At 65.3% G+C, this 114078-nt stretch carries 104 protein-coding genes and 1 pseudogene (2 of these 105 cut by a window edge); 45 read left to right on the plus strand and 60 right to left on the minus strand.

The annotated features are described in order from the left end of the window. A protein-coding gene (locus SKP52_RS17640) for an NAD(P)H-quinone oxidoreductase (protein WP_052208493.1) crosses the window boundary here: on the minus strand, nt 1-294 show its 5' portion. It extends 687 nt beyond the left edge of the window; the window shows 294 of its 981 coding nt (coding positions 1-294); the start codon lies at nt 292-294; its stop codon lies off the left edge, out of view. A gap of 128 nt (nt 295-422) precedes the next feature. Between SKP52_RS17640 and SKP52_RS17645 the strand changes: the two genes are divergently transcribed. Further along, on the plus strand, nt 423-620 hold the full coding sequence (locus SKP52_RS17645; protein ID WP_039576928.1) for a DUF1192 domain-containing protein: 198 nt from the start codon (nt 423-425) through the stop codon (nt 618-620). 7 nt (nt 621-627) lie between these two features. Here the strand turns inward: SKP52_RS17645 and SKP52_RS17650 are convergent, their stop codons facing one another. Beyond that, nucleotides 628-2100, minus strand: a complete 1473-nt coding sequence (locus tag SKP52_RS17650; RefSeq protein WP_039576930.1) for an ATP-binding protein — start codon at nt 2098-2100, stop codon at nt 628-630. Between the two features lie 110 nt (nt 2101-2210). On the opposite strand from SKP52_RS17650, the gene SKP52_RS17655 reads away from it, so the two are divergent. Beyond that, nucleotides 2211-2480 (plus strand): hypothetical protein, encoded by a 270-nt coding sequence (locus SKP52_RS17655; protein ID WP_039581561.1) that lies wholly within the window; start codon nt 2211-2213, stop codon nt 2478-2480. Nucleotides 2481-2490: 10 nt separating this feature from the next. Here SKP52_RS17655 and SKP52_RS17660 read toward each other — a convergent pair whose 3' ends face one another. Further along, complete coding sequence (locus SKP52_RS17660; RefSeq protein ID WP_039576931.1) at nt 2491-3147, minus strand: NADPH-dependent F420 reductase; 657 nt, start codon at nt 3145-3147, stop codon at nt 2491-2493. Between the two features lie 271 nt (nt 3148-3418). Between SKP52_RS17660 and clpA the strand changes: the two genes are divergently transcribed. The 9 genes from clpA to argJ all read left to right on the plus strand — a co-directional run bounded on the left by clpA (nt 3419) and on the right by argJ (nt 17247). Further along, nucleotides 3419-5761 carry an ATP-dependent Clp protease ATP-binding subunit ClpA gene (gene clpA, locus SKP52_RS17665; RefSeq protein WP_039576932.1) on the plus strand — a complete coding sequence of 781 codons (2343 nt, stop codon included), beginning with the start codon at nt 3419-3421 and terminating at the stop codon, nt 5759-5761. A 63-nt stretch (nt 5762-5824) separates the two neighbouring features. Further along, nucleotides 5825-6664, plus strand: a complete 840-nt coding sequence (map, locus tag SKP52_RS17670) for a type I methionyl aminopeptidase (RefSeq protein ID WP_039576933.1) — start codon at nt 5825-5827, stop codon at nt 6662-6664. Between the two features lie 274 nt (nt 6665-6938). Then, the gene (locus tag SKP52_RS17675) at nt 6939-9125 is read left to right on the plus strand and encodes a PQQ-dependent dehydrogenase, methanol/ethanol family (RefSeq protein WP_039576934.1); all 2187 of its coding nucleotides are present in this window, start codon (nt 6939-6941) and stop codon (nt 9123-9125) included. A gap of 281 nt (nt 9126-9406) precedes the next feature. Beyond that, the gene (locus SKP52_RS17680; RefSeq protein WP_037518110.1) at nt 9407-9745 is read left to right on the plus strand and encodes a P-II family nitrogen regulator; all 339 of its coding nucleotides are present in this window, start codon (nt 9407-9409) and stop codon (nt 9743-9745) included. A 71-nt stretch (nt 9746-9816) separates the two neighbouring features. Further along, nucleotides 9817-11229 carry a type I glutamate--ammonia ligase gene (gene glnA / locus SKP52_RS17685; RefSeq protein ID WP_039576937.1) on the plus strand — a complete coding sequence of 471 codons (1413 nt, stop codon included), beginning with the start codon at nt 9817-9819 and terminating at the stop codon, nt 11227-11229. Between the two features lie 221 nt (nt 11230-11450). Next, nucleotides 11451-12914: a PQQ-dependent sugar dehydrogenase gene (locus SKP52_RS17690; protein WP_228383691.1), complete on the plus strand. Its 1464-nt coding sequence runs from the start codon at nt 11451-11453 to the stop codon at nt 12912-12914. Between the two features lie 56 nt (nt 12915-12970). Further along, a complete protein-coding gene (locus SKP52_RS17695; RefSeq protein ID WP_039576938.1) occupies nt 12971-14281 on the plus strand; it encodes a M20/M25/M40 family metallo-hydrolase in 1311 nt (436 codons plus the stop codon). Nucleotides 14282-14377: 96 nt separating this feature from the next. Then, the gene (locus SKP52_RS17700; RefSeq protein ID WP_039576939.1) at nt 14378-15814 is read left to right on the plus strand and encodes an aldehyde dehydrogenase family protein; all 1437 of its coding nucleotides are present in this window, start codon (nt 14378-14380) and stop codon (nt 15812-15814) included. 206 nt (nt 15815-16020) lie between these two features. Then, the gene (gene argJ, locus SKP52_RS17705) at nt 16021-17247 is read left to right on the plus strand and encodes a bifunctional glutamate N-acetyltransferase/amino-acid acetyltransferase ArgJ (RefSeq protein ID WP_039576941.1); all 1227 of its coding nucleotides are present in this window, start codon (nt 16021-16023) and stop codon (nt 17245-17247) included. Nucleotides 17248-17346: 99 nt separating this feature from the next. On the opposite strand, the gene trxA is transcribed toward argJ, so the two are convergent. The 8 genes from trxA to ahcY form a co-directional block, all read right to left on the minus strand. Beyond that, nucleotides 17347-17667, minus strand: coding sequence for a thioredoxin TrxA (gene trxA, locus SKP52_RS17710; protein ID WP_039576944.1), 321 nt, complete (start codon nt 17665-17667; stop codon nt 17347-17349). A 33-nt stretch (nt 17668-17700) separates the two neighbouring features. Continuing rightward, complete coding sequence (gene addA / locus SKP52_RS17715; RefSeq protein ID WP_039576948.1) at nt 17701-21186, minus strand: double-strand break repair helicase AddA; 3486 nt, start codon at nt 21184-21186, stop codon at nt 17701-17703. Further along, nucleotides 21183-24179: a double-strand break repair protein AddB gene (addB, locus tag SKP52_RS17720; RefSeq protein ID WP_039576951.1), complete on the minus strand. Its 2997-nt coding sequence runs from the start codon at nt 24177-24179 to the stop codon at nt 21183-21185. Before addB ends, addA begins: the two co-directional genes overlap by 4 nt. Beyond that, a complete protein-coding gene (locus tag SKP52_RS17725; protein WP_039576954.1) occupies nt 24172-24891 on the minus strand; it encodes a nucleotidyltransferase family protein in 720 nt (239 codons plus the stop codon). Before SKP52_RS17725 ends, addB begins: the two co-directional genes overlap by 8 nt. Continuing rightward, nucleotides 24888-25859, minus strand: coding sequence for an aminoglycoside phosphotransferase family protein (locus SKP52_RS17730; RefSeq protein WP_039576957.1), 972 nt, complete (start codon nt 25857-25859; stop codon nt 24888-24890). Before SKP52_RS17730 ends, SKP52_RS17725 begins: the two co-directional genes overlap by 4 nt. Then, nucleotides 25859-26305, minus strand: coding sequence for a tRNA (adenosine(37)-N6)-threonylcarbamoyltransferase complex ATPase subunit type 1 TsaE (gene tsaE / locus SKP52_RS17735; RefSeq protein ID WP_039576959.1), 447 nt, complete (start codon nt 26303-26305; stop codon nt 25859-25861). The genes SKP52_RS17730 and tsaE overlap by 1 nt, the downstream gene beginning before the upstream one ends. Next, nucleotides 26302-28665, minus strand: coding sequence for a PAS domain-containing sensor histidine kinase (locus SKP52_RS17740; RefSeq protein WP_039576961.1), 2364 nt, complete (start codon nt 28663-28665; stop codon nt 26302-26304). Before SKP52_RS17740 ends, tsaE begins: the two co-directional genes overlap by 4 nt. A gap of 159 nt (nt 28666-28824) precedes the next feature. Beyond that, entirely contained in the window at nt 28825-30240 is a 1416-nt protein-coding gene (ahcY, locus tag SKP52_RS17745; RefSeq protein ID WP_039576964.1) for an adenosylhomocysteinase, read from the minus strand. Between the two features lie 598 nt (nt 30241-30838). Between ahcY and SKP52_RS17750 the strand changes: the two genes are divergently transcribed. After that, nucleotides 30839-31240 (plus strand): hypothetical protein, encoded by a 402-nt coding sequence (locus SKP52_RS17750; protein WP_039576966.1) that lies wholly within the window; start codon nt 30839-30841, stop codon nt 31238-31240. A 100-nt stretch (nt 31241-31340) separates the two neighbouring features. Here the strand turns inward: SKP52_RS17750 and SKP52_RS17755 are convergent, their stop codons facing one another. Continuing rightward, entirely contained in the window at nt 31341-31904 is a 564-nt protein-coding gene (locus tag SKP52_RS17755; RefSeq protein WP_039576969.1) for a YqgE/AlgH family protein, read from the minus strand. 322 nt (nt 31905-32226) lie between these two features. Here SKP52_RS17755 and SKP52_RS17760 point away from each other — a divergent pair, with 322 nt between their 5' ends. Beyond that, the gene (locus SKP52_RS17760; RefSeq protein ID WP_039581565.1) at nt 32227-32709 is read left to right on the plus strand and encodes a peroxiredoxin; all 483 of its coding nucleotides are present in this window, start codon (nt 32227-32229) and stop codon (nt 32707-32709) included. A gap of 70 nt (nt 32710-32779) precedes the next feature. Then, nucleotides 32780-34261, plus strand: a complete 1482-nt coding sequence (locus SKP52_RS17765; protein WP_052208497.1) for an AMP nucleosidase — start codon at nt 32780-32782, stop codon at nt 34259-34261. An 18-nt stretch (nt 34262-34279) separates the two neighbouring features. Here SKP52_RS17765 and SKP52_RS17770 read toward each other — a convergent pair whose 3' ends face one another. The 4 genes from SKP52_RS17770 to SKP52_RS17785 all read right to left on the minus strand — a co-directional run bounded on the left by SKP52_RS17770 (nt 34280) and on the right by SKP52_RS17785 (nt 41122). Continuing rightward, nucleotides 34280-35524, minus strand: coding sequence for a multidrug effflux MFS transporter (locus SKP52_RS17770; protein WP_039576971.1), 1245 nt, complete (start codon nt 35522-35524; stop codon nt 34280-34282). 130 nt (nt 35525-35654) lie between these two features. After that, the gene (locus tag SKP52_RS17775) at nt 35655-35957 is read right to left on the minus strand and encodes a hypothetical protein (protein WP_039576974.1); all 303 of its coding nucleotides are present in this window, start codon (nt 35955-35957) and stop codon (nt 35655-35657) included. Nucleotides 35958-35983: 26 nt separating this feature from the next. Then, a complete protein-coding gene (locus SKP52_RS17780; RefSeq protein ID WP_039576976.1) occupies nt 35984-38869 on the minus strand; it encodes a M16 family metallopeptidase in 2886 nt (961 codons plus the stop codon). 96 nt (nt 38870-38965) lie between these two features. Next, complete coding sequence (locus SKP52_RS17785) at nt 38966-41122, minus strand: acylase (RefSeq protein ID WP_187337264.1); 2157 nt, start codon at nt 41120-41122, stop codon at nt 38966-38968. A 156-nt stretch (nt 41123-41278) separates the two neighbouring features. On the opposite strand from SKP52_RS17785, the gene SKP52_RS17790 reads away from it, so the two are divergent. Beyond that, a complete protein-coding gene (locus SKP52_RS17790; RefSeq protein WP_039581570.1) occupies nt 41279-42844 on the plus strand; it encodes a leucyl aminopeptidase in 1566 nt (521 codons plus the stop codon). Between the two features lie 78 nt (nt 42845-42922). Further along, nucleotides 42923-45502: an ATP-dependent chaperone ClpB gene (gene clpB / locus SKP52_RS17795; protein ID WP_039576978.1), complete on the plus strand. Its 2580-nt coding sequence runs from the start codon at nt 42923-42925 to the stop codon at nt 45500-45502. Nucleotides 45503-45534: 32 nt separating this feature from the next. On the opposite strand, the gene SKP52_RS17800 is transcribed toward clpB, so the two are convergent. The 4 genes from SKP52_RS17800 to SKP52_RS17815 form a co-directional block, all read right to left on the minus strand. After that, nucleotides 45535-45867 carry a hypothetical protein gene (locus tag SKP52_RS17800; protein ID WP_228383692.1) on the minus strand — a complete coding sequence of 111 codons (333 nt, stop codon included), beginning with the start codon at nt 45865-45867 and terminating at the stop codon, nt 45535-45537. Nucleotides 45868-45876: 9 nt separating this feature from the next. Beyond that, nucleotides 45877-46233, minus strand: a complete 357-nt coding sequence (locus tag SKP52_RS17805; protein ID WP_052208502.1) for a hypothetical protein — start codon at nt 46231-46233, stop codon at nt 45877-45879. A gap of 29 nt (nt 46234-46262) precedes the next feature. After that, the gene (locus SKP52_RS17810) at nt 46263-46586 is read right to left on the minus strand and encodes a hypothetical protein (RefSeq protein WP_039576979.1); all 324 of its coding nucleotides are present in this window, start codon (nt 46584-46586) and stop codon (nt 46263-46265) included. A 117-nt stretch (nt 46587-46703) separates the two neighbouring features. Then, nucleotides 46704-47828 (minus strand): aspartyl/asparaginyl beta-hydroxylase domain-containing protein, encoded by a 1125-nt coding sequence (locus SKP52_RS17815; RefSeq protein ID WP_228383693.1) that lies wholly within the window; start codon nt 47826-47828, stop codon nt 46704-46706. Between the two features lie 133 nt (nt 47829-47961). Between SKP52_RS17815 and SKP52_RS17820 the strand changes: the two genes are divergently transcribed. Next, nucleotides 47962-48957, plus strand: coding sequence for a hypothetical protein (locus SKP52_RS17820; RefSeq protein ID WP_228383694.1), 996 nt, complete (start codon nt 47962-47964; stop codon nt 48955-48957). A gap of 260 nt (nt 48958-49217) precedes the next feature. Here the strand turns inward: SKP52_RS17820 and SKP52_RS17825 are convergent, their stop codons facing one another. The 4 genes from SKP52_RS17825 to xseA all read right to left on the minus strand — a co-directional run bounded on the left by SKP52_RS17825 (nt 49218) and on the right by xseA (nt 55346). Further along, nucleotides 49218-52439 carry a TonB-dependent receptor domain-containing protein gene (locus tag SKP52_RS17825; RefSeq protein ID WP_039576987.1) on the minus strand — a complete coding sequence of 1074 codons (3222 nt, stop codon included), beginning with the start codon at nt 52437-52439 and terminating at the stop codon, nt 49218-49220. Between the two features lie 269 nt (nt 52440-52708). Then, nucleotides 52709-53629, minus strand: a complete 921-nt coding sequence (locus tag SKP52_RS17830) for a M23 family metallopeptidase (protein ID WP_039576990.1) — start codon at nt 53627-53629, stop codon at nt 52709-52711. Beyond that, nucleotides 53626-53838, minus strand: coding sequence for a DUF2093 domain-containing protein (locus SKP52_RS17835; RefSeq protein ID WP_039576993.1), 213 nt, complete (start codon nt 53836-53838; stop codon nt 53626-53628). Before SKP52_RS17835 ends, SKP52_RS17830 begins: the two co-directional genes overlap by 4 nt. Nucleotides 53839-53924: 86 nt before the next feature. After that, complete coding sequence (xseA, locus tag SKP52_RS17840) at nt 53925-55346, minus strand: exodeoxyribonuclease VII large subunit (protein WP_039576996.1); 1422 nt, start codon at nt 55344-55346, stop codon at nt 53925-53927. Between xseA and purD the strand changes: the two genes are divergently transcribed. Both purD and SKP52_RS17850 read left to right on the plus strand, forming a co-directional pair. After that, nucleotides 55345-56622 (plus strand): phosphoribosylamine--glycine ligase, encoded by a 1278-nt coding sequence (gene purD / locus SKP52_RS17845; protein WP_039576999.1) that lies wholly within the window; start codon nt 55345-55347, stop codon nt 56620-56622. The two genes, xseA and purD, sit on opposite strands and share 2 nt — an antisense overlap. Nucleotides 56623-56720: 98 nt before the next feature. Next, nucleotides 56721-57527 (plus strand): hypothetical protein, encoded by an 807-nt coding sequence (locus tag SKP52_RS17850; RefSeq protein ID WP_039577000.1) that lies wholly within the window; start codon nt 56721-56723, stop codon nt 57525-57527. Between the two features lie 71 nt (nt 57528-57598). Here SKP52_RS17850 and SKP52_RS17855 read toward each other — a convergent pair whose 3' ends face one another. Next, complete coding sequence (locus SKP52_RS17855) at nt 57599-58405, minus strand: SDR family NAD(P)-dependent oxidoreductase (RefSeq protein WP_039577003.1); 807 nt, start codon at nt 58403-58405, stop codon at nt 57599-57601. A gap of 70 nt (nt 58406-58475) precedes the next feature. Here SKP52_RS17855 and SKP52_RS17860 point away from each other — a divergent pair, with 70 nt between their 5' ends. Then, on the plus strand, nt 58476-58913 hold the full coding sequence (locus tag SKP52_RS17860) for a winged helix-turn-helix transcriptional regulator (protein ID WP_228383695.1): 438 nt from the start codon (nt 58476-58478) through the stop codon (nt 58911-58913). A gap of 78 nt (nt 58914-58991) precedes the next feature. Here SKP52_RS17860 and SKP52_RS17865 read toward each other — a convergent pair whose 3' ends face one another. Further along, a complete protein-coding gene (locus SKP52_RS17865; RefSeq protein WP_039577008.1) occupies nt 58992-59474 on the minus strand; it encodes an SRPBCC family protein in 483 nt (160 codons plus the stop codon). Between the two features lie 48 nt (nt 59475-59522). Between SKP52_RS17865 and SKP52_RS17870 the strand changes: the two genes are divergently transcribed. Next, the gene (locus tag SKP52_RS17870; protein WP_039581576.1) at nt 59523-59849 is read left to right on the plus strand and encodes an ArsR/SmtB family transcription factor; all 327 of its coding nucleotides are present in this window, start codon (nt 59523-59525) and stop codon (nt 59847-59849) included. 67 nt (nt 59850-59916) lie between these two features. Then, on the plus strand, nt 59917-60270 hold the full coding sequence (locus SKP52_RS17875; protein WP_039577011.1) for a hypothetical protein: 354 nt from the start codon (nt 59917-59919) through the stop codon (nt 60268-60270). A 98-nt stretch (nt 60271-60368) separates the two neighbouring features. Here the strand turns inward: SKP52_RS17875 and SKP52_RS17880 are convergent, their stop codons facing one another. The 3 genes from SKP52_RS17880 to SKP52_RS17890 form a co-directional block, all read right to left on the minus strand. Continuing rightward, complete coding sequence (locus SKP52_RS17880; RefSeq protein WP_039577014.1) at nt 60369-62189, minus strand: M2 family metallopeptidase; 1821 nt, start codon at nt 62187-62189, stop codon at nt 60369-60371. Nucleotides 62190-62264: 75 nt separating this feature from the next. Beyond that, nucleotides 62265-63017 (minus strand): alpha/beta fold hydrolase, encoded by a 753-nt coding sequence (locus SKP52_RS17885; RefSeq protein ID WP_052209003.1) that lies wholly within the window; start codon nt 63015-63017, stop codon nt 62265-62267. Between the two features lie 44 nt (nt 63018-63061). Next, nucleotides 63062-63709, minus strand: a complete 648-nt coding sequence (locus SKP52_RS17890) for a 2-hydroxychromene-2-carboxylate isomerase (protein WP_039581580.1) — start codon at nt 63707-63709, stop codon at nt 63062-63064. A gap of 126 nt (nt 63710-63835) precedes the next feature. Here SKP52_RS17890 and SKP52_RS17895 point away from each other — a divergent pair, with 126 nt between their 5' ends. From SKP52_RS17895 to SKP52_RS17905, 3 genes are read left to right on the plus strand one after another with little or no spacing between them, the layout of a single operon-like run. Then, entirely contained in the window at nt 63836-64282 is a 447-nt protein-coding gene (locus tag SKP52_RS17895) for a MarR family winged helix-turn-helix transcriptional regulator (protein WP_039577015.1), read from the plus strand. Then, the gene (locus tag SKP52_RS17900) at nt 64282-65376 is read left to right on the plus strand and encodes an HlyD family secretion protein (protein ID WP_081997427.1); all 1095 of its coding nucleotides are present in this window, start codon (nt 64282-64284) and stop codon (nt 65374-65376) included. The genes SKP52_RS17895 and SKP52_RS17900 overlap by 1 nt, the downstream gene beginning before the upstream one ends. Nucleotides 65377-65382: 6 nt before the next feature. Next, nucleotides 65383-66972 (plus strand): MDR family MFS transporter, encoded by a 1590-nt coding sequence (locus SKP52_RS17905; RefSeq protein WP_039577017.1) that lies wholly within the window; start codon nt 65383-65385, stop codon nt 66970-66972. Nucleotides 66973-67086: 114 nt separating this feature from the next. Here SKP52_RS17905 and SKP52_RS17910 read toward each other — a convergent pair whose 3' ends face one another. The 7 genes from SKP52_RS17910 to rplS form a co-directional block, all read right to left on the minus strand. Beyond that, entirely contained in the window at nt 67087-67542 is a 456-nt protein-coding gene (locus SKP52_RS17910) for a GFA family protein (protein WP_039577019.1), read from the minus strand. Continuing rightward, complete coding sequence (locus SKP52_RS24760) at nt 67542-68147, minus strand: hypothetical protein (protein WP_052208504.1); 606 nt, start codon at nt 68145-68147, stop codon at nt 67542-67544. The genes SKP52_RS17910 and SKP52_RS24760 overlap by 1 nt, the downstream gene beginning before the upstream one ends. Before the next feature lie 2 nt (nt 68148-68149). Further along, complete coding sequence (locus tag SKP52_RS17920) at nt 68150-68776, minus strand: DUF2238 domain-containing protein (RefSeq protein ID WP_039577020.1); 627 nt, start codon at nt 68774-68776, stop codon at nt 68150-68152. Further along, on the minus strand, nt 68770-69549 hold the full coding sequence (locus SKP52_RS17925) for an arginine deiminase family protein (protein ID WP_039577022.1): 780 nt from the start codon (nt 69547-69549) through the stop codon (nt 68770-68772). Before SKP52_RS17925 ends, SKP52_RS17920 begins: the two co-directional genes overlap by 7 nt. A gap of 165 nt (nt 69550-69714) precedes the next feature. Then, on the minus strand, nt 69715-70740 hold the full coding sequence (locus SKP52_RS17930; RefSeq protein WP_039577024.1) for an aspartate-semialdehyde dehydrogenase: 1026 nt from the start codon (nt 70738-70740) through the stop codon (nt 69715-69717). A 47-nt stretch (nt 70741-70787) separates the two neighbouring features. Next, complete coding sequence (locus SKP52_RS17935) at nt 70788-71414, minus strand: DUF1287 domain-containing protein (protein WP_081997428.1); 627 nt, start codon at nt 71412-71414, stop codon at nt 70788-70790. 98 nt (nt 71415-71512) lie between these two features. Beyond that, on the minus strand, nt 71513-71890 hold the full coding sequence (gene rplS, locus SKP52_RS17940) for a 50S ribosomal protein L19 (RefSeq protein ID WP_037513643.1): 378 nt from the start codon (nt 71888-71890) through the stop codon (nt 71513-71515). A 333-nt stretch (nt 71891-72223) separates the two neighbouring features. Here rplS and SKP52_RS17945 point away from each other — a divergent pair, with 333 nt between their 5' ends. After that, on the plus strand, nt 72224-73597 hold the full coding sequence (locus tag SKP52_RS17945) for a sulfatase-like hydrolase/transferase (protein WP_039577026.1): 1374 nt from the start codon (nt 72224-72226) through the stop codon (nt 73595-73597). On the opposite strand, the gene trmD is transcribed toward SKP52_RS17945, so the two are convergent. After that, a complete protein-coding gene (gene trmD / locus SKP52_RS17950) occupies nt 73567-74277 on the minus strand; it encodes a tRNA (guanosine(37)-N1)-methyltransferase TrmD (RefSeq protein ID WP_039577027.1) in 711 nt (236 codons plus the stop codon). The two genes, SKP52_RS17945 and trmD, sit on opposite strands and share 31 nt — an antisense overlap. A 360-nt stretch (nt 74278-74637) precedes the next feature. Beyond that, nucleotides 74638-75504, minus strand: coding sequence for a LysR substrate-binding domain-containing protein (locus SKP52_RS17960; protein ID WP_267127966.1), 867 nt, complete (start codon nt 75502-75504; stop codon nt 74638-74640). A gap of 155 nt (nt 75505-75659) precedes the next feature. Between SKP52_RS17960 and SKP52_RS17965 the strand changes: the two genes are divergently transcribed. Then, nucleotides 75660-75860 (plus strand): hypothetical protein, encoded by a 201-nt coding sequence (locus SKP52_RS17965; protein ID WP_039577035.1) that lies wholly within the window; start codon nt 75660-75662, stop codon nt 75858-75860. A gap of 81 nt (nt 75861-75941) precedes the next feature. Here SKP52_RS17965 and SKP52_RS17970 read toward each other — a convergent pair whose 3' ends face one another. The 4 genes and pseudogenes from SKP52_RS17970 to ffh all read right to left on the minus strand — a co-directional run bounded on the left by SKP52_RS17970 (nt 75942) and on the right by ffh (nt 80318). Continuing rightward, a complete protein-coding gene (locus SKP52_RS17970) occupies nt 75942-77459 on the minus strand; it encodes a serine hydrolase domain-containing protein (protein WP_039577038.1) in 1518 nt (505 codons plus the stop codon). Between the two features lie 226 nt (nt 77460-77685). Beyond that, complete coding sequence (gene rimM, locus SKP52_RS17975; protein WP_039577040.1) at nt 77686-78180, minus strand: ribosome maturation factor RimM; 495 nt, start codon at nt 78178-78180, stop codon at nt 77686-77688. A 189-nt stretch (nt 78181-78369) separates the two neighbouring features. Beyond that, a pseudogene (gene rpsP, locus SKP52_RS17980) lies at nt 78370-78825 on the minus strand (30S ribosomal protein S16); the annotation flags it as partial. Between the two features lie 41 nt (nt 78826-78866). Further along, entirely contained in the window at nt 78867-80318 is a 1452-nt protein-coding gene (gene ffh / locus SKP52_RS17985; protein ID WP_187337265.1) for a signal recognition particle protein, read from the minus strand. A gap of 272 nt (nt 80319-80590) precedes the next feature. On the opposite strand from ffh, the gene SKP52_RS17990 reads away from it, so the two are divergent. The 6 genes from SKP52_RS17990 (at nt 80591) to SKP52_RS18015 (ending at nt 86628) form a co-directional block, all read left to right on the plus strand. Next, complete coding sequence (locus tag SKP52_RS17990) at nt 80591-82222, plus strand: putative bifunctional diguanylate cyclase/phosphodiesterase (protein ID WP_039577048.1); 1632 nt, start codon at nt 80591-80593, stop codon at nt 82220-82222. 51 nt (nt 82223-82273) lie between these two features. Then, complete coding sequence (dapF, locus tag SKP52_RS17995) at nt 82274-83080, plus strand: diaminopimelate epimerase (RefSeq protein ID WP_039577050.1); 807 nt, start codon at nt 82274-82276, stop codon at nt 83078-83080. Continuing rightward, a complete protein-coding gene (locus tag SKP52_RS18000) occupies nt 83077-84384 on the plus strand; it encodes a MiaB/RimO family radical SAM methylthiotransferase (protein WP_039577052.1) in 1308 nt (435 codons plus the stop codon). The genes dapF and SKP52_RS18000 overlap by 4 nt, the downstream gene beginning before the upstream one ends. Then, a complete protein-coding gene (gene ftsY / locus SKP52_RS18005) occupies nt 84381-85307 on the plus strand; it encodes a signal recognition particle-docking protein FtsY (RefSeq protein WP_039577055.1) in 927 nt (308 codons plus the stop codon). The genes SKP52_RS18000 and ftsY overlap by 4 nt, the downstream gene beginning before the upstream one ends. Then, nucleotides 85304-85975, plus strand: coding sequence for an inner membrane-spanning protein YciB (locus SKP52_RS18010; RefSeq protein ID WP_039577059.1), 672 nt, complete (start codon nt 85304-85306; stop codon nt 85973-85975). The genes ftsY and SKP52_RS18010 overlap by 4 nt, the downstream gene beginning before the upstream one ends. A gap of 80 nt (nt 85976-86055) precedes the next feature. Continuing rightward, nucleotides 86056-86628 carry a urate hydroxylase PuuD gene (locus SKP52_RS18015; protein ID WP_039577062.1) on the plus strand — a complete coding sequence of 191 codons (573 nt, stop codon included), beginning with the start codon at nt 86056-86058 and terminating at the stop codon, nt 86626-86628. Nucleotides 86629-86709: 81 nt separating this feature from the next. Here SKP52_RS18015 and SKP52_RS18020 read toward each other — a convergent pair whose 3' ends face one another. The 4 genes from SKP52_RS18020 to SKP52_RS18035 all read right to left on the minus strand — a co-directional run bounded on the left by SKP52_RS18020 (nt 86710) and on the right by SKP52_RS18035 (nt 92233). Continuing rightward, entirely contained in the window at nt 86710-87264 is a 555-nt protein-coding gene (locus SKP52_RS18020) for a gamma carbonic anhydrase family protein (protein WP_039577065.1), read from the minus strand. Then, nucleotides 87261-89552, minus strand: a complete 2292-nt coding sequence (locus SKP52_RS18025; protein WP_167702735.1) for a spermidine synthase — start codon at nt 89550-89552, stop codon at nt 87261-87263. Before SKP52_RS18025 ends, SKP52_RS18020 begins: the two co-directional genes overlap by 4 nt. Then, nucleotides 89518-90516 carry a porphobilinogen synthase gene (gene hemB, locus SKP52_RS18030; RefSeq protein WP_039577067.1) on the minus strand — a complete coding sequence of 333 codons (999 nt, stop codon included), beginning with the start codon at nt 90514-90516 and terminating at the stop codon, nt 89518-89520. Before hemB ends, SKP52_RS18025 begins: the two co-directional genes overlap by 35 nt. Nucleotides 90517-90688: 172 nt before the next feature. Continuing rightward, nucleotides 90689-92233 carry a M23 family metallopeptidase gene (locus SKP52_RS18035; RefSeq protein ID WP_052208506.1) on the minus strand — a complete coding sequence of 515 codons (1545 nt, stop codon included), beginning with the start codon at nt 92231-92233 and terminating at the stop codon, nt 90689-90691. A 274-nt stretch (nt 92234-92507) separates the two neighbouring features. Here SKP52_RS18035 and SKP52_RS18040 point away from each other — a divergent pair, with 274 nt between their 5' ends. From SKP52_RS18040 to SKP52_RS18065, 6 genes are all read left to right on the plus strand, one after another. Beyond that, nucleotides 92508-95288: a helicase-related protein gene (locus SKP52_RS18040; protein WP_039581593.1), complete on the plus strand. Its 2781-nt coding sequence runs from the start codon at nt 92508-92510 to the stop codon at nt 95286-95288. Continuing rightward, nucleotides 95288-95647 (plus strand): S4 domain-containing protein, encoded by a 360-nt coding sequence (locus SKP52_RS18045; protein WP_039577070.1) that lies wholly within the window; start codon nt 95288-95290, stop codon nt 95645-95647. The genes SKP52_RS18040 and SKP52_RS18045 overlap by 1 nt, the downstream gene beginning before the upstream one ends. 114 nt (nt 95648-95761) lie before the next feature. Further along, on the plus strand, nt 95762-96100 hold the full coding sequence (gene fdxA, locus SKP52_RS18050; protein WP_039577073.1) for a ferredoxin FdxA: 339 nt from the start codon (nt 95762-95764) through the stop codon (nt 96098-96100). 152 nt (nt 96101-96252) lie between these two features. Continuing rightward, on the plus strand, nt 96253-96903 hold the full coding sequence (clpP, locus tag SKP52_RS18055; protein ID WP_052208507.1) for an ATP-dependent Clp endopeptidase proteolytic subunit ClpP: 651 nt from the start codon (nt 96253-96255) through the stop codon (nt 96901-96903). Between the two features lie 168 nt (nt 96904-97071). Next, nucleotides 97072-98343 carry an ATP-dependent Clp protease ATP-binding subunit ClpX gene (clpX, locus tag SKP52_RS18060; protein ID WP_037513618.1) on the plus strand — a complete coding sequence of 424 codons (1272 nt, stop codon included), beginning with the start codon at nt 97072-97074 and terminating at the stop codon, nt 98341-98343. Between the two features lie 271 nt (nt 98344-98614). Beyond that, entirely contained in the window at nt 98615-101182 is a 2568-nt protein-coding gene (locus SKP52_RS18065) for a TonB-dependent receptor (RefSeq protein WP_039577083.1), read from the plus strand. 215 nt (nt 101183-101397) lie between these two features. Here SKP52_RS18065 and SKP52_RS18070 read toward each other — a convergent pair whose 3' ends face one another. From SKP52_RS18070 to SKP52_RS26555, 10 genes are all read right to left on the minus strand, one after another. After that, complete coding sequence (locus SKP52_RS18070) at nt 101398-101808, minus strand: SufE family protein (protein ID WP_039581595.1); 411 nt, start codon at nt 101806-101808, stop codon at nt 101398-101400. Nucleotides 101809-101941: 133 nt separating this feature from the next. Beyond that, entirely contained in the window at nt 101942-102187 is a 246-nt protein-coding gene (locus SKP52_RS18075; RefSeq protein WP_052208509.1) for a hypothetical protein, read from the minus strand. Nucleotides 102188-102210: 23 nt separating this feature from the next. Further along, a complete protein-coding gene (locus SKP52_RS18080; protein WP_039577086.1) occupies nt 102211-102474 on the minus strand; it encodes a hypothetical protein in 264 nt (87 codons plus the stop codon). Nucleotides 102475-102503: 29 nt separating this feature from the next. Continuing rightward, complete coding sequence (locus SKP52_RS18085; protein ID WP_039577096.1) at nt 102504-102767, minus strand: hypothetical protein; 264 nt, start codon at nt 102765-102767, stop codon at nt 102504-102506. Nucleotides 102768-102778: 11 nt separating this feature from the next. After that, entirely contained in the window at nt 102779-103099 is a 321-nt protein-coding gene (locus SKP52_RS18090; RefSeq protein WP_081997429.1) for a hypothetical protein, read from the minus strand. A gap of 11 nt (nt 103100-103110) precedes the next feature. Then, nucleotides 103111-103410 (minus strand): hypothetical protein, encoded by a 300-nt coding sequence (locus SKP52_RS18095; RefSeq protein WP_039577098.1) that lies wholly within the window; start codon nt 103408-103410, stop codon nt 103111-103113. A gap of 43 nt (nt 103411-103453) precedes the next feature. After that, nucleotides 103454-103834, minus strand: a complete 381-nt coding sequence (gene pspC, locus SKP52_RS18100; protein WP_039577100.1) for an envelope stress response membrane protein PspC — start codon at nt 103832-103834, stop codon at nt 103454-103456. Between the two features lies 1 nt (nt 103835). After that, nucleotides 103836-104114 (minus strand): envelope stress response membrane protein PspB, encoded by a 279-nt coding sequence (gene pspB / locus SKP52_RS18105; protein ID WP_037554911.1) that lies wholly within the window; start codon nt 104112-104114, stop codon nt 103836-103838. Between the two features lie 12 nt (nt 104115-104126). Continuing rightward, complete coding sequence (gene pspA, locus SKP52_RS18110) at nt 104127-104789, minus strand: phage shock protein PspA (RefSeq protein WP_039577104.1); 663 nt, start codon at nt 104787-104789, stop codon at nt 104127-104129. A gap of 115 nt (nt 104790-104904) precedes the next feature. After that, nucleotides 104905-105075: a hypothetical protein gene (locus SKP52_RS26555; protein WP_160292440.1), complete on the minus strand. Its 171-nt coding sequence runs from the start codon at nt 105073-105075 to the stop codon at nt 104905-104907. Between the two features lie 179 nt (nt 105076-105254). On the opposite strand from SKP52_RS26555, the gene pspF reads away from it, so the two are divergent. Continuing rightward, a complete protein-coding gene (gene pspF, locus SKP52_RS18115) occupies nt 105255-106289 on the plus strand; it encodes a phage shock protein operon transcriptional activator (RefSeq protein WP_039577106.1) in 1035 nt (344 codons plus the stop codon). Between the two features lie 16 nt (nt 106290-106305). Here the strand turns inward: pspF and SKP52_RS18120 are convergent, their stop codons facing one another. Continuing rightward, nucleotides 106306-106812, minus strand: coding sequence for a hypothetical protein (locus SKP52_RS18120; RefSeq protein ID WP_039577108.1), 507 nt, complete (start codon nt 106810-106812; stop codon nt 106306-106308). A 227-nt stretch (nt 106813-107039) separates the two neighbouring features. On the opposite strand from SKP52_RS18120, the gene rplU reads away from it, so the two are divergent. The 3 genes from rplU (at nt 107040) to SKP52_RS18135 (ending at nt 108696) form a co-directional block, all read left to right on the plus strand. Continuing rightward, nucleotides 107040-107540: a 50S ribosomal protein L21 gene (rplU, locus tag SKP52_RS18125; protein WP_039577110.1), complete on the plus strand. Its 501-nt coding sequence runs from the start codon at nt 107040-107042 to the stop codon at nt 107538-107540. Between the two features lie 52 nt (nt 107541-107592). Beyond that, nucleotides 107593-107862, plus strand: coding sequence for a 50S ribosomal protein L27 (rpmA, locus tag SKP52_RS18130; protein ID WP_039577112.1), 270 nt, complete (start codon nt 107593-107595; stop codon nt 107860-107862). Nucleotides 107863-108102: 240 nt separating this feature from the next. Then, the gene (locus SKP52_RS18135; protein ID WP_039577114.1) at nt 108103-108696 is read left to right on the plus strand and encodes a GNAT family N-acetyltransferase; all 594 of its coding nucleotides are present in this window, start codon (nt 108103-108105) and stop codon (nt 108694-108696) included. 33 nt (nt 108697-108729) lie between these two features. Here SKP52_RS18135 and SKP52_RS18140 read toward each other — a convergent pair whose 3' ends face one another. Then, nucleotides 108730-109320, minus strand: a complete 591-nt coding sequence (locus SKP52_RS18140) for a DUF937 domain-containing protein (protein WP_039577116.1) — start codon at nt 109318-109320, stop codon at nt 108730-108732. Between the two features lie 178 nt (nt 109321-109498). On the opposite strand from SKP52_RS18140, the gene SKP52_RS18145 reads away from it, so the two are divergent. Both SKP52_RS18145 and SKP52_RS18150 read left to right on the plus strand, forming a co-directional pair. Then, nucleotides 109499-109897 (plus strand): DUF3597 domain-containing protein, encoded by a 399-nt coding sequence (locus tag SKP52_RS18145; protein WP_039577117.1) that lies wholly within the window; start codon nt 109499-109501, stop codon nt 109895-109897. A 142-nt stretch (nt 109898-110039) separates the two neighbouring features. After that, the gene (locus SKP52_RS18150) at nt 110040-111866 is read left to right on the plus strand and encodes a DUF885 domain-containing protein (protein ID WP_039577119.1); all 1827 of its coding nucleotides are present in this window, start codon (nt 110040-110042) and stop codon (nt 111864-111866) included. 120 nt (nt 111867-111986) lie between these two features. Here the strand turns inward: SKP52_RS18150 and SKP52_RS18155 are convergent, their stop codons facing one another. Together SKP52_RS18155 and SKP52_RS18160 are read right to left on the minus strand one after the other, a co-directional pair. Further along, a complete protein-coding gene (locus tag SKP52_RS18155) occupies nt 111987-112433 on the minus strand; it encodes a hypothetical protein (protein ID WP_052208511.1) in 447 nt (148 codons plus the stop codon). A 48-nt stretch (nt 112434-112481) separates the two neighbouring features. Further along, on the minus strand, nt 112482-114078 hold the 3' portion of the coding sequence (locus tag SKP52_RS18160) for a phosphoenolpyruvate carboxykinase (RefSeq protein ID WP_039581602.1). The gene runs 5 nt beyond the window's last position; 1597 of the gene's 1602 nt are visible here — the last part of the coding sequence; its start codon lies beyond the right edge, outside the window; the stop codon is at nt 112482-112484.

Consider the following 114078-nt stretch of genomic DNA (forward strand, 5'->3'; position numbering starts at 1 on the left):
GCAATATTCGGCATAGCCGCCGCCCGCGACGAGCGCGCACACCGCCTGCCCCAAATGCTCGGGATCGCCCCCCGGCCCGACCGCGACGATCGTCCCCGCGATCTCCAGCCCCGGCAGGTCCGACGCGCCCGGCGGCGGCGGATAGAATCCCATGCGTTGCAGCACATCGGGGCGGTTCACCCCTGCCGCGGCGACGCGGATCAGCACTTCGCCCGGTCCGGGCTGCGGCACCGGCCGCGTTGTCGGTTGTAATACTTCGGGTCCGCCCGGCGCACTGATGGCGATGGCGGTCATGCTCGATGGCAAGCTGGTCACTTCGGAAATTCCCCCACTGGTCCCTTCATCCCCTACCCCCTGCCTCGCCTTATTGACAGTGCCGCGACACGGGTCAACAGTCGCGCGTCTTTACAGGAGGATGCGCCATGGACGATGACGACCTTCCCCGCCGCCGCGACGATGTGCTCACGGCGCTGATCAAGCAATCGCTCGATCCGTTGTCGCTCGACGAACTGGGCGACCGCATCGCCATACTCGAAGCCGAAATCGAGCGCGTCAAAGCGCACCGCGCCGCCGCGACAAGCCACAAAGCCATCGCCGATGCGTTGTTTAAAAAGGGATAGCTGAGGCCTATTCCGCCTCGGTGCTCAGCCCGAGTTCGGGTATGCCGATCGAACGCCGGCCGCCGAAATCCGCTCGCACCACGATCACGCCCTGCTTTTCCATATATTCGACCAGCCGGCGGATGCGCCCCGGCGAGCGGCTGCCATAAGCGCGGCCGAGAATCTCATCGTCGGGGCACGACTCGCCGTCCATCGCGGCGCGCGCGATCTGCAGGAAGGGCGCGAACATGTCGTGCGGCAGCCGGTCGGCGACGGCGAGCATCTCGCGCCAGCGCGGCTCGGACGGATCGAACACCCCGCCCTTGGCGAGCGCGAAGCGGCGGCGGAAGGCGGCGAGGTCGAGCGGCACCTTCTTCAATTTCTGCATCCGGCAGCGCACCGAAAAATCCTGATAGAGATAGGCTTCGGGCTGGAAGGCGCTCTCGGGGTCGGACAGCATCTCCTCGAGCATCGCGATCACCACCGCGTCGCTATGCTCGGCTTCCTCGGCCGCCTCGACGATGTCGTATACCGGCGGGGCGTCATGATCTTCGTGCAGCCCCTCGCTCGCCGCGATCCGCTCCAAAAGTTCGCTCGCCGCGACGGGTTCGGGTTCGGGCGCAAAGACGCGCGGCGCCACCGGCGCTTCCATCTCGGTGAACAGCATCGAGCGCATATCCTCGCCCCCCGCCGACGGCAGCGGCATCAGGCTGTGCGTCCCCATCCGCGTCGCGGTGTGCGTCGCGCCGATGCGCACCGCGATCGGCCGCCGCGAAATCGCGGGGCCAAGCCCGAGAAAATGCCCACGCTCGAGATCCCGAATCGCCTCGGCCTGCCGCCGCTCCATGCCGAGCAGGTCGGCGGCGCGCGCCATATCGATATCCAGGAACGTGCGCCCCATCAGGAAATTGCTCGCCTCGGCGGCGACATTCTTCGCGAGCTTGGCGAGCCGCTGCGTCGCGATCGCCCCCGCCAAACCGCGCTTGCGACCACGGCACATCAGGTTCGTCATCGCCGACAGGCTCGCGCGGCGGACGGTATCGGACACGTCGCCCGCGACACTCGGCGCGAACATCTGCGCCTCGTCGACCACGACCAGCGCGGGAAACCAATGTTCGCGCGGCGCATCGAACAACGCGTTCAGGAACGCCGCGGCGCACGTCATCTGCGCCTCGATATCGAGCGATTCGAGGCTGAGGACGATCGACGCGCGATGCTCGCGGATGCGCGCGCCCATCGCCGCAATCTCGCGCTCATTATAATCGCCGCCGTTGATCACGACATGGCTGTAGGCATCGGCGAGCGTTACGAAATCGCCCTCGGGGTCGATCACGATCTGCTGCACCAGCTCGGCGCTTTCCTCGAGGATGCGGCGCAAGAGGTGCGACTTGCCCGACCCCGAATTGCCCTGCACGAGCAGGCGCGTCGCGAGCAGTTCCTGCACGTCGATACGCACGCCCTGCCCCGCCGCGTCGGTCCCGATGTCGATGCTGATCTTCACGCGTGCCGCCCTATCGAGCGCCCGTGCGAATGACAACCGGGCGGCCTTTCGGATCGCCCGATTTTGCCGCGCGACCTTGCCAATCGGCGCGAAACCGCCAAAAGGGCGGCATGGATTTCGACGACCAGCTCCGCCGCTATTTCGGCACCGCCGACCTCGCGGCGATCCACCCCGAGGCGCACGCCGCGGGCACCGAACGCATGCGCGTCGATTTCGGCCTGGAGACCAACCCCGGCCGCCGCTTCGCGCTCTGGGCGCTGATGTACATGCTCGGCGTCGCGCCCGATCTCGACGTCGCGTTCGAGGATGAGGGCGGGCGCAGCACGGCGCGCGATTTCATGGATATGGTCGGTCGGGCTGAGGAAAATCAGACCGGCTAGCATCCATTCTCTACCGCCGCCACGAGCCGTGCGGCAGCTCGACATCGCGTTCGGCCTTGTCCAGTGCGACGACCAACCTTTCTTGGTCGAGCGGGATGCAATAGGCTGGTTTGGCACGTTCAAAACGCCAGCTGTCGGCCAACTCCCCCGTATCGACCACATCGAACCCGAATTCCGACTGGAGCGAGGCCACCACGGCTTTGGCGGCTGCGTCATTGCCCGCGACGGGTAGAGCTCGACGATGACCGGATACCGGCGATATCGGCTCGCGAAGATCAGCGGCCAGGATCGCGTTGAACGCCTTGACGATCGACGCCCCTCCGAAATGCGCGGCAACCATCTCACTGGTCGTCGTCGCGCGATCGTCGAGCGCCGCGATGTTTCCGTCTCGCTCGGGATAATAATTGTTCGTATCGACTACGATCCGCCCGTCGAGCAGCGAGGTATCGAGAGTGAACACGGCAGCGAAGGGAATCGTTAGAATAATGATGTCACTCGACCTTGCCGCCTCGTCGATCGCAACAGGGGTGCATCCGATATCTTCGGCCAGGCTTGCGAGCGTATCGGGGTCGCGCGAATTGCTCAGTGTGACCGCGTGGCCGTGCGCAATGCCAAGCCGGGCCAAGGCCTGACCGATATTTCCAGCGCCTATGATACCGATTTTCACGAACTAAACTCCTCAAACCCTTCGCGCATTCCAATTAGGGAACGGGAGTGTCCGATTTCCAGTGCGCTTAAGAAAATGATACGGCGCGGTTTCCCCGAAATGCGGCCATCGCCTTCTCCAAATCAACCAGCCGTTAACCATACCACAACCCCGTCATCGTAATTTCACAAAGCCATCCGCTTTTCCCTTGCGGTGGGGCGGCGGCATCGCCACGTTGCATTTCTAAGGGGGCCGCTCTCCCCGGCCTGGTCCCCGCAAGGAGATGAAGACCATGCCGTCCTTTTCGGAAAGCCTCGAAAAGACTCTACACAATGCGCTGAAGGCCGCTTCGGAGCGCCATCACGAATATGCGACGCTCGAGCATCTGCTCTACGCGCTGATCGACGACGATCATGCCGCCGAAGTGATGCGCGCCTGCGGCGTCGCGACCGACGACCTGCAATCGGCGGTCGTCCACTATCTCGATACCGAACTCGACAGCCTGAAGGTCGAGGGCCACAGCGACCCCTCCCCCACCAGCGGTTTCCAGCGCGTCGTCCAGCGCGCGATCCTGCACGTCCAGTCGTCGGGCAAGGATGAGGTGACGGGCGCCAACGTCCTCGTCGCGCTCTTCTCTGAACGCGAAAGCTATGCGGTCTATTTCCTGCAGCAGCAGGACCTGACGCGACTCGACGCGGTCTCCTACCTCAGCCATGGCGTCGGCAAGGGCGGCAAGCCCTCGCCGCAGGCCGAGCCCGAGGAAAAGGAAGAAACGAAGGACAAGGACAGCAGCGGCAAGAACAAGAAGGAAACCGCGCTCGACCAGTTCACCGTCAACCTCAACGAGAAGGCCAAGATCGGCAAGGTCGACCCGCTGATCGGTCGCACCGCCGAGGTCGACCGCACGATCCAGATCCTCTGCCGCCGCAGCAAGAACAACCCGCTTTATGTGGGCGATCCCGGCGTCGGCAAGACCGCGATCGCCGAGGGCCTCGCGCGCAAGATCATCGAGGGCGACGTGCCCGAAGTGCTGCTGCCCGCGGTCATCTATTCGCTCGACATGGGCGCACTGCTCGCCGGCACGCGCTATCGCGGCGATTTCGAGGAGCGGCTGAAACAGGTCGTGACCGAACTCGAAGGCCTGCCGCACGCGATCCTGTTTATCGACGAAATCCACACCGTGATCGGTGCGGGGGCCACATCGGGCGGCGCGATGGATGCGTCGAACCTGCTCAAACCTGCCCTCTCGGGCGGCGTGATCCGCTGCATCGGCTCGACGACGTACAAGGAGTTCCGCAATCACTTCGAAAAGGACCGCGCACTTCTCCGCCGGTTCCAGAAGATCGACGTGGTCGAGCCGACGCTCGAGGACACGAAGAAGATCCTTGCGGGTCTGCGCAGCGCGTTCGAGAGCCATCACCAGGTGCGCTACACCCCGGATGCGATCAACGCCGCGGTCGAACTCAGCGCGCGCTACATCAACGACCGCAAATTGCCCGACAAGGCGATCGACGTGATCGACGAGGTCGGCGCGATGCAGATGCTCGTCGCCCCGTCGAAGCGCAAGAAGACGATCACCGCCAAGGAAATCGAGGCCGTGATCGCGACGATGGCACGCATCCCGCCCAAGTCGGTGTCGACCGACGACAAGGCGACGCTCGCCAGCCTCGAAACCGACCTGAAGCGCGTCGTGTTCGGCCAGAATACCGCGATCGAAGTGCTGTCGTCGGCGATCAAGCTGAGCCGTGCGGGCCTCCGCGACCCCGAAAAGCCGATCGGCAACTATCTGTTCAGCGGCCCGACCGGCGTCGGCAAGACCGAAGTCGCCAAGCAGCTTGCGTCGATCATGGGCATCCCGCTCCAGCGTTTCGACATGTCCGAATATATGGAGCGCCACAGCGTGTCGCGCCTGATCGGTGCGCCCCCGGGCTATGTCGGTTACGATCAGGGCGGCCTGCTCACCGATGCGATCGACCAGAACCCGCATTGCGTGCTGCTGCTCGACGAAATCGAAAAGGCGCATCCCGACCTGTTCAACATCTTGTTGCAGGTCATGGACCATGGCCGCCTGACCGATCATCACGGCAAGACGGTCGACTTCCGCAACGTCATCCTGATCATGACGACCAATGCGGGCGCGAGCGACATGGCCCGCGAGGGGATCGGCTTCGGCCAGTTCACCCGCGAGGATGTGCAGGAGGAAGCGGTGAAGAATCTCTTCACCCCCGAATTCCGCAACCGCCTCGATGCGATCGTGCCCTTTGGTTACCTGCCGCCCGAAGTGGTCGCGCGTGTCGTCGACAAGTTCATCCTCGAACTTGAGTTGCAACTTGCCGACCGCAACGTCCATATCCAGCTCGACGATGCGGCACGCGAATGGCTGACCGGCAAGGGTTACGACAAGCTCTATGGCGCGCGCCCGATGGGCCGCCTGATCCAAGAAAAGATCAAGCAGCCGCTCGCCGAGGAACTGCTCTTCGGCAAGCTCGTCCATGGCGGCGAGGTCAAGGTGAAGATGAAGACCGGCGACGACGCCAAGGTCGGCAATCCGCTCGCCTTCGAAATCACCCCCGCCGCCCCCAAGGCCGGCAAGGGCAAGCCGAAAGCCGACAAGGCCAAGAAGGCGGCGGAATAAAGGTGAAGGGGCGGCCCAGGCCGCCCCTCGCTTTTTCAGCCTCCAGCGACTATATCCCCTCCCATGTACGACTATGTCTCCGTAACCACCGCCGACGCCGGTGCACCCACTCCCGTGCGCGACGGCACGATCAAGCTCCACGACGAAGCGGGCTTTGCCGGCATGCGCAAGGCGGGGCGGCTGTCGGCCGAAATCCTCGACGCGCTCGTCCCCTTCGTCCAGCCGGGCGTGACCACCGCGGCGATCGACGACCTCGTCCGCACGATGATGCTCGATGGCGGCGGCATCCCCGCGACGCTCGGCTATCGCGGCTTCACGCATAGTTGCTGCACGAGCATCAACCATGTCGTGTGTCATGGGATCCCCGACAACAAGCCGGTGCGCGAGGGCGACATCGTCAATATCGACGTAACCAGCATCGTCGACGGCTGGCACGGTGACACCAGCCGCATGTATCTGGTCGGCGACGTGCCGATCAAGGCGAAGCGCCTCGTCGAAATCACCTATGAATGCCTGATGCTCGGCATCGAGCAGGCGAAGCCCGGCAACCGAATGGGCGACGTCGCGCACGCGATCCAGACCCACGCCGAGCGGCACCGCTATTCGGTCGTCCGCGATTTCTGTGGCCACGGACTCGGCCAGATGTTCCATGACGCGCCTGAGGTCGTCCACGCCGGGCGACCCGGCACCGGACCCGAGCTGCGCCCCGGCATGTTCTTCACGATCGAGCCGATGATCAACACCGGCAAATATGCGGTGAAGATGCTCGCCGACGGCTGGACCGCGGTCACGCGCGACCGCAGCCTGTCGGCGCAGTTCGAGCACAGCATCGGCATCACCGAAACGGGCTGTGAAATTTTCACCGCGAGCCCCAAGGGGTTGAACGCGCCGCCCTGGAACTAACCTCCTTCTTGATGGGAGAAGGATATGCAGCCTTATCGCGAAGCGATTAGGCGAAGTTGATGAGGGTGATGGCGCGTCCGCGACCGTCTCGGGCCGAACCGCACCCCCCAAGGCTGCGGCTAGCCAGCAAGCTGGATGTCTCGCACCTCCCCCATCGAGCAGGAGAATAAGAGAAGGCCACCCCCTCCACCCCCCATTTTCCTGCTTGCACCCGTCCCCCTTCGCGCGCAGTCTTGACGTTAACGTCAAGCATAGACGAACGGGAGAGCAAGGGATGGCGAAACGGGTCTGGACTGCCGCGCTGCTGGGCGGCGCGGCACTGGCATTGGCTTCATGCAACGCATCGAAGAATGACAGCATCTCGGGCGGCGCGTCGCTCGACGCGGCGGAAAAAGCCAGCGAGACCCTGCTCAAGACCGGCGGCAACGGCGACGATTGGGCCGGCATCGGCTACAGCTATGACGAACAGCGGTTCAGCCCGCTCACCGACATCAACGACCAGAATGTCGGCCAGCTCGGTATCGCCTGGACGGCCGACCTCGACGATGCGCGCGGTCAGGAGGCGACGCCGGTGGTCGTCGACGGCGTGATGTATGTGACGCACGCCTGGTCGAAGGTCAGCGCCTGGGACGCCGCGACCGGCAAGTCCTTGTGGAAATTCGACCCCAAGGTTCCCGGCGAACGTGCCGTCAGCGCCTGCTGCGACGTCGTCAACCGGGGCGTTGCTGTTTGGGGCGATAAGGTCTTCGTCGGCGCACTCGACGGCCGCCTGATCGCGCTCGACAAAAGGACCGGCCAGGAGATCTGGGCGACGCAAACCTTTGACACATCGAAACCCTATACCATCACCGGCGCGCCGCGCGTCGTGAAGGACATGGTGCTGATCGGCAACGGCGGCGCCGAATTCGGGGTGCGCGGCTATGTTACCGCTTACGACGCCGACACCGGCAAGAAGCGCTGGCGCTTCTACACCGCGCCCAATCCGACCAAGGCGAAGGATGGCGCGGCCTCCGACGACATCTTCGCATCGAAAGCCAACGCCACCTGGTCCGACCAGGGCGAGTGGCAGACCTCGGGCGGCGGCGGCACCGTGTGGGACGCGATCGTCTACGACAAGGATCTCGACCAGATCTATCTCGGCGTCGGCAACGGCAATCCGTGGAACCACGGCACGCGCTCGAACGGCGAAGGCGACAACTGGTTCCTCTCTTCAGTCGTCGCGCTCGACGCCATGACGGGCAAGTACAAGTGGCACTATCAGGAGACGCCGGGCGAGACGTGGGACTATACCGCGACCCAGCCGATCATCCTCGCCGAGCAGGCGGTGAACGGCACGCCGACCAAGGTGCTGTACCACGCGCCGAAAAACGGCTTCTTCTTCACCATCGACCGCAACAACGGCAAGCTGATCGACGCCAAGCCTTTCGTCGACGGGATCAACTGGGCCACCGGCTACGACATGGCGACGGGCCGCCCGATCGAGACGCCTGAATCGCGCTTCTACAAGACCGGCAAGCCGTTCATCGCGATCCCCGGCGCGCTCGGCGCGCATAATTGGCACCCGATGAGCTACAATCCCGCAACCGGCCTCGTCTATATTCCGGCGCAGCAGATCCCGCAGGGCTATCTCGCCGACATGACCGAACTCGACAAGCGCAAGGTCGTCGGCTTCAACATCGGCGCGTCGCTCACCGCAACGATGCTGCCCGACGACAAGGCGGCGTATCGCGCCGCGGTCGCCGCGACCACCGGCCGCCTCGTCGCCTTCGATCCGCGCACCGGCAAGGTCGCCTGGGCGGTCGACCATCCCGCGGCATGGAACGGCGGCACGATGACCACCGCGGGCAACCTCGTCTTCCAGGGCACCAGCCTCGGCCGCTTCCGCGCCTATGCCGCCGACACGGGCAAGCAGTTGCTCGACCTCGACATGCAGTCGGGGATCGTCAGCGCGCCCTCGACCTTCCGCGTCGGCGGCGTCCAGTACATCGCCTTCCAGACGAGCAAGGGCGGCGCCTTCCCGCTCGTCGCGGGTGTCGCGGGCGGCGCAACGCGCAAGATCCCGAACATCCCGCGCCTGATCGTGCTCAAGATCGGCGGCACGATGAAGCTCCCCGCCCCGCCGCCGACGACGACTCTCGCGTGGAACCCGCCGCCGATGACCGCATCGCCGGCACAGGTCGCCGCGGGCAAGGCGCATTTCGGGCGCTATTGCATCGTCTGCCACGGCGACAGCGCGATCGGCAACGGCTTCACCCCCGACCTCCGCGTCTCGGGCACGCTCGCCAATGCCGATGCGTGGAAGGGCGTGGTGATCGGCGGCGCGCTGAAAGACCGCGGCATGGTGAGCTTCGCGAACGTACTCACCCCCGCCGATGCCGAGGCGATTCGCGCCTATGTCATCGAGCGGTCGAACTGGACTAAAGCCAATCTGGCGGACTCAGCGGCGCCGATGGGGCGCTGATATCCCGATCCTCCCTGTGGCCGCAGGCCATGGGGAGGATCAATCGAGGCCTGCTGCCGCTTTTTTAGGCACCGCAACCGCCGCTTTGCTCACCCCTTAAGCACCGCCGCAAATTCGTTTCAAATTTCTTACCAAAACCCCGCGATTCGCCAATTGGCACGGCTTTTGATTGGTGCAAGATGGCGGGACATCGCACCGACTCGACGGCAGACCGGACCAGGCACGCCTGATCCGGCTTGACGCGCAAGGAGCGGCGGCCAGCCCAAAGGGGGACGAAAAGCGTGAAGAAGATTGAGGCGATCATCAAGCCGTTCAAGCTCGACGAAGTGAAGGAAGCGCTGCACGAAGTCGGTGTCAGCGGCATCACTGTCACTGAAGCCAAGGGTTTCGGCCGGCAAAAGGGCCACACCGAACTGTATCGCGGCGCCGAATATGTCGTCGACTTTCTGCCCAAGGTGAAGCTGGAGGTCATCGTCGAGGACTCGATGGCCGAACGCGTCGTGGAGGCGATCGCCGCCGCTGCGCAGACCGGCCGCATCGGCGACGGCAAGATCTTCGTCATTCCGGTCGAGACCGCACTTCGCATCCGCACCGGCGAACGCAACGAGGACGCGCTTTAATCATTCGCATTATTCGAAAACCCGACAATCCCCGGCACGCCGGACCATTTCGCAAGAAGGAAGCATAGACCATGGCTACGAAGCCCAAGGATATCATCGCGCGGATCAAGGAAAACGACATCGAGTGGGTCGACCTGCGCTTCACCGACCCCAAGGGCAAGTGGCAGCATCTGACCATGGTCGCCTCGGTCCTCGGCGAGGACGAACTCGAAGACGGCCTGATGTTCGATGGTTCGTCGATCGAAGGCTGGAAGGCGATCAACGAGTCCGACATGATCCTGAAGCCCGACCTCGACGCCGTCTATGACGATCCCTTCTCGGCGACGCCGATGCTCGTGATCTTCTGCGACATCGTCGAACCGTCGACCGGCGAAGGCTATGCCCGCGACCCGCGCACGACGGCCAAGCGCGCCGAGGCCTATGTTGCCTCGACCGGCATCGGCGACACCGTCTATGTCGGCCCCGAAGCCGAATTCTTCATGTTCGACGACGTCCGTTTCGAAACCGGCTACAACAAGTCGGGCTTCGAGATCGACGATATCGAGCTGCCGACGAACACCGGCCGCGCTTACGAAGGCGGCAACCTCGGCCACCGTCCGCGCGCCAAGGGCGGCTATTTCCCCGTCGCCCCGGTCGACAGCGCCGTCGACATCCGCGCCGAAATGGTCTCGACGATGCTCGAACTCGGCCTGCCGTGCGACAAGCATCACCACGAAGTCGCCGCGGCGCAGCACGAACTCGGCCTGACGTTCGGCACGCTGACCGAAACCGCCGACCGCATGCAGATCTATAAATATGTCGTGCACCAGGTCGCGCACGCTTACGGCAAGACCGCAACCTTCATGCCGAAGCCGATCAAGGACGACAATGGCAGCGGCATGCACACCCACATCTCGATCTGGGAAAAGGGCAAGCCGCTCTTCGCAGGCAATGGCTATGCCGGCCTTTCGGACATGTGCCTCTATTTCATCGGCGGTGTGGTCAAACATGCCAAGGCGCTCAACGCCTTCACCAACCCGACGACGAACAGCTACAAGCGCCTCGTCCCGGGCTTCGAAGCGCCGGTGCTGCTCGCTTATTCGAGCCGCAACCGCTCGGCCTCGTGCCGCATCCCTTATGGTGCGGGCGCCAAGTCGAAGCGCGTCGAATTCCGCTTCCCCGACGCGATGGCGAACCCCTATCTTTGCTATTCGGCGCTGCTGATGGCGGGCCTCGACGGCATCCAGAACAAGATCCACCCGGGCGACCCGATGGACAAGAACCTCTACGACCTGCCGCCCGAGGAACTGAGCGAAGTCCCGACCGTCTGCGCATCCCTGCGCGAAGCGCTCGACAGCCTGATGGCCGATCACGACTTCCTGCTGAAGGGCGACGTGTTCTCGAAGGACCAGATCGAAGCCTATGTCGAGCTGAAGTGGGACGAAGTCTATCGCTTCGAACAGACCCCGAGCCCGGTCGAATTCGACATGTACTACAGCGCCTGATCCCAGCGGTCAGTTACGCCAAGGGAGGGCGTCCGGTTCGGGGGAACCGGGCGCCCTTTCCCTTGGTCGCGACAAGCTCGACGATTTTGAAGAGGTCGGGGAACCCATTTTAGGCGGCGCCGCCACGCATTGTGGTAAACCGGCGGGGTTGCGATCCTTCGGAGCGGGTGGCAGGTTGGCTTCGGGTGGGTTCGATCGCGAAAGGCTGTTTGCCCATGCGGATGCGCGTATTTGTCGCCCTCACCCCCCTGATCATGGCTTCGTGCGGCGGCGGAGGGGATAGCGGTGGTAGCACCCCACCCACGGCGAACGCCCCGCCGACCTTCACTTCGCTGCAGACCGCCAGCGTCGCGGAAAACACGGCCGGCGCCTATCACGCAACCGCGAACGATCCCAATGGCGACGCGCTGACTTTTGCCATCGACGGCGGCGCCGACGCGGCACTGTTTTCGATCACGACCGCCGGGGCGCTGCGTTTCAATGCCGCGCCCGATTACGACCTGCCCGGCGATGCGAATGGCGACAATGTCTATTCCGTCCAGCTGCGCGTCAGCGATGCCAGCGCCAGCGCGACGCAGGCGGTCAACATCACCGTTACCAACAGCCGCGAAGGCATTTCGGTCGCGCGCGTCGGGACCGGCTTCAGCCAGCCGCTCTACGTCGCGCCGATCCCGGGGAGCAGCAACGTCTATGTCGTCGAAAAGGGCGGCAATGTGTACCGCTTCGATCCCGCGAACGGCAACCGAACGCTCGTCCTCGACATCACAGACATTTCGACAAGCGGCGAGCGCGGGCTGCTTGGGCTCGCCGCCTATCCCGATCACGCGACGACGCAGCGGCTGCTCGCCGTCGCGACCGCCGCCGACGGCACGGTACAGGTGCGCCGCTACACGCTCGGCCAGCCGAACAGTTCGACCGTTTACGACATAGTGCTCAGCGTGCCGCATCCGGGCGCCGACAATCACAATGGCGGCTGGATCGGCTTCGGTCCCGACGGCCTCGTCTATGTCGCGGTGGGCGACGGTGGCGGCGGGGGCGATCCCGGCAACAACGCACAAAACACCAATGTCCGGCTCGGCAAGATATTGCGCCTGTCGATCGGCGCGAACGGCAGCACTTATGCGCCCGCGCCCGGCAACCCCTTCCTGTCGGGCGGCGGCGATCCCTATGTCTTTGCCTATGGGCTGCGCAATCCGTTCCGCGCCTCATTCAACGGCTCAACACTGCTGATCGGCGATGTCGGCCAGTCGGCGGTCGAGGAAATCGACATGGTGACGACGACGCAGCCCGGACTCAATTTCGGGTGGCGCTTTCTTGAAGGCACACAGCCCTTTTCGGGCACCGCGCCAGGCGGCCTCACGCCTCCCGTGACCGAATATTTCCGCGGCAACGGTCCGCGGCAAGGCGCAACGGTCACCGGCGGCTATGTCTATCGCGGTCCGGTCACATCGTTGCAGGGTCAATATGTTTTTGCCGATTTCATCGCCGGAAACGTGTGGACCGTCCCCTTCTCCAGCCTCGCCGCCGGACAAACGCTCCCCTCCTCACGCTTTGCACGGCGAAACGAGGATTTTGCGCCCGACGCCGGGACGATCAGCCAGATCGCCTCGTTCGGCGAAGACAGCGCGGGCAACCTCTTCCTGGTCAGCATCGGCGGCGATATTTTCATGGTGCGCCCGGGCTAACCGCTTGCGGCCTTTGGAAGCGCACGGCACAAGCATGCCCCACAGGAGGCCTTCCCATGAAATCATTGCCCTTTGCCGCTCTCGTCGCCCTTCATCTGACGCTCGCCCCCGCCGCGCAGGCGAAGCTGACGAAGGCCGAAAGCGGCATGGCAAAGACGGTCGAGGCCGAACAGCCGCGTTCGCTCGCGCTGCTCGAAAAGCTCGTCAACCAGAACAGCGGCTCGCTGAATCTGGAGGGTGTCGAGAAGGTCGGACAAATGATGCGCGTCGAACTCGAGCCGCTCGGGTTCAAGGTCGAATGGAAGCCGATGACCGACACCGGCCGCGCGGGCCATTTGATCGCGACGCACACCGGCAAGCCCGATGCCAAGCGCCTGCTTCTCATCGCGCATCTCGACACCGTCTTCGAACCCGATTCGCCCTTTCAGAAATTCACAAGGCTGGGCGATATGGGCGAAGGGCCCGGCGCCGGTGACGACAAGGGCGGCATGGTCGTGATCGTCGCGGCGCTCCGTGCGATGCAGGCGGCGGGGACGCTCAAGGACTCCAATATCGAAATCCATATGACCGGCGACGAGGAGGATTCGGGCAGCCCGATCGAGAAAGCGCGCGCCGACCTGATCGCCGCAGGCAAGCGCAGCGACGTCGCGCTCGATTTCGAAGGACTCGTCCGCGACAATGGCGCCGACATGGGCTCGGTCGCGCGCCGCTCGTCGGACAGCTGGACGGTCACCGCGACCGGCAAGAGCGCGCACAGTTCGGGCGTTTTCAGCGCCGCCGCAGGCGATGGCGCGATCTACGAACTGACGCGCATCATCCATCGCTTCCGCACCGAGCTGCCCGAACCGAACCTGACCTTCAACGTCGGGCTGATCGCTGGCGGACAGCAGGCAGAGCTCGACGCAGGCGGCATCCGCGCGACGGTCAATGGCAAGACCAATATCATCGCGCCGATCGCCATCGCGCGCGGCGACCTCCGCGCGCTGTCGCCCGGACAGATCGAGCGCGTGAAGGCGAAGATGGCGGCAATCGTCGCCGAGCATGCGCCCGGCACCGACGCCAAGATCGCCTTCGATCCCGGCGGCTATCCCTCGATGGCGCCGACCGACGGCAATCGCGCGCTGCTGACCAAATTGAACGGCGTGAACCGCGACCTCGGGCTTGCCGAAATGGCGCCGCTCGATCCGCTGAAGCGCGGTGCGGGCGATATCAGCTTCGTCGCCGCCGACGTCGACGGACTCGCGGGGCTCGGGCCGTACAGCACCGGCGACCATGCGCCGGGCGAAGCGGTCGACATCCCCAGTATCGCGCGCCAGGCTACGCGCGCGGCCATATTGATGTCACGCCTTTCGGCTGAAAAGCGTTAGGCTGCCACCTTTCGCAGTTGGCCTTGCTTGATTCATCCGCCACAGTGATTAGGTAGCAAAGCGAGACGGAAACCACCGCCGATTGGGAGACAGAAGATGAGCGACACCGCAACGCACCTCAAGCAGAACTACATCGGCGGCCAATGGGTCGACAGCAAGGGCGGCAAGCCGCACGACGTCATCAACCCCGCGACCGAAGAGGCCGCCTCGACGATCGTCCTCGGCACCGCCGCCGACGTCGACGATGCCGTCGCCGCGGCGCGCGAAGCCTTGAAGAGCTGGTCGCAGACGACGCGTGAGGAACGCCTCGACCTCCTCAACCGCATCGTCGAGGAATATAAGAAGCGTGCCCCCGACCTTGCCAAGTCGATGGCATCGGAAATGGGCGCCCCCGTCAGCTTCGCGGGCACGGCGCAGGTTGGCGCGGGCATCGGCGGCTTCCTCGGCACGATCGCCGCACTCAAGGATTTCGCCTTCACCGAAAAATATGCCGCGGGCGTCATCGCCTATGAACCCATCGGCGTCGTCGGCATGATCACGCCGTGGAACTGGCCGCTGAACCAGATCGCGCTGAAGGTCGCCCCCGCGCTCGCTGGCGGCAACACGATGGTGCTGAAGCCCTCCGAAGAATGCCCCGGCAACGCGACGATCTTTGCCGAGATTCTCGACGCGGCGGGCGTGCCGCCGGGCGTCTTCAACCTCGTCCAGGGCGACGGCCCGACCGTCGGCAACGCGATCAGCGCACACCCTGGCATCGAAATGGTGAGCTTCACCGGCTCGACCCGCGCCGGCATCCTCGTCGCCAAGGCGGCCGCCGACACCGTCAAGCGCGTCCATCAGGAACTCGGCGGCAAGTCGCCGAACATCGTCCTTCCCGACGCCGATTTCGCCGCCGTGCTGCCCCCGACGGTGCAGGGCGTGCTCGTCAACACCGGCCAGAGCTGCATCGCGCCGACGCGCATCCTCGTCCAGAAGGACCGCGAAGCCGAAGCCGTCGGCGTCATCAAGGCGATGTTCGACGGCACGCAGGTCGGCGACCCGATGAGCGAAGGCGGCCACATCGGCCCCGTCGTCAACAAGGCGCAGTTCGACAAGATCCAGGGGCTGATCCAGTCGGCAATCGACGAAGGCGCGACGCTGGAGACCGGCGGCACCGGTCTGCCGTCGAACGTCAACCGCGGCTATTATATCAAGCCGACGGTTTTTTCGGGCGTCACGCGCGACATGCGGATCGCGAACGAGGAAATCTTTGGCCCCGTCGCGACGATCATGGCCTATGGCGACCTCGACGAAGCCGTCGATATCGCCAACGACACCGAATATGGCCTGTCGGCGGTGATCTCGGGCGATCCCGCCAAGGCGGCCGCCGTCGCACCGAAGCTGCGCGCCGGCATGGTTGCGGTCAATGCCTGGGGCCCCGGCCCCGGAGCGGCGTTCGGCGGCTACAAGGCGTCGGGCAACGGCCGCGAAGGCGGTCTGTTCGGGCTCAAGGATTTCATGGAAGTGAAGTCGATCAGCGGCATTCCGGGCTGAACGTGAAAATCCTCCCTGCGCCGAAGGCATGGGGAGGGGGACCGCTCGCGAAGCGAGTGGTGGAGGGGCCGCAACCTTAGCGCAAATGCCCCTCCGTCAGCGCTTCGCGCTGCCACCTCCCCATCGCTTCGCGACGGGGAGGATCATTCCCCTCCCGCAAGCGGGAGGGGTTTTGCTTTGGGCCGATAGCGATTAAGCGCGTCCCCATGACCATGCGCTCGCCCCTCGCCCCCGCCGCCTTCCCTGCCCTCCCCGAAATCGCCGGGGTCACGCGCCGCGTTGCGCGCGCGCAGTACAAGAATTGGGACCGCTGCGACCTCACCTATGTCGAGCTTGCGCCCGGCACGATGGTCGCGGGCGTGTTCACGCGCAATGTCTGTTGCTCGTCCGAAGTCGAGCTAGGCCGCGAACAGGTCAAGGGCGGCTCGGGCCGCGCGCTGATCGTCAACGCCGGCAACAGCAACGCCTTTACCGGCTATCGCGGGCGCGAGGCAGTCGAACAGATCATGGACCAGGTCGCGGCCCACCTCGGCTGCGCCGCGAACGAAGTCTTCGTCAGCTCGACCGGCGTCATCGGCGTGCCCTTGCCCAAAGACCGGGCGCGCGCCGGAGTCGAGGCCGCGCTGACCGCCGAGCCCTGCTCATGGGAAGCCGCCGCCGAAACGATCGGCACCACCGACACCTTCGCCAAGGGTTCGGCCGCGAGCGCGATCGTCGGCGGCCAGATCGTCCATGTCGCCGGCATCGTCAAGGGATCGGGAATGATCGCCCCCGACATGGCGACGATGCTCGGCTATATCTTCACCGACGCTGCCGTCGCGCCCGCGCTCTTGCAGGATATGCTGAGCGAAGCGACCGGCGGCAGCTTCAACAGCATCACCGTCGACAGCGACACCTCGACCAGCGACACGGTGTTGCTCTTCGCGACGGGGCAAGCAGGCAACGCGGTCCTCAACACCCGCGACGATCCGGGGGCCGACGCGCTTTATGCCGCGATCCGCCAAGTCGCACTCGACCTTGCGCAGCAAGTCGTGCGCGACGGCGAAGGCGCGTCGAAATTCATCGAGATACAGGTGACGGGCGCGGTGAGCGACGACAGCGCCAAGCGCGTCGCGCTCGCAATCGCCAATTCGCCGCTGGTGAAAACCGCGATCGCGGGCGAGGACGCCAATTGGGGCCGTGTCGTGATGGCGGTCGGCAAGGCAGGCGAACCTGCCGACCGCGACAAGCTCGCGATCCGCTTCGGCGACCATTGGGTGGCGAAGGACGGGCTGCCCGTCGACGGCTATGACGAAGCGCCGGTCGCGGCGCATCTGAAGGGTCTGGACATCCGCGTCGGCGCCGACCTGGGGTTGGGCGAAGGCCGCGCGACGGTGTGGACATGCGATCTGACGCACGGTTACATCAGCATTAACGCCGATTATCGGAGCTGATACCGCAATATCGTCACCCCGGACTTGATCCGGGGTCCACAACTCACCTTTGCGCGGTCAGCCTGGATCCCGGATCAAGTCCGGGATGACGAAAAAGGATTAAAGCGCGCCTTCGAGCCAGCCTTTGAGCGCGCTCTTCGGCGCAGCGCCGACCTTGGTGTCGGCGATCTCGCCATTTTTGAACAGGATCATCGTCGGGATGCCGCGAACGCCATATTTGGCGGGAGCGTTCGGATGATCGTCGATGTTCAGCTTTGCGATCACGACCTTTTCACCGAGTTCCTCGGCAATCTCCTCAAGCGACGGGCCGATCATCTTGCACGGGCCGCACCATTCGGCCCAGAAATCGACGAGCACGGGGGTGTCGCTGTCGAGGACGTCGGCCTGGAAGCTGTCGTCGCTGATTGCCTTGGTACCCATATCTTGGACTCCTGAAATATCGTTGCACCCAAATTAGGGTGTCGGTGCCTCCGGCTCAAGGGCTGAACCCGGCAAATTCGCCTTGGTTGCCGTCAAGCCCGGCTTGTGTGCATCGAGCAAGGCGTCGTCGAGGCGGATCAACCGGGCTGCCACAGTATAAAGCAGCGCTGCCTCGACGCGCCGGCCCGGAAAAATCACCGCGAGCGCATCGCGATAGGCCGCCATCTGGCGGAGATAGGCGGGCTGAACGTCGACCGCACTCGCCGGAACATGCCGCCCGGTCTTGTAATCGACAACGGTCACCGCCTGATCGGTAATGAGGAGCCGGTCAACGATCCCCGCTACGACGACGCCGTTGACCACAGCCGACAATGGCACCTCGGCGAGCGACCCCGGTCCGAACAGCGCCGCATGCGAGGGGTCCTCCAGAACGCCGATCACCTCGTCGACCATTTTCGCGCGCGCACTTTCATCAAGCGCGGCCGCCTGCGTCGTCAGCCAATGCGCGGCCGCGATGCGCCGCCGTGCGGGCGCCACCGGCGGCAATCGCTCGAACAGCGCATGGAGCAGCAGCCCGCGCTCGACCGCCACCACGCCGTCGCCACCCTGCGGCGGCGATGCGACATCGTCGTCACCCAGCGCCGACGGCGCCAGCGGGCGCGGCGGGCGCGCCTCTTCGGGGGCAGGTTTCAGCGCCCAGTCGGGAATTGCAATCGCCGGCACGGCCACCGCCGGCTTGTCGCGCTGCCGCGCCCATGCCTTGGCATTCACCGCATGAACGCGCTTCTGTCCCCAACGCGGCCCGGCGTCCTGCCAGCCCAGCCCCATGCCCTCCATCACCCCGTCGACCGCCGCGTGCCAGCAGAGCTCGGGCAGCGAGCGATCTTCCTTCTTGGTGATCCCGGTGACGATCAGCAGTTCCTCGGCGCGCGTCATCGCGACGTAGAGCAGCCGCCAATGCTCCTCGATCTCGGCGCGCGCCTTGGCGTCATGCGCCTCGGCAATCCGCCCATGCCGCTCCTCTTTCGGCAGCCCGAACACCGGCAGCCTGTCCCAACCCTCCAGCGAGACGTCGAACCCGCGCTGGCGCTGCACCGGGTCGTCGGTCGCATCGGCAAGGATGACGATCGGCGCCTGCAAGCCTTTGGACCCATGCACCGTCATCACGCGCACGACATTGCTGCGCGCTTCGGTCTGACGTTTGATGTCGGCGCTGCTCGCCTCGACCTCGCTCAGGAAGGCGAGCAGCGAGGGCGTGTGCAACCGCTCGAACGCGAGCGCTTGGTTCAGCAGCTCGTCTATCGGGTCGCGCGCCTCGCGCCCCAGCCGCGCATAGAGCCGCCGCCGTCCCTGCACCGGACCCGACAGCACGCGGTCGAGGAAGCGATAGGGCGTCGTGAAATCGGCCATGCCAAGCAGCCCGCGCAGCGCCATCATCGTCTCCGCCGACACCTCGCCTTCACGCGCGCGGAGTTGCTCCCACAAGGCGCGTTTGCCGCGCCCATGCGCGAAACCGAACAGATCGTCCTGCGACCAGCCGATCAGCGGCGACACGAGCAGCGCGGCGAGGTTGAGATCGTCGAGCGGCTGGATCGCAAAGCGCATCGCCGCCAGCAAATCCTGCACCCCCAGCGGCTGCGTCAGCGCAAAGCGGTCGACACCCGCGACGGGCACGCCCAGCGATTGCAACCGCGCAACGATCCGCGCCGCGAGGTCGCGGCGGCGGCGGACGAGGATCAATATATCGCCCGGCGCGACGCTGCGCCCGTCCTTGCCATGTTCGATCCAGTCGCGGACCTCGTCGGCGATCGCGCGCGACAGACGCAGGCTCGCGGGGTCGCTCGCGGGGGCGAGCGGATCGCCGCCCTCGCTCGCATCCTCGTCGCCGGCCTCCTCATCGCCGGCCTCGGCGGCAAGCGCCTTGCCCACGGGCAACGGCTGCCACAGTTCGACACGCCCCGGATGCTCGCTGCGGAAGGGCAAATGCGGCGGCTCATCGCTCGCCAGCCCCATCAGCTCGGCGCCGCCGCTTCCGACCCATTCATCGACTACGTCGAGCACCGCGGGGCTCGACCGATAATTGGTGACCAGATCGACCTGCGCGAACGGCTGGCCACCGCCCTCGGCCCATTCGCCGAACCGGATGCGCGCCGCCTCGAACGCCGCGGGCTCGGTGCCCTGAAAGCCGAAGATCGCCTGCTTGCGGTCGCCAACGGTGAACATCGTGCGGATCCGCTCGTCCTTCGCGCCCGTGCCGGCGAAAAACTCCTCGGCAAGCGCGGCGACGATCGCCCATTGGCGCGTGTTGGTGTCCTGCGCCTCGTCGACCAAAATATGGTCGGTGCGCTGGTCGAGCTTGAAGCGCACCCATTCGCCGAACTGGCCGAGCCGCAGCAACGACCCCGCAATCGCGATCAGATCGTCGAAATCGGCCAGCCCGCCCTCGCGCTTCGCCAGTGCATAGGCCTCGGCAAAGCGGCTCCCCAAATCCCACGCAGCGGCCAGATCGTCGGCGACCTGCATCGCCCGCATCGTCGCCATCAGCTCGCCAATCGCCGCCGCGACGCATTCGGCCGAGCCAAGGCAGTCGCCCATCTGCTTGCCGGGGGTCAGGTAATGTGCGGCGATGTCGCCATCCTTTTTGACGATCGCGCCCAGCACATCGCCCAGCATCGTGGCGCGCGCGGCTGGGTCGGCGGCGAGCCACGCCGCCATCGTCCCGGCGCGTGCGACACCCGTCGCGCTGCCCCAGGTGCGCCCGACGGTGGCAATCGCGGAAATATCGGCATCGGCAATCGCACCCGCGCCAAGGCGCGTGACGAGCCATGCCTCTGCATCGCCATCGGGCAGCCCCAGCGCCGCGCGCAGATCATGCCCGCGCGGCGGCAATATCCGCGTCTGGAACGGCGCGGCAAAGGCGTGGGCGCAGCGCACGAGAAACGTCATCGCGGCGTCCTGCCCCATCCGCCGCGACAGCATCGCCGCATGGCGGCGCATCGCATCGCCCTCGATGCCCAGTTCCGAAAGCAGCTTGCCCATCACCTGCCGCTGCAAATCGGCCGCCTCGCCCTCTTCGAGCGCCCGGAACCCCGGCATGATCTTCGCCTCGAGCGGAAAGCTCGCAAGCAAGGTCTGACAGAAACTGTGGATCGTCTGCACGCGGATCGCCCCCGGTGCGCTGTCGATCACCGTTGCGAACAGCGACCGCGCGCGGTCGAGAATGCCCGGCTGCTGCCAGTCGGCGCCCAAAGCGCGCAGGTCGAGCCGCAAATCGCCATCGTCCATCCGCACCCACAGCGCCAGCCGCTCGTGAATGCGGTGCGCCATTTCGGCGGCGCCCGCCTTGGTAAAGGTGATGCACAGGATCGCATCGGGCGCGACCCCCGCGAGCATCAGCCGCAGCACGCGCGCCGACAATACCTGCGTCTTGCCCGTCCCCGCCGACGCGCCGAGCCAGACATGGTCGCCCGGCTCCGCCGCCGCCTGCTGGCCGGGATCAAGGTCATGGAGCCGCGTCATGGCGCATCGCCCCCGCGCCCGAACCATTCGTCGCGGCGCATCAGCTGGTCGTAATCGGTAAAGCGCTTGGCATTGTCGCCCGGCGCAAACACGCCGTCGCCCAGCAGATAGGCGGCGGTCAATTCGGCAAACGCATCATAAGCGCGCGCAACTGCCTCCTCGGCGGTCTTGAGCTTGCGCCGGCTCCCATGCGTCGGCGCGATGCTGCCGTCGATGCCCTTGGCGCGGTCGGCCTTGAGGCTCCAATATTCGAGTGCATTGATCGGTCCGGCCGCCACGCCGTCGACCTTCCCCATTTCGGCGAGCAGCCCGAGCAGCCCCAATTGATTGTCGAGCCCGTCGAACGCCGCGCTCCCGCTCGGCGTCGCGCCGGTCTTGTAATCGACGATCGCGAGGCTTCCGTCGGCCAGCCGGTCGATCCGGTCGGCCTTGCCCGTCAGACGAATGCCATCAAGTTCATGCACGCCCGTCACCTCAGTCGCGACCGGCTCGCGACCGTCGGCGCGCGCCGCCCACACGCGCTCGGCGGCCCAGCGCAATGCGGGCTCGATCCGCGGGAACCAGAAAGCGCGCGCGAGCGCATCGAGCGCCGGATCATCGAGCAGGCGGGCGAGTTCGGCCTCCAGCGCTTCGGGCGTCGCCCCGGCGCGCTGCCAATCCTCCAGAAACGCATGGACGCGCGTGCCGAGCCAGCGCGGATCGGGCCCGGCGCGCAGCGGATCGAGCACCGAAAGCCGCAGGATGCGCCCGGCATAAAAAGCGTATGGATCCTTCGCGAGCAGGTCGACGCCGGTCACGCTGATCTGCCCCGGCCGCGCGTCGGCGGGCGGCTGCGGCTGCGGCATAAGCGCGGGCGCGATCGGCCCCGGCGGCACGTCGAGCGCCGCCGCCAGCGCCGCCACGCTCTTGCTACCCACGCGCGCCTCGGGCAAGTCGCCCGCGAGCGCGGCGAGCCGCAACCAGAAGCGCGACGCGACCGCCGGATCGCCGCCGCTGCGCATCGCGCGCGTCACCACCACCTCGCGCGCCGCGAACGCCCCCGCGAAGTCATGCGCCGCCGCGCCCTGCTGGCGTTCAGGCGCGGCGAGCCCGAGCATCCGGCGGATGCCCGGCGCAAGCCAGGGGTCGGGGCTCTGCTGTTGCGGCCAGCGGCCCTCGTCGAGCCCACCGAGAATCATCACATCGGCGCGCTGCAACCGCGCTTCGAGCAAGCCCCAGATGAACAGCCGCGGGTGCCCGCCATAGGGCGGCCGTACGCTCTCGCCCGACAACAGGTCGGTCAGCATCGCCGGGAAGTCGGCGGGCGCGACGAGCGCGGGCCCCTCGCCCTTCGCGAGCGACCAGCGGTCGAAAATCTCGGACAGCGCGCGCCCGGCATGGCCGGTCCACGCGCCCTCGCCGGTCAACCAGCCGAGCGCCGCCTGCAAAGCACCGAGCAGGACCGACGGCGGCGCGGGCGCGCCCGCCGCGAAAGGAGCCAGCGCCGCGCCCAGCCCCGCCGCAACATCGGCCCACCAATCGCCGATCAGCGTCGCCGCACCATGGCCGCGCGCCTTCGCATCGGCCGCGCGTTCGGCGATCCGCATCGTCACCCCATCCCAACCCGGCACCAGCCCCGGCCCGCGCAGCACAAGGTCGAGCCGCCGCACCTGATCGAGCCAGCCGAGCCGCCCCTCGCCCGCGCGCACCAGCGGATGCCCGAGCAGCGCCACGAGCCGCACCGGATCGAACGCCGCCGCAAATTCCGCCAGCGCGAGCAGCAGCGCGCCCGGCGGCGTCTGCCCCAGCGGCTGCCCCGCGCTGTCGTCGACCGCTATGTCCCAGCGCGCGAGCGCGGCCGCGACGCGCGCCGCCAGCGCACGATCGGGGGTGACCAGCGCGACGGTGCGTGCCGGCGTTTCGAGCGCGTGGCGCATCATCAGCGCGATCCCCTGCGCCTCCTGCCCGTCGTCGCCGAACACCGCGGCGCTGACCCCGGCGATGCCGGGCCTCAGATCGCCCGCCTGCTGCCAGCGCGCGGTATAAGCGGCGGGCGCGAAGAGCAGCGAAGTGAAGGGCGCGCGCGCATCGGGGCCGTCGAAGGGCGAGGTCGCGTCCCACGACTGCACTTCGCCCCGCGACACACCCATGCGCCCGAGCAGCAGCTTCAGATGATATTGCGGGTGCGTCTCGAGCGGGCGTTCATGGGACTTCTCGGGGTCGGCTTTCACCGGCCCGAGCGCATCCCACTCCTCGCCCGCCATATCGAGGTCGAGCCCCGGCAGCACGACCATGCCCTCGGCCAGATCGGCGACGGTGCGCAGCAGCCGCGCGATCGCGGGCGCCGCCGTCGTCACGCCCGCCGCCACCACGAAGCGCGCCGGCGGCGCGACGCGCCATCCCCTGCTCACGCGCGCGAGCAGGTGATTGCGGCGATCGGCACGGTCGATATGCCCCGTCGCGGCGAGCAGCCCCGGCCATTGGTCGACGAGCAGCGACAGCCGCCGCCACGACGCCTGCCAATGCCCGGCAAGGTCGCCGAGCGCGCTTTCGATATCGGCGAGCCGCGCGGGCGCGACCTCCTCATAATGCAGTTGATCGATCACGCGCCCCAGCCCCTCGGCAAGCTGGAATGCCGCCGCGCCGGTGATCGGCTCTTCGCCCGCCGGATTATGTTTCTCGATCAGGCCGGCGAGCATCAGCCGCCGTTTCAGCGCGTCGATCGCGGGCGGGATTGCATCGCTCTCGTCGATCGGGTCGAGCGCGAGCGCGACGCTTTCGTCAAGATCGGCGTCGCCGATCACCGCGAGCCGCGGCATCAGCAGCCCGGAGCCGCCAGCGCGCACGAACGCCGCGTGCACGGCGCTTCGCGCGCGATTGCTCGGCAGCACGATCAGGCCCTGCGCCAGCCCCAGCGCGCCGTCGGCGTAGCGCGCGATCAACCCGGCGGCGAGCGCGTCGGCAAAGGCCCGCTGGACGGGGATGGAGTAAATGGTGGGTTTGTCGTCAGCCATCCGTCAAAGCGGCTTCGGTCGGCGCGATGCTCGCCGGGGTGCCGACATCGAACCACTGCCCCATGTGCGACAGGCCATAAAGCCGCCCTGCCGCGATCGCGCGTTCCCACAGGATGTTGGTCGAAAACGCCCCTTCGGGTGCACCGTCGAGAAAGCGCCGCGAGATGAGCTGGATGCCCGTATAGACAAAGGGTGCGATATGCCCCGGCTTGCGCCGCGACAGCCGCCCCGCCGGGTCCATGTGGAAATCGCCGCGCCCGCCATGCCCGGTCGCGCTCGCCTGCCGGATCACCAGTAGCAGCGCATCCATCTTTGCGCCGTCCCAATGGCGCGCGAGATGGCGGATGCTGTCCTGCGGTCCGTCGGTCCAGATATTGTCACTGTTGACGATCAGGATCGGGTCGCCGCGAAGCTGCGGCAGCGCCTTGACCATCCCGCCGCCCGTTTCGAGCAGCAGGTCGCGCTCGTCCGAAATCGCGATCGTGAACTCGCGCTTTTGCGCCGCGAGATGCGCTTCGAGCGCATCGGCGAGATAATGGACGTTGACGACGACATGCTCGACACCCGCCGCCTCGATACGGTCGAGGCTATGGTCGATCAGCGCCTTGCCCGCGACACGCACCAGCGGTTTCGGCCGGGTGGCAGTAAGAGGACGCATGCGCTTTCCCAGCCCCGCCGCCATCACCATCGCGCTTTCGATCTTCACGCTCACAACCAAGCCTCCGCCCGTTTCGAAGCGGGGACATTGGCGTCGAACCATTGCCGAACGGGGACAAGCGACGGATGCGCCAGATCGCGCTCGAGCAGCCCCCACATGCGCGGCTGGAAACTTTTGTAATGCGGCTTGTTGTCGCGTTTCCACAGCCGGACGAAGACGCCGAGGATGCGCGTGTTGCGCTGCGCCGCGAGCGCCCAATAGGCCGCCTCGATATCCTGCCCGGTCGCCGCCTGATAGCGCGCGAGCATCGCGGTCTCGACCGCCGGACTGACATCGCGCCGCGCATCTTCGAGCACCGAGGCGAGATCATAGGCCGGATGGCCGACGCGCGCATCCTGGAAATCAAGCAGCCCATAATGGCCGATGCCGTCCCTGCCCGGCACCAGCATGATATTTTCGGCATGATAGTCGCGCAGCACCGTGACGCGCGGCAGGCCGTCCTGCTCGACGGGCGTCAGCACCTCGGCCCACGCGGCGCGAAACGCCTCACGATCGACCGCGATGTCGAAGGCTGGGCAATACCAGTCGCTGAACAGCTCCACCTCGCCCAGCCATTGATCGAGCCCGTGCGCGGGCAGCCCGTCCATCGGGGGCCGCGCGTGCAGGTGGACGAGCAGGTCGGTCACCCCCGCATAATAGTCGGCCTCGGTATGCGGCGCCTCGTCGACCGTTTCGCGCAGCCGCACATCGCCGAAATCGTCGATCAGCAGCAGGCCCTGCTTCAGATCGCGCGCGATGATCGTCGGCGCGGTCAGCCCCTGTTCGCAGAGGAATTCGGCGACCGCGATGAACGGCCGCGGATCCTCGTGCGGCGGCGGCGCGTCCATCAGCACCGCCTGCCGGTCGCCATCGACGATGCGAAAGTAACGGCGGAACGACGCATCGCCGGCAAGCGGCAAAATCCGGGCATCGCCCCAGCCATGCGCGGCAAGAAAGGCGGGCGCATGGGGGGGCGGTATCATCAAAGCGGCCATCTTGCTCCCCAAGCGGGCGGCACCACCGCTGTCAAGACGCGCGCGTCGCCGTCGCCCGAAATCGCGAGCAACAATGCTTCGGGCCATCCCCCCTCGCCAAGCCGTTCGGGCCACTCGATCAGCAGCGCGCCGTCGTAAAGATAATCGTCGAGCCCGAGTTCGATCAGCTCGCGCTCATCCTCGATCCGATAGAGATCGACATGCGCGATGGGAAGGTCGACTTCGGGCGGCGCATAGGGCTGGACGATCGCAAAGGTCGGGCTCGGCGCCTCGCCCGCGAGCCCGCGCGCCTTCAGCATCGCGCGCGCCAGCGTCGTCTTGCCCGCGCCCAGGTCGCCGGACAACGCGACGACATCGCCCGCCATCAACGCGCCGCCGATCGCCGCGCCGATCCGCGCGGCGTCGTCGAGGGTGTAGTCGAAACGGTAATTCATGCGCCCCGCGGCAAGCTGATCCGCACGAGCGTGCCCTGCCCCTGCTCGCTCACGACTTCCATCGTGCCGCCGTGCGCCGCGACCAGCTGGCGCGCCAGCGCGAGACCGATGCCGCCCGACGCCGTTCCCGCCTGCTCGCCCTTGGTGACCGCCGCGACCGCCTCGGGCATGCCGGGGCCATTGTCCGACACGATGATGTCGACCCCGCGTGCGTCGCCATCGGCATGGAGCAGCACGCGCCCGCCGGTCTTGCGCGCCGGAACGGTATAGCGGACCGCATTGTCGAGCAGCCCCGCGACCAGCCGCGACAACCGCGGCGCATCGCCCTCGATGCTGCCAAGGTCAGACGACAGATTGCCGACGAGTTCGATCTTTTCGGCTTTGGCCAGGATTTTGGCGTCGGCGAGCGCGCCTTCGAGCAACGTGCGGACATCGACCGGCGCGCGCTCGATCGCGAGCGTCCCCGCCTCGCCTTGCGCAAGGTCTAGGACATTGTCGATCTGGCGCCCGAGGACACCGACCGAATCCATGATTGCGTCGATATAGGCGCGCTGCTGGTCGCCGAGTTTCCCGGCATAGCCCGCCTGCAACATCTCGCCGAACCCGCCGATCGAGGTCAGCGGGGTGCGCAGTTCATAGCTCATCCGCGACAGGAAGGCGGTCTTGACCTGATCGGCCGCCTCCAGCGCCTCGTTGCGCTCGCGCAGCGCCCCCTCCATCTTCCGGCTCGGGGTGATGTCGAGCATGATCAGCAGCGCATTGCCGTCGGGCAGCGGGATCGAGGCGAAATCGAAATGGCGGCCATCGGCGAAACTGATTTCGCCGCCGCGTTGTTGCCGCTCCAATGTCGCGGCGCGGATCACTTCCTGCACGATGCTGATCTGGTTCGGTTTCACCAGCCGGTCGGCCAGCCCGCCCATCAACGCATCGACGCGCGGATGCGCCGCCAGCGTCCCCTCGTCGATGCCCCACAGCCGGCGGAATCGCTGGTTCCACAAATGCAGCCGCCCGTCGGGGGCAAACACCGCGATCGCCTCGAACAGATTGTCGAAGGTCGCAGTGCGGACGCGCAGCAGCGTGTCGCGCGCGCCGGCAAGCTGCACCTGCTCGGTCTTGTCCTCGGCGATCAGCAGCAGGCCGCCGTCGGGGGTCGGCTGGGCGACGACGTGGAGGTGCGTGCCGTCGCGCAGCAGCCAGTCCTCCTCGCTAGCGCCGGGCTGCGCGAACCAGTCGACATGCGCCTGCCGCCATTCGGGATAATTGCGCACCTCGGGCGTCCGCCCGCCCTCGCGCCACGCATCGAGCAGGCGGGCAAAGGGTGCCGCCTCGGCCACTTCGTCGGCTTCGATCCCGAACAGGCGGCGGAAGGGCAGATTGGCAAAGGCCAGTCCCTGGTCCGGGCCGAACTGCGCGACGGCTGCCGAGAGCCGGTCGAGCAACTCGCGCTGGGTATCGACAAAGCGGCGATGCGCCCCGCGCTCGCTTTCCAGCTCCTGAATGTCGATCGCATAGCCCGCGATCCCGATCACCCGGCCGCCCTCGGGGGCCAGCGGCACGTCAACGACGCGCATGATCCGGCGCTCGCCCTCGATCGTCACCGGGATGGTGCGAACCTGCGCCGATCCGGCGGCGCGCGCATCGTCGGCCGCTTCGGCGGCGCTCACCCCCGCGACGGTTTCGCACAGCTCGACCCCGCCATCGATCACCGCGGCGGCGTTTTTCGCCTCGACCGCGCGGACATAGGCCTTGTTGACCAGCGCGAGCGCGAGATCGGTGTCGCGGAACCACATCGGGAACGGCGCCGCCTCGATCAGCCCCGACAGCGCCTCGAACGCCGCCATCGCCTCGTCGCGTTCGCTGCGGGCATGCGCCAGCGCCTGCTGTCCGTCGGTCGCATCGCTCAGCCAGAGCAGCACGCCGCCCGGCCCGCCGACGGCGTTCGGCGCCGCAGCGCCATGGACGATGATCGTGCGGTGGCTGCCCTCGGGCCGCAGGCTCAGCGTGAAGGGTTTGGCGCCGCGCTGCGCGCCAAGGATCGCCTGCCGCAGCGCATCATGGCCCGTGGCATCCAGCCCACTTCCGAGCCCGCGCAGCTCGTCGAAATTGCGCGGGCCTTGGGCAAGCCCCAGCCAGCGGCCGAGCCGCTCGCTCGCCTCGATCCGCCAGTCGGCGCGGATGATCACGGGAAGCTGCGGCGACGCCTCGACCAGGCTCGCGAGCCGTTCGGCCTGCCCCGCGACGAATGCCGATCGGCGCTGCATCGCGATCCCGCGCACGGTCGCCCACAATCCGGCGAGCAGCCAGAGTGCAGCGAACAGGCCGAGCGCGAACAAAAACGCCGGGGAAAGCGATCCGCTCATCCCGTCTTATGTCCTCGCTTGTCCGGATGTCCCGCGCGCATGATCGCTTGCCCTAAAGGCGATAGAGTCATGTTTCAATCGCATGTCACAGCGAAACGGCGCGTCCCATCCTCGGATGGGCGCGCCGTCCACAGTTTTGTTCGCCGTCAGGCGAAAAAATCAATAACGATAGTGGTCGGGCTTGAACGGCCCTTCGACCGGCACGCCGATATAGTCGGCCTGCTTCTGGCTCAGCTGGCTGAGCTTCACACCCAGCTTTTCGAGGTGCAGCGCCGCGACCTTTTCGTCGAGATGCTTCGGCAGGACGTACACGTCGTTCTTATACTGCTCGCTGCGCGTCCACAGTTCGATCTGCGCGAGCGTCTGGTTTGTAAAGCTCGCCGACATCACGAACGAAGGGTGGCCGGTCGCGTTGCCCAGGTTCACCAGGCGACCCTTCGACAGAATGATGATCTGCTTCCCATCGGGGAATTCGACCAGGTCGACCTGCGGCTTCACTTCGGTCCACTTGTAATTGGCGAGCGCCGCGATCTGGATCTCGCTGTCGAAGTGGCCGATGTTGCAGACGATCGCCATATTCTTCATCGCCGCCATATGTTCGGCGGTGATGACGTCGGCGTTGCCGGTCGCGGTGACGAAGATGTCCGAGCGCTTGACGGCTTCGTCCATCGTCACGACCTCGAACCCTTCCATCGCCGCCTGCAGTGCGCAGATCGGGTCGATTTCGGTCACCAGCACGCGCGCGCCGCCGTTGCGCAAGCTCTGCGCCGAGCCCTTGCCGACGTCGCCGAAACCGGCGACGGTCGCGACCTTGCCCGCGAGCATCACGTCGGTGCCGCGGCGGATCGCGTCGACGAGCGACTCTTTGCAACCATAAAGATTGTCGAACTTCGACTTGGTGACGCTGTCGTTGACGTTGATCGCGGGGAAGGGCAGCTCGCCCTTCTTGGCGATGTGGTACAGGCGGTGGACGCCGGTCGTCGTTTCTTCGGACACGCCCTTGATCGCCTTGACCGTCTTGGTCAGGTAACCGGGGTTGGCCGCGACAAACGCCTTCAGCGCGCGCTGCATTTCGATCTCTTCTTCATTCTCGGGCGCCGGCATGTCCTGCCCGGCTTCGAGCTTCGCGCCCCACAGCGCGAACATCGTGGCATCGCCGCCATCGTCGAGGATCAGGTTGCACGTCGTGCCGTCCTCGACGCCCCAGTCGAAGATGCGTCCGACATAATCCCAATAATCGGCGAGGCTCTCGCCCTTCACCGCGAACACCGGCACGCCCGTCGCGGCGATCGCGGCGGCGGCATGGTCCTGGGTCGAGAAGATGTTGCAAGTCGCCCAGCGCACTTCGGCGCCCAATGCGGTCAGCGTCTCGATCAGCACCGCGGTCTGGATCGTCATGTGCAGCGAACCGACAATCTTTGCGCCCTTCAGCGGCTGCGACGCGCCGAATTCGCTGCGCAGCGCCATGAGGCCCGGCATTTCGGTTTCGGCGATGTTGATTTCCTTGCGACCGAAGTCGGCAAGCCCGATGTCGGCAATCACATAATCACGGGTATCGGCGGCGAGAGTGGCCACGGTGTATCTCCTGTAGGCGAGTTCGGCCGCAGGCGAGCGGCCACGAAAGTCTAGGTAATTATGTTGCGCGCCCTAGCCGAAAGCGCACCGCCGATCAAATATAAACTTTTCTTTATATCGCAATATCGACGCACTTGGACAAACCGTCGCGACCCAAGACTCCTCCCTGTCGCGGGAGGGGGGGGGGCCGCACCCGAAGGGCGTGGCGGAGGGGCTGCTGCGCCGCACCGACGCCTTCGCCCCCGGTGCGCCCCGCACCTTTGGCCCGGTTTACCCTGAGCGCCTGCAAGGCAGTCGAAGGGAGCTGCGACCTCCGATGCCTCAACACGGGTGAGGATAGCGCGCCGATGCGCGAATCGGCGGAGCAAAAATGCACCGCCCGCGAAAATAATTTTCACGCGCTTCAATTGTGACAATCGGCGACCCGCGATTGTGACACAGAGTCGCAAAAGCCAAGATTCTGAAAAATCGAACTTATAATAAGCCTTGCGATTAGCATAATTTCACTTTGTGACACCCGTGTTACATTCACCCCGAAACATTGACAATTTTCTCAATGCGAGAGAAAATCGGCTAAAGTTTTCTGGGAGATACAAGGATGAAAAAAATTCTGCTGCCGCTCGTTGCCTTCGCTTTCGCGACCCCTGCTGCGGCGCAATCGATCATCGTCGTTACCGGGCCGCAGGCCAGCGAGGCGGACACGCTTCCGGTGGCGTTCGCCGAACTCAAGGCCGGCGAGAACCAAGCTGCGGTCGAGAAATTGACCGGCGACACCGGGCTCGACGCGCGCGACCCGTCGCGACTGATCAATCTTGGCACCGCTTACGCTCGTCTGGGTCGCACCATCGATGCCGCCGCCGCCTATGATGCCGCGATCGCCAGCCCGATCCGCTACGATCTCGAACTCGCGAGCGGCCGTTACATGGACTCGCGCTGGGCCGCGCGCACCGCGCGCACCCATCTCGACGCGGGTCGCCCGCTGCTCGCGCTCGCGCGCTAACTCTAAAGGCTTCATCCCGGCCAAGGCCGGGATCTCGCCCTTACGCTGTATCGCGACGTTGAGATTCCGACCTTCGCCGGAATGACGACCTAGAGCAAGGCTAAGCCTCGCCGCCTTCGGTCGTCAGCAAGCGGGCGTCCACTCCCGCTTCGGCAAACGCCGCCTGCCATCGTTCGGCGGGCGGCGTTTCGAACAAAAGGCCGTCGCTCCCCGGCGTGACATGCCAGCCGTGGCGCACCATCTCGCCCTCCAGCTGCCCCGGCGACCATCCCGCATAACCGAGTGCGACGAGCCAGCGCGACGGCCCGCGCCCCTCGCCGATCGCGCGCAGGATATCGTGCGAACTGGACACCATCCAGCGATCGCCGACCTGCACCGCCTCCTGCCCGCCCCAGTCGAGACTGTGGAGCACGAAGCCCCGCGACGGCTCGACCGGACCGCCAAAAAACACCGGCTGGTCGAGCGGCACCTCATGCGCGATTTCGAGCTGGTCGAGCACCGCCCCGACGGTCATGCCGTCGATCGGATCGTCGATGCCGATCCCCATCGCGCCCTCTTCGTCATGGCTGATCATCGCGATCACCGCATGTTCGAAGCGGGGGTCGCCGATCCCGGGCAGCGCGAGCAGCAACTGGCCGGTGAACCAGGTGGGGTCCGTGTTCATATCGCTACAATGCCGTGACACGGCAAAAGGGTCCAGCCTCTTTGCTGCGGATGAAGTGCGCATGTCGGTTTGGGGTGGGGTGCGGCCATTCCCGTTTTCCGTTCGTGTCGAGCGAAGTCGAGACACCCATCGGCGCGACGCCTAGCCGGAGGGGCATCTCGACTTCGCTCGATGCGAACGGGTTGGGGAGGCGGAAACCGCTAGTTCCGCTCGAAACCCGCCACCCCCAAATGACCGGCGTGCGCCTGCCCGCGCTTGACTCCCGCGCCCGCCCACCCAATGTCACCGCCACCAAATCCCCTCAAGTGAAAGGATGCCGACCATGACAATCCAGACCGGAGACAAGCTGCCCGACGCCACCTTTGTAAAGGTCACCGAAAGTGGCCCCGAACAGGTCAATACCGCCGATTATTTCAAGGGCCGCCGCGTCGCGCTCTTCTCGGTTCCCGGTGCCTTCACCCCGACCTGCTCGGCCAAGCATCTGCCGGGCTATGTCGACAAAGCCGGCGAACTGAAGGCCAAGGGCGTCGACGAAATCGTCTGCACCGCAGTCAACGACGCCTTCGTTATGGGCGCATGGGGCAAGAGCGCCGGCGCGAACGACAGCGTGACGATGCTCGCCGACGGCAATGGCGACTTCGCCGAAGCCGTGGGCCTGACGATGGACGGCAAGGCGTTCGGCATGGGCAAGCGCGGCCAGCGTTTCTCGATGATCGTCAACGACGGCGTCGTCGAACAGCTCAACGTCGAAGCCCCCGGTGAATTCAAGGTGTCGAGCGCCGACCATATGCTCGAACAGCTGTAAAGAATCCGGGCGGGGCAGCCATTGGGCTGCCCCCTTCCCTTTTGTCACAATTTCGTGCAACAGCGACGCGATGACATCCAACGCATCGCAAGAAACCACCGACCCCACCGCTCTCGTCGACGACATCATCGCCGAACTTCAAACGCGCTTTCGCACGTCGGTCACCACTCTCAAATCCGCCATCGCCGACTATGTCCGCGACCGCACCTTGCCGCCGGCGGACGCCGCCGCGACGGGCCTGTTCGACTATCCGGCGATCCGCCTCGTCACCACGGGCGAACAGCGCGAAGGGCAAAAGGGGCATAATCTGGCTTTCGGCCGCTTCGAACGCGCGGGCGAATTCGTCACCACGGTGACGCGGCCCGACCTCTTCGCCGATTATCTGCGCGAACAGCTCATGCTCCTCGCGCGCCACTATGACATCACGCTCGAAGTCACACGCACCGGGCAGCAAATCCCATTCCCCTATGTGCTCGACGCGAGCGACGGCTCGGACATGGGCGGGGTGACCCCGCTCGAACTCGCGCGCCATTTCCCGACCACGGAATTGGCCGACATCGGCGACGAACTTGCCGACGGCCTGTTCGGGCAGGATCCCGCCGCGTCGCAGCCGCTCGCTTTGTTCGACGCGCTGCGCACCGACTTCAGCCTCGCGCGCCTCCGCCATTACACCGGCACCGCGCCCGAGCATTTCCAGCGCTATATCCTCTTCACCAACTATCACCGCTATGTCGACGAATTCGTCGCCTGGGCGGGGGCGCAAGTGGGCCAAGGCCGCTACACCGCGCTCGCCGGCGCCGCGGGCCTCTATGTCGACCAGCCGGGCGTCAACGCCAGCGCGCTTGTCGCCGACAGCGCGTGGCGGCGGCACCAGATGCCCGCCTATCACCTCATTGCGCCCGATGGCGGCGGGATCACGCTCGTCAACATCGGCGTCGGCCCGTCGAACGCCAAGACGATCTGCGACCATCTCGCGGTACTGCGTCCCGAGGCGTGGCTGATGATCGGCCATTGCGGCGGCCTCCGCCCCAGCCAGCGCATCGGCGACTATGTGCTCGCGCACGCGTACCTCCGCGACGATCATATCCTCGACGCGGTGCTGCCGGTCGCCATCCCGATCCCGCCGATCGCCGAAGTGCAACAAGCCTTGGCAAGCGCCGCCGAAACGGTGTCGGGCGCCACCGGCGCCGACCTCAAGAAACGCATGCGTACCGGCACCGTCGTCACCACCGACGACCGCAATTGGGAACTCCGCTACACCGACTCGGCGCTGCGCTTTTCGCAGTCGCGCGCGATCGGCATCGACATGGAATCGGCGACGATCGCCGCGCAGGGCTATCGTTTCCGCGTCCCCTATGGCACGTTGCTTTGCGTCAGCGACAAGCCGCTCCACGGCGAGCTCAAGCTGCCCGGACAGGCGAACCGTTTTTACGAGGAAGCGATCGCCGCGCACCTCCAGATCGGCATCCGCGCGTGCGAAACGATGCGCGACGAGGGTGCGAAGCTGCACAGCCGCAAGCTCCGCGCGTTTAACGAGCCGCCGTTCCGCTGACGAGCTGGCGCTTGACCGTCAATAAGGGCTTTTCGGTGCTGTTCCCGGCCGCGTGAACAGCTTGCCGCGCTCGGCCCAGAACACCAAAGTCAGGCCGACCACGGCGCTGACCAGAAAGGCATAGGCCAGCGGCAGGGTCGTGCCGTCATATTGCTGGCCGATCGTGGCGCCGACGACCGCCGCCAGCAGCGTCTTTGCAAAGCTCTGGTACGACGAGGCAACGCCAGCCATATGGCCGAAATCCTCCATCGCGATCGACCCGAAGTTGCTGCCGATAAAGCCGATCAGGCCGACGTTGACCATCATCAGCACGGTGAACATCCACAAGGTCTCGGCTCCGCTCAGCGCCGCGATGATCTGCAGGATCGAGGTCGCCATGAAGGCAAAGACCGCCGATTGCGACACCCGCCGCGCGCCGAACCGCTCGACAATCGCCGCATTGGAGAAGTTGGCGATCGCAATGCCGATGGCCACACAGGCAAAGATAAGCGGGAACCAGGTCCGCGCGTCGAACACCTCGGCGATGATCTGCTCGCTGCTGTTCAGATAGCCGTAGAGCGAGCCCTGCATCATCCCCGACGCGATCATATAACCCGCGGCACGGCGGTGCCGCGTCACCGTCGCCCAGCCCGCGACCATCGTCTTGAGGTCGAGCGGGCGCACATCGGCGGGGTCGAGCGTCTCGGGGAGGCGGCGCAGCCAGAACAGCATCACGATCGACATCACCGCCAGCACGACGAAGATCGCGCGCCAGCCCGCGACCGCCGCGATCCCCGCCCCGATCGTCGGCGCGATGATCGGCACGATCATGAAGACGAGGAAGATCAGCGACAGCCGCTTTGCCATCGCGTCGCCCGCGAACAGGTCGCGGATCACCGCGACGACGATGACGCCGAGCGCCGCGCTGACCAGCCCGTGGACAAAACGCAGCACGAGCAGCATCTCAAAGCTGGTCGATAGCCCGCATCCGATCGCAAGCGCCAGATAGGCGAAGAGCGCAGGGACGAGCACGCCCTTGCGCCCGAAGCGGTCCGACAGCGGCCCATACAGCAGCGAGCCGAAGCCGATGCCGAGCAGGTAGACCGAGATGACATGCTGGCGATCATTGGCGACCGTGACGCCCAGCGCCTGACCGATCGCCGGCAACGCGGGCAGCATCGAATCGATGGCAAGCGCATTCAGCGCCATGACCATCGCCATCATGACCACCATCTCTCGGTCGCCCGGCAGGCTCCGCTGGGGGGATTGGGCCGGCTTGTGCATCGCAGCAGCCTATGCGCCCCTGCCGCCGCTTTGGATAGTCCCCCAATAGCCCGCAGCGCCAAAAGGCATTGCTATGCAACGCAAAAGGGCCGCCCTTTCGGACGGCCCTTCGCCTTGCGGGACGGATGGCTCAGCCCTGGCGGGTGCCGGTCATCGCCATCGAACCGAACGCACCGGCCTTGATCGTGCCGGTCAGCGCGTCGCCGTCGATCGTCGCTTCGCATTCGAGCGTCATCGGCATCGGCACCTTCATGTTCATGGTCCAGGTCAGCTTGTTGCCATCGACCTTGCCATTTTCGACATCGAGCGAACCCATCGCGCCGGCATTCTGGCCGGTGAAGCTGCTGCCGTCGCTGCTGACGGTGAACACCGACTTCTGATCGCCCATCGGCGACTTGGTTACGCAATCATAGCTGCCATCGACTTGTGACATAGGGGCTCTCCTTACTGAAACTGATGTTAGTTATCGAGGGACACCGTTTCCACCGGCAGACCCAATCCGTCAAGCTGCGGTTTTACCACCGCAGCATCGCCGACGACGACATAGACGAGATCGTCGGTGCTGAGCGCCTTTCGCGCCGCGGCGTCGATTTCGGGCGCGGTCATCGCTTCATAGGTTGCGGGCAGCGTCTCGTAATAAGTGTCGGGGCGGCCGAACTTCACGATCTGGCGAAGCCCGCCGAGCACGTCGCCCGACGTCTCGAAGCTGCCGGGCAGTTCGCGAACGCTGCCGTTGATCGTGCGCTCCAATTCTTCCTTCGTCACGCCCCTGTCGCCGAGGAAGCCCTTGAGATCGCTCTGCAGCTCCTTGATCGAATCGCCCGTCCGGTCGGCCTGCACCGGCGCCACGGCAACCCAGGTCAGCCGGTCCTGATCGCCCGAGATGCGGCTGCGCACGCCATAGGACCAGCCCTTGGTCTCGCGCAAATTGGTGTTGAAGCGCGACAGGAAATTGCCACCGAAAATATCGTTCGCCGACCGCAGAACCTCCAGCTTGTCGCCACCCTTGGCGTCGAGCACCTTGCCGGCGAGGATCACCGACTGCGGCGACTTGGGCCGGTCGAAGAGCAGGATGCGCGGCTTCGGCGCCGGGATCACGACCTCGAAATGCTTGACCGGCTTCGCGGTTGTCGGGGCCTGCCACTGGCCCAGCGTCGCGTCGAGCTGCTTCTTCACCTCGGCGAGCGTCGTATCGCCGACCACGAAGACGCGCGCAGTGTCAGGGCGAATCCACGTCGAATGGAAAGCCGCGAGTTGATCGCGCGTCACCGCCGCGACCGACTTCGCATCGCCGAGACCCGAAGGCGGGATGCCATAGGGATGGTCGGCGCCGTACAGCACCGGCATCAGCACGCGCGACGCGATCGCATTGGGGTTATTGAGTTCAGCCTTCAGCCGGTTGAGCTGCTGCGCGCGCACCCGCTCGAGTTCCTTGGCGTCGAACGCCGGATTGCGGATATAGTCGGCGAGCAGGCCGAGCGACGCCTGCAAATTGGGCTTGAGCGCGAACAGGCTGAACACCGTTTCGTCGGCATTGGCACTCGCATCGATCTGCGCGCCCAGCCGTTCCTTGGCCTCTGCGAAAGCGATCGAATCAAGGTTGGTCGTGCCTTCATCCATCATGCTGAGCATCAGCGACTGGGTGCCAAGCGCGCTGTGCGGGTCGGCGGCATAGCCCGCGTCGAAGCTGACAGCGACATTGACCGTCGGCACCGTCGTGCGGCGCGCAAAAACGACCTCGACGCCATTTTTCAGCCTGGTGCGTTCGATTGCGGGAAAGTCGAGCGCGGTCAGATCGGCGACCGCGGGAAGCTGCGAACGATCGGCAAAGGACGACGCGCCGCCAATCCCCGTGTCGGGCCCGATGTCGCCGAGCGCCGGATTCCAGTAACGGTCGGGTTCGACCGCCGCGGTCACCTTGCCGCCCGTCACCGCGCCGCCGCGATTCTCGCCGCCCTCGGTGCGTTCGCCGGGGGTGTAGGTCAGCGAGAAGGCGGGGCGCGACATCCATTTGCGCGCGACCGCTGCAACCTGTTCGGGGGTCGACTTCGCCAACCGGTCCAGCTCGACCTTGTAATAGGCCGGATTGTTCGAATAGAGCGCGCCCTCGGCCAGCGTCACCGCCTTGCCGCCAAAGCCGCCAACCGACTCGAGGCCGGCGATGGTGCCGCCAAGGTAACTTGCCGCCGCACGCTGAAGTTCGTCGGCCGTCGGGCCGGTTTCGAGGAATTTGGCGATTTCCTCATCGAGTTTCCGGCCGACGACCGCGGGATCGACGCCCTGTTTCACATCGGCCTGGACCAGTAGGATGCCGGCGTCTTCGAACGTCTGGGCAAAGGCGGCGACGCTGACCGCGACCGGGTCCTTGCGCACCATCGCATTGTCGAGCCGCGACGAGGACAGGCCGCCGAGCACCGCGGTCGCCATCTGCAACGGGACGCCTTCCGCATCGTTGAGGCCGGGGATCGCCCACATGCGATAGAGGCGCGTCGTCGGGACGAGGTCCTTCACCTCCTTCGCAAGCGGGGCGGGCAAGGTCGGGATCGCCGTCGGCGGTGCCTTCACTTCGGGACCGCGCGGAATATCGCCGAACCATTCCTGCACCTTGGCTTTCGCCGTCGCGACATTCACGTCGCCCGCGAGCACCAGAACGGCATTGTTCGGGCCGTAATTGTCGGTGAACCACTTCTTCACGTCGCCAAGGCTCGCGGCGTCGAGGTCGGCCATCGAACCGATCGTGCTGTGGTGATAGGGGTGCCCGGTCGGGAAGAGATTTTCGAAAATCTCGTACCGCAGCAGGCCATAGGGATTGTTGTCGCCCTGGCGCTTTTCATTCTGGACGACGCCGCGCTGGTTATCGAGCTTTTCCTGCGTCACCGCGCCGAGCAGATGCCCCATGCGGTCGCTTTCGAGGAACAGTGCGCGGTCGAGCGCGCCGGTCGGCACGGTCTCGAAATAATTGGTGCGGTCGACGTTGGTCGTGCCGTTGCTGTCGGTCGCGCCGACCTGTTGCAGCGGTTCGAAAAAGTCGCCGGGCGAATTTTCCGACCCGTTGAACATCAGATGTTCGAACAGATGCGCAAAGCCCGTCTTGCCCTTGGGCTCGTGCTTCGACCCGACGCGATACCACACGGACACCGCGACGACGGGCGCCTTGCGGTCCTCGTGCACGATCACGCGCAGGCCGTTGTCGAGTGTGAAGGCTTCATAGGGAATATCGACCGCCTTCACGAGGTCGGCGATCGGAGCGGGGCTGGCGGCCTTCGCCTTGGCGAATGCGGGACCCGCGGCGACAAGCGACGTTGTCACCGCCAGAGCGAGGGCGAAACGATGGAAACGGGGCATGCAAATCCTCTTGTTCGGATGAGGGCCATTACGCCTGCTGGCGGCCGGGTGCCGGACGGCACTGTATCAACGGTTTAGGACAGCAATTTGCGGCTTTCAAGGCCGATAGAATCGCGCCCCGCTGGCCTTCAGCGCCGCCGGATCGAACAACACGGGTTTCAACTTGTGGGCGACAAACAGCGGCGCCTGATCATTATAATGGGGGCTGTTCGGCCGCGTCGTCGCCGACCCGAAGGGCTGGATCGATTCGGAGCGGACCTTGCCGTCCTTGTCCCACGTCACGAACATGATGAAGCTGTCGCCGTGGCGGACCTTCAACCGCCCGTCGGGCTCCGCGTCCCACAGCGTCGAGGCGCGCACCGTATCGTTGCCGCCATCGAGCGGCAGGTCGACGCGGTTCGCGCCCTCGCCGTGCCGCAGCCGCAGCACGGTGCCGAGCTTCGGATCGAGCCCGCCGAAATATTCCTGCAAATGCGCGACCGTCTCTTTCAGCACGGTGCGCGGATCGGGCGCGGCGCGGCGCTGGTAATGGCGGCCGTTCGCGGGGCGCAGCACCATCAGCGCCAGCGCGTCGCCCTTGCCCCGGCCGTCGAGGTTCCAGTCCCATTCGCGCAGCAGCCTCTGCGCCTGCGCCAGCGCCGGATCATCCTTCGTATCGAGCGCGAGCAGCCGGTTCATCCACGCCTTGGCATAGCCCGTCTTCGCATAGGCCGTGTCATATTTGATCGCCCGCAGCCGCGCCGCGTCGATCTGCCCCGACGCCTCGAACAGCTCGATCAGCCGCGTCGCGCGATTGGTCATATCGTCCTCGATCCCGAGCAAGGGCGAGAAAGCGGCGGCGTCGAGTTCGTCGCCCGGCCCGGCCGCGACCCACGGCGTGTTATTGGCGTTCATCACATAGCCCGAACGCGGATTGACCAGCGCGGGCACGCGGTCGAACGGTAGCGTCTTCGTCCACAGATCGGCCGAGGTGTCACCGGGCAGCACGCCGCGCCAGTTGAACCCCGCCGGCCGGTCGGGGAACATCGCATTATAGAAAAGCCCGATATTGCCCTTGGCATCGGCGTAGATGAAATTGGTCGCGGGCACGCCCTGCCCCGCCATCGCCGCGCGCCATTCGGCAAAATCCTTCGCCTTGTTCAGCCGGTAATATTGGGTGACCATATTCGCCTGATCGATCCCCGCATAGCGGATCGCGAACGCGCCCTTTTCATTTTTCACCACCGGCCCGTGGACCGAACGATAGATGGTGCGCGGGATCGGCAGCACGAACGGGCCGACCTTGACCTTCAGCCAGATGCGCTTTTCCTCGAGCGGGCGCCATGCGCCGTCGAAGCGGTATTTTTCGCCGCTTTCGTCGAGCGTGAGCTTATAGACGTCGATCAGGTCGGGCCGGTTCACCGTGTTCGTCCAGCCGAGATATTTATTGTGGCCGAGGAAGGGATAGGGCGAGCCGGGGAAATTGGCGCCCGCGAAATCCCACCCTTCGCCCGAATGGACGACGAGTTCGTACCAGGCGACGCCCCCCGTCCACGGCTGGTGCGAGTTCGACACAAGCCGCGTCGCACCATCGGTCGAGCGCGCGGGCGCGACCGCCATGCCGTTCGACCCATTGTTGGCGGGATCGGTACCAACCGGGGTCAATTCGCGCGGGACGAGCTTTCCCGTCGCATCGAGCGCCGGGCCACCCTCGCGGCTCAAAGCCTTATCCTCGACGAGCGAACCGAGCACCGAATCGAGCCCGAAGAAGAAGGGCGAGCGCAACACGAATCCCGCGACGACATCCTCGCCGGTCACAGGGAACAGCCCCGACAGCCGCACCTCGCCCGGATGTTTGTCGGCATAATGGTTGAGCCCCGCCGCATAAGCGGTGAACAGCGCCCGCACGTCGGCGGGCAGTCGCGGCCAGTCGCGCGCCGAGGTCGCGCGGACACCCAGCAGCGCCTCGGCATAATCGATCTTCGCGCCATCCTCGCCGAGTATCGCGCCCGCGCGGCCGCGCGTCATTGCGAGCACTTCCTGCAAGGTCGCAAAATCATCCTCGGAATGCGCATAGGCAACGCCGTAAGCGACGTCGGCATCGGTCTTGCCGAAAATATGCGGCACGCCGAATTTGTCGCGCGCGATGCGAACGTCGGTCGGTTTGAAAGCGGGCGCGGCGGGCGCCTCGGCGGTCAGCGGCTCCCAGAGAGCAAGCGATGCAGCGGTAACGACCAGCAGCAGCAGGAACCCCAGCAAAATCCGTCGCAGCATCGTTGGTCCTCTTACGGTTTGGCCCGCAGGGCTATGTGACGGCCATGTCGTCCGATGGCAAGCGACTGTCGTTCGTCGAGCCGGATTTGCGGGCAGGCGGTGCGCGGCTATTCATGGGTCAGGTCATTGAACAACGGGGAATATCAAAACATGCGCATGAAATACCTGCTCCTTTCCGCTTGCCTGTCGCTCGCCCTCGCGCCCGCCGCGCTAGCGCAAACCGTCACGGGCTCGGGCATCGTTCCGGCGACCGCGGCGAACAGCGCCGAGCGCGCCATCGGCTTTGCCGCGAACGCTCCCGCAGGCGCTGCGCTCGTCGTCGTGATGACCGACGCGGTGCTGCCGCCGCTCGACGGCGTCGCACTGAGCGCCGCCGAGCGGCAGGCGGTCGGCGCCGCGATCGCGTCGGCGAGCTTCGACGGCAAGGCCGGTTCGACCTTGTCTTTGCGCGGCATCGGCGCGCATCCGCGCATCCTTCTCGTCGGGGCGGGCGCGACGCCCTCGTCGCTCGCGCTTGCCGAAGTCGGCGGCAAGGCGGCACAGGAACTCAAGGACGAAGCGCAACCGGTGACGATCGCGGGCGCCTTTGGCGACACAAGTGCAGCCGACGTCGCCTATGGCTTCGCGCTCGGTCAATATCGCTTCGACCGCTACAAGACCGTCGACAAAAAGGCGCCGCCGACGGGCGCGGTGACTTTCGTCGGTGCCGATCCGTCAGGCGCCGAAGCCGCCTTTACGGGCCGCTGGAAACCGCTCGCCGAAGGTGTGCGCCTGTCGCGCGACCTCGCCAACGAGCCGGCGAACGTCATCTATCCCGAAAGCTTCGTGGCCGAAACGCGCAAGGCCTTCGCCCGCGTCGCGGGCGTCAGCATCGAGGTGCTCGACGAAGCCGCCATGCGCAAGCTGGGTATGGGCACGCTCGTCGGCGTCGGCCAGGGCAGCCCACGTGGGTCGCGCCTGCTGCTGGTGCGCTATCGCGGCGCCGATTCGCCCGATGCACCCACTGCCTTCGTCGGCAAAGGCATCACCTTTGATTCGGGCGGCCTGTCGCTGAAACCGGGTGCCGGGATGGGCAATATGAAGGGCGATATGTCGGGCGCCGCATCAGTGATGGGTGCTATCGTCTCGCTCGCCAAATCGCGCGCGCCGGTGCATGTCGTTGGCGTCGCGGCGCTCGCCGAGAATATGCCCGACGGCAACGCGCAGCGACCGGGCGACGTCACTCGTACGATGTCGGGCAAGACGATCGAAATGGTCAATGCAGATGCCGAAGGGCGCCTCGTCCTCGCCGACGCCAATGAATATGTTGCCAAGACGTATAAACCCAAGGCGATCGTCAACATCGCGACCCTTACCGGCGCGGTCGTCGGCGCGCTCGACAACAGCTATGCAGGCCTCTTCGCGCGCGATGAGGCGCTCGCGGCGCGCCTCATCGCCGCCGGCGCCGCGAGCGGCGAGGAACTGTGGCGCCTGCCGCTCCACAAGGATTATGCCGAGCGGATGAAGTCTGACATCGCCGACATCCGCAACTCCGCCACCGGACAGGGCCCGGGCGCGAGCCTTGGAGCGCATTTCATCGGCTTCTTCGTCGACGAGGGGACCCCTTGGGCGCATCTCGACATCGCGGGGGTCAACCGTTCGGAGAAAGCCACGTCGCTCGTCCCCAAGGGCATGACCGGCTTCGGTGTGCGCCTACTCGATCAATTGGCGCGCAGCGAATAGAGTTTTGCGGAACCTCGGAAGGCCCCTTGTGTTGCACAATGGCAACACTATCTTGCTTGGCAAGAAAGGGGCTTTCTGATGAACCTCGAAAAATTTACCGACCGCGCCAAGGGCTTTTTGCAAGCCGCCCAGACGATTGCGATCCGCATGAATCACCAGCGGATTTCGCCCGAACATATCGCCAAGGCGCTGCTCGAAGACAATGAAGGCATGGCCGTCGGCCTGATCGCGAAGAGCGGCGGCGACGCCGCGCGCGCGGTCCAGGGCATCGACGCGCTGCTCGCCAAGGTTCCCGCCGTGTCGGGATCGGGCGCTCAGCAGACGCCGGGCCTCGACAATGACGCGGTGCGCCTGCTCGACCAGGCGGAACAAGTGGCGTCCAAGGCGGGTGACGGCTATGTCACCGTCGAACGGCTACTGCTCGCGATGGCGCTTTCGGCGCCCACTCCGGTAGGCAAGGCCTTTGCCGATGCCGGCGTGAAGGCCGATGCGCTTAACGCCGCGATCAACGAATTGCGCGGCGGCCGCACCGCCGACACGGCCTCGGCCGAAGACCGTTATGAGGCGCTCAAGAAATTCGCACGCGACCTCACCGAAGTCGCGCGCGAGGGCAAGCTCGATCCCGTCATCGGCCGCGACGAGGAAATCCGCCGCACCGTGCAGATCCTCGCCCGCCGGACCAAGAACAACCCCGTCCTCATCGGCGAGCCCGGCGTCGGCAAGACCGCAATCGCCGAAGGGCTGGCGCTGCGCATCGTCAACGGCGACGTGCCCGACAGTTTGAAGGACCGCCGCCTGCTGTCACTCGACATGGGCGCGCTGATCGCGGGCGCCAAATATCGCGGCGAGTTCGAGGAGCGGCTCAAAGGCGTGCTCGACGATGTGAAGGCCGCCGAGGGCGAGATCATCCTGTTCATCGACGAGATGCACACGCTCGTCGGCGCGGGCAAGGGCGAGGGCGCGATGGATGCGTCGAACCTGCTCAAGCCCGCACTCGCACGCGGCGAACTCCATTGCATCGGAGCGACGACGCTCGACGAATATCGCAAGCATGTCGAAAAAGACCCCGCGCTGCAGCGGCGCTTCCAGCCGGTCTTCGTCGGCGAGCCGACGGTCGAGGATTCGATCTCGATCCTCCGCGGTCTCAAGGAAAAATACGAGCTGCACCACGGCGTGCGGATCACCGATGCGGCGATCGTCGCCGCGGCAACGCTGTCGAACCGCTATATCTCCGACCGCTTCCTGCCCGACAAGGCGATCGACCTGATGGACGAGGCCGCGAGCCGCATCCGCATGGAGGTCGAATCGAAGCCCGAGGAGATCGAGACGCTCGACCGCCGCATCATCCAGATGAAGATCGAGGAATCAGCGCTGTCGAAGGAAAGCGACGCCGCGTCGAAGGACCGGCTCGCGGCGTTGCGCGCCGAACTCGCCAATCTGGAGCAGCAATCGGCGGGCCTGACGCAGAAGTGGCACGCCGAAAAGGAGAAGATCCACGCCGAGGCCAAGATCAAGGAAGAACTCGACGCCGCGCGATCGGCGCTCGATCAGGCGCAGCGCGCCGGCGACCTGGCAAAGGCGGGCGAGCTCAGCTACGGCACGATCCCCAGCCTCGAAAAGCAGCTCGCCGACGCCGAAGCCGCAGCGGGCAATGCGATGCTGCGTGAAGAAGTCACCGCCGACGACATCGCCGCGGTGGTCAGCAAATGGACCGGCATCCCTGTCGACCGGATGATGGAAGGCGAGCGCGAGAAATTGCTCGGTATGGAAGGCACGCTGACGCAGCGCGTGATCGGCCAGGACAAGGCCGTCCGCGCCGTGTCGACCGCTGTGCGCCGCGCGCGCGCCGGTCTGCAGGACCCGAACCGCCCGCTCGGCAGCTTCCTCTTCCTCGGCCCCACGGGGGTCGGCAAGACCGAGCTGACCAAGGCGCTCGCGCGGTTCCTGTTCGACGACGACAATGCGATGGTCCGCATCGACATGTCCGAATTCATGGAAAAGCACAGCGTCGCGCGGCTCGTCGGCGCGCCCCCGGGTTATGTCGGTTACGAAGAGGGCGGCACGCTGACCGAAGCGGTGCGGCGCCGGCCGTATCAGGTCGTGCTGTTCGACGAGGTCGAGAAAGCGCATCCCGACGTGTTCAACATCCTCCTGCAGGTGCTCGACGACGGGCGCCTGACCGACGGGCAGGGGCGCACGGTCGATTTCACCAACACGCTGATCATCCTGACCTCGAACCTCGGCAGCCAGGCGATCGCGGCGCTCCCCGACGATGCACCGGTCGAACAGGCGGAGCCTGCCGTCATGGAAGTGGTGCGCGCGCATTTCCGGCCCGAGTTCCTTAACCGGCTCGACGAGATCGTGCTCTTCAATCGGCTGGCGCAGCAACATATGGGCGGCATTGTCGATATTCAGGTCGCGCGCGTCCAGAAATTGCTCGCCGATCGCAAGGTGACGCTCGACCTCACCGATGCCGCGCGCGCGTGGCTCGGCCGCGTCGGTTACGATCCGGTCTATGGTGCCCGGCCATTGAAACGCGCGGTGCAGAAATATCTGCAGGACCCGCTCGCCGACCTGATCCTGAAGGGCGAGGTCAAGGACGGACAGGCGATCAAGGTCGACGAAGGCGACGGGGCGCTGGTGCTGCTCCCCACCTGAACGGGTTCAGCCCGCGCCCGGCGCGGGACGGATCAATTGCTATGATTGACGGGTGCGCGCGTCATCACCTCGGCGGTGTCGCGCGCATTCTGGTTGCCCTGCGCCCACGCCTGCTTCCACTGCTCGTTGGTGCGGCAAACCCGCGCCTTCTTCACGAGCGAGCCGATCTCTTCGATCTTGCGGCATTTGATGAAGTCGGGATGCGTCGGCGCCAGCCCGACATTATAGGCTTTGATTTCGGTCCCCGTCATCGTCGAGGCAGGCCGGTCGAGCGGTGGCCGGCGCTCGGCTGCTGCTGCGGCGGCGGCGGTCGGCGGCGTTCCCGACGCGACGAGCGCGAAAGCCATCATCATCGTCAGCATCATATCGCTTCCCTATTGCGGGCGAATCTCGGGCATCGTCGTCCCCGCAGGCTCTTGCGAATTGCTCCAGCCGCGCGCCAAGGTTTCCATCGAATCGCGCGCGTCCTGATTGCCCTTGTCGACGATCCGCTTCCATTCGGCGTTGGTGTTGCAGACGCGAAGTTTCTTGACGAGCGAGCCGATCTGCTCGATCCGGCGACAACGGATATAGTCAGCATCGCTCGTCATCCGCCCTTCGTTATAGGCGTCGATTTCGGCGCCCGACATGTCCGACGGCGCGCGCGCGAGGCGAGGTTCGCCGTCGCTTGCCCCGGCCGGGACAACGGCTAGACCGACGATGATCGCAAGGCATAGAGTTGCCGTCCGCATCTTGTTCCCCTTGGCAGCGCAATGAACGATCAGTTCGAATTTACCGCTTTGCCCACCATTGCTTCCGCGGTATCGCGCGCGTTCTGATTGCCCTGCGCGATCACTTCCTTCCACTTTTCATTCGTGTAGCAGGTGCGATTCTTCTTCACGAGCGACCCGATCTCCAGCATCTTGCGGCATTTGATATAATAGGGGTGGGTTTGCGGCAGCCCCTCATTATACGCCTTGATCTCGGTCGGCGTCATCGCCGAGGGCGGCTTCGACGGCGGCGCGCGGTCGGCACCGGCTTCGGCGGCAAAAGCGGGCGCGGCGAACAGCGCGGCGGCAACCAATGCGGGCAGAATATGGTTCATGAAATTCCTCCTGCCGCGGGCCCCACCCGCAGCCTCATTGGGATATCATATGGGGCATCGCGGCTTTCGCAAAGCTGAATTTCGGCCGGTGCCAGACGGCCCGAACCCGCGGAACGCCTAGCACGGCACGGCATAACCCGACACGTCGGCCGACGCGAAATAGCGCAGCAGCAGATCGCGTTCGCCCGCTGTCATATGCGGGTTCCACACATCGAAGATCAGCACCGCACGCAGCTCGTCGCTGTCGTTCCACGCCTCATGCTCGATCGTATCGTCAAAGGCGAACGCCTTGCCCTCCTCCCACGCGCGCGTCTCGCCGCCGACGCGAAAGCCGCAGCCCGGCGGAACGATCAACGGCAGGTGGACGATCGCGCGCGTGTTGGTGACGCCCGTGTGCGGCGGGATGCGCGTGTGCGGCTTCAGCATCGAAAAGAAGGCGCTCGGCGCCCGGCCCGGAATGCGCGCTCCGGGGATTGCCGCGAGCGCGGCCGCCGTCGCGGGGCAGCGGTCGAGCACCGGCTGGTTGGCCTCACCAAATTCCCAGAGGAAACAGGCGCCCCAGTCGAGCTTGTTGTCGAGCCCCGACCAGATGGTTTCGGGCGTTCCCGCATCCATCTTCACATAGGGCCGCAGCGCCTCGCCCGGATCGTCGAGCAAAGCCCGTAGTTCGGCGCGGATCGCATCCGTCTGCGCCTCGATTTCGGCGAACCATGGAAAATGGCCGCGGTCGAAAAATTCGTCTGCGGGCAGGAAGGGATAATAGACCCCCGCGCATTCGTTGCGGTAGATGCGCCGGCGGCCAAGCGAGCTGGCGATAAAAGCCTCGCCGCGGCGCGCCTCGGTTTCGGACAGGTCGCCGCGGATCGCGCCGAACGCGCCCGACGCCGCGGCGAACATCGTATCGGTCGCCGCCGCGACAAAAGCGTGCCCGTGCGCGAGCAGTACTTCGAGCGGCGGCGGCACCGGGCTCAGCTGCGCGCCGAGCGCGATAGCCGCACTCCACGCCGCGAGCGCGGCGCCCTTCTCACCCCGCACTTCGTGCCGTTCGGCTTTACGGATCCACGCCATCAGATCGCGGCGATCGATCGCCAAAGCCGCATCCAGCGCGGTCAGTTCGCGCGCGTCGTCGCCGAGCGCGCGCCACGCCGAGGCAAGATTGCGCTGGAGTGCCCCCGACTGCGGATCGCCCGAAATCGCCGCGGCGAAATGCCGCGCCGCCGCCGCCGCGTCCCCGGCTTGCAAGGCTGAAATTCCAAGCCGATTTGCCTCGACGGATGAGGCGGGTGGAGGTGTGCTGGTCATGGCTATGCTTGCCATCGGCCGGGGCAATCGGCAAGGTCGATTGATGATCCCGGAGTCCTCAATTGCTGCCGTTATGCGCGATACCGAATGGCTCGCGCATCGCTACGACCCCGGTCATGACGCCTTTCATTTTCGTCGCGTCGGCCGCGCCAAGCGCGCCGATGTTCCTTTCCTGACCGACCTGCATCTCGGCGAGGAAAAATCGCCCGTCGTGTTGCGCCGCGCCGATTGCCGCACCGCGGCGGAAGACCGGCCGCCGCCGCTGCATTTCCTGTTCCATTCGGCCTATTGCGCCTCGACGATGCTCGCGCAGGCGCTCGACCAGCCGGGCGTCGCGACCAGCCTGTCCGAACCGGTCCTGCTCAACGATATGGTCGGATGGCGGCGCCGGGGCGCCACCCCGCGCGATCATGGCGCGGTGATGGACGATGCGCTGGCCGTGCTCGGACGCGGCTTCACGCCGGACGAGGCGGTGATCGTCAAGCCGTCGAATATTTTCAACCCGCTCGCGCGCGGCGCACTGACGCTGCGGCCGCAGGCGCGCGCGATCCTGCTTCATGCGCCGCTGCGCGATTTCCTGTTATCGGTCGCGCGCAAGGGCATGTGGTGCCGATTGTGGTGCCGCGAGCTGCTCGAAGGCTATCTCGCCGACGCTTATGTGCAGCTCGGGTTCGAGGCGCGCGACTATTTCCGCCAGTCGGACCTGCAGGTCGCGGCGGTGGGCTGGCTCGCGCAGCAACAAGCCTTCGCCGCGCTGCTCGCATGGGCGCCGGACCGGATCGCCTCGCTCGACAGCGAGACATTGACGCGGGCACCGGCGGCGGCGGTCGCAGCAGCGATGGATCATCTGAGGCTCGCGGGCGACCGCGCCGCGATCGCCGATCATCCGGCGCTCGGCCGCAACAGCAAGTCGGGCGCGCCCTTCGCGGCTGGCGAACGCCAGCGCGATCTGGCCGCCGCCGAAGCCGCCTATGGCGAGGAAATTGCGCAAGTCGTTGGCTGGGCCGAAGCCGTCGCCGATCAGGCGGGCATTCCGCTCGCCTTGCCCGCGCCGCTGGTGGTTCGCTGAGCACCCGCCGCTTTCGGCGATTGGCGACCGGAAGCTGACCTCCCTTCATCGTCAGCCCGGACTTGCATCGTCATCCCGGACCTGATCCGGGATGCTTTGCGGCGCCGTCGTCGTGGTTGCCGGATCAAGTCTGGGATGACGAAAATTGGAGGTGGCAGCTCTCCATCCAAAAGCCGCCGTTCAATCCGCTCCTCCTTCCGCCCATAGAAAAAGGGGCGGACATTGCTGTCCGCCCCCAATTCTTGTCGAAGCGTAAAGTACTAGAACTTCAGCTTTGCCGACACGGCGTAACGGCGACCCAGCGCGTCGTAGGTCGACGGGAAGGTGTTGCCGCTATTGTAGGTCGTCGAACCGATCGAGTTGCCGACGATCGGCGGCTTGTTGTCGAGCAGGTTCTGCACGGTTGCCGTGAACACCAGATTCTCGCTGACGTTGAAACGTGCCGTCAGGTCGAAATAGTGCTGCGCCTTGATCTTGCGGAACTGCGGATCGACAACGCAGGCGCCCGGATCGGCACCGTCGAAGTCGGGGCAGCCCTGATCGTCGAGCGCGAGCAGATTGCCGTCGCCGTCACGGTTGGCAGCATCGGCCGCAGCACGGTCAGCCTCAAGCTGCGCCGGTTCGAACGACACGGCATCCTGCCAGCGCCACAGCAGCGACACATCCACGTTGTCGAAGCCGAGCGTGAAGCGGTTCGAGAACTGGAATTCCGGCTGGATCGAACCCGTGAACGAGCAGTTCACGCTGTAGTAGCCGACGCAATCGCGGTTGAGCGAGTCCGGGCTGGCGACATTGGCGTTGAACTTCGAGTGGCGCGTCCAGTTGCCGACAAACGACCAAGCCAGATTCGCGAAACCAACATCGGCGTTGTAGTTCATCAGAAGGTCGAAACCATCCGTGTACAGGCGGCCAAGGTTGTTGGTCAGGCCGAACAGGCCCGGCGTAGTCGAAGGGTCACCGTCGAGACCGCCGGTAAGCGGGTTACGACGGATCGACGTACAAGCCGGATCGCTCGCGCTGGCTGCGGTGATGTTACCGAAGCAGGCGCCGATAATGTCGCCCGGAAGCGGTGTGCCCAAGACGTCGTTGATCTTGATGTTGTAATAATCAAGCGACATGTTGAAACGCGGTGCGAAGTCGGGCTGGAACACAACGCCGAGCGTCCAGGTATCGGCCTTTTCGGGCTGCAGGTTCAAGTTACCACCAGCGGTGATGTTGGCCTGAGCCGCCGTCGGGTTGGTGATCGAACCGATCGTCCCCGCCGGTGCACCCTGCGCAATACAGATGGCGCGCAGATTGGCGTTTGCGGTCGGAGCCGCGCCCGCACAAGGGTCGATGCCGAGGTTGGTCAGCACCGTCGAGGTCGGCGTGAAGAGTTCGCCGATGTTCGGGGCGCGAACCGCGCGGCTGTAGTTACCGCGGAACTTGACGCCTGCGCCCGGCTCCCAGCTACCGCCGGCTTTCCAGGTCCAGGTGTCGTAACCGCCAGCACCTTCGATGCTGTAATCCGAATAACGGATACCGGCTTCGACGGTCAGGCTTTCGAAGAAGGGCTTGTCCTCGATCAGCGGCGCGACGATTTCGGCATAGGCCTCATACACGTCATACGCACCGTCGATGTCGGGCGCGGCACCACCGGCACCACCGAGTTCACCCGCCGTCTTGGCAAGGAGATCGGACGACTGCTGCGCGGTGTAACGGCGATATTCGCCGCCGAGCGCGAAACCGATCGGTTGAACTGCGAGCGGCGAAGCAAAGCCGACGTCACCCGAAATGATCGCGCGAACCTGAGCGAGCGAGGTGCGGTTGGTCGACGTGCTCGATTCCGAAAGATAGTCAGCCGCTTCCGGCGTGATCGACCCTTCGGGGCCGAACAGGTTGACCGGAACGCAGGCCGCGTTGCCGCTCTGACAGGTAACACCATCATCCGACAGCGACGCTTCGCGCCAGCGCGACTGCAGCGTGTAGCCGTTGATGCTCTGGATATTCTCCGATTCGCCATAGGCGCCTTCGATGTTCCAGTCGATCGTATCGGTGATGCCGCCGCGAAGGCCGATGCGATAGTCGAAGAAGGTCGTCTGATAGTTGCTGATACGCGGACCAACTTCCGGGGTACGACGGCTCAGCGTCACCGCCGGGTTCGGGTTGTAACCTTCGCCGTCGTCGATGACGCCGTCATTGTTGGTGTCAAAAGCAACGAAGCCGCCAGCACCGATCACCTGATAACCAGCGCTACCGGGTCCGGTAGCGGCGCCGGCCGCATCGCATTCGGCCTGCGTGAAGCGCGGGGTATAGATGTCAGGGCGCGGGTTGACGTCGAATGCGCAGAACTGGTTGCGCAGCGCGTCGGGCAGGAACGGATTGTTCAGGTTGATCGGAACCGAACCACCGAACGAACCCGACGGCGCGATGATCGTCGAAACGGTCTGTTTCGAGAACATGCCGCGCGTATAAACCTCGACCGAGTCGGACACTTCATAGTTGGCCTGGCCATAAATGTTGAAGCGTTCGAACGGCGTCTGGAAGATATTAGCCGGGTTGAAGTTGTAGCTCCGATAAGGCGCCAGCGCCTGACCGGTAGCCGGGTCGATCTGGCGACCACCGCCGTTCGTGGCGCCGCCCGGGTTCGCGACGTAAATCGGGTTGCCGTCGGCATCATAGGTGCCAGTGAAGACCGATTCCGCGATCGTATTCGGAACGCCGCCGGTCAGGCCACGCGTGCCCGAAAAGCTCGACGGAGCCGACGTACCCGAACCAATGAATGTGTTCGAATAGCTGTCGAGCGTGTTGTTCGAGAACGGGCGCGCGCCCTGATAGATGGCATCCGACTGCTGATAACCGATGCTCAGCACCGCGTTGCCGCGGCCGTCGTCGAAGTTCGCACCGATGGTGGCATCGACGCGGAAGACGTTGCCATCGCCCTGTTCGGTGAGCTGCTGTGAAGCGTTAACTTCCAGACCGGCGAAATCGCGCTTGGTGATGAAGTTCACCACGCCGGTGATGGCGTCGGCACCATAGGTGGTCACGGCGGCGCCGGTCAGCGCGTCGACGCGCTCGATCAGGGCCAGCGGAATGTTGTTAAGGTCGACGCGGCCGTTGACGTCCGACGGAGCGATACGGTTGCCGTTCAACAGGACGATGTTGCGGATCGAGCCGAGGCCGCGAAGATCGACGTACGAAGCGCCGCCGTTGCCGTTGTTGACCGCCGAACCGATATTGGCGACCACGCCGGGCAGTTCACGCAGGACTTCTTCTGCGGTGTTCGACTGCTTCAGCTCGATCGTATCGGCGGTCGTGACGTTGACCGGGGTCGACTGTTCGAGGTTCGGGTTGCGGATCAGCGAGCCGGTGACGACGATTTCCGACTGAGCGGCACCTTCTTCGGCGGCGTCCTGCGCAAAGGCAGGAGCCGAAACCAGGGCGACGCTCAATACGAGCGGCGCAGCGCCTAGTCTCAGCTTGGAATATTGGGTTTTCTTCACAGTGCAGTCCCTTGCTACTGGTGGATTGAAATTACCCGGACCCCCCGCGCGACAGACCAAAGCCGACGCGCACAGATGCCCCGATAGCGTGGGGGGATGTAACTTCGTTCATGTCGAGTAAAGCGAATTCCCGGCGCTATCGGCGGTTTCGCGAGCCATTGTGACGTATTTGCAACAAGTGTGGGAATCCACGAAATACAATATGCTGCAGCGCGTCATTTGCGACATATTGTTTCAATGGTTACGATTTCGCTCTTGGCGAGCGGACATTAGCGGCCGATCGGCCCCGCTAGCTTGCCCGGGTCGAGACGCGCATCGCGCCACTTCAGCCCCCAGTGCATATGCGGCCCTGTCGCGCGGCCCGTCCGCCCCACCGTGCCGAGTTTCTGTCCCTGCACGACCCGGTCGCCGACCTTCACGTCGAGCCGCTGGCAATGCAGAAAGGCGCTCGACAGACCCATGCCATGATCGACGATCAGCAGATTGCCCTCAAGCGTGAAGGGCGCGCTCGCCGCGAGCACGACGACGCCGTCGGCGGGCGCGACGAAAGGCGTGCCCGCGGGGACCGCGACGTCGGTTCCGCTATGATAGGTGCCGGGCTTGCCCTGATAGACGCGCTGCGACCCGAAGAAGCCCGACAGCCGCCCCGTGACCGGCCAGCGGAATGTCTGCCGCCAGCCGTCGGAGGCGACCTGCATATTCCGCGCCGCCGCGATCTGCGCCAGTTCGGCGGGGCGGCGGCGCTGGAATTCGGCGTCGCTCGCCGCGCTGCCGCGATAGGGGGCGTTGATATGCTCGAGCCGCCAACTGCCCGCCGCAACGATGATCGGTCGCTCCACCGTCCGTCCGTCGCCGAGCGTCGCGACCAACCGCGCGCTTGTCCCGGCGTCGCGGTCGAAGGCGATCAGGAAACGCCCGTCGGCAGCGACCGGAATCGTCTGGCCGTCGAGAGCGAGCGTGCGGGTGTCGCTGGGCGCCTGCCCGGTCATAACGGCGCCCTGTTCGGCAAGTCCGGTCAGCGTGAAGTCCGCGCGAACCGGCGCACGCGGGGGCGCGGGCGGCGTAACAGGTTGAACGACCGGTCGCGGCGCGGGCCTTGCATCGCCGTCGGCGGCCGGAACGCAGCCCGCGGCAAAGATCAGGAACGCGAGCGCCGCCCCGTGCTGCGGCCAATCCGTCGCAAACCTCATGCCTTGCGCGCGGCGTCCAGTTCGGCCTGCACCGATATTTCCGCGGTGGCATAGGGTTCCTGCCGCGCGACCGACCAGTAACGTAGCTCGTCGAGCCCGATCGGCGCGCCGCTCACCGCGCACAGCACATGGTCGCCGGGCGCGAGGACGCGAAACCCGTTCGGTCCATATTGCAGGCGGGCAAGGCGGTTGCGGCTGGCGATCAACATGATTCTCTATCCATTCGGCGGGATGTGCTGATCGCGACTATAACAGCATCGCGCGGCGCGGCCACCCCCCCGTCCCTTGGGCGACCTCAGAAAAGCTCGCCCTGCCCCCGTTTGGGCGCCGCGGGCGACGCTTTCCGCACGGGCTTGGGTGTTGGCGGCGTATCGCTGCCCGCGACCTCGACCGGCACCTCGCCATCGGCGAATTGCAGCTGCAAATGCCCGGCAGCGCGGGCCTTGGCGGCGGTCGTGACGATCGCGCCGCCGCTATCGCGCACCATCGCATAGCCGCGCGACAGCAGCGCGCGCGGATCGAGGCTGTCGAGCAATCGCCCCAGCCCTTCGAGCAATGCCCGGTCGCGGTCCCAGCGCCGCGCAAGCAAGCCGGGGCGCAGCGCGGCTCCCCGCGTCGCGAGTCGCTCCGAAATCACCGCCAGCCGGTGGCGCTGGCTGCGGTCGAGCCGGTCGCCTGCATCGTCGAGCCGCTGGCGCTGCGGCGCATAAAGCGCATCGCGTTTCGGCAAGTGCCGCGCCAGCGCGGTAAGCCGCTCGCCCGCCAGCGCCTGATGCCGGTTCGCCGCGCCGATGATGCGGCCGTTCCATGTCGCGAGCTGCGCCTGCAATTCGGCGCGAACCGGCACCGCCATCTCGGCCGCGGCGGTCGGCGTCGGCGCACGCACGTCGGCGGCATAGTCGGCGAGCGTCACGTCGGTTTCATGCCCCACCGCGCTGATCGTCGGGATGCGGCAATCGGCGATCGCGCGCACGACCACCTCCTCGTTGAACGCCCACAGATCCTCGATCGACCCGCCGCCGCGCGCGACGATGACGAGATCGGGGCGCGGCACGGGTCCGCCGGGTTCGATGGCATCGAAGCCGCGGATGGCATTCGCGACCTGCGCCGCCGCGCCGTCGCCCTGCACCAGCACCGGCCAGACGATCACATGCGTCGGGCAGCGATCGGCGAGCCGGTGGAGGATGTCGCGAATCACCGCGCCGGTCGGCGAGGTCACGACGCCGATCGTTCGCGGAAGGTACGGCAGCCGGTCATATTTGCGTGTCCGGTCGAACAGCCCCTCGGACCCCAGCCGCGCCTTCAGTTTCTCGAACAGCAGCATCAGCGCGCCTTCGCCCGCAACTTCGAGCGTGTCGACGACGAGCTGATATTTGGAGCGCCCCGGATAGGTGGTGAGCTTTCCGGTCGCGATCACCTCGATCCCGTCCTCGGGCCGGAACGCCAGCCGCCCCGCCTGCCCCTTCCACATCACCATGTCGATTAGCGCATTATCGTCTTTCAGCGCCGCGTAGAAATGCCCCGACGCGGCGCGTTTGGTCCCCGACAATTCACCCCGCACGCGCACGCGCGCGAAGCCGTCCTCGACCGTCCGCTTGATTGCTGCCGACAATTGGCTGACCGACAGCGCGGGCGCATTGTCGCCGGGCGCCGCCTCGGCTAACAGCCGCGCTTCGGTGCCATCGTCGGACGCCGTATCGGGAAAAGGGACTGACATGAATATCCTGCTGGTCGGATCGGGGGGCCGCGAACATGCGCTCAGCTGGCAGTTGGCACAATCGCCAAGCTGCGCCAAGCTCTATGCCGCACCGGGCAACCCGGGGATCGAAGCGCATGCCGAATGTGTCGCAATTGCTGCCGACGACATCGATGGCCTGATCGCCTTCGTCAAAGCGCATAGCATCGATTTCGTCGTCGTCGGCCCCGAAGCGCCGCTCGTCGCGGGCCTCGCCGACCGGCTGCGCGCGCTCGACGTCGCGGTGTTCGGCCCCGCCGCCGCGGCTGCACGGCTCGAAGGATCGAAGGGCTTTACCAAGGATTTGTGCGCGCGCGCCGGCATCCCGACCGCCGCCTATGTCCGTTGCACCAGCGCCGAGGAAGCGCTCGCGGTGCTCGAAGGCTTTTCGATCCCGGTCGTGATCAAGGCCGACGGCCTCGCCGCGGGCAAGGGCGTGATCATCGCCGAAACAATCGAAGAAGCACAAGCCGCGATCGACGATATGTTCGATGGCGCCTTCGGCGGCGCGGGCGCCGAGGTGGTGATCGAGGAGTATATGACGGGCGAGGAAGCGAGCTTCTTCGCGCTCTCGGACGGCACCGACGTCATCGCATTCGGCAGCGCGCAGGATCACAAGCGCGTCGGCGATGGCGATGTGGGTCCGAACACCGGCGGCATGGGCGCGTACAGCCCCGCCCCGGTCCTCACCCCCTATCTCGAAGCCGAAGTGATGGACCGCATCATTCGCCCGACCGTCAGGGCGCTCGCGGCCGAGGGCACGCCTTATGTCGGCGTGCTCTTCGCCGGGCTGATGCTCACCGATAAGGGACCGAAACTGATCGAATATAACGCCCGATTCGGCGATCCCGAATGCCAGGTGCTGATGATGCGCTATGCCGGCGATCTCGCTGCGCTGCTTTACGCCGCGTCGACCGGTGCGCTCGCGGGCGCGACCCCGCCCGCCTTCGCCAGCGATTATGCGCTGACCGTCGTGATGGCGGCGAACGGTTATCCGGCCACGCCCGAAAAGGGCGGCGCGATCCACGGCATCGCCGAGGCCGAGGCGGGCGGCGTGCGGGTCTTCCATGCCGGCACCGCGCGCGCGGACGGACAGATCGTCGCCGCCGGCGGCCGCGTGCTCAACGTCACCGCAACCGGCCGCACCGTCACCGAGGCGCAGGCGCGCGCTTATGCGGCCGTCGACAAGCTCGATTTCGCCACCGGCTTCTGCCGCCGCGACATCGGCTGGCGCGAGGTCGCACGCGAAGCCGAATGAGCCGGCCCGCCAAAGAAATTCATGGTGGCCCGTTCGTTAAGGTAGACCCGGCCCATAAGCCTGCATAGGCTGGAGGAAATTCACAAGCGGAGAAGATCATGGCCTGGCTTCAGGAAAACTGGATTATCGCGGTTGTCGGACTCGTCGTTGCCGTCGTGCTGCTGTGGTGGCTGTTCGGACGGTCAAAGCCCGAAGAGATCGCGCGCCCGACCGTCGAGCCGACGAAACCCGCGAAGCCACTCGAACCCGTAAAGCCCGAAATCATCGCCGCCGAGCCAGCCCGCTTCAAACCGATCGAGCCCAAAGCGCCGCCCGTCGCGCCTGCTACGCCGCCACCGCCGGTTAAGCCCGCCGCCAAGGCGGCGCCCGCCCCCGAGCCTGCACCCGTCGCAGAACCAGCCGCCAAGGCTCCGCCCCCGGCGCCCAAACCAGCTGCGAAACCCAAGGCCGCCGCGAAACCCGCAGCGAAAAAAACCACTGTCACGGAACCGGCGGCGAAACCCGCTACAAAGCCCGTTGCAAAGGCAGCGGCCAAGCCCGCAGCCAAAAAAGTCGCCAAACCGGCGGCCGAAAAAGCAGCCGCTGCCATTCCGGAAGAGCCGACAGTTCCGCCGCCCCCCGCCGCGAAGCCTGCCCCGACCCCAACGAAAACCGGCGCCGACAATCTGCAACTGCTGAAGGGCGTCGGCCCCAAGCTCGTCGTGCTGCTGAACGGCCTCGGCGTCACCAGCTTCCAGCAGGTCGCCGACTGGACCGACGCCGACATCGCGCGCATCGACCCACAACTCGGCACGTTCCAGGGTCGCATCGCGCGCGACAATATCGTCGACCAGGCGGGCTATCTCGCGCGCGGCGACAAGGCGGGCTTTGAAGCAAAATATGGAGCGCTTGGCGGAGAACTCTGAAAGCCGGCTTTCAACCGGAAGCCGATATCCCGACGCAGGGGTCCCCGCTTACACGGGGACCCAACGGGATTTCAAACCGCTTCGGTTGCCCGATAACGTTCCGCCACGTCGCGCCGCGACAGGCCCGGGCCCATCGCGAGCCGTGCGGCATGATAGGCATTCCACTGGTCTTCGTCGGCGAGCGGCGGGATCGTCACCTCTTCGCCGCGGTCGAGCCCAAGCAGCGCCGCGTCGACCAGGTCGCCCGCGTCCATCACCATCTCGGCCGGGAAGGCGTCGATGTCCTTGCCCGAACGTTCCCAGATTTCGGTGCGCGTCGCCCCGGGCAGCACCGCCTGCACCTTGACGCCCTGTTCGCGAAGGCCGTTCGCGAGCGACAGGCTGAGGTTGAGCAGAAAGGCTTTCGATCCGCTGTAGACGCCTTCGAAAGTCTCGGGTGCGAGCGCAAGGACCGAGGCGATGTTGACGATCGCGCCCTTGCCGCGCGCGCCGAACGCCTTGCCCGCCGCGATGGCGAGCCGCGCGGCGGCGGTGATGTTGAGCGCGATGATTGTCTGGACCTCGGCGGCGCTGTTTTCGAGCGTGCCGCCATTCAGCGACATACCGGCATTGTTGACGAACAGGGTGATGTTCGCGTCGTCGATCAGGCGCTGTTCGACGCGGGTGACGTCGTCGCCGTTGGTGAGGTCGGCGGCGATCACGTCGACCTGGACGCCGGTGTCGGCGCGCAGCTTCGCGGCGAGCGCCTCCATCTGCGCGCCATTGCGCGCAACGAGGACCAGGTCGTGGCCGCGCCCTGCGAGGCGGTCGGCATAAACGGCGCCAAGGCCGGTCGAAGCGCCGGTGATGAGGGCGGTTCCGAGGTTTGAAGTGGACATATCTGGACTCCTGCAAAGACCCGGGATCGAGTCACTTGCAAAATGATAGTGACTGCTCCATATGAGTTCAATGACCGACGAAAAAGAAATTTCGGGAACCTGCCCCGTCGACCGCGGCCTGACGCGTGTCGGCGACCGCTGGAGCATGCTGATCTTGCGCGACGTCGAACGCGGGCTGACGCGCTACGAACAGCTCCGCACCAGCCTCGGCATCGCGCCCAACATATTGTCGCGGCGCCTCGCCGCGCTCGCCGAGGCAGGTCTTGTCGAAAAAAGGCGCTACAGCCAGCGCCCACCGCGCGACGAATATCTGCTCACCGATGCGGGGCGCGACTTCCTGCCGATCCTGATGGCGATCGGCGCCTGGGGCCGCAAATATAATGGCGCGGGCGCGCTCAGCCGTCATCTCGATATCGAGACGGGCGAGGTCGTCCGCCCGGTGGTGGTCGACGCCAACAACGGCGCGCCGATCGGCACGCGTCCGCTGCGCCTCGAATATCCGGATTGATCCCCTCTCCCCTTGGGGGAGAGGGTAGCGAGACTTGCGAGCTCGCTCGCTAGTCGCAGCGGGTGAGGGCTTGAAAGCTCACTTATACATGCCCTCGCGCAAATTGATCCCGTGCTCGATCCACGCCTTGAGCGCGCACAGCATCTGCGACCAGCCCTGGCAATTGCCATAGGAAGCACCGAGCGCACCCTGATTCTCGCGCCATCCCTCCTCGGCGATCTCGACCAGCGTGCGACCGTCGTCGAGTTCCTTGAAGCTCATCGTCACGCGCGTGAGATAATCCGCATCCTTGGGCTCGCTGCCTTCGATATTGTGCGCCTCACCCTCGCTCGCCTGCCATTCGAGCACGATCTTCTCATCCTCGACGACCTCGATCACATAGACGGGGAAGGCGCCCGGGAAATCGTGGAAGTCCCACTCCACCGTCGCGCCGGTCTCGAGCCGCCCCTTCGCGCCGCCCGTGGTGAAATAGTTCGACAGCTTGGCGGGATCGGCGACCGCCTCGAACACCTCATGCACCGGCTTCGCGATCCGCGCCGCGACCCTGAATTTCAGTTCCATGTCGATTCTCCGCTTGAGAAGCGCTTCATTATGTTATATTTCTATAACATGTCAATTCACGACCAGTTCGATGCAACCTTCAAGGCGCTCGCCTCGCCGATCCGGCGGCAGATATTGGACGATCTGAAGGACCAGCCGCTGACGACCGGAGCCTTATGTGGTCACTTTGCCGACATCGATCGATGCACGGTGATGCAACATCTGAAGGTGCTGGAAGAAGCCGGGCTGGTCATCGCCGAGCGCCGCGGCCGCGAGCGCTGGAATCATCTCAACGCCATCCCCATTCAGGACATCCACGACCGCTGGATCGGTCCACACGCCGCCGCCGCGAGTGCGCGGCTGGCGCGTTTCAAACAGTCGGTCGAAGCGCAGTGAGGCAAATGGCGGCTAACGACCAATTGCGGACATTGCTGAGGGGCGATGACGGCTCTATCGTTTACTGATGACCGACATAAATTATGGAATGGCGCGCCGCGCGCAGGCACTGGAAAAGGCACTTACTTTGCCGTTACCGGACGCTGTGTATGAGATTGTTCGCTACAATGACTGGGCGGGGCCGTTCGGATACACGATTGAACTGAGTGAGTTGCAGGCCAAAGGCTCGGATGTGGAGTTGCAAGAGTGGAAGAAAAAATCTCATCGACTGCGGGCTGATGCTTATGCCGTTGGAGATGCTGGTCTCAGATCTGATGACGGCTACGCTGCCGCTCGGGCGCGATTTGAGGCCACCAACCCCGGCTTTAACGAAGCGAGCTACGAAAGCGCGATAAGCCACGGCTTTCAACAAGCTCGGTAAATGACAGCTTCCCACCCCGAAGCAGACATCCATGCTCATCCCGCAACAAAAGGGCCGGGAATCGCTTCCCGGCCCCGTTACTCATCGCATTCGGCGGCTTACCACCCCGACGGCTTGCCCTTGTTCTGCTGGTCGAGCCATTTCTTCAGCGGCGCGAAATAGTCGGCCATCGCCTTGCCCGTCATTTCGCGGCTGCCGGTAAAGGCCTGCAGCGCATCGGGCCACGGCTTCGACGCGCCCATCTCGAGCATCGCATTGAGCTTCGCGCCGACCTCCTTGTTGCCATAGAAGGAGCAGCGGTGGAGCGGCCCCTTCCAGCCCGCCTGCTTGCACGCGGCCTGATAGAATTGGAACTGCAGCACGCGCGCGAGGAAATAGCGCGTGTAAGGCGTGTTGCCGGGGATGTGGAACTTCGCGCCCGCGTCGAACGCGTTCGCCGGCCGCGCGCCCGGCGGGACGATGCCCTGATATTGGGTGCGCATCTCGGTCCACGCCTTGTTGTAATCGGCGGGCTGGATCGAACCGTCGAAAACGCCCCAGCGCCAGCGGTCGACGAGCAGGCCGAAGGGCAGGAAGGCGACCTTGTCCATCGCCTGACGCAGCAGCAGGCCGATATCCTTGTCGGCGCTCGGCACCTTCGCCTTGTCGAGCAGGCCGATGTCGACGAGATATTGCGGCGTGATCGACAGCGCGACGAAATCGCCGATCGCCTCGTGGAAGCCGTCGTTCGCGCCGTTGAGGTACAGATAAGGCTGCTTGTTATAGGCGCGCTGGTAATAATTGTGGCCGAGCTCATGGTGGATCGTGATGAAGTCGTCGGCGTTCACCTTGATGCACATCTTGATGCGGATATCGTCCTTGTTGTCGATATCCCACGCCGACGCGTGGCAGACGACTTCGCGGTCGGCGGGTTTCAGGAACTGGCTGCGCTTCCAGAAGGTTTCGGGCAGCGGCGCCATGCCGAGCGACGAATAGAAATTCTCGCCCGCCTTGACCATGTCGAGCGGAGTCTTGCCCTGCGCGGTAAGCAGGTCGCCGATGTCATAGCCGAGGTCGCCCGTCCCGGCGGGCGCGACGAGCGGGTAGATATTGCCCCATTCCTGCGCCCACATATTGCCGAGCAGGTCGGCGCGGATCGGGCCGGTCTTCGGCTGCACCGCGTCGCCATATTTTTCGTTGAGTTTCCAGCGGACATAGGTGTGGAGCGCGACATAGAGCGGCTTCATGTCCTGCCAGATCTTTTCAGTCAGCTTGGCGAATTCCTCGGGCGGCATGTCGTAACCCGAACGCCACATCGCGCCGGTGTCGGCGAAGCCCAATTCCTTCGCGCCCTCGTTCGCGATGCCGACCATCTTGGCATAGTCGTCCTTCATCGGCGCGCCGACCTTGTCGTGCCAGCTCGTCCACATTTCGGCGAATTGCGCGGGCGTGTTCTGAAGATTGCCCATCTCGGCTTCGATATCGGAGCCCGAGATTTCCTTGCCGTTCAGTGTGCCGCGGCCCTTGCCATATTGCGACTGCAGATCGGTCGCGATCATGTTGAGCTCGGTCGCGGCGCCCGGCTTGGTCGGTGCGGGGAGTACGAGCCCGGTGCGCAATATGTCGAGCTTGCGCTTGGTGTCGGCGCTGAGGCCGGCAACATCCTTATATTTGGCGGCTTCGAGCGCATATTTGACCGACTTTTCAGTCCCGACCGCATTGATCCGCGACGCCATCGCATCGGTATCTTCGGTCAGATAGGTGCTGTTGACCCAGTTCACCTGGCTCGCCTCGACCGTATAGTCGAACAGGTCCTTTTCGGCGGCGGCGATGAAGGCGTCGGCATCGGCCGCCGTCGGCGGAGCCGCCGTCTGTGCGGCGACAGGCGCCGCGACCGCGAGCGACAGGGCAAGCGACAAAGTCGAAATCATGGCTTTCATGGGGTGCGTCCTCTGGAATCTATCACAGCGCTCTCTGGCGCGATGACAGCAGCTTGGCGCGCGCCGAGGGCCGGGTCAAGCCGTGAGGAAGGCCACGATCGCTTCGCCAAGCTCGGGCTGGGTCACGCTCGACATATGCGTGCCGGGAATCGTCGCGAGCCGCGCGTCGGCGAGCGCCGCGACCAGTTCGGGCGCCGAGCCATTGTCCTGATCGTCCGCACCGCACACGACGAGCACCGGCATCGTCAGCGCCGCGAGCGCCTCGGGCGGGGTATCGGTGAAACTGTCCAGCAGGTGCCCCGCGGCGATGCGGTCGACCTTCATCGTCTTCATGAACTGGATCGACATCCACGTGTCGTCGCCGCGCTTCGCCGTTTCATATTCGGCAATGACGCGCTTGAAGAATTGCCCGCGCTTTTCCCAGCCGGCGAGCCCGGCAAGCCCCATGCCGCCGAGGATCAGCCGGCACGGCCTTATCCCCGCAACGACCGCGCGGACGCTGGTGCGCGCGCCGAGCGAAAAGCCGCCGAGATCGAAGTCCGCAAGGCCCAGATGCCCAGTCAGGTCCTCCAGATCGCGCACCAGCACGTCGGGCGGATAATATTCCTCGTCGTGCGGCGCATCGCTCGACCCATGGATACGCAGATCGGGCATGATCACGCGGTACCCCGCCGCCGCGATCCGCGCGGCGGTGCCGAATTTGATCCAGTTGACTTCGCCGCTCGAAAACAGGCCGTGGAGCAGCAGCAATGGGCGGCCTTCGCCCATTTCGCGCCACGCCAGCCGCACGCCGTCGCGTGCCTCGAAATATTGCGGTTCGATCGTCATGCGCCGCGCTATGCGCCCTTCGCGCCCGGTTGGGCAAGCACCGATCAGCGCGGGCGCAGCCCCTTCTGCTCCATCCGCCACTTCGCCATTTCGATCCGGTCCTGCCCGAAAAAGGGCTCGCCATCGAACACCAAAGTCGGCACACCCCAATGCCCCGCGATTTCCAGCGCGACCTGGTTGGCGGCGATTTCGGTATCGAGCGCCACCGCTTCGGCTTCCGCCTCCGCGTCGAGTTCGGCAAGATCGAGATCGGCGCGGCTGGCGGCACCCGCCAGATGATCGCCGAGATGCCAGTCCTGCGCCCCGCCCCAGATCAGCTGCGCGACCTCATGCGCAAAGGCGAGGCCCTTGCCCCGCCGCGACGCCGTCTGCCCGAGCCGCGTCAGGCGATAGATATAAGGCTGCTCCGCGGCGATCGCGCGCGTCGCCAGATCCTGTACGATCGGGTCGGGACGCGGCGGACCAAAGGGGATGCCATGGAATTGCGCGACGCGGATCATGTCGCGCACCGTATAGCTCAGCCAATTGGGGTGGTTGCGCTCAAAGAAATCGGGCTGCCGGACCGCGAGCGGATAGACCGGACGCAGGTTGATCGTCAGGTCGTGGCTGGCGGCGAGCGCGCGATAACGGCCGATAGCGAGATAGCTATACGGCGAACGGAAGGACCAGAAGAGGTCGGCGGTCAAACTCATGACGTCATCCTGCAAAAAAACGCGTCCGGCGCAAGCGGTGTAAAGAAAATTTACACCGGATTCGAGATTGTTGGCCGTAACAACCGGATGTTGAATATAGTAGCAATTGCTATTATATCATAGTCCATGAGCGAAACGATCGGATTCCTGTTGAATGACACCGCGCGCCTCTTTCGGCGTTCGTTCAACGCGCGTACGCGGGACAGCGGCATCACCGCGCTGCAATGGCGGCTGATCTCCTACCTGAAACGCCACGAGGGCATCCGGCAGGGGCCGCTCGCCGAACTGATCGAAGTCGAGCCGATCACACTGTCGCGGATGGTCGACCGGCTGGTCGAAGCCGAACTGGTCGAGCGCCGCGCCGACCCCGCCGACCGCCGCGCCTGGCAGCTTTACCTGACACCGCGCGCGAGCGAGCAGCTGAATGGCATGCGTCCCATTGCCGACGCGCTGACCGCCGAAGCGGTCGAAGGATTGAGCGCCGCCGAGATCGACCAGCTCACCAACCTTGTCGAGCGCGTCCGCGCCAATTTGTCCCGCCGCATTTGCCCAAAAGAAAAAGAGACCGCCTGATGGACCAGCTCTCCCCATCCCGTCCGAAGGCCGAAGAGGCGACCCCGCCCAAAGCGGCGCCGAAGGCCGATCCATTGCCCGCACCCGTGGCCGAGACAGCGCCCAAGGCAAGCTGGCGCACGCGCATCCTGATGTTCGGTCTGCCCGCGCTGCTGATCGCGGGCGGCGCCGGCTGGTGGCTGACGAGCGGCGGGTCGGTGTCGACCGACAACGCCTATGTCCAGATGGACAAGGTCTCGGTCGCCGCGGAAGTCGGCGGCCGGATCACCGAAGTCGCGGTGCGCGACGGCCAACAGGTTGCGAAGGGGCAATTGCTGTTCCGCATCGACGGCGAACCCTATGCGCTGAGCGTCGCGCAGGCGACCGCGGCGATAGACGCGGCGCAAGTCGAGGTCGGCAATTTGTCGGCGAGCGCGAACACGTCGAGCGTCGACATCGCCGCAGCGCGCGAGGACGTCAAATTCGCCGAAGTCACCTTCCAGCGTCAGGCGGCGCTGATGGAAAAGGGCTTCACCACCAAGGCCGCCTATGACGCGGCGCGCCACGCGCTCAGCCAAGCCCGCGAAAGCGTCCGCCAGGCCGAAGCCGCCGCCGCCGAGGCGCGCACCAAACTCGCCGGAGGCCCGTCGAGCGGGATCAATCCGCAGGTCGAGGCGGCGCGCGTCCAGCGCTCGCAGGCCGAGGTGAATCTTGGCCGCACGACGGTTCGTGCCCCGAGCGCTGGCCGGATCGCGCAATCTGATCGGCTCCAGGTCGGGCAGATGATGGTCGCGGGGCTGCCCGCGGTGACGCTCGTCGACACCGCGCATCCGTGGGTCGAGGCCAATTTCAAGGAAACAGACCTCGCCGACATGCGCGTCGGCCAGCGCGCCGAAATCAGCTTCGACGCCTATCCCGGCGTGAAGGTGCGCGGGCATGTCCTGACGATCGGCGCGGGCACCGGCAGCGAATTTTCGGTGCTCCCCGCGCAGAATGCCACCGGCAACTGGGTCAAGGTGACGCAGCGCGTGCCGGTGCGTATCGCTTTCGACGAAAAGCCCGCGCGCGACATGATCGCCGGCCTGTCGGCCGACGTCCAGGTGTTTACTAAGTAAGGCCCCGTGGCGAGCAACGCCCTTCCCCGTCGGCCGTCCGCCGTGGCGCTCCCCAACGACGAATCGATCCCGCTGCACGAGCGCGTCCGTTACCGCGGTCTCTTGACCGTTGCGGTGATGGGCGCGTCGATCATGCAGATCCTCGATACGACGATCGCCAATGTGGCGATCCCGCATATGCAGTCGGCATTGGGCGCGACGAGCGAAACCGTCACATGGGTGCTGACAAGCTATATCCTCGCCTCGGCGGTAGCGATGCCGATCACCGGCTGGCTCGCCGATCGCATCGGGCGGCGCGAATTGTTCATGGCCGCGGTCGTCGGCTTCATCATTGCATCAATGGCGTGCGGCGCGGCTCAGACGCTCGAACAGATGGTCGCTTTCCGCTTCCTGCAAGGCGTGAGCGCTGCCTTTATCGGCCCGCTGTCGCAATCGGTGATGCTCGACATCAACCCGCCCGAACGCCACGCACGCGCGATGTCGATCTGGGGCATGGGGATTATGATCGGTCCGATATTGGGCCCGATATTGGGCGGCTGGCTGACCGAAAGCGCCAATTGGCGCTGGGTCTTTTACGTCAACCTGCCGGTCGGGCTGATCACGCTCGCGATGATGTGGGCGCTGCTGCCCAAGACAAAAAGCGTCACGCGCCGCTTCGACCTGTTCGGTTTCTCGATGCTCGCGCTGGGGCTTGCCGCATTGCAGCTGATGCTCGACCGCGGCGCGCATCAAGACTGGTTCGACAGCATCGAAATCTGGATCGAGCTGGGCGTCGCCGTCTCGTGCCTGTGGATGTTCGTCGTCCATATGTTTACCGCGCGCGCGCCGCTGTTCAGCCGCCTGATGCTCGCCGACCGCAACCTCGTCACCGCGATGGGCTTCATGGTCGTGATCGGCGTCGTGATGTTCGCGTCGATGGCGCTGTTGCCGCCGATGCTCCAGAACCTGTTCGGCTGGCCGGTGATCGACACCGGCGTCGCGCTTGCGCTGCGCGGCGTCGGCATCCTCGCCAGCATGTGGGTCGCGGGGCAGTTGCTCGGCAAGATCGACGCGCGCTGGCTGGTCGGCACGGGCCTGCTCATCGCCGCTTACTCGCTCTGGCAGATGAGTCACTGGTCGCTCGAAATGGGGATGCAGCCGGTGATCATCAGCGGGCTGGTCCAGGGTCTCGGCATGGGCCTGATCTTCATCCCGCTCAACACCATGGCGTTCGCGACGATCCAGCCGCAGTATCGCACCGACGGATCGAGCCTGCTCAACCTGTTCCGCAGCCTCGGCGCCTCGGTCGGCATTTCGGTGGTCACCACCCTGCTCGGGGCGAATATCCAGACGAGCCATGAGGATCTGGCGGCGCATGTCACCAACAGCTCGATTGCGCTGCTCGACCCGTCGACCGCCGATCGGTTCGGTATCGCGGGCGACACCGCGATGGCGATGGTCAATGCAGAGATCAACCGGCAGGCGGCGATGGTCGCCTATATCGACGATTTCTGGCTGATGATGTGGGTGACGCTGGCGTCGGTGCCGCTGGTGTTACTGCTACGCCCGCCGAAGCCAGGCGGGCCGAAGGCGTCGGCGGCGGATATGGGACATTAGCGGCGGTGGCGGCTTTGGGGTGGTGCGCGGACTTCCCCACATTCGTCATTGCCGCGAAAGCGGGAATGACGAAGTATTAGAATGGAACGACCGCAATCGATCGCGATCAGGCACTCAACCCGCTCGGCGGGCCATCGCGAGCCGCATGAATTCCGCAGGGTCGGGACTTTCGGGAAAGGTCGGCACCCCGTGATCGATCGCGATCCAGCTACGTTTCCGGCTGCTCCACATATGCGCGAAGGGCTCAAGCCCCGACGGATCGTCAAGCGTCCCACCGCGCACGATCGTCATCGCGGGGTAGACGGTGTTCGCATTGCACACGCGGCTGAAACAGTCGGGGCAATGCCGGTTGATCGTCGTCCCGCCCGACGGGCGCTCGGTTGAAAAGGTCATGTTGCGCCCCGTCAGTGTCAAAGCGTCGGTCGATACAATCACCTGATCGGCAAAGGCGCTCGCGGTCGATTTCTGGCAATCGATGCAGTGACAGCAGTAATTGAGCAGCGGCCCGTCCTGCTCGAAGCGGTACCGCAATTGTCCGCAGCGGCAGCCGCCAGTGATCGTGGTCGGCATTAGCGGAAGAAGCAGTTGGTGCCCGCGAATAGCGCGTCGATCTTGGCCGCATCGCCGGGCGCGGCGAACATACCACCGATCAGATTGTCGCCGGTGCCGATGCTGAATTCCTCGCCCAGCGTGCTATCCTCGAGATCGACGATCGTCACCGATTCGGATGCCTTGGCGCGCGTTGTGCCGATGCCGATGCCGCTCATCGTCGAATAGGTCGCGGCGCCCGGCTCGTTGCCGAGGAACCAGCCGGCGAATTTGCCGTTCTGAAAATTGAGCGTCATCGCGTCGTAGCGCGTGAATTCCATCGAGCCCGCGCCGCATTCGGCGTTGGTGCTGCGATCATCCTCTTTGCCCGCGACGTTCGCGAGAGCGCTTTCGGCCTGCGCGCGCGGGACGCCGAAGGGGAGCAGGCTGGTCTTGCCACTATTCTTGTCGACGAAACGCAGGCCGTCGCCATCGAGGCTGACTGCGGTGGTCGCGGCGTTCGGGCCGTCGGCCTTCGCCTCGGGCATTGCTGGAGCGACAGGGTCGGCGTCAACCGGGGCCTTGTCGGCAGCGGGATTGCACGCGGCGAGCATCGCCACCATTGCGAGGGTCGTGAACTTGCGCATGCCTATCTCCTGTTCCTGATGATCGGCCCCATCGCCAGCACTACTATCGCACCGAGCGTTGCCAGCGCCATATCCTTTTGCGCGTCCCAGATGTCGCCCTGTTGCCCGTTATAGCGGTCGGCGGTGTCGCCCGCCGCGACGATGGTGAGCAGCCATTCGAAGATTTCATACAGGCAGGATGTCGCCAAAACCCAGCCGAGCACGGTTAACGCCGCACCGCGCGGACCGAGCCCGCCGCAGCGCCTTGCGATTTCGGCGACGGGGATCACCGACAGTGCGCCGAAGGCGAAATGGACGAGACGGTCGTAATGATTGCGCGTCCAGCCGAAGGCGTCGGAGAGGCTCGTGCCGGTGAGCGCGCGCGCCCAGTCGTCATAGGGGACGTTGCTGTAAGCATAGCGCCCCCCGAGCGTGTGAAGCGCCATGAACGCCACGATGCACGCGACCGATGCGGTCGACAGCGGCCAGCGGCGGAGCAGCCAAGGCGACGCCACGATCAGCAGCATCGTCGGGATATGCTGGAGCAGCGCGACCTCGGGATAAGGCTGGTCGATCTGCGCGAAGAGCAGCAGCACGAGAAGCAGGCCGAACAGGCGGCGCTGCGCGGGCGCGGTGGCGGCGCTCACCAGCGCAGCGACATGCAGCTGAGCCCCGCGTCGATATGCGCGATCTGATCGGTCGGCAACGCGCGGATCTCGATGCCTCGCGCGGCGAGCAATGCGTGCGTCGCGAGCCAGTCGTCGCCGACGAGCACGGTGTCGCGGATGCGCAAGATATTCGCGGCGGGTTCTTCGCCGGGCGGGGTCGTGACGACCGCCAACCCGTCGAACTGTGGACAGTCGGCGAGCGCGGGGACGGCGAGGATCGTGCGTTCGTCGATCAGTCCGCAGCCGGTCTTGAAATGGAGCACGCCCGGCGGCGTTTCGGCGATCTCGGCGCGGTAACCGAGCTTGCCGAGCAGGCCGGCGAGCTCCTCGGCGCCGGTGCGGTCGGTGCGCGCGGAGAGGCCGATGATCACGCGGTCGGCGAGGCGCAATATGTCGCCGCCGTCGGCGAAGCCGCGGCCGGTCATTTCGAGGAGGCGGCTGTGATTCGCCGCGAGCGCGCCGCGGATATGTTCGACCTCGCCCGCGCGACTCGGGGCGCCGGGGCGGAGCAGGATCGCGCCCTTGGGGAAGGTCAGCGCGACATCTTCGGTAAACAGCGCGTCGGGGAATTCATCGAGCGGTTCGAGGACTTCGACCGCGAGGCCAAGCTCGCGGAGCGTCGCGACATAGGCCTCATGCTCGGCGACGAGACCGAAGAAATCGGGATCGGGGCCGCCGTCGGCGCGGATGCCCTTGACCGCCGAAAGGGCGGGGGCGCGGCAGAGGGCGTGCGTGAAGTTGAAAGGATCAGCCATATCCTTCCCTTATCCGTTCGCATCGAGCGAAGTCGAGACACAGCAAAGCTGTGCCCCTGCGAAGGCAGGGGTCCATCTCCTGCCTTCGCCTTCAAGCCGCGAACGACTGCGTTGTATCGACTCCTCTGGCGATGTGCCCCTGCCTTCGCAGGGGCACAATCATCCTCAGCCCTTTTTGAGGTGGCGGCGCCCCAGCAGTTCGGCAATCTGCACCGCGTTCAGCGCCGCGCCCTTGCGGAGATTGTCCGAAACGCACCAGAGGTTGAGGCCGTTTTCGACCGTCGGATCTTCGCGGACGCGCGACACGAAGGTCGCGAAATCGCCGACGCATTCGACGGGGGTGATGTAGCCGCCGTCCTCGCGCTTGTCGTGGAGCACGACGCCGGGCGCCTCGCGCAGGATGCGCTGCGCGTCCTCGGCCGACAGCTCATCCTCCATCTCGATATTGATCGCCTCCGAGTGGCCGACGAAGACGGGGACGCGGACGCAGGTCGCGGTGACCTTGATCTTGGGATCGAGGATCTTCTTGGTCTCGACGACCATCTTCCACTCTTCCTTGGTCGATCCGTCGTCGAGGAATTTGTCGATGTGCGGGATGACGTTGAAGGCGATCTGCTTGGTGAACTTCTGGATGTCCTTTTCGTCGCCGACGAAGATCTGGCGCGTCTGGTTCCAGAGCTCGTCCATGCCCGACTTGCCCGCGCCCGAAACCGACTGATAGGTCGAAACGACGACACGCTTGATCTTGGCGGCATCGTGGAGCGGCTTCAGCGCGACGACCATCTGCGCGGTCGAGCAGTTCGGGTTCGCGATGATATTCTTGCGCTTGTAGCCGTCGATCGCGTCGGGGTTCACCTCGGGCACGATCAGCGGCACGTCGGGGTCCATGCGGTAGAGCGAGCTATTGTCGATCACGACGCAGCCCGCTGCGGCAGCCTTGGGCGCATGAATCGCGGTCGCGTCGCTGCCGATCGCGAAAATCGCCATGTCCCAGCCGGTCCAGTCGAAATTGTCGATATTCTGGCATTTGACGGTGCGGCCGCTGTCGCCGATTTCGACGTCGGTGCCCTGGCTGCGCGACGATGCAACCGCCGCCAGTTCGTCGATCGGGAATTCGCGCTCGGCGAGAATAGCGAGCACTTCGCGCCCGACATTGCCCGTGGCTCCGGCGACAACGATACGATAACCCATTACTTCACTCCTCGGTGCAAATACTCGGTTGAAAACTTCAATCTAATTCAGACTTTCCAGCGGAAATGGCCGGTCAGCCTGTGGTCGAACAGCGCATCCTCCTCGCGCGTCCCGCCGCCGATATTGTGGAGGACAAGCGGCACGCCGGTCGTATCCTTGCGGTCGGAGACGATGCCAGTGTGCGGCAGCCGGCCGCCGACCATCTGGGTGAAGATGTCGCCCGGACGCCAGTCGGCGGGGTTGTCGGTGACGGGGAGCGATGCCCCGTGCCGCCGCCAATAGGTCGCGAGATTGGGGACGCGGCGATGATCGATATTGCGGTCGGGACGGCCGAGCCCCCAGTTTTTCGGATAAGCCCCAAAATTGGCGCGCATGTCCGCGTTTACAAGGGCCTGCAGATCGTGGCCGAGCGCATCGCGGAAGGCGCGGATCACGACGTCGGTGCACACGCCCTTGGCGCGGTCGACGTCGCCGTTCGGGAAGGCGAGCACCGTGTACGCCGGATCGTAGCGCAGCGTGATGCCGACTTGCCGCCGCGCCGCGTTCACCAATCGGTGCGCCGGGGTAACCGCGAACGCCTCGCCCGACACGCCGAACAGTCCAAAAAGACCAAGGGGCACCGCGCCAAGGAAGGCACGCCGCGTCGGCTGGAACGGGAGGACGGAGGCTTGCATCAAATTCGCTTTGCCCAAAAGAAAACGACCGGTTCTGCGCTTTGGCGGAACCGGTCGTTTTTGAAAGCTGTTTCGGCTTTGGGTGAGAGAAGCTCTCCTTAGCCTTCGCCGGCTTCCGACCGGTATTCGCGGCGCTCCGCAATACGCGCCGATTTACCGGTACGGCCACGAAGATAGTAAAGCTTCGCACGACGCACGGCACCCTTGCGGATGACGGTAATGCTGTCGATGTTGGGCGAATAGAGCGGGAACACGCGCTCGACACCTTCGCCGAACGACATTTTGCGCACGGTGAAGTTGGAGCCCATACCCTTGTTCGAGCGTGCGATGCACACGCCTTCGAAATTCTGGACGCGGGTGCGTTCGCCTTCGACCACCTTCACGCCGACTTTCAGCGTGTCGCCGGGACGGAAGGTCGGAATGGTCTTCGCCGCTTTGGCGATTTCTTCGGCTTCGATCGTCTGGATGAGGTTCATGCCTCTGTTCCTTTTCTTGTCGCCGCGCGCCAGAGGCAGGTCGGTCCCGAGCATCGATATGACGCTCCCAAAGGTCCGGCCTGCGTAACCGTATCTTTCGGCAAGGCTTCCCGATCGCAGCACTTCGGAAACCCTGCGCCCCGTCCGGATTAGCGGACGGGAATTAAGCGGATGACGGGCGCGCGCAAGGAATGCGATTCGCCCGGTTCCACTCGAAGCCGCGGCCACTACGCCGGAAAGCTACGAAATGCAAGGGTCTCGGCGGGAAACCGGCGCGGCGGGTTTAAACGGCCATTAACCAAAATCCGCCATGGACGGCAGCGGAGGGACCCGATGCTGCACATGACCGCCGTAAAGCCGCTCGCGAGCCGCGCTTTTGCGCCCGCCGACGGCGCCGGGCTGACGGCGTTCCTCAACTGGGCGCTGTGCTGGATGCTGCTGCCCAACCTGCCCTTCCTGCCGATCACCATCATGGGCGGACCGATGCGCGCGCCCGAAATCTGGCTGTGCGCGGCGGTCGGCTTCGTCGCGAGCTGGTTCGGCTATTGGGTTCGCCTTTCGGCCTTTTTCGGCCTTCTCGCCTATCTGACGCTGGTGTTCATCGCGAGCATGTTCAACATGCACGTCAGCATGATCCTGTCGGTGATCGCACTGGTGCTCGACCTCCGTCCCGCCGCCTCGCCCGAATATATGATCGGCGGCGGGCTGTTGATCCTCGTCCTGGCACTCGCCGCGCGGCAGCTTCGCCGGCCGGCCAATCTGCGCGGACTACAGTGGATGGCCGCTGCCGCGGCGCTGACCTTTTCGCTGGCGCAGGCCGACTATATCCGCGCACGCGACGGAGCGACCTCCTACAACCGTCTGGCGCCTGCCGACGCCCCTTTCACCTCGGCAACGCAGCAGACCGACTTTTTGAAGCTCGCCAACGGCAAAAGGCATGTGATGGTCGTCGTCGTCGAGGCGATGGGGCTGCCGACCGAGGCGACGCTGCGCACGCGGCTGGGCGCCATCTGGACGCGCCCCGAACTCGCCGCGCGGTTCGAGATCAGCCAGGGCAGCACGACCTTCTACAATTCGACGACCAAGGGCGAGATACGCGAGCTGTGCCAGCGGTGGGGCGACTATCCCGAGATCGTTACGCCCGACCCCGACTGCCTGCCCGCAACCCTGGCGCGGCGCGGCTATGCGACGCACGCTTATCACGGCTTTTCGCCCAAATTCTTTGATCGCGATCGCTGGTATCCGCTGATCGGGTTCGAACGAATGAGCTTTCGGGGCACGCTCGAGGCCGCGGGCGCGGGGCATTGCCCCAATGTCTTTCCGGGCGCGTGCGACCGCCACATCCCGCGGCTGATCGGCCGCGACCTGGCCGCGGCGAAGCAGCCGCAGTTCGTCTATTGGCTGACGCTCAATTCGCACCTGCCGGTGGTCGCCAACGCTGCGCTGCGCACCGACAACTGCCGCCAGCTCGGTCCCCTGCTCGACGGCGATTATCCGCAGGTCTGCCGGCTGTTCGCGATCTGGGACGACACCGCGGCGGCGCTCGCCGACATGGCAAGCCGGCCCGGCTTCCCGCCGACCGACATATTGATCGTCGGCGATCATATGCCGCCTTTCACCCAACAAAAGAGCCGGATGATGTTCGACAGCACGAAGGTGCCGTGGGTGCTGCTGCGTTATCGGCCGCCGGAGCGTCCGGCAGAATAGGCGGCCCACAAATCGGGACGCCGCGCCTTCGTATCGCTTTCCGCCTGCTCGCGGCGCCAGGCCGCGATCTTCTTGTGATCGCCCGACCGCAGCACGTCGGGAATGTCGCGCCCTTCCCAGCTGACCGGGCGGGTATAGTGCGGATATTCGAGCAGGCCCTGCTCGAACGACTCATCGTCGCCGCTCGCCGAGGCGCCCATCACGCCGGGAAGCAGGCGGATGCACGCGTCGAGCAGCAACAGCGCCCCCATCTCGCCCCCCGAGAGAATGATGTCGCCCATCGACACCTGCTCGATCGGCCGGGCGTCAAAAATCCGTTCGTCGAAGCCTTCGAAGCGGCCGCAGAGGATGATCGCGCCCGGCCCCTCGGCGAGCGAGCGCACGCGCGCCTGCGTGATCGGCGCGCCGCGCGGGGTCATGGCGAGGATCGGCAGGCCCGGATGCGCCGCCACCGCATGGTCGATCGCGGCCCCAAGCACGTCGGCCTTGAGCACCATGCCCGCGCCGCCGCCCGCGGGCGTATCGTCGACGGTGCGATGTTTGTCGGTCGCGAAATCGCGGATCTGCACAGGCGCACAGTTCCACGTCCTGCTTTCGAGCGCGCGTCCCGCCATGCTGTGCCCCAGCGGGCCGGGGAACATGTCGGGGTAGAGGGTGAGCGGGACGGCGGTGAAGGTCATTAGTCGAACACTTTAGCTTCGGACCGGCGCCGGTTCCGGAACGCCAGAATGCGGCATAAAGTCCATGACATCGTAACTGCGGCAAGAACGACCAACGCAAGGCGGTCCCAATAGATGCCCGCGTTGCTGTCGGGCTTTAATATCGCCAGTGGCAGAACGACAAAAAACAAGGTCGAGGCAGCGGCGACGAGCGATGGCGCCACCCGCCACCGCCGTTCGTTCAAACGGAACAAGATCCATGTCGCAACAAACAGCGCCGCGATCCAAAAGGACAGTAGAGCCGGTTGCGTTAGAGTGGCTAACTTGAAAGAAATGGCGATCGCCCCGCTCCTTTCTGAGTCTTTAGATTCGCCACCGAGGTCATGGCAGCGGCTCCCATAGCGCGTCGGGGAGCAGGTGGCGATCCTTCGCGATTTCGGCGTGCAGCCATTCGCGGAAGCGCTCGATCTTCCGCACCCCGACACGGTTGTCGCGGTGGACGAGCCACATGCCGAAGCCCGAGACGTGGAGCGTGTCGAAGGGCTGGACCATGCGGCCGCTTGCGAGTTCGGTCTGCCAGAACAGCGGCGTCATCATCGCGATGCCAAACCCCGCCTGCACCGCGCTCGCCTCCTGCAACTGGCTGTCGAGTTCGATTCCGCGGCGCGAGGGCACCGGCAGCGTCGTCACCCCGGCGGCGGCGAACCATTCGGCCCACCAGCTATCGTTCGGCGCGAGCCGCTGGACGCGCAGCAGGTCGGCGGGCTCGTTGATGCCGTTCGCCTCGATGAAGGCGGGCGACGCGAGCGGCGCGACATGCTGGCGCATCAGGAAATCGCTGCGCAGCCCCGGCCAGCGGCCCTTTCCCATACGGATCGCGACGTCGACATTCGAGGCATCGAAATCGATCAAATGGTTACTCATCGACATGCGTACCGCAAGCTCGGGATAGAGGAGCTGAAAGCTGCCGATGCGCGCGCTGAGCCAGGTGCCCCCGAAACTCGTCACCGCGTTGATCGTCAGCACATCGGCCTCGTCGCTGCCCAATGCGGCGAAGGCATCGCCCATCGTCGCGAAGGCATTGCTGATCGCGGGGAGCAGCCTCTGCCCGGTTTCGGACAGGCGCACTCGGCCCTTCTCGCGCACGAACAGCGCGCGGCCGAGGCGATCCTCCAATTGGCGGATTTGATAACTCACCGCGGCCTGCGTCAGCCCCAGCTCCTCGGCGGCGCGCGAGAAATTCTGCAAACGACCGGCGGCTTCGAAGGTGCGTATGGCGGCAAGAGGCGGCAGGCGGGACATGCGACCTTATAAGGTCAGCTTATAAGATGGTCTACGCCTTTTGTTGGCCGCGGGGTGCGGAGCGGTGCATATTCTGGTCATCAAGCGAAAGGAAATGAACGATGAAAGACGAGCAGTTCATGCGCGTTTGGAATGACGGTCATGATCATTTCAGCGCCGATATCGCCCGCGGCCTCCACTGGCTCGCGACCCCGTTCAGACGCCTCGGCGAATGGATCGCGCTGCCGAGCGCGCCCGGCGAAGACAGCGCCTTCACTCGTGTCGCCGCGCGCTGCGGCGTGCGCCCGCGCCGGGCGCGATAAACCTCTCTGGCCTCCCCTCTCGAAGGCCCAGGGCGAAACGGGGTGGGGTCGTCCCTTGCTAAAGGCCCCACCCCGTTTAGACTATTGCGCGTCGGGCGGCACGACGCGCAGGCGCAAGGCCTGGATCGTCGCGGGCGTCGTCGGTGCGAGCAGCAATATCCCGTCGAGCTTGCCCTTTTCGCAATTGAGGCGGAACGCGGTCGACATCGCGCCCATCGGCGCGAGCGGTTCGTCGGTCGGGCAGGCGCCGACCTCGGCCTTCAGCTTTGCCAGTTCGGCTTTCCAATTGTCGGCCGAGCGGTCGAGCAGGAAGTTCATCGCGAGCTTGCCTTGTAGCGGGCCAAGGTCGCCCGCGGCATAAGCCGCCCTTACCGCCGCATAGGCGTCCGCAACCGCCGGTGACACCGGCACGGAGCGCGCTTCGAGCAGCCCCGCCTTGTCCATCAGGACCGCGGTGTCCCATGCGGGGCCCGCCGGGCCCGCGTAAGTGCGGTTCGACAGCGCGAAAACCCCGACGCCATGGTCGGGCATCAGCATCACATGGCTGCCATAACCCGGATAGCCGCCGCCATGCGCGAGCGTCAGCCCGAGGTCGCAATCCTGCGCGACGCGCCAGCCCATGCCGTAAGCGGCGGCCTGCTTGCACGCCATGGCGCCGCTCGCGCCGATGCGGTTCGCGACCGTGACGAAATTGAGCCCCTGCGCGATCTCGCGCACCGTCGAGCGTTTGACGGGGCCGGTGTCGGGATCGTCGCGCGCCGGCCAGGCGGAGAGCAGGAAGGCGACCCATTTGGCATAATCGTTCGCGCTGACCTGTAGCCCGCCCATCGCGTTGAACGCCCCGTCGGCCATTTCGGGCTCAGGCGACCAGCGCTCATTCTCCCAACGATAGCCGAGGGCATAGCGCGCCTTGGGGGCGTTCGGCGAATCGAAGCCGCTCGCCCCCATGCCAAGCGGGATGAGGATCGTCCGGCGAACATAGTCGCGATAGGGCATGCCCGACGCGTTGGCGACGATGCGGCCGAGCAGCGCATAGCCGAAGTTCGAATATTCATGGCTGCTCTGCGGCGCGCGGCTGAACGGCACGCCCGCCGCGATCATTTTCGTGAACTCGTCTTGCGGCAGTATCTGCTGCCGATCGCCCCACGGATCGTCGGTGACAAGGCCGCCGACATGGTGGAGCAGGTCGCGCACGCGGATACGCGGGCTGTCCGTCGTCGGATAGGTCCAGCCCTTCATTTCGGGCACATATTGTTCGGCAAGGTCGTCGAGGCGGAGTTTACCGTCGTCGCGCAGCTTCAGGATCGACAGCGCGGTGAACGCCTTGGTCATCGATGCGATGCGGAACAGGCTGTCTGGCGTCACGGCACGCTTGTCGGCGATGTTCTGGACGCCGATGCCCTTCACATAGGCGAGCTTGCCGTCCTTGACGACGCCATAGACGACGCCCGGCACATGCTGATCGGTCTGGAATCTGGCGAAGAGCGCGTCGATTTCGGGGGCGAGCTGGTCGAGGGTTTTGGGGGCGGAGTCTTGCGCGACCGCGGGGACCGCCCCCGCGAACATGAAAGCGAAAACAAAACCCGATTTCCAGCGCATAGTCCCTCCTCGACAAATCGTTGTCACGCTAACAGCGGGTGAGAACCCCGGCAACCATAACGCCCTCGTCACCTTGGACTTGGTCAGGGGTCCATTGTCGCCAACGCTGGAAGATGGATCCCGGATCAAGTCCGGGATGACGAATGACTGAAGCCGACCGAGAGGCGACGCGACGTATCACATAACTTCGTGGGAGCGTCCGCTCACCACCCCGAAACAGGCGTGCCTATTCGACGAACGCCGCGGCCACGGTGACGCCATCGTCGCTCCACGTCGGCACCGCCTGCGCGGTCATCGGCACCATGAAGCGCTTGCCGTCGGGCTTCTCGATTTCGAGGATGTCGCCCGCACCGAAATTCTCGATTCCGACGACGTGACCGATCGCCGCGCCGTCGGTCGACACGCATGGCAGGCCGAGCAGATCGTGGTGGTAATATTCGCCCTCGCCCAGGGTCGGCAGCGCCGAACGCGGGACGGTGAGCAGGGTGCCTCGGAGGGCCTCTGCGGCGCTGCGATCGTTGACCTCGGCAAAGGTCGCGACCGCGCCCTGATTGGCGGGGCGTACAGATTTGAGGGTGAGCTTGCTTGCCCCCGCGTCGAAAACGGAAAAGGCGCGGAGAGCCTCCGCGCCTTCGCCGAACAATTTGAGACGCACCTCGCCCCGTACCCCGTGCGCGCCGGCAATGGCGGCGAGGGTGACGGGGCGATTCGCGTCGGCCAAGGCTTAGCCTTCGGCCTTTTCTTCGCCAGCTTCAGCAGCCGGAGCCTCTTCGGCCTCGGCAGCGACCGGGCCGCCTTCGGCGACTTCTTCGGCGATCGCGGTCGCGTCTTCGGCGGTCGCGTCGGCCGGGGTTTCGTCGACGACAGCTTCGGCAACGGCTTCGGCGGTTTCTTCGCTCTTCACCGAACCGGTTGCGTCCGATTCAGCGGCTTCGGGAGCGGCAGCTTCTTCAGCGGCAGGCGCTTCTTCAGCAGCTTCGGGTTCCGGGGCCGGAGCGGCGGCGGCAGCGGCTGCGGCTTCTTCGGCGTCAGCCAGCTTCTGGGCCTTTTCTTCGGCGCGCTCCTTGGCCTTTTCGCCGGGGACACCCTTGTTCGGGTTGTTGCGGGCTGCGCGCTCGAGGACGCCTGCGGCATCGAGGAAGCGGGCGACGCGGTCGGTCGGCTGCGCGCCAACCGAAACCCAATGCTTCGCGCGGTCGGCGTCGAGCTTGATACGCTCGGGATTGTCCTTGGCGAGCAGCGGGTTGTAGCTGCCGATACGCTCGATGAAGCGGCCGTCGCGCGGGCTGCGCGAATCGGCGACGACGATCTTGTAATAAGGACGCTTTTTCGAACCGCCGCGTGCGAGGCGAATGGAGGTTGCCATGATATTTTCCTTCAGAGTTTAACGTTGAAATTCGGACGTAACTATTTCTTTTTATTCATCAAATTTGCTAGTTCGGGCGGGATAGATCCGCCTCCACCGAGACCGGGCAGGCCACCGCCACCCATGCCGCCGCCGCCCATTCCGGGAATGCCGCCGCCCTTGCCGAACAGCGCGCCGAGGCCCTTGAGCCCGCCCATCTTGCGGATCTTCTTCATCGCACTGGCCATTTCCTGGTGCATTTTCAGCACCTTGTTGACCTGCTGCACCGTCGTGCCCGACCCGTTGGCGATGCGGATCTTGCGCTTCGCGGTCAGGATTTCGGGCTTCGCGCGCTCCTTCGGCGTCATCGAACCCATGATCGCGTCCATATGGATCAGCGTCCTGTCGTCGGCGCCGCTTTGCGCCGCCGCGATCTGTGCCTTTTTCATGCCGGGGATCATGCCCGCGAGCGCGCCGAGGCCGCCCATGCGGCGCATCTGGTTCAATTGCGTGCGGAGGTCGTTGAGGTCGAACTGGCCCTTGGCCATCTTCGCCGCCATCGCCTCGGCCTCTTCGGCCTGGATCGTTTCGGCGGCGCGTTCGACGAGGCTGACGACGTCGCCCATGCCGAGGATGCGGCCCGCGATGCGCGAGGGCTGAAAGAGTTCGAGCCCGTCGAGTTTCTCGCCCGTCCCCGCGAACTTGATCGGCTTGCCGGTGACGGCGCGCATCGAGAGCGCGGCACCGCCGCGCGCGTCGCCGTCCATGCGGGTGAGCACGACGCCGGTGAGCGGCACCTGGTCGGTGAAGCGCTGCGCGACCTGCACCGCGTCCTGCCCGGTCAGGCTGTCGACGACGAGCAAAGTTTCGGCGGGGTTCGCCGTGCGCGACACCGCCTGCATCTCGTCCATCAACTGCTGGTCGACGTGGAGGCGGCCCGCGGTATCGAGCATCAGGACATCATAGCCCTGAAGCTTTGCGGCCTGCAGCGCGCGCTGCGCGATCTCGACCGGACCTTGACCCGCGACGATCGGCAAGGTCGCGACATCGATCTGGGTGCCGAGGACGGCGAGCTGTTCCTGCGCGGCGGGGCGATTGACGTCGAGCGACGCCATCAGCACCTTCTTGCGCTCTTTTTCCTTGAGCCGCTTCGCGATCTTCGCGGTCGTCGTCGTTTTACCCGAGCCCTGCAGGCCGACCATCATGATGACTGCAGGCGGAGTGACGGCGAGGTCGAGCTCGGCGGTTTCGGAGCCGAGCATTTCGGTCAGCGCGTCGCTGACGATCTTGACGACCTGTTGCCCCGGGGTGACCGAGCGCAGGACATTGGCGCCGATCGCGAGGTCGGTGACCTGGTCGATGAAGCTGCGCACGACGGGCAGCGCGACGTCGGCCTCGAGCAAGGCGATTCGCACTTCGCGCATCGCGGCGCGCACGTCGGCCTCGGTCAGCGCACCGCGGCCGCGGAGCTTCCCGAATACATCGCCAAGCCGGTTGCTCAGACTATCGAACACAGCCAAAATCCTTGCCTACGACGCCCGCAACGCAAAACACGCCGGTGAGCGAAACCTCGCCAACCAGCGGTATCCGTGGACAGTGTTTCCGTCGCGGATGTCGTGTTTGCCCGAACGCAAAATGCGCGCGGACGCGGCGGCCTTTACGCAAAAGCCCCGCCGAAAGCAAGCGGCGGGCCATCGTACACGCGCGAACGGCAGCGCGGCGGCGCACTTAACCCAAATTTCACCGCTTTGCCCCCATAGAGCCCGCGAGGGTGGGAAAAATTCATATGACAGCGACGCCGAAGCCATTCGACCGCAGCGAGGGCGCCAAACGCGACATCATCGCGGGGGGCATTGTCGTCGCCGCGATCCTGCTGTTCGTCGGAACAGGCAGCAATGTGATGCAGGCGGCCGTGCGCGCGCTGATCGGTATCGGCGGCGGTCCCGACCGCGCGCTGGCGACCGCACTCATCCTCAATGTTGCGCTCATTCTCTTCGGCTGGCGCCGCTACAAGGATCTCAACCGCGAAATCCTCGAGCGGACCGAGGCCGAACAGCGCGCACGCTATCTGGCCGACACCGACCCGCTCACGGGTTTCCTCAATCGCCGCGCCTTGCTGGCGACCGGACAGCGGCAGATCGCGAACGCGATCGCCGACAAGCGCCAGGTCGCGCTGTTCCTGCTTGATCTCGATCATTTCAAGACCGTCAACGACATCCACGGCCATGCCGCGGGCGACCGCGTGTTACAGGTCGCGGCCGAACGCATCTCGGCGGTTCTGCCCCCCAATGCCACCAAGGCGCGGCTTGGCGGCGACGAATTCGTCGCGATGCTGGCGTTCGAGCCCGCGGCGCGCGCCGACATCGACGCGCTGGCGGCCGAACTCGTCGCGGCGCTCGACAATAATGTGACCCACGACTCGCAGCAGATCCGGGTTGGAGCATCGCTCGGCATATCGCTCGCCAGCGATGCCAGTATCACGATGGAAACAATGGTCCGCCAGGCCGATATCGCGATGTATCATTGCAAGGATGAGGGTCGGAACCGCTTCTGCTGGTTCGAGGCCGGAATGGAGATGGCCGTGCAGGTCCGCAACCAGATCGAAACCGGTATTCGCGACGGCATGCCGCGCGGCGAGTTCATCCCGCATTTCGAACCGCAGGTCGATATCGCCAGCGGACGCCTGATCGGCTTTGAAATGCTGATGCGCTGGGAATCGCCCGAATATGGCATGATCCCGCCCGAACGCTTCATCCCGGTCGCCGAGGAAAGCGGGCTGATCGGCGAATTGTCGCTGCAGGTGATCCGCGAAGCGATGGAAATCGCCAAGCGCTGGGATCCCTCGATCATGCTCGCGGTCAATATTTCGCCGCAGCAGCTGAAGGATCCCTGGTTTAGCCAGAAGCTCACCAAGCTGCTCGTCGAGGTCGGATTCCCGGCCGCGCAGCTTGAGGTCGAGATCACCGAGAGCTCGCTGTTCGAAAATCTGCCGCTGGTGCGATCGATCGTCACCAGCCTCAAGAATCAGGGCGTATCGCTCAGCCTCGATGATTTCGGCACCGGCTACAGCTCGCTGTCGCACCTGCGCGCGCTGCCGTTTGACCGGATCAAGATCGACCGCAGCTTTGTCGCCGCAATGCGCGGCAGCCCCGATGCGCAGGCGATCGTCGTCGCGATCGTCCGGCTCGGCGAAAGCCTGGCGATGCCGATCACCGCCGAAGGCGTCGAGGACGAAGCGACCGCGATCGAACTGACGCGGCTCGGCTGCTCGAAGGGACAGGGCTGGTACTTCGGCCGCGCCGCATCGGCCGCCGACACCGACCGGCTGCTCGCCGACCGCGGCTTGCTGCGCGCCCCCATGGTGCCGCCTGCCGGCCCCGATGTCAGCGAAGACGCGCCGCTGCGCAAGACGGCCTGACCCCGCCGCATCGCTAGACTTCGCGCGCCCGCGCCCTTACATGCGCGGACTATGGCAGACCGCTTCACCAAGATGCACGGCCTCGGCAACGACTTTGTCGTCATCGACGCGCGTGAAAACGCGGTCGAGATGACTCCGGCGCGCGCGCATGCGATCGCCGACCGCCGCCATGGCATCGGGTGCGACCAGCTGATCCTGCTCGAACCGTCGGCCAGCGCCGACGTAAAGATGCGCATCTTCAACGCCGACGGCGGCGAGGTCGAGGCGTGCGGCAATGCGACGCGCTGCGTCGCGACGCTGATCGGCAAGACTGCGGTGATCGAGACATTGGGCGGGATGCTGCGCGTCACCCCGGCCGATGGCGGCGCCGAAGTCGTGCTGGGCGAACCCGAATTCGACTGGGAGCACATCCCGCTCGCGATGCCGATGGACACGCGCGACATGCCGGTGGCGTGGGACGAGCTGGAGCATGGCGCCGGGGTCAATGTCGGCAATCCACATATCGTATTCTTCGTGCCCGAGGCCGATGCCGTCGCGCTCGACGAACTCGGCCCGCGGATCGAAACCGACCCGCTGTTCCCCGAGCGCGTCAACGTCAATGTCGCGAGCCTCGACGGCGAGAACCAGTTGCAGCTGCGCGTCTGGGAGCGCGGCGTGGGCCTGACACAGGCGTGCGGCACCGGCGCATGCGCGACCGCGGTCGCGGCGATCCGCGCAGGCCTGGTCCAGTCGCCGGTGACAGTGTCGCTGCCCGGCGGCGATCTCGTGATCCGCTGGGCGCCGGGCGAGCCGATCGTGATGAGCGGCGCCGCGACGCGCGTTTACGAGGGCGAGACCGACTGGGCGCAGTTCGGATGAGCGCATCTCTCGTCGACCGGCAAGAGGTCGTTAATTTCGGTTGCCGGCTGAATATCGCCGAAGGGGAGGCCATCCGGTCTGCCGTCGAGGCGGCAGGCGCACGCGATACGATCGTGTTCAACAGCTGCGCGGTGACCGATGAGGCGGTGCGGCAGGCACGCCAGGCGGTGCGGCGGGCGCTGCGCGAGCGGCCGGGCGCCGAGGTTGTGGTGACGGGGTGCGCGGCGGAACTGGAGGCCGAGACCTTTGCGGCAATGGGTGCCCGGGTGGTGTCCAATGACGCGAAGGGGCTGGTCGAGAGTTACGGAAACACCGTGTCCCCGCGAAGGCGGGGACCCATCTCCGGTGCGCTCCATCTGGAATCGGCAGGAGATGGGCCCCTGCCGTCGCAGGGGCACACGGCATCCTACACCCCAGCCCTGTCGGGCGCCGACCATGCGCGCGCTTTCCTCGGCGTCCAGACGGGCTGTTCACACAGCTGCACATTTTGCGCGACGGTGCTGGCGCGCGGGACGGCGCGATCGGCGAGCGTCGACGCTGTGGTCGCTTCCGCGCAAACCGCATTGGATCGCGGGCAGCGCGAGATCATCCTGACCGGGGTCGACCTTGCCAGCTATGGCGACGACAGCGGTACCAGCCTTGCGACGCTCGTCGAGGCGCTGCTGGCGCTGCCGGTCGAGCGCCTCCGCCTCTCGTCGCTCGACCCGGACCGGATCGACGACGCACTTTTCGCCTTGCTGACGCAGGAAAAGCGGGTGATGCCGCATGTCCATCTGTCCTTGCAGGCGGGCGACGATATGGTGCTCACCCGCATGAAGCGCCGCCACCGCCGCGCCGACGCCGTGCGCCTGACCGAACGGCTGAAGGCCGCGCGCGCCGAGATCGCGGTCGGCGCCGACCTGATCGCGGGTTTTCCGACCGAGGACGAAGCGATGTTCGCAAACTCGCTGGCGCTGATCGACGATTGCGACATCGTTTTCGGCCATATCTTTCCGTACAGCCCGCGCGCCGGCACCCCCGCCGCGCGGATGCCGCAGGTCGGGCGCACAATGGCTCGCGAACGCGCCGCCGTGCTGCGAGAAGCAAATGCGCGGCGCCGGCAGGACTGGCTCGATACGCAGATCGGCCGCACCGCATCGATGCTCGTCGAGCGCGACGGCGTCAGCGGCCACGCCGAGAATTTCGCCGCCATGGCGCTGACCGCACCCGCAGCCCCCGGCACCGTCATCAGCGTGCGCCTGACCGCGCGCGACGGCGACCGCATGATCGCCACCCCCACGCAAGCAAAGGATAACGCGGCATGACCGGCCAAAGCTGGAGCGAACGGCTGCTCGGCGGATTTCGCCGCACGTCGGAGCGGCTCGGCGAAAATCTCGCGGGGCTGACCGGCAAGGCGCGGCTCGACGAAGAAGACCTCGACCGCATCGAGGAGGCGCTGATCACCGCCGACCTTGGCCCCGCGATGGCCGACCGCATCCGCAACCGTCTAGCAGAACGCCGCGACGTCGCCGCGAACGGCACCGAGGAGCTGCGCAAGGTCGTCGCCGAGGAAATCGCCGCGGTACTGCGCCCGGTCGCGCAGCCGCTCGACATCGACGCCTTCCCGCGCCCGCAGGTCATATTAGTGATCGGCGTCAACGGGTCGGGCAAAACCACCACCATCGCCAAGCTCGCGCATCTGTTCCAGGAACAGGATTATGGCGTGATGCTGGTCGCGGGCGACACCTTCCGCGCCGCCGCGATCGGGCAACTCAAGGTCTGGGCCGAACGGCTGGGCGTGCCGATCATGGCGGGGCCCGAGGGCGGCGACAGCGCGGGCATCGTATTCGACGCGGTGAAACAGGCGACCGCGACGGGGATCGACGTGCTGATCGTCGACACGGCGGGGCGGCTTCAGAACAAGCGCGAGCTGATGGACGAACTCGCAAAGATCAAGCGCGTACTCGGTCGCCTGAACCCCGCCGCCCCGCACGACGTCGTGCTCGTGCTCGACGCGACGACGGGGCAGAATGCGCTGTCGCAGATCGACGTTTTCCGTGAGGTTGCGGGCGTCACCGGGCTTGTGATGACCAAGCTCGATGGCACCGCGCGCGGCGGCGTGCTCGTGTCTGCCGCCGAGCGCCACGGGCTTCCCATCCACGCGATCGGCATCGGCGAAACCATCGACGACCTTCGCCCGTTCGACGCGGACGAGATCGCAGCCATTATTGCAGGAAATATCCGATGAGCGACGTGCTACCCACCGGCCCCGAACCGGTTCCCGCACCGCCGCCCGCCAAGAATGGATGGCTGAATTACGCGATCGATTTCGGGCCTTTGCTCGTCTTCTTCCTCGCTTATAAATTCTCGTCGGGCGGCGAGGGCGCGTTTGCCGCGACGACCGCCGCGATCAAGGGCACGGTGGCGTTCATGGTCGCGATCGTCATCGCGATGGCCGTGTCGAAGTGGAAGCTCGGCAAGATTTCACCGATGCTGTGGATGTCGAGCATCCTCGTCCTCGGTTTCGGCGCGCTGACGATCTGGTTCCACGACGAGCGTTTCATCGTGATGAAACCGACGATCATCTATGCCGCCTTCGCCGCGCTGTTGCTCGGCGGTTACTGGTTCAAGAAGCCGATGCTCAAATATCTGCTGCAATCGGCGCTCGAGGGCCTCACCGACCGCGGCTGGCTGCTCTTGTCACGCAACTGGGGGCTGTTCTTCGCCGCGCTCGGCATTGCGAACCATGTCATGTACGAGATGATCCAGGCAAAGCAGATGAGTTTCGACCTGTGGCTGACGATCAAGGTCTGGGGCGTAACCGCCCTCTCCTTCCTCTTTACCTTCAGCCAGGTTCCCGTGATGCTGAAAAACGGCCTCGCGGTTCCCGACGAGGCGGCGGCCGACAAAAATTGATGCATTTCCTCGCTGTGCTGGCATAGCTGCGTCACCGGCTCCGGGTCGCATACGGCGCCGCGAAAAACAGGGGGAAAGAAATGGACAAATTTTTCGGAAATCTGCACGCCGTGCTCGGCGCGGGTCTGGTGCTCGCGATCATCCTGATGCTGTGCCTCAATGGCCAGAATTTTGAGGACGGGGTCGCCGCGGGCAACGCGATCATGCGCTGGCTGCACACTTTCTTCGGCGTGCTGTGGATCGGCCTGCTTTATTATTTCAACTTCGTCCAGATTCCGACAATGCCGAAAATCCCGGCCGAACTGAAACCCGCCGTGGGCAAGCATATCGCGCCCGCCGCGCTGTTCTGGTTCCGCTGGGCCGCCGCTGCAACGGTGGTGCTGGGCCTCGCGATCGCCGGCCACGCCAAATATCTGGCACCCGCGCTGGGGCTTCAGGATCCGTACAAGCTGATCGGCGTCGGCATGTGGCTGGGCCTGATCATGGCGTTCAACGTCTGGTTCGTGATCTGGCCGAACCAGAAGAAGGCGCTGGGCATCGTCGAGGCCGACGATGCGACCAAGGCCAAGGCCGCAAAGACTGCGATGATCTTTTCGCGGACCAACACCTTGCTGTCGATCCCGATGCTCTATGCGATGGTGAATTTCAGCTGATCTGACGACAGCGTTTAAAAAGGGGCGCCTCGGGAAACCGGGGCGCCCTTTCCTTTTCCGTTTACTGCTCGGCCTTGTAGATCAGCCTTCGATCGCCGCCTTGTGCAGGCGGCCGTTCATCACATAATGGGCGACGCCCATCTGCATGCCCGCGGCCTGTGCGTCGTCGATATCGCGCACGCGCCGTGCCGGAGCCCCGGCCCATAGCTCGCGGTCCGGAATTTCCTTATTCTCGGTGAGCAGCGCGCCCGCGGCGAGCATCGCGTCGCTGCCGATGCGGCAGCCGTTCATCACCGTCGCCTTGAGGCCAACGAACGCCCTGTCCGCCAGCGTGCAGCCATGCACCATCGCCATATGGCCGATCAGCACATCCTCGCCGATGATCGTCGGAAACCCCTCGGGCCGGTGCGGCATCGGACCGTCGCAATGGACGACGCTGCCGTCCTGGATGTTCGAGCGCGCGCCGATGATGATGTGGCTGACGTCGGCGCGCAGCACGCAATTATACCAGATGCTGACATCGGCCCCGATCGTAACATTGCCGATGATCCGGCAGCCGGGCGCGATGAAGGCGCTGGGATGGATCACGGGCGTCTTGGCGTTCACGCTGATGATGCTGACGTCCTGATAAGTCATTCGTCGCGGCCTCCGATGATATTCTTCCAGATCAGGACCGGCAGCGTCGAGGCATAATCGTCGGTCCAGCGTTCGAAATTCTCCCGCGCCTCGAGCGGCACCCACGCGCCGTCCGCATAGGAGGCTTTGCGCGGGCGAATGCCGCCGGTCAATTTCTGCATCCGCCCCGGCGTCGCGGTCAGCGCAACCCAGTTCGATCCGGTCAGGTCGGCATATTCGTCGCCGATCGGCCCCGGGTCCATTCGGATTGCGCTCGTCCAGCCGCGCGCTTTCGCCTCCGCCGCCAGCACCGGCTCCAGATCGAAGAAACGGTTCGAGATATGGACGAGCAGGATCCCGTCGGGCTTGAGCGCGCGCGCGTAGATGCCGATCGCTTCCTTGGTCAGCAGGTGCAGCGGGATCGCATCGGACGAGAAGGCGTCGATGACGATGACGTCGAAATGGCCCGCGGGCTGACCCGCAAGCTGGAGCCGCGCGTCGCCGATGACGATCGACGTGTCCCCGGCGCAGTCGGAGAGGAAGGTGAATTTTTTGGGATCGCGCGCGATGTCGACCATCACTGGATCGATCTCGAAGATCGTCCAGCGCTGGCCAGGCCTCCGGTAACAGGCGAGCGTCCCCGCCCCCAGCCCGACGATGCCGATCGACGCGTTCTGCCCGGCGAGCGCGCTGGCCTTGTCGAGCGTCAGCCCGACGCCCGACTGATGGCCATAATAGGTCGTCGGGTCGCGTCGGTGCGCGGCGTCGGTCCGCTGGAGCCCGTGGAGCGTCGTGCCATGCGCCAGGCGGCGCTGGTTCGATGCGGGATAGTCGGTGACGGTGTAGACCCCGAAATAGCTGCGGACGCGCGCGCCGGTAAAGCTTTCCTGGATCGTGTCCCAGCCGCCGACGCCGATCATCAGCAATGCGAGCACCGGCACATAGGCCCAGCGCCAGCCGATGACGAGCATGCCGATGACGAAGATCGCGATGCCCCACGACGTCGTCGTGCTGTCGAGCCGACCGGTCCATTCGCCCACCATGTGCCAGGCGCCGAAGGCCGCGATCGCGACGAGCGCCGCGGCCACGACACGCGCGGTCTTCGCTTCGAGCCCCAGCCATCTGTCCCAAGGCAACAGTGCCGGGAGCGGCAACAGCATCGCGGCGGCAAGGATCAGCAGCGGATGCTCATACACCCAGTCGAAGATGAGCGGCGCGAACAGCGCGGCGAACAGCCCGCCGAGCACGCCGCCCGCCGACATGATGAGGTAGAAGAGCGTCAGATGCTGCGTCGCCGGGCGCAGATGATAGAGATAGCCGTGGAGCGCGGTCGCGATGATGAACAGCATTGCGAGGCTGGCGAGCGCAACCATCATCGACCCACCGCCCGAGCTCAGCAGCCCGAGCCCGCCGACCGCGAGCAGTATAACGGGCGCGATCAGCGTGATGATCTGCGTCGGCCGCTCCATCGTCGAAAAGGCAATGACGAAGCTGAGCAGATAGAGGCCGAGCGGCAGCACCCAGAGCAACGGCATCGCAACGATGTCGGTGGTGAGGTGCGTCGTCGTCGACAGCATGAGCCCCGACGGCACCGCCGCGATCAGCAGCCAGTGGAGTTGGCGGCGCAGCGTCGGGCGCGGTTCGTCGGTGGCGGCCGCATGGGCTTCGGCGCCGCCATGCCAGCGCGCCGCCGCAGCCCCGGCGACGAGCAGGACGAGCAGCGCATAGCCCGCGGTCCAGCCCCAGCTCTGCGCCGCGAGCGGCAGCGTCGGCTCGACGAGCGCCGGATAGCTGATGAGGCCCGCGAAGCTGCCAAGGTTCGACGCGGCGTAGAGATAATAGGGATCGCCCGCGCGCGCATCGGCGGCGAACCAGCGCTGCATCAGCGGCGCCTGCGCCGAAACGACGAAGAAGACGGGGCCGATCGAGGCGAGCAGCAGCAGGGGCACCCACAAAGCCTCCTGCCCCGGTCCAGGCGCCCCGATCTGCGCGATGCCGATCGGCAGCCACAGCGCCGCGACGAGAAACAGCGCGACGTGGATCGCCGCCTGCCGCCGCACGGTGAACCGGCCGAGCCAGTGCGCGTAGGCATAGCCGCCGAGCAGCAGCGCCTGATAGACGAGCATCGCGCTGTTCCACACCGCGGGGGCGCCGCCCAGCCTGGGCAGCACCATGCGCGCGACCATCGGCTGGACGAGAAAGAGCAGGAAGCTGCCGACGAGGATCGTCAGCACGAACAGCCAGCGACGCGGCGAAGACGTAGCGATCACGCCGTCACGCACCCAGCAGCCGGGCCGCGTGGAGTGCATGATAGCTGAGCACTCCAGACGCGCCGGCGCGGCGGAAGGCGAGCAGCGTTTCGAGGACGAGCGCATCGCGGTCGCCCGCACCCGCGGCGGCGGCAGCCTCGATCATCGCATATTCGCCCGACACCTGATACGCGTACACGGGCACGGCAAAATTGTCCTTCACCGCGCGGACGATGTCGAGATAGGGCAGCCCGGGTTTGACCATCACGCTGTCGGCGCCCTCGGCGAGGTCCTGTGCGACTTCGCGTAAGGCTTCCTCGCTGTTCGCCGGGTCCATCTGATAGGTTTTCTTGTCGCCCTTCAGCAGGCCGCGCGAGCCGACCGCGTCGCGGAACGGGCCGTAGAAGGCCGAGGCATATTTGGCGGCATAGCTCATGATCTGGACATGGCCGAAGCCCTCGCTTTCCAGAGCCTGCCGGATCGCGCCGATGCGGCCGTCCATCATGTCGCTGGGCGCGATGATGTCGGCGCCGGCGCGCGCCTGGTTGAGCGCCTGCCCGACGAGCACTTCGACCGTTTCGTCGTTGAGCACATAGCCCGCATCGTCGATCAGCCCGTCCTGCCCGTGGCTGGTGTAAGGATCGAGCGCGACGTCGGTGAGGATGCCGATATCGTCGCCGAGCGCCTGTTTGATCGCGGACGTCGCGCGGCACATGAGGTTATCGGGATTGAGCGCCTCGGCGCCATCCGCGCTGCGCCGGTCAGGCTGCGTGTAGGGGAAAAGCGCGAGGCACGGGATCCCCGCAGCGACCGCCTCTTTCGCGCGTTCGACCAGCCGATCGACCGACCAGCGCGACACGCCGGGCAGGCTCGAAATCGCTTCCTCGGTGCCCGATCCGTCGCAGACGAAGAGCGGCCAGATCAGGTTCGCGGGGGACAATTGGGTTTCGCGCACCATCGCGCGGCTCCAGCTGGTGCGGCGGGTACGGCGCAGGCGCAGGTCGGGAAAAGCGGCTTGGGTCATGCGGGGTGCATAGCCGGGTGCGGGCGCGGGGCAAATGGTTCTTCTAAAGCCCCTCCCCTTCAGGGGAGGGGTTGGGGTGGGGGCTCGCGGCCTCGCGCAAAGCCGATGGACCCCACCCGCTGCGACTAGGCAGCAAGTGCCAAGTCTCGCTGAAGGAGAGGGCGTGGTTTCTTTAAATCCCGCCCTCGGCGCGTTTCGAGGCGACGTCGGCGAGGCTGCCGAGCTTCGGCCCTTCGACCTGTTTGGGCGCAATCGGGGTCAGCGCGGCGCCGGGCGCGATCGACGTCAGCGAGCGGATGCGGGCACGGAAATCGGCGAGCGCCTTGCCCTCGAGCAGCGCGCGGGTGACGAAGGTCACCGAGGACGGGTTCACCGCGCGGCCGTTGCGATAAAGCTCGTAATGGAGGTGCGGGCCGGTCGAGAGGCCGGTCGAGCCGATATAGCCGATCACCTGCCCGCGATTGACGCGCTGGCCGGGGCGCACCGCGATCCGGCTCATATGCCCATAGCCGGTGCCGAGGCCATTGCCGTGATTGAGCTTCACATAATTGCCGAAGCCGCCGTGGCGCCCGGCGATCGTCACGACGCCGTCGGTCACCGCATAGATCGGCGCGCCATAGCCGCCGCCGAAATCCATGCCGCTGTGCATGCGCTTGTAGCCAAGGATCGGGTGGCGGCGCATGCCGAAGGTGGAGGTCACGCGGCCATTGGTGGGCCGCGCCATGCCGCCGCGTTGTTCGCCGACGCCCGACGCCTCGAACCACTGCACGCGGCCGTCGACATTCCATTCGAGCATCGAGAGTTTCGATTTCCCGCTGCGGATCAGCCCGGCATAGAGCAATTTTCCCGTCTCGCTCTCGCCTGTTTCGGCGCGGCGGTAATCGACGATGATGTCGAACTCGTCGCCCGCGCGAATATCGCTGCCGACCGAAAGCTGTTTGCCGACGACGCGCAGATACGACTGGATCGCCTGCGGCGGCGCCCCGGCGGCGCGCGCCGAGCGATAGAGGCTGTCGCCGACACGGCCACGAATGCGCAGCGGGGTCGCGTCGACCGCGATCGGGATACGCCGCATCACAAGCTGACCGCCGACACGTTCCATCTCAATGCGCAGGTCGAAGCGCGCGCGCATCGCGAGCGCGTCGACAGGGCGCGGCATGGTGCGCGCGGCGCGGCGGCCGAGGATCAGATCGATACGCGTACCCGGCGCGATATCGGCGAGCGGCACCGCGCCCGAAACCTGGCGTGCGAGCGCCTGCGCCTCGCTGCTACCGACGCCCGAACGTTCGAGCAGGCGCGCAAAGCTGTCGCCGCGGCCCAAGGTGGCGGTGAGTTCGATTTGCGGGCGTTCGGGGGTTTGCGTCAGCGGGCGGACCGCGTCGGTCGCCGCCATATGCCGTCCGGTGTCGCCGCCGAATGCGAGCGGAACGATCATCTGCGCGCGCGCCTCGTTGAAATCGGCGGCGTCGAGCGCGGGCGCTCCGCCGACCTGAAGCGGCTGGATACCCGGGAAGGTCGCGATCGCGGTTCCGCACAGCAAGGTTAACGTGGCAAGGCCGCGCCACCATTCGGACGAACCAATATTGTCGCCAAGGTCGGGAACAAGGTCGATCTGCGCCAGCCGGTCGCGCCAGCCGAGGTGTGGTTCGACATCGGAATCGGCGCGCCGCAGCGGGATCGCTTGCGACATCGTGAGGGCGGCGGCGTTGCCGGACATCCCCGCGATCGGTTCGTGACGCTGAAACAAATTGCAACCCCCGCTCGGCAAGCCTCCCTTATACCCGGCCGCCGAATGATGTTTTCGAGCCGTTGTCTGTAAAGAAAGGTCGTTAAAGTCAATTTAATGGCGGATTTGCCGCGGTGCGTTGCGGCAAGGCGTGGCGGGGTTGGGATATTATGCAACAGTGCAGGAAAAATCGGCCTCCACCCTGCGCTTCGACGATAGCCTGTTGCGCGGGAACCCTGCGCATGCCAGCTTGGCTTCCAAGAAAATGACCTCTTCCTCTTCCCAACCGGTCAAGGCTGTCCTTGGCCCCACCAACACCGGCAAAACCCATTTGGCGGTCGAGCGCCTGACCGCCCATTCGAGCGGCATGATCGGCTTTCCGCTACGCCTGCTGGCGCGCGAGGTTTACGACCGCGTCGTCGCGATCAAGGGCGCGCCGCAGGTCGGGCTGGTCACCGGCGAAGAGCGAATCATCCCGCCCGACGCGCGCTACCTGCTCGGCACGATGGAGGCGCTGCCGGTCGAGCGCGACGTCGCATTTGTCGGGATCGACGAGGCGCAGCTTGGCGCCGATCCCGAGCGCGGCCATGTCTTTACCGACCGGCTGCTGCGCGCGCGCGGGCGCGAGGAAACGATGATCCTTGGCTCGGCGAGCATCCGCGGGCTGGTCAAGGGATTGGTCCCCGAGGCCGAGATCATTACCCGGCCGCGCTTTTCGACCTTGAGTTACGCGGGATCGTCGAAGCTGTCGCGCCTGCCCAAACGCTCGGCGATCGTCGCCTTCTCGGCCGAGGAGGTCTATGCGATCGCCGAAATGCTGCGCCGCTTTTCGGGCGGCGCCGCGGTGGTGATGGGCGCATTGAGCCCCAAGACGCGCAATTCGCAGGTCGCCATGTTCGAGGCGGGCGAGGTCGACTATCTCGTTGCGACCGACGCGATCGGCATGGGGCTGAACCTCGACGTCCAGCATGTCGCCTTTGCAAGCCTCCAGAAATTCGATGGCCGCCGCCTGCGCCGCCTGACGATTTCGGAAATGGCGCAAATCGCAGGGCGCGCCGGGCGCCACCAGCAGGATGGCGGTTTCGGCACCGTCGGCCTGCCGCAGGGCGGCTTCACGCCCGAGGAAATCCATGCGATCGAGGGACATCATTTCCCACCAGTCGCCAACCTGTTCTGGCGCAACCCGACTCCCGGTTTCGGCTCGCTCGACCAGCTTTTGTCCGACCTTGCGCAGCCGCCAGACCAGCCGATGCTGCGCCCCGCGCCCGAAGCGGTCGATATCGCGGTGCTCAAGCATCTGGCGGGCGATATGGAGGTGCGCGCACGCGGCGGCGATTTCGACGCGGTCCAGCGATTGTGGGATGTCTGCGGCCTCCCCGACTTCGAACAGCTCGGCGCCGAACATCACAGCCGTACCATATTCAAGCTGTGGCAATGGCGCACGAGCGGCGACGGGATGATCGATCCCGACTGGTTCGCGCGCCGCCTCGCACGGCTGAACGATGTCGAGGGTGATATCGACCAACTCGCGAGCCGCATCGCCGCGGTCCGCACGCTTTGCTTCATCGCGCAACGCGGCGACTGGATCGCCGGCGCCGCGGGATGGACCGAGGCGACGCAGGCGCTCGAATCGCGCCTGTCCGACGCACTGCATTCGGCGCTGGCGCAGCGTTTCGTCGACCGGCGGCTCGCGTTGTTGCTCCGCGACGCGGGCCAGCGCAATGCCGCCTTGCCCGTCGCGGTCGGCGCCGACGGCACCGTCGCGGTCGACGGCGAGGCGATCGGCACGCTCAACGGATTCCAGTTCAAGGTCGATCCGGTCGCCAAGGCGAGCGACCACCGCATGCTGCTCGCGGCGGCCGAAAAACATCTGCGCGCCGAACTCGCGCGCCGTGCGACCGCGCTCGCCGAGGGCGACGATAGCGCCTTGTCGCTGATCGCCGAGCCGGGAACGGCGCCGCGGCTCGCCTGGCACGATCACGCCATCGCGACGCTCGCCCGCGGGCCGACGCTCGTCCAGCCGACGATCCAGATCGACCCGTCGCTGCGGCGGCTCGAATTGCATCAAGTGCAGGCGATTTCGGAGCGCCTTCAGCGATTTGTTACTGCCCAACTCGCGCGCCATGCCGGACCGCTCGCGGCGATGGGCGAGGCCGCGGGCGACCTCTTCACCCCACCGCGCGTGCGCGCGCTGCTCGCCGCGCTCACCGACAACAGCGGGATGATCGGCCGTGCGGCGGTCGAGGATCAACTCAATGCACTGACGCCCGAAGAACGGCCGCAGCTCCGCAAGCTCGGCTTCACCATCGGCTCGCTAGATATCTTCCATCCGCTGCTTCTCAAGCCCGAGGCCGTGCGCTGGCGTGCGGCGCTGATGGCCGCACAGCAGGGCGCGCCAGTGCCCACGCTGCCGCCCCACGGCGCGGTACTCCAGAAAACCGGCAGCCATGCCGGGTTGGTGATAGCAGGTTTCCGGCGCTGCGCATCGGGCTGGTTGCGTATCGACATGGCCGAAAAGCTCGCGCGACAGGCGCATGCCGCGCGGATGCAGGCGGCGGCACCGCCGACCGCGCCGCTGGCGGGTCGCGACGATCATCATGACGATCATCCGAACGACGAGCATGAGGGGGTCAGCGCCGCGCCCCCGCCCGGCTTTATCATCGACCCGGCGCTCGCGACCTCGCTCGGGCTCGACGAGGAAACGCGCCGCGCGCTGCTCGGCAGTTTCGGCTTCCGCAGTATCGGCGAACCCGATTTGCAACGCTGGCGCTGGTCGGGGCTGCGCAAGCCCGAAAAGCGCCCGCGCCGCAAACTGCATCCGCAGCGCAAAAACGCCGAGGCGCCGCCGCGCACGGCGAACGGCGATGCGCGGCGCCCACCCGCGCACCAGGCGAAGGGCAAACGCGGCAAACCGGACAAACCCCGCATCGACGCTCCGCGCCCACCGCGCCCCGATCGTCCGGACCGGCAGCCACGGCGCGGGCCGTCGCCCAACAGCCCCTTCGCGGGCCTTGCCGCACTCCTCGCGGACGCGCGCAAAGACTGATGGCGAGCCCCGGCGCCGCGGGAAGCATCCGGTTGGACAAGCTGCTGTGGTTCCTGCGCTTCGCCCGTTCGCGCAGCGTCGCGCAGGCGATGGTCGAGGCGGGGCATATCAGGCTCGACGGACGGCGGATCACGCGCTCTTCCTGCGCGGTGCACGTCGGGTCGACGCTGGTCCTGCCCGTCGGCGAGCACATCGAAGTGCTGCGCCTGCTGTCCTTGCCGCTCCGCCGCGGTCCCGCGCCCGAGGCGCAGGCGTGTTACAAGCGGCTCGATCCCGCGGTTTCGCCGCCGGCACCAACGGCTATCGACGCCGATGGAAATGCTTTGCACCGCAAAGGCCCCGACCATCCTAATCAATGAGAGTGATTCGCAACTGTCGCTTAGCGTTGACGCGCCGCCGTCACGCGGCATAGAGGCGAGCCCATATTGAGAGCCTGACGGCCCGATTGCCGTCATCTGAGGGAGCCGAAGCCCATGACCTATGTCGTCACCGATGCCTGCGTCCGGTGCAAATATATGGACTGTGTCGAGGTGTGCCCCGTCGACTGTTTCTATGAGGGCGAGAATATGCTCGTCATCAACCCGAACGAGTGCATCGACTGCGGCGTGTGCGAACCCGAATGCCCGGCCGAGGCGATCCTGCCCGACACCGAAAGCGGGCTCGAGAAGTGGCTCGAGGTGAACAGCAAGTTCAGCGCCGAATGGCCGAACATCACGGTCAAGAAGGAAACCCCCGCCGACGCCGACGAATATAAGGGCGTCGAGAACAAGTTTGAGACGCTCTTCTCGCCCGAACCCGGCGCGGGCGACTGACCCGAAATCAGACAATCGGAACGGGGCGGGACTTTCCCGCCCCTTCTTTTTGCCCCCTTGAAAGACCTCCGCTTGGCGACGATGTAGGACGGCGGAGGGGCAGCCCGCCGGTTCTCGGCGCGGCAACCCGGATAATGAAGGACGAATTCCCAATGATCGACCCGCTCGCCGCCCTTGTTCCCGTCGTCGTCGAGCAGACGAGCCGCGGCGAACGCAGCTTCGACATTTTTTCCCGCCTGCTGCGCGAACGGATCATCTTCGTCACCGGTGAGGTCGAGGACCAGATGGCCTCGCTGATTACCGCCCAGCTGTTGTTCCTCGAATCGGAGAATCCGAAAAAGGACATCTATATGTACATCAACTCGCCGGGCGGAGTCGTCACGGCGGGCATGGCGATCCACGACACGATGCAATATATTCGCCCGCGCGTCGGCACCGTGTGCATCGGCCAGGCTGCGTCGATGGGCAGCTTCCTGCTCGCCGCGGGCGAACCCGGCATGCGCGTCGCACTTTCGAACGCGCGCGTCATGATCCACCAGCCGTCGGGCGGCGCGCGCGGCATGGCGTCGGACATCGAAATCCAGGCGCGCGAAATCCTGCGCATCCGCAAGCGGATGAACGACCTCTATGTGAAATACACCGGCAAGCCGCTGAAAGAGATCGAAAAAGCGATGGACCGCGACACCTTCCTCGAAGCCGACGAAGCCAAGGCATTCGGCCTGGTTGACCAGGTGTTCGACCGCCGTCCGGGCCTGCCCGGCGACGACGCGCCGAAGGATATCAGCGAAGGCCCGACGCCCTGATCGTCAGGCCTCCACATCCGCGGTAACCGCGTTTGTTGACGCGCGCTTTGCGCCTTCGTGCTAAGCGGAACATTGAACCGATGTCACCCAATTGCCATATTGTAATTGGGTGACCGGGGGCTAGGATAAAGACGGCGGTGCCCTTTTGGCGCGGCCAGAGGAAGATATATGACGAAATTGAGCGGCTCGGACAGCAAGAGCACCCTCTACTGCTCCTTCTGCGGCAAGTCGCAGCACGAAGTCCGCAAGCTGATTGCCGGGCCCACCGTGTTCATCTGCGACGAATGCGTTGAACTGTGCAACGACATCATCCGCGAAGAGATCAAGGGCGGGATCGCCGCGCGCAAGGACGGCGCGGTGCCGACGCCGCTGGAAATCTGCCAGCATCTCGACGCCTATGTCATCGGCCAGAACACCGCCAAGCGCGTGCTGTCGGTCGCGGTGCACAATCACTACAAGCGTCTCGCGAACAGCGGCCGCGGCGACGACGTCGAACTGGCGAAGTCGAACATCCTGCTCGTCGGCCCGACCGGCAGCGGCAAGACCTTGCTCGCGCAGACGCTCGCGCGCTTCCTCGACGTGCCCTTCACCATGGCCGACGCGACGACGCTGACCGAGGCCGGCTATGTCGGCGAGGATGTCGAGAATATCATCCTCAAGCTGCTGCAATCGTCCGACTATAATGTCGAAAAGGCGCAGCGCGGCATCGTCTATATCGATGAAATCGACAAGATCAGCCGCAAGGCCGAGAATCCCTCGATCACCCGCGACGTGTCGGGCGAAGGCGTGCAGCAGGCTTTGCTCAAGCTGATGGAAGGCACGACCGCGAGCGTTCCGCCGCAGGGCGGGCGCAAGCATCCGCAGCAGGAATTCCTGCAGGTCGACACGACGAACATATTGTTCATCGCGGGCGGCGCGTTCAGCGGGCTCGAAAAGATCATTGGCGACCGCCTCCAGGGCAAGTCGATCGGTTTCGGCGCGCATGTCGCCGGCCCCGACGAACGCCGCATGGGCGAAGTGCTGAAGAATATCGAACCCGAGGATCTGCTGAAATTCGGCCTGATCCCCGAATTCGTCGGCCGCCTTCCCGTCATCGCGACGCTCGAGGATCTCGATATCGACGCGCTGGTCAAGATTCTGGGCGAGCCAAAGAACGCGCTGGTCAAACAATATCGCAAGCTGTTCGATCTGGAAGAGGTCGTGCTGACCTTCACCGACGACGCGCTGATCGCGGTCGCCAAAAAGGCGATCGAACGCAAGACCGGCGCGCGCGGGCTGCGCTCGATCGTCGAGGCGATCCTACTCGACACGATGTTCGACTTGCCCGACCTGACCGATGTGGTCGAGATCGTCGTCGACAAGGATGTCGTCGAGGGCCGCAAGGATCCGGTGCGCGTCTACGCCGACAAGGCGAAGGAAGCGGCAGGCGACGCCGCCTGAGTCGCATAGGGGCGCCCCGCGGGGCGCCCTTTTTATGTTGCAATGCAGCAACAGTTTCCGGAAAAAACGCATCCCCGCCTGTGGATAAAATCGGGCGCTTGACGGAAATTAGCGGTTTTTCGTCCCGCGCCTGATTGGCGCACCCCTCCCCACTTGCACTGTCACATTTGCTGTCACAATCGTGCCACATGCGGGCTTCAGGGGCGCTCGCAGGTTAAGCGCGCCCATCTTGCGCGCCCGCCGAATGCACCACCAAAGGGGACATCCTGTAATGAAATTCCGTCATACGCTCGCCGCCAGCGTTGCGCTGATTCCGGTCGCGCTGCTCTCCACGCCTGCCTTCGCCCAGTCGACGGGTTCGTCGGACTTCGACGATGAAATCGTCGTCACCGGTTCGGCCTCGCGCGATGTCGCCGGTATCCAGATCCCTGATTCGCCGAAGGCCAAGGTCGTCGTCGGCGCCGAACTGATCCAGCGCCAGCGCCCCGGTCAGTCGATCAACGAAATCATCAACCTCGTTCCCGGCGTCAGCTTCACCAACAACGATCCCTGGGGATCGAGCGGCGGCAGCTTTACCATTCGCGGTTTCGAATCGGATCGTATTTCGCAGACCTTCGACGGTATCCCGCTGAACGATTCGGGCAACTATGCGATCTACACCAACCAGCAGGTCGATCCCGAGCTGGTCGAAACGATCAACGTCAATCTGGGCTCGACCGACGTTGATAGCCCCACCGCTGCTGCGGTCGGCGGCACGGTCAACATCAACACCCTGACCCCGAGCGACGAGCTGGGCGCGATGATCAGCGCCTCCTACGGCAACATCATTGCCAAGGGTTCGGGCGACCGTCCCTATCATCGCGTTTTCGGCATGATCCAGACGGGCACTTTCACGCCCTGGGGCACCAAGGCCTGGTTCTCGGCCTCGACGACGAGCAACGTTGCGGCTTTTGCCAATTATGGCGACATCAAGAAGCAGCAGTATAACGGCAAAGTCTATCAGCCGATCGGCGACAATGGCGACTTTATCTCGATCGCCGGCCACTATAATGAAAATCGTAACAACTTCGGCGGCTCGCCGTTCCGCGCCAATGCCTTCACCGGCGAGAAGGACGGCCGTTTTTACGACATCAGCGGCGGCTATCCCTGCACGCTCAGCACAACGGGCACCCCGAACAGTTGCGGCACGGATTTCGAGCGCCGCTATAACCCCTCGAACACCGGCAACGTCCGCTGGCAGTCGCGCTTTACGCTGACCGACCGCCTGACCTTCTCGCTCGATGGCGCCTGGCAATATGTGAAGGCCAACGGCGGTGGTACGACCTCAGCCAATGAGGGCCTTTTCACGCGGAACGGCTTCTCCGGCACCGGAAACTATGGCGGGCAGTTCTACTTCGGGCGCGACCTGAATGGCGATGGCTTGACAACCGGCCGTGTAACCGTGCTCCAGCCGAGCCAGACGAATACCCGCCGCTGGGTCGCGATCGCCAACCTCGCCTATGAAATCAACGATTTCAACCGTGTTCGCCTGTCGTACAGCTTCGATCGCGCGCGGCATCGGCAGACGGGCGCGGCAGGCTTCCTGTTCCCCAACGGCGAGCCGACCGACGTTTTCGCAATCAACGATCCGATCCTCGATCCCGACGGCAATATTCTCCAAAAGCGTGACCGCCTGTCCTACGCGACGCTGCATCAGGTGGCTGGCGAATATCGCGGCGAGTTCCTTGACGAACGTCTCACGGTCCAGCTCGGCCTGACGGCGCCTTTCTTCAAGCGCGAACTTGACCAGCGCTGCTTCACCACCAGCACGGGCGGCTTTGTCGACTGCGTTCCGGAGGACCAGATGGCGGCCTATATGGCGGCCAACCCCTATTCGTTCGACCCCGATACGGGCCGCGCGACCGGATCGGCCATCCCTCAGAAGCGGACGCTGAACTATGACAAGCTGCTTCCGTCGGCCGGTCTGGCCTTCAAACTGACGCCCGCGTTCAGTGTCGCCACCAGCTACAAGAAGAATATCTCGGTTCCCGGCACCGACGCACTCTATAACGCCTTCTCGTTCCCGGACGGCAGCGCCGCTGCATACCGCGTGGCGGAAACGTCGGACAGCTTCGATGCCGGCGTCCGCTATACGACGTCGCAGGTTCAGGCGGCCCTGACCGGCTGGTACTCGAAGTACAAGAATCGCCTTGTCACTGCCTACGACATCGACGGCAACGGCACCGTCACCAACCTCGGCCCGGTCGAGAAATATGGCGTCGACGCGAGCATCGCCTATAAGCCGATCCAGCAGCTTTCGCTCTATGTCTTCGGTTCATACATCAAGTCGAAGATTCAGGACGATGCCGTAACCGGACGCTGCGCAATCGACAGCGACATCGAGCTGGCGGACCTCTGCTATGTGGATAATGGCGTTGCCTATCTTCGTACCAGCGGAAAGCGTGAACGCGGCGCACCCAAGTTCCTCTACGGCGGTCGCATCGAGGGCAATCTGGGTGACCTCACCCTCGGCGTCCAGGCGAAGCGCACCAGCTCGCGCTTCCTGAACGACATCAACGGCGTCATCCAGACCGCCGTTGACAGCGACGGCGACACCGTACTGATCGGCCCCGGCGCCAAGTTCAAGGGATACACGGTGGTCGATCTCGACATCCGCTATTCTCTGGCGAGCGCCGGACTCGAGCACAGCTATCTTCAGGTCAACATCAGCAACCTGTTCGACAAATTCTATGTCGGCTCGTTCAGCGGTGGCCTCGATACGCTCGCTAGCTCCAGCTCGGCGTTCGTGAACTTCGGTTCGCCGCGCGCGATCAGCGCATCGTTCATCGTCGGCTTCTAAGCCGCAGGGCGATCACGAAAAAGGGGCGCGGGAGGCAACTCCCGCGCCCCTTTTCTTTTGTCAGGTAGCGACTGGCGGCTGCCCTATCGGTCATCGTCATCCCGGACTCGATCCGGAATCCATCGCGGCGTTGAAGTCATGGACCCCGGATCAAGTCCGGCGTGACGAATGTCGGGATTCCACCCCGAAAACCGCCGCCGGGCCGCAGCTATGCGTCAGCCCGCAGCGATTCGCCGAGCGGTATCCTGCACCAGCGCGATCATGTTCGGGACGCCTTGCGTGCGGTTCGACGATAGCTGGCGCGTGAGGTCGAAGGGGGCGAGCGCCGCCGCGACGTCCATATCCGCGACTTCTACCGCGGACTTGTCCTGCACCGCGGCGAGCACGAGCGCGACGATGCCCTTGGTGATCGCGGCATTGCTGTCGGCGAGGAAATGGAGCCGGCCGTCTTCGCGCGGCACCGGATAGACCCAGACGCTCGCGCTGCAGCCGCGCACCAGCGTCGCATCGGTCTTGAGCGCGTCGGGCATCGGCTCGAGTTCACGGCCGAGTTCGATCAACAGGCGATAGCGATCGTCGCCATCGAGAAAATCATATTCTTCGAAGATATCGGTGAGGCTGCGCATGGCCGCGCCCACTCGCATAGATGGCGCCAAGTTGGAAGAGCCCCGAAACGACATCGGCCCGCTCCCCTGTCAGCCGCCGGACGGATGGCGACTGACAGCGGAGCGGGCCGGTGCCGCGCAGATCAGGGTTTGATTAGAGGTCCACCCCCGCCGCAATCGCTTCCAATTTGCGCAGCCGTTCCTTGAGGTCGGCGATCTCGATCCGCGAGCCCGCGTGCGGGACGTGCGGGTCGTGGGCCATGGCCCCATGCCCGGCAGCGAGTTCCTCGCGCTTCAGCTGGATCCAGTCGCGCCAGCCACGCAGCGCCACCAGGCTGACGATGCTCAGCGCGGTAAGCGCGATCGCCGCGGCGATGAAATCGGGGGTGATGAAAGCCATGAGCGTTGCTCCTTTGCCGGCGTTCAGATTTTGCTGCTGTCGCGCAGTTTCTCGATTTCCTGATCGAGCGTGACCGCGCGGTTATGGTCGGTGGCGATGCGTTCGAGCACCTGGATGCGATCCTTGAGTGCGCGGATTTCGGCTTGCAGCGCCTTGGTTTCACCATTGTCGGTGGCGACGAAATAGTCGCCGCCCTTGTGATCGCGGCGGATGCCGTGCTTGGCGCGGACAATGCTGCCGATGGTGACGATCAGGACGATGCCGATAACCATTTCAAACGGGCCCATGGGGAAGATCCTTTCCGTATATCTTTATTTTAGTTCAGCGGAGCGTCGCGCAGCTTTTCGATCTCGTCGGCGACATCAATTCCCTTGTCGGTAACGATGCGTTCGAGAACGCGGACGCGCGCCTCCAGCCGTTCGGTTTGCGCCGCATATTGCGCGGCCTTTTCGGCGGTTTCGTTCGTGATTGCCTTGAACTGCCGTTCCTTGAACTTGAGATGGCGTTCATAGGCGGCGTAGCCGATGCCGAGGGTAACCGGCAGCCCGACGACGATGATGAGAATGACGATGGCTTCCATATTCCGTCTCCTCAGTTCGACGGGCGCCGCAGCGCCTCGATCTCGTGGCTCAGCCGATGACCTTCGTCGGTGACGATGCGCTCGATCACCGCGAGCCGGTCCTTCACCGAACCGAGTTCGGCGCGCAGCTGGGCATTTTCCTGGCCGATCAGCTTGACGCGTTCCATCGCTTCATCGCTGGTCCTTGGATAGACCGCCTTACCCCAGCTGTTTTCGAGCGGATAACCGTTCTTGACGCGGAGCCATGTGGTAAAGATCCAGCCGCCGATCGCGAGCATCCCCAAAATGGTGGCGATCGGCGCGATGACTTTGATCAGATCCATATTGTCCATGATGATTCCTCTCAGCGCAGGCGGTCGATTTGGTCGGCGAGCTGCGCGGCCTGACCGTTGGTCTCGGTTGCGATGCGTTCGAGCACCGAAATCCGCTCTTCCAGCCGGCTGACCTGTCCCGCCAGCTTGGCGTTGTCGTCGGTCAGCAGGGCGATTTTTCGATCAGCGTCGGGGTCGGTTCGATGAACCGTGCCGCCCCATTCATTCTCAACGGGATAGCCGTGCTTGGCGCGGATCCAGGTGGTGAACATCCAGCCGCCGATCGACAGTGCGATGATGGCGAGGACAAAAGTGGTGCCACCGAAATTCATGTATCTTCCTCCCTGTTAGCCCCCAAAATCGTTGGGTGCCCGCTCAGCGCAGTGCGTCGATCTCGTCGGCAAGGCGGCGGTTGTGGCTGGTGTAATATTGCTCGATGTCGGCAAGCCGGCGGTCGATGTCGCGGAAGCGCGACTTGATATCGCGGGTCGAAGCGGTCGGGTTGCTGCGCACGCCCTGCCAGAATTTCGCTTCCTCATTCGAACCATAGAGCGCGAACGGCTTCGGCGTACCCATCCAGGCGACCATCCAATATGCGATTAACGTCCAGGGGAAGCCGCCCATCAGGGTCAGCAGCACCGCGCCGACGCGAACCCAGAGGACGTCAATCCCACTATAATCCGCGATTCCCGAACAGACACCGCTCCATTTGGCGTTCTGCTTGTCGAGGTAGAATTTTGTGCGGCTGGCAGACATCTCAGTTCCTCCGGTTTGTCATATTTTCGAGCTGCGCCAGTTCTTCATCGCTGCGTACCGCGGGGCGGAAGTCGGGATGGTCGGCGCTGATGATGCGTTCGACGGTGTGCAGGCGGTTTTCCAGGCGCCGTGCGGTATCGTAAAGCTCGTCGAGCAGCTGTTCGTCTTCTCCGGTCAGCGTCTTGGCCTGTTTCCACTTGGTAATATAGTGGAGGATCAGCCAGGGCAGACCGAGGAAGAGCGTTCCGATGACGATCGGGACAATGATGACTTCTTCCATCGGTCCGGCTCCTTATTTGTTGGCCTGAGCGGCTTTCAACGCGGCGAGCTCGTCGGCGACCTTGTCGGCGGCCTGCAGCTCGGCGATCTCTTCGTCGAGCGACTTTTTATAGCCGAGGCTTAGCGCATCGGCGCGGCCTTCGGCTTCGTCGACGCGGCGTTCGAGGATTTCGAAGCGCGAGAAGGCGTCTTCGACGCGGTCGCCATTGGTCATTTCGCGCAGTCGATACTTGTTCTCGGCGCTTTCGAGGCGGGTCGAGACGTTCGACTGGCGCGCACGCGCTTCGCTGAGCTTCTTCTGCAGCTTGGCGATGTCGTCCTCATAACCCTTCAGCGCGTCGTCGAGCACCGCAATTTCGGCTTTCAGGCGCTCGGCCATGTCGCCGGCCTTCTGCTTTTCGACGAGCGCGGCGGTGGCAAGGTCTTCGCGGTCCTTCGACAGCGCGAGTTCGGCCTTTTCCTTCCAGCTGTCCTGCAGGCTTTCGAGCTTGGCGATGTGGCGGCGCATTTCCTTCTGGTCCGCGATCGTGCGGGCGGCGGAGGCGCGGACTTCGACGAGCGTTTCGTTCATCTCGAAGATGATCTGGCGGATCATCTTTTCCGGGTCTTCGGCCCGGTCGAGCAGGTCGGTGACATTGGCGGCGATGATGTCGCGGGTTCGTGAAAAAATACCCATTTTGAAACTCCTGTCGAAAATCTTGAGACACAATGTCTTTTTTGGGGGGTGTCTTTTATAAAAAGCTGGTGCCGGGGCGGGGCAAGGGGGGAGAGTGCCCCGGCACCAGTGCCGGTCAGGCCAAAGCGCTGACCGCCGGGGACATGACAGCGGCAACCAGCGGGCCGGCGGGGGTGCCGGTGACACTGGCGGCAACCTGGGGTTGGTCGATCACGCCGACGAGGATGGCCAGCGCTCCGACCGCGCTGAGCGCGAAAGTGGCGGCCTGGGCAAACTTCGTTTTCATGGATCAACCTTCCCTTTGGTTTTCGCTGCGCCGGCACATTTTGCACCGGTTCGTCTGAAACAATGCATGGGGCGTGCCAATTGTCCGAAGGCGCAGAAAAGCGCCCAACTTCACACTGGAAGAGACCCCCCGCCCGAATTGGCTTGCCAATCAGCGGGAAAATTTGCCAATGATTGGGAATGGAACGCGAGACCCAATTTATAGGCCAATCGGCGGCGTTTCAGGACGCGGTGGAGCGCGCGAGCCTGGCGGCGTCGCTCGACCGCCCGGTGCTGGTGATCGGCGAGCGCGGGACGGGCAAGGAATTGATCGCCGAACGCCTCCACCGCCTGTCGACGCGCTGGGACCGCCCCTATGTGATCATGAACTGCGCCGCGATGCCCGAGACGCTGATCGAGAGCGAGCTATTCGGGCACGAGGCGGGCGCCTTCACCGGCGCGACGCGCACGCGCGCGGGGCGGTTCGAGGAGGCCGACGGCGGCACCTTGTTCCTCGACGAACTGGCGACGATGTCGATGGGCGCGCAGGAACGCCTGCTACGCGCGGTCGAATATGGCGAGGTGACGCGCGTCGGCTCGTCGCGCCCGATCCGAGTCGACGTGCGCATTGTCGCAGCGACGAACGAACATCTGCCCGCGCTGGTCGAGGAGAACCGCTTTCGCGCCGACTTGCTCGACCGCCTGTCGTTCGAGGTCATCACCCTGCCCCCGCTGCGCGCGCGCGAAGGCGACATCGAGGTGCTGGCCGAATATTTCGGACAGCGCATGGCGGCGGTGCTCGGCTGGGACGAATGGCCGGGCTTCGGCCCGCGCGCGCTTGCGGCGATGGAGGGACATGACTGGCCGGGCAATGTCCGCGAGCTGCGCAATGTGATCGAGCGCGCCATCTATCGATGGGCCGACCCCGAAAAACCGGTCGATGCCGTGAGTTTCGATCCGTTCGCGAGCCCGTGGCAGCCGGTGTCGCGCAAAGCGCCGCCCAAGCCCGACACATCCACGCCGGCTCCCGCGAACGACGCAGCACAAGTCGCGCCCGCCGCGCCTCCCTCAGGCCCGGTCAGCGATATGCGCGCCGCGGTCGACGCCTATGAACGGCAGATATTGTCCGACACGATGGCGCGCTGCCGCTTCAACCAGAAGGTCGCGGCCGAGGCGTTAGGGCTGAGCTATGACCAGATTCGCCACGCGCTGAAGAAGCACGGGCTGAATCAGTAAGGGCGATCGAGCCTTACTACCCCGGCAACTGGGCGCTCAACGCCTCGATCACCGCATCCTGCGTCGACACCAAGTCGGCGAGGCGGTCGCGCAGCGCATAGATGTCGGGCAGGCCGTCGACCTGCTCGTCGACGCTGCGTTCGATATAGAGCCGGTCGATATCGGCGAGCGCCCCGGTTACGGGCGCGCGCGCCGCGGTCAGCCGCGAGATCGCCTGCTGCGCCACGACCCAGCGCTCGCTGGCGACGGGCGCGCCCGCCGCAGCCGAGACGAGCGACGCGGTGACACTGCGTTCGGCGGCAAAGGCTTGCTGGCCCGCAGCGCCATCCGATTCCCAGCGCGCGAGCCGGCCGGCAAGGTCGGTCGGCAGCGGCCCCGGCGGCGCGACGACCGGCGCGGGCGGCGCAACATCGAATCGCCCCTCGACCGGGCGTTTCGCCAGCGAGGGTCCGTCATTGGCCTGCGTCCCGGCGCAGGCCGGCAGCGGCAGGAGCAGCGGGGCAAAAAGAAGGGCGCGCTTCATCGCTGCCCCTGATATGGGCGCACCGACGGCGCAGCAAGCACCGAATCGGCGGCGCGGGCGATAATCGACCCCGCCCCGTGCTTTTGGACAAAAAGCGCGGGATTTGGCGGTTGACAGCGACGACTTGGCTCGCTAGTGGCGCTGACTTTCCCGCATGCCGGAAAATCGCCTGCTTTGGCGGGTGACTGGCAGCGTGGGTGTTTTAGTTTCTGATTGGATGGAAGACCATGTTCGCAATCGTGCGCACGGGCGGCAAGCAGTATCGCGTCGCCGCTGGAGACAAGATCGCCGTTGAAAAGATCGACGGCGAAGCTGGCGACACCGTGTCGCTGGGCGACATCCTGCTGGCCGGTGACGGCGGCGAAGTGAAGAGCGCCGACGGCCTCGTCGTTTCGGCCGAGATCATCGCCCAGACGCGCGGCGAAAAGGTCATCGTCTTCAAGAAGCGCCGCCGGCATAACTATCGCCGTCGCAACGGCCACCGCCAGTCGCTGACGCTGCTGCGTATCCTCGCGGTCGGCGATGCCAAGAAGGCCGCGCCGAAGAAGGAAGCTGCTCCGAAGGCAGAGGCTGCTCCGGCTGCCGAAGCCAAGGCCGCTGCACCCGCCAAGGAAGCCGCCCCCAAGAAGGCTGCTGCTCCGAAGGCCGAAGCCCCCAAGGCCGAAACCGCCGAAGCGCCCGCAAAGAAGCCCGCTGCAAAGAAGGCAGCCCCCAAGAAGGAAGCCTGAGCGCGGCAACGCGGCTCGGCCTCTCGAACGAACGAATTAAGGAGCATCAGTCATGGCACATAAGAAAGCAGGCGGTTCTTCGCGCAACGGTCGCGACTCAGCCGGCCGCCGCCTTGGCGTGAAGAAGTTCGGCGGTCAGGAAGTGATCGGCGGCAACATTATCGTGCGTCAGCGCGGCACCAAGGTTTACCCGGGTGTCAACGTTGGCATGGGCAAGGACCACACGCTGTTCGCAACCGCCGAAGGCCATGTCCGATTCCACGATGGCAAGCTTGGCCGCAAATATGTGTCGGTCGACGCCATGGCGGAAGCCGCAGAATAAGGACGATCTTCCAGGGTCGTCCACAGGGATGACCCGGAACGGTCCTTTCCGCTAGCCAAGCGGAAACAAAGTTCGAAAAGAGGGAGACGGGTCACCCCCGATCTCCCTTTTTTCTTGTCCAAAATCCGTCACTTGTGACGAACGGGCGCGAAAACGGGGCCGTCCATCTCCCTCCATATCGAATGTCGTCAAAGCGTCACCATCTGGCGCCAAGGCGACAGGCACTGGGAGTTAGAAGACATGTTCGCGCGTACCGAAAGACTGTTGCTGCGGCCCGGCTGGCAGGAAGACGCCCCGGCGCTAGCCCGGGCGATCGGCGAGGAGGCGGTTGTCCGCAATCTCGCGACTGCGCCCTGGCCCTATGGCGAAGAGGAAGCGCAGAAGTTCCTGAGCCTGCCGGTCAATCCCGACCAGCCCCGGTTCCTGATCTTCGCCCGCACCGGCGGCGCGCCGCGCCTTGTCGGCGGCTGCGGCATTTCGCCGAGCCCCGAAGACGGTCTGGAAATGGGTTACTGGATCGCGCGGCCCTATTGGGGCCTCGGCTTCGCTACCGAAGCCGGGCGGCAGCTCCTTCATATCGCGCGCGCGATGAACCTGCCGAAGCTGTCGGCGGGCCACTTCCTCGACAATCCGGCGTCGGGCGCGGTGCTGCGCAAGCTCGGGTTCAAGCCGACCGGCAAGATCGCGCAGCGTTACAGCCTCGCGCGTGGCGGCGAAGCGGCGTGCGCGCTGTTCGAAGAAGGCGACGCCACGGACAGCACCGTCACCCCGATGCGAAGCCGCATCGGGGTGGACGAGGATTTCCGCGAGGAATTGCGCCTGATCGCGGCTTGACCTTCCCCTCCCGCTTTCGGGAGGGGAATTAGGTCACCCCCGCATCTTGTTCACCATGCCCATGATGTCGTCGAGCGGATTACCGTCGCCGTCCATGTCGAGCATCTTGCCGAGGCCGCCCAAACCGCCGACCCCGCCAGCCGAAGGCGCCGCGCCGCCGCCCATCGCGCCGCCGAGCACATTGCCGAGCATGCCGCCCAAACCGCCGCTCTCGCCCGGCTGCCCACCCTGTTTTGCCATATAGCCCGCGACCATCATCGCGAGGATCGGCAGCATCTGTTTGAGGATGCCCGAATCGAGTCCGGTCTGCGCCGCGGCCTGCCCCGCGACGGTGCGGCTGACATCCTTTGACCCGAAAATCTGGCCGAGCACGTCATTACCCTGGCTCACTGGCGTGGGCTGCGATCCGAGCACCGAGTCGAGCAGGCCGCCGCCGCCCAGTTGGCCGAGCAGCCCACCCAACCCCTCGACTCCGCCGCCCGATTGGGCCTGTTTCTTGAACCCGCCGAGGATCGCGGGAAGCAGCGCGTCGGCGCCTTGCTTGGCCATAGCGGGCGGGATGCCCAGCTCTTTGGCCATCGATTCGATGCCGCCGGCCTGCGCCAATATGTCGGTGAGATTCATGTCGTCATACTCCCGCTCGGGCGCGGATCGAACCGCGCCGACGCGAATGAGTATAGCAGCGCGAAGGTGGAGGACGAGTCGTTCATTTGGCTGTCATTCTCAAATGCATAGTCCTAGCCTGCGGTTATACGACTCGCCCTTTTCGGGATGGGCCGCGTTTTGAAGTGGGAGCTAAACAATGAGCATTTTCGGCAAGATCAAGGACGCCATCTTCGGCAAGAAAGCCGTCGCCGCAGAGCCGGCCGCCCCGGCCGCGCCCAGCCCCGTCGGCACCGCGCTCGACGCTGCGACACAAGCCATGGCCGCAGCAGCTGCCGCTCCTGTCGATGTCGACGCCATCCTCACCGCCGAGGCCGCCAACGCGGGCCAGGATCTCAACTGGCGCACATCGATCGTCGACCTGATGAAGCTGCTCGGCATCGATTCGAGCCTCGCCAACCGCAAGGAACTGGCACAGGAACTCGGCTATACCGGCGAACTCGACGGCAGCGCCGAAATGAACATCTGGCTGCACAAGGCGGTAATGCGCGAACTGGCGGCAAATGGCGGCAAGGTGCCCGCCGACCTTACCGACTGACGAACGCCCGATAAAATTCGACCGGGGCGGGTAAGCATCGGCTTTCCCGCTCCCTTTTCGTTGACCGCCGCGCGCGCGTGCCTAGACAGGTTTCACAAGAAACAAGTCGCCGAGGGAGCCGCCCGTGTCCAATCCGCTTTCCATGCCTCTAAGCCGCCGCCAGACGCTCGCCACGCTCGGCGCGGGCACCGCTGGGCTTGCTCTCGCGGGTCCGGCCGCAGCCTTGCAGGCCGCGCCCAAGAGCGATGCGCAGAAACTGCTCGACTCGATCGCCGACAATCTGATCGCGCTGTCGCCCGAGGGCGCAACCTCGCTGGGTATCGACACCGGGGCGCGGGCTGCCGAGCGCGGCAAGCTCGGCGATCGGTCGGCGGCCGGGCAAAAGGCCGTCGCCGATACGCTGCGGGCCGATCTCGCGACTGTCCGCGCCTTCGACAAGACAGGGCTCGATCACAAGACCCGCACCAGTCTCGCCGTCGTCGAGAGCGCCTATGGCGTTGCGCTCGACGGCTTCGCCCTCCCCTATGGCGACGTCGCGGTCGGCGGCTGGCGCAACACGCCCTATGTCGTGATCCAGAATGTCGGCGCCTATCTCGACGTGCCCAAATTCCTCGACAGCGACCATCCGGTGAAGAATGCCGCCGATGCCGAGGCCTATCTCTCGCGTCTCAACGCCTTTCCCGGCGCGCTCGACGGCGAGACCGAACGGCTGAAAGCCGCTGCCGGTCAAGGGCTGATCGCCCCCGCTTTCCTGATCGACAAGGCGGTGAAGCAAATGGAGGCGAGCCTCGCCGACGCGCGCGAAGGCGGCGGGCTGGTCGAGAGCCTCGCCAAGCGCACGCGCGAGGGCAATATCGCCGGCAATTGGGGGCCGCGCGCCGAGACGATCACGCGCGGCGCGGTCGTTCCCGCGCTCGAACGCCAGCTTGCCGAGATGAAGGCGCAGCGCGCGAAGGCGACGATGGACGCGGGCCTGTGGGCGCGCCCGGGCGGCGACGAATGGTATGCGTGGGGCCTCCGCGCCTCGACCACGACGCGCATGACCCCCGAAGAAGTTCATCAGATGGGCCGCCATGAACTCGCCGAACTCCATGGCCGGATGGACCCGATCCTGAAAAAGCTTGGGCTTACCCAGGGTTCGGTCGGCGACCGCATGAACGCGCTCGCCAAGGATCCCAAGTATAAATTCCCCGACAACGATGCCGGCCGCGCCGAGATCGTCGCTTACATCCAGACTTGGCTCGGCAAGATCCGCGCGCAATTGCCGCGCGCCTTCCGCACTTTGGTGAAGGGCAATGTCGAGGTGAAACGCCTGCCGCTCGCCGAAGAACCCGGCGCGCCCGCGGCTTATGGCGGCGCCGGGTCGATCGACGGCAGCGTTCCGGGCAAGTTCTGGATCAACCTGCGCACGACCGAACTCCACAGCAAATATTCGCTTCCCGACCTCGCGATGCACGAGGCGATCCCAGGCCATGTCTGGCAGGGCGAATATGCCAACCAGATGCCGCTGATCCGCACGATGCTGGCGTTCAATGCCTATTCGGAAGGGTGGGCGCTCTATGCCGAACAGCTTGCCGACGAACTCGGCCTCTATGATGATTTCGAGGTCGGTCGGCTCGGCTATCTCCAGTCGCTCGCCTTCCGCGCTTGCCGCCTTGTCGTCGACACCGGCATCCACGCGAAGCGCTGGACGCGCGAGCAGGGCGTCGAATTTTTCGTCAAGGAAAATGGCTCAAACCCGCTCGAGGTCGCGAGTGAGGTCGACCGTTATTGCAGCTGGGCCGGCCAGGCTTGCGGATACAAGGTCGGGCACAGCGAGATCGTGCGGCAGCGCGGGCTGGCGCAGGCGGCGCTGGGGTCGAAATACGACCTGCGCGATTTCAACAATGTCGTGGTCGAGGGCGGCAATGTGCCGCTCGACGTGCTGGCGCAGAATGTTGCGGAGTATGTGGCCGGGGCGAAGGGGTAGTTCCTTCCTGCGTCATTGCGAGGAGCCGAAGGCGACGCGGCAATCCAGAGCGGGCCTAAACTCGCTCTGGATTGGTTGGCCTATGGCCGCCTTCCGCCCCGCTTCGCTCGCAATGACAAGCTAAGGAAATGGCGCCAAATCCGGCTCAACAAACGCCCGCCGCGCCGCGACTGAAAACAGCAGATCGCGGCTGTAGAAGCGCAGCGGCCAGTCACGGCGCCCGACGTCCGATAGCAGCATCGCGTTGACGCGTGCCGCCAGCCCCGTCTCGTTTGTCCCCGACAGGAACGATCGTACCGCCGCGACAAAGGCGCGGGTGATGCTGTCGTGATAACCCTGCGTATCGTCGTTCACCCCGCCAACACTTTCGTTGAAGCGGCGGATGATGGGGGCGATCTCGGCATCGACGTCGATGTCGGGGCGCTCGGTCAGCAGCCAGAGACAAGCGCCGAGATGCGCTTCATGCGTCCAGGCCTCGCGCGGCAGCGTGCACGCGAGCAGCCCTTCGCCGAGCGCGCGGATGTCGGCGTCGCGTTCGAACAGGCGCGGTTTATATTCGGTAGTCATTGTCCGGTCCTTCCGGGTGATTTGCCACCCGGAAGTTATCCGGGCAAATTATGCTGCGACGGCCGCCTGCGGCGCGGCTTGGCGGACGCCTTCGTCGACATGGTCCGCAAATTGCGCGAAATTGTCGATGAACTGGCCGACGAGCGTTTGCGCGGTGCGGTCATAGGCAGCCCTGTCGGCCCAGGCTTCGCGCGGATCGAGCAAGGCGCTGTCGACACCCGGCACTGCGACAGGGACCATGAAGCCAAAATTGGGATCCTTGCGGAATTCGGCGTTGTTGAGGCTGCCGTCGAGCGCGGCATTGAGCAGCGCGCGCGTCGCCTTGATCGGCATCCGCTTGATGCCGTCCATCGTCGCCATGCCGCCGGTCCAGCCGGTGTTGACGAGCCAGCACTGGACGCCGCCCTTGGCGATGCGCTCTTTCAGCAAATTGCCATAGACCGACGGATGGCGCGGCATGAAGGGTGCGCCGAAACAGGTCGAAAAGGTCGCCTCGGGCTCGGTCACGCCGATTTCGGTGCCCGCGACGCGCGCAGTGTAGCCCGAGAGGAAGTGATACATCGCCTGATCGGGGGTCAGCTTCGCGATCGGAGGCAGCACGCCATAGGCATCGGCGGTGAGCATGATGATGTTGGTCGGCACCGGACCCATATTCGCTTCCGACGTGTTCGGAATGAAATCGATCGGGTACGAACCGCGGCTGTTTTCGGCGAGGCTCGCGTCGTCGAAATCGAGTTCGCGCGTTTCGGGATCCATCACGACATTTTCGAGCACCGTGCCGAAGCGTTTCGTCGTCGCGAAAATCTCGGGCTCGGCCTCGGGCGACAGGCGGATCATCTTGGCGTAGCAGCCGCCCTCGAAATTGAAGACCGCGGTGTCCGACCAGCCATGTTCGTCGTCGCCGATCAGCGTACGCGAGGCGTCGGCCGACAGCGTCGTCTTGCCCGTGCCGCTGAGGCCGAAGAAGACCGCGGTGTCGCCCGCCGGTCCCATGTTCGCCGAACAGTGCATCGGCATCACGCCCTTCACCGGGAGCAGATAGTTCAGGATACCGAAAACCGACTTCTTCATCTCGCCGGCATAAGCGGTGCCGCCGATCAGCACGAGCTTTTCGGTAAAGTTCACCGCGACGACGGTCTCGGTCCGCGTGCCATGTTTTGCGGGATCGGCGCGAAAGCTCGGCAGGTCGATAATCGTATATTCGGCCGCGAACGCCGCCAGTTCCTCGGCCGTCGGGCGAACGAGCAACGTGCGGATGAACTGGCTGTGCCAGGCGAATTCGGTGACGACCTGCACCGCGACGCGGTGCTCCGCCTGCGAGCCGCCGAACAGCTGCTGGCGATAGAGGCGCGGACGTTCGGCGAGGTGCGCGAAGAAGTCGGCCTTGAGCGCGGCGAAATGATCGGGCGTCATCGGCACATTGGTCTTGCCCCACCAGATCGTGTTGGCGGTCTCGTCGTCCTGGACGATGAATTTGTCCTTGGCGCTGCGGCCGGTGTGCTTGCCCGTCGCGACGACGAGCGGGCCGTCCTTTGCGAGCAGGCCCTCGCCGTGGCGAACCGCATCCTCGATCAGCGCCGACGTGCCCCAGTTTTCCGCAACATTCGCCTGCGTTTCCACGCTGCTGTTGCCGATCACGATATTC

The organism is Sphingopyxis fribergensis, from assembly GCF_000803645.1.
In the GTDB taxonomy this organism is placed as follows: Bacteria; Pseudomonadota; Alphaproteobacteria; order Sphingomonadales; family Sphingomonadaceae; genus Sphingopyxis; species Sphingopyxis fribergensis.

Bases quoted from the DNA above. Each gene is read 5' to 3' on its own strand.
- SKP52_RS17770 (WP_039576971.1), bottom strand. From the start codon at position 35,524: ATGCACAAGCCGGCCCAATCCCCCCAGCGGAGCCTGCCGGGCGACCGA.
- SKP52_RS17780 (WP_039576976.1), bottom strand. From the start codon at position 38,869: ATGCCCCGTTTCCATCGTTTCGCCCTCGCTCTGGCGGTGACAACGTCG.
- SKP52_RS17885 (WP_052209003.1), bottom strand. From the start codon at position 63,017: ATGACGATCGAACCGCAATATTTCGAGGCACGCGACGGCGTGCGGCTG.
- SKP52_RS17880 (WP_039577014.1), bottom strand. From the start codon at position 62,189: ATGAAAGCCATGATTTCGACTTTGTCGCTTGCCCTGTCGCTCGCGGTC.
- SKP52_RS18140 (WP_039577116.1), bottom strand. From the start codon at position 109,320: ATGAATCTCACCGACATATTGGCGCAGGCCGGCGGCATCGAATCGATG.
- addA (WP_039576948.1), bottom strand. From the start codon at position 21,186: ATGACGCGGCTCCATGACCTTGATCCCGGCCAGCAGGCGGCGGCGGAG.
- pspC (WP_039577100.1), bottom strand. From the start codon at position 103,834: ATGTCTGCCAGCCGCACAAAATTCTACCTCGACAAGCAGAACGCCAAA.
- SKP52_RS17675 (WP_039576934.1), top strand. From the start codon at position 6,939: ATGGCGAAACGGGTCTGGACTGCCGCGCTGCTGGGCGGCGCGGCACTG.
- argJ (WP_039576941.1), top strand. From the start codon at position 16,021: ATGACCATGCGCTCGCCCCTCGCCCCCGCCGCCTTCCCTGCCCTCCCC.
- ftsY (WP_039577055.1), top strand. From the start codon at position 84,381: ATGACCGGCCAAAGCTGGAGCGAACGGCTGCTCGGCGGATTTCGCCGC.
- SKP52_RS17830 (WP_039576990.1), bottom strand. From the start codon at position 53,629: ATGAGGTTTGCGACGGATTGGCCGCAGCACGGGGCGGCGCTCGCGTTC.
- SKP52_RS18065 (WP_039577083.1), top strand. From the start codon at position 98,615: ATGAAATTCCGTCATACGCTCGCCGCCAGCGTTGCGCTGATTCCGGTC.
- SKP52_RS17925 (WP_039577022.1), bottom strand. From the start codon at position 69,549: ATGGCTGATCCTTTCAACTTCACGCACGCCCTCTGCCGCGCCCCCGCC.
- SKP52_RS17860 (WP_228383695.1), top strand. From the start codon at position 58,476: ATGACCGACGAAAAAGAAATTTCGGGAACCTGCCCCGTCGACCGCGGC.
- SKP52_RS18020 (WP_039577065.1), bottom strand. From the start codon at position 87,264: ATGACTTATCAGGACGTCAGCATCATCAGCGTGAACGCCAAGACGCCC.
- addB (WP_039576951.1), bottom strand. From the start codon at position 24,179: ATGGCTGACGACAAACCCACCATTTACTCCATCCCCGTCCAGCGGGCC.
- SKP52_RS17750 (WP_039576966.1), top strand. From the start codon at position 30,839: ATGAAAAAAATTCTGCTGCCGCTCGTTGCCTTCGCTTTCGCGACCCCT.
- SKP52_RS17820 (WP_228383694.1), top strand. From the start codon at position 47,962: ATGCGCGATACCGAATGGCTCGCGCATCGCTACGACCCCGGTCATGAC.
- SKP52_RS17850 (WP_039577000.1), top strand. From the start codon at position 56,721: ATGGCCTGGCTTCAGGAAAACTGGATTATCGCGGTTGTCGGACTCGTC.
- SKP52_RS17805 (WP_052208502.1), bottom strand. From the start codon at position 46,233: ATGCGGACGGCAACTCTATGCCTTGCGATCATCGTCGGTCTAGCCGTT.
- SKP52_RS17970 (WP_039577038.1), bottom strand. From the start codon at position 77,459: ATGCGCTGGAAATCGGGTTTTGTTTTCGCTTTCATGTTCGCGGGGGCG.
- SKP52_RS26555 (WP_160292440.1), bottom strand. From the start codon at position 105,075: ATGAAAACGAAGTTTGCCCAGGCCGCCACTTTCGCGCTCAGCGCGGTC.
- clpP (WP_052208507.1), top strand. From the start codon at position 96,253: ATGATCGACCCGCTCGCCGCCCTTGTTCCCGTCGTCGTCGAGCAGACG.
- SKP52_RS17935 (WP_081997428.1), bottom strand. From the start codon at position 71,414: ATGCAAGCCTCCGTCCTCCCGTTCCAGCCGACGCGGCGTGCCTTCCTT.
- SKP52_RS17655 (WP_039581561.1), top strand. From the start codon at position 2,211: ATGGATTTCGACGACCAGCTCCGCCGCTATTTCGGCACCGCCGACCTC.
- xseA (WP_039576996.1), bottom strand. From the start codon at position 55,346: ATGTCAGTCCCTTTTCCCGATACGGCGTCCGACGATGGCACCGAAGCG.
- SKP52_RS17875 (WP_039577011.1), top strand. From the start codon at position 59,917: ATGACCGACATAAATTATGGAATGGCGCGCCGCGCGCAGGCACTGGAA.
- SKP52_RS18045 (WP_039577070.1), top strand. From the start codon at position 95,288: ATGGCGAGCCCCGGCGCCGCGGGAAGCATCCGGTTGGACAAGCTGCTG.
- SKP52_RS17895 (WP_039577015.1), top strand. From the start codon at position 63,836: ATGAGCGAAACGATCGGATTCCTGTTGAATGACACCGCGCGCCTCTTT.
- SKP52_RS18090 (WP_081997429.1), bottom strand. From the start codon at position 103,099: ATGGACAATATGGATCTGATCAAAGTCATCGCGCCGATCGCCACCATT.
- trmD (WP_039577027.1), bottom strand. From the start codon at position 74,277: ATGACCTTCACCGCCGTCCCGCTCACCCTCTACCCCGACATGTTCCCC.
- SKP52_RS17900 (WP_081997427.1), top strand. From the start codon at position 64,282: ATGGACCAGCTCTCCCCATCCCGTCCGAAGGCCGAAGAGGCGACCCCG.
- SKP52_RS18015 (WP_039577062.1), top strand. From the start codon at position 86,056: ATGGACAAATTTTTCGGAAATCTGCACGCCGTGCTCGGCGCGGGTCTG.
- SKP52_RS17865 (WP_039577008.1), bottom strand. From the start codon at position 59,474: ATGGAACTGAAATTCAGGGTCGCGGCGCGGATCGCGAAGCCGGTGCAT.
- map (WP_039576933.1), top strand. From the start codon at position 5,825: ATGTACGACTATGTCTCCGTAACCACCGCCGACGCCGGTGCACCCACT.
- SKP52_RS17775 (WP_039576974.1), bottom strand. From the start codon at position 35,957: ATGTCACAAGTCGATGGCAGCTATGATTGCGTAACCAAGTCGCCGATG.
- SKP52_RS18070 (WP_039581595.1), bottom strand. From the start codon at position 101,808: ATGCGCAGCCTCACCGATATCTTCGAAGAATATGATTTTCTCGATGGC.
- rpmA (WP_039577112.1), top strand. From the start codon at position 107,593: ATGGCACATAAGAAAGCAGGCGGTTCTTCGCGCAACGGTCGCGACTCA.
- hemB (WP_039577067.1), bottom strand. From the start codon at position 90,516: ATGACCCAAGCCGCTTTTCCCGACCTGCGCCTGCGCCGTACCCGCCGC.
- clpX (WP_037513618.1), top strand. From the start codon at position 97,072: ATGACGAAATTGAGCGGCTCGGACAGCAAGAGCACCCTCTACTGCTCC.
- SKP52_RS17990 (WP_039577048.1), top strand. From the start codon at position 80,591: ATGACAGCGACGCCGAAGCCATTCGACCGCAGCGAGGGCGCCAAACGC.
- SKP52_RS17760 (WP_039581565.1), top strand. From the start codon at position 32,227: ATGACAATCCAGACCGGAGACAAGCTGCCCGACGCCACCTTTGTAAAG.
- SKP52_RS24760 (WP_052208504.1), bottom strand. From the start codon at position 68,147: ATGCGCAAGTTCACGACCCTCGCAATGGTGGCGATGCTCGCCGCGTGC.
- SKP52_RS17800 (WP_228383692.1), bottom strand. From the start codon at position 45,867: ATGATGCTGACGATGATGATGGCTTTCGCGCTCGTCGCGTCGGGAACG.
- pspA (WP_039577104.1), bottom strand. From the start codon at position 104,789: ATGGGTATTTTTTCACGAACCCGCGACATCATCGCCGCCAATGTCACC.
- SKP52_RS18010 (WP_039577059.1), top strand. From the start codon at position 85,304: ATGAGCGACGTGCTACCCACCGGCCCCGAACCGGTTCCCGCACCGCCG.
- SKP52_RS18150 (WP_039577119.1), top strand. From the start codon at position 110,040: ATGCCTCTAAGCCGCCGCCAGACGCTCGCCACGCTCGGCGCGGGCACC.
- SKP52_RS17910 (WP_039577019.1), bottom strand. From the start codon at position 67,542: ATGCCGACCACGATCACTGGCGGCTGCCGCTGCGGACAATTGCGGTAC.
- SKP52_RS17930 (WP_039577024.1), bottom strand. From the start codon at position 70,740: ATGGGTTATCGTATCGTTGTCGCCGGAGCCACGGGCAATGTCGGGCGC.
- SKP52_RS18095 (WP_039577098.1), bottom strand. From the start codon at position 103,410: ATGAATTTCGGTGGCACCACTTTTGTCCTCGCCATCATCGCACTGTCG.
- SKP52_RS17690 (WP_228383691.1), top strand. From the start codon at position 11,451: ATGCGCGTATTTGTCGCCCTCACCCCCCTGATCATGGCTTCGTGCGGC.
- SKP52_RS17740 (WP_039576961.1), bottom strand. From the start codon at position 28,665: ATGAGCGGATCGCTTTCCCCGGCGTTTTTGTTCGCGCTCGGCCTGTTC.
- SKP52_RS17890 (WP_039581580.1), bottom strand. From the start codon at position 63,709: ATGAGTTTGACCGCCGACCTCTTCTGGTCCTTCCGTTCGCCGTATAGC.
- SKP52_RS18120 (WP_039577108.1), bottom strand. From the start codon at position 106,812: ATGAAGCGCGCCCTTCTTTTTGCCCCGCTGCTCCTGCCGCTGCCGGCC.
- SKP52_RS17790 (WP_039581570.1), top strand. From the start codon at position 41,279: ATGAAATACCTGCTCCTTTCCGCTTGCCTGTCGCTCGCCCTCGCGCCC.
- SKP52_RS17695 (WP_039576938.1), top strand. From the start codon at position 12,971: ATGAAATCATTGCCCTTTGCCGCTCTCGTCGCCCTTCATCTGACGCTC.
- SKP52_RS18080 (WP_039577086.1), bottom strand. From the start codon at position 102,474: ATGGGCCCGTTTGAAATGGTTATCGGCATCGTCCTGATCGTCACCATC.
- SKP52_RS17700 (WP_039576939.1), top strand. From the start codon at position 14,378: ATGAGCGACACCGCAACGCACCTCAAGCAGAACTACATCGGCGGCCAA.
- clpB (WP_039576978.1), top strand. From the start codon at position 42,923: ATGAACCTCGAAAAATTTACCGACCGCGCCAAGGGCTTTTTGCAAGCC.
- dapF (WP_039577050.1), top strand. From the start codon at position 82,274: ATGGCAGACCGCTTCACCAAGATGCACGGCCTCGGCAACGACTTTGTC.
- fdxA (WP_039577073.1), top strand. From the start codon at position 95,762: ATGACCTATGTCGTCACCGATGCCTGCGTCCGGTGCAAATATATGGAC.
- SKP52_RS18155 (WP_052208511.1), bottom strand. From the start codon at position 112,433: ATGACTACCGAATATAAACCGCGCCTGTTCGAACGCGACGCCGACATC.
- SKP52_RS18085 (WP_039577096.1), bottom strand. From the start codon at position 102,767: ATGGAAGCCATCGTCATTCTCATCATCGTCGTCGGGCTGCCGGTTACC.
- pspB (WP_037554911.1), bottom strand. From the start codon at position 104,114: ATGGAAGAAGTCATCATTGTCCCGATCGTCATCGGAACGCTCTTCCTC.
- SKP52_RS18035 (WP_052208506.1), bottom strand. From the start codon at position 92,233: ATGTCCGGCAACGCCGCCGCCCTCACGATGTCGCAAGCGATCCCGCTG.
- SKP52_RS18075 (WP_052208509.1), bottom strand. From the start codon at position 102,187: ATGGCTTTCATCACCCCCGATTTCATCGCCGCGGCGATCGCGCTTACC.
- SKP52_RS17835 (WP_039576993.1), bottom strand. From the start codon at position 53,838: ATGTTGATCGCCAGCCGCAACCGCCTTGCCCGCCTGCAATATGGACCG.
- SKP52_RS17755 (WP_039576969.1), bottom strand. From the start codon at position 31,904: ATGAACACGGACCCCACCTGGTTCACCGGCCAGTTGCTGCTCGCGCTG.
- SKP52_RS17870 (WP_039581576.1), top strand. From the start codon at position 59,523: ATGTCAATTCACGACCAGTTCGATGCAACCTTCAAGGCGCTCGCCTCG.
- SKP52_RS18135 (WP_039577114.1), top strand. From the start codon at position 108,103: ATGTTCGCGCGTACCGAAAGACTGTTGCTGCGGCCCGGCTGGCAGGAA.
- pspF (WP_039577106.1), top strand. From the start codon at position 105,255: ATGGAACGCGAGACCCAATTTATAGGCCAATCGGCGGCGTTTCAGGAC.
- SKP52_RS17765 (WP_052208497.1), top strand. From the start codon at position 32,780: ATGACATCCAACGCATCGCAAGAAACCACCGACCCCACCGCTCTCGTC.
- clpA (WP_039576932.1), top strand. From the start codon at position 3,419: ATGCCGTCCTTTTCGGAAAGCCTCGAAAAGACTCTACACAATGCGCTG.
- SKP52_RS18000 (WP_039577052.1), top strand. From the start codon at position 83,077: ATGAGCGCATCTCTCGTCGACCGGCAAGAGGTCGTTAATTTCGGTTGC.
- rplS (WP_037513643.1), bottom strand. From the start codon at position 71,890: ATGAACCTCATCCAGACGATCGAAGCCGAAGAAATCGCCAAAGCGGCG.
- SKP52_RS17810 (WP_039576979.1), bottom strand. From the start codon at position 46,586: ATGAACCATATTCTGCCCGCATTGGTTGCCGCCGCGCTGTTCGCCGCG.
- SKP52_RS17645 (WP_039576928.1), top strand. From the start codon at position 423: ATGGACGATGACGACCTTCCCCGCCGCCGCGACGATGTGCTCACGGCG.
- rplU (WP_039577110.1), top strand. From the start codon at position 107,040: ATGTTCGCAATCGTGCGCACGGGCGGCAAGCAGTATCGCGTCGCCGCT.
- SKP52_RS17785 (WP_187337264.1), bottom strand. From the start codon at position 41,122: ATGCTGCGACGGATTTTGCTGGGGTTCCTGCTGCTGCTGGTCGTTACC.
- SKP52_RS18145 (WP_039577117.1), top strand. From the start codon at position 109,499: ATGAGCATTTTCGGCAAGATCAAGGACGCCATCTTCGGCAAGAAAGCC.
- SKP52_RS17730 (WP_039576957.1), bottom strand. From the start codon at position 25,859: ATGATACCGCCCCCCCATGCGCCCGCCTTTCTTGCCGCGCATGGCTGG.
- SKP52_RS18025 (WP_167702735.1), bottom strand. From the start codon at position 89,552: ATGCACTCCACGCGGCCCGGCTGCTGGGTGCGTGACGGCGTGATCGCT.
- SKP52_RS17855 (WP_039577003.1), bottom strand. From the start codon at position 58,405: ATGTCCACTTCAAACCTCGGAACCGCCCTCATCACCGGCGCTTCGACC.
- SKP52_RS17965 (WP_039577035.1), top strand. From the start codon at position 75,660: ATGAAAGACGAGCAGTTCATGCGCGTTTGGAATGACGGTCATGATCAT.
- tsaE (WP_039576959.1), bottom strand. From the start codon at position 26,305: ATGAATTACCGTTTCGACTACACCCTCGACGACGCCGCGCGGATCGGC.
- purD (WP_039576999.1), top strand. From the start codon at position 55,345: ATGAATATCCTGCTGGTCGGATCGGGGGGCCGCGAACATGCGCTCAGC.
- trxA (WP_039576944.1), bottom strand. From the start codon at position 17,667: ATGGGTACCAAGGCAATCAGCGACGACAGCTTCCAGGCCGACGTCCTC.
- glnA (WP_039576937.1), top strand. From the start codon at position 9,817: ATGGCTACGAAGCCCAAGGATATCATCGCGCGGATCAAGGAAAACGAC.
- SKP52_RS18040 (WP_039581593.1), top strand. From the start codon at position 92,508: ATGACCTCTTCCTCTTCCCAACCGGTCAAGGCTGTCCTTGGCCCCACC.
- SKP52_RS17945 (WP_039577026.1), top strand. From the start codon at position 72,224: ATGCTGCACATGACCGCCGTAAAGCCGCTCGCGAGCCGCGCTTTTGCG.